Genomic DNA, 115,343 nt, shown 5'->3' on the forward strand with positions numbered 1-115,343 from the left:
CAACTGACCGAACCGCTCGCCGGCCTGCCCCTCGTCGGTAGCGCACTGAACAAACTCCCCGGCGACCAGGCCCTGGACCTCGGCGTCCTCCGGCTGAACATCGCCGGCCTCGACGAGAGCTCCCGCAACTTGGACGACCCGTTCAAGGGCTTCCAACTCGGCGCCACGGCACGCCTACTCGACCTGCAGATCCTGCCAACCGACCGGCTGGCCGACCTACTTCCCGACCTGCCGTCCGCGCTCGCCCAGGTCTCCCTCGGCGAACAGGTCGCCCGCGCCTACGCCCCGGAAGGCGGCGTGCAGTGCGGCACCAAGCCGGCCGCACCCGGCGGCGCACCGGACAAGCCGCAGCCGCAGGCGGCCCCAGCCAAGCAGCTGGCGCAGACCTCGACCGCCTACCAGGCCGTCCCGATGTTCTGGACGGGCACCGGGATGCTCTTCGCCGGCGTGGTCCTGCTCGCCGCCCTACCGCGGCGGCGCAACGAATAGCGGGCCGGGCGATGGTCAGCCGCGGTGCAGTGCGGTGACCATCGCCTCCACCGCGATCCGCGGTTTCACGTTCCACTCGATCGCGTCCCGGCAACCGAGCACGGCCTCCAGCCGGCGCAAGGTCGATTCCGCCGTCCATTCGCGCGCCGCGCTCGCGGTGTCCGATGCACGATCCGGATGGGTCAGCGTGCTACCCGAACCCGTGGCGTACACCAGCACATCCCGGTAGAACCCAGCGAGATCCACCAGCGCAAGGTCGAGCGCGTCCCGCTGGGCGCGGGTAGCCCTGGACTTCTGCCGCTGCGCGAGTTTGCGTACCGCCGCGTCGGCCGAGCGTTTCGCCGCCGCCGTGCCCTTCCCGGTACCACCCGCGCCCATCGCGGTACGCAGTTCCTCTTGCTCCGCGTCGTCGCGCGCGCCGCTGACCTCGTTCGCGTCCGACTCCGCGGTTTTGATCAGTTCATCCGCGCAGTCGAAAACGGCCGCGGGCTGGCGCAAGCCGAGCGGGATACGCAGCACCGCCTCCCTGCGCTGGCGCGCGGAAGCGTCGGTGGCCAACCGCCGCGCCCTGCCCACATGTCCACCGCAGACCGACGCCGCCCAGTGCGCCATCTCCTCGGGCACCCCGTCCCGATCCCGCAGTACTTCGGCGATCGCCGGTGGCGGCGGCGTGCGCAAGGCGATCGACCGGCACCTGGACCGGATCGTCACCGATACGTCCTCGGGATGATCGGAGGGCGCGCACAGCAGGAAAACCGTCCGTTCCGGCGGTTCCTCCACGGCCTTCAGTAGCGCGTTCGCCGCGCCCTCGGTCAACCGGTCGGCGTCGGCGATGATCACGACTCGCCAGTTCCCTGTGCTCGGCCGGCGCGCCGCGGCCTGCACCAGCTCGCGCATCTCGGCGACCGAAATGGACAGTCCTTCGGGCTCGACCATCCGCACATCCGCGTGCGTACCCGCCAAGGCCGTCCGGCAGGCGGTGCACTCCGCACAGCCGGTCCCCTGGGTGCACTGCAGGGCGGCGGCGAAGGTGCGTGCCGCAACGGATCGTCCGGAACCGGGCGGGCCGGTGAACAACCACGCATGCGTCATCGCGCCACTCGCCGGTACGCCACCGGCCACCAACTCGGCTGCCGCATTGGACGCCGTGCTCAGTACCTCAACCGCCTCAGCCTGCCCGACCAGCTGAGCCCAAACCGTCATTCCTTCTCCGCATCCACACCGGCCGCGCCTGCCCGAACCGGGTCCGCGCCGGCGGCCGGCGGCTGCGTCGAACCGTCCGAGCCGAGGCCGAGTTTCGGATCCCGTACCGCGAGCATCGCATGCACCGCGCCGCGTACCCGGGAGGCCACGTCATCGGCGGAGCCGTCCGCGTAGACCACCGCGTACCGATCAGGGTCGGCAGCGGCCATATCGCTGAGCAAGCTCTGCACCCGCAGCTGTGGCCCGGCGTACTGGCCGTCCTGGGTGTTCGTCTCGGAATCCAGCAGGACGGTCACGTCCGGACGCAGCCGCGCGGTCGCCCAGTCCGTCAATCCTTCGACTTCCGCTGGGTCCAACCCGGCGGTCGTGGCGTGGTGCGCGAGTGGACTGTCCATGAACCGATCCATCACCACGATGGCGCCGGCATCGAGCGCTGGCCGCACATCGCGCTCCACCACCTCGGCGCGTACCGCCGCGGCAACGAGCGCGCGCGCCCGTGCGCCGGAGATGGACACGGTGTCCAGCACTTCACGCAAGCGCGCGTCGTCCAGTCCGGGCTCGGCCGCGAGCAGCACTTCGCGGTTCCCGCCACGCAGCCATTCGGCAAGCCTGCCGGCCTGCGTCGCGGTATCCGTGGAGCCGCTGCCTTCGATCGAGATCAGCAAGCCGGCACTGCGGATTCGCTTGCCACGGATGGCATTGAGCAGATCGGAGATGATCGGCGTCGGACTCCGGTCGCCCATCTGCCGGTAGGCGATCACCCCGACCAGCGCGGCGATCAGACCGCCACCGAGCATCACCGGCCGGGTGCCGTCGATCACGATCACCCGACCGAACACCTCGATCATCCGCGGCCGTACCAACCCGATTAGCAGCGGAGTCACCGCGATCGTGCCGGCCAGGATCAGTTTCATCAGCGACTGGTAGATCGCGTTGATGCGGCCGCGAATCGCGTCTTCGATCTGCGTGCCGATGATCGTCACACCGGTCAGGAAGGCAACGCCGGCGCAGCCACCGACCAGCGAGACGGTGATCAGCGCGACGGCCAGATGCGGCGAGAGCGCGACCAGGATCAGCGCGATACCGGCGATCACGATCGAGATGCCGAACAACCGGCTGTGCGGCAACCGGCGAGCCAACTTCGGCGCGCCGACCATGCCGGCGCCGAGTCCGATGAACAGCGCGACGAAGAGCAACCCGAAGGTCGAGTCGCCACCGAGCAGGCTGGACGAATACGGCTTGGCGCTACCCACCACCGCACCGCCCGCGGCGAACGCGCCGATCATGCCGATCAGCAGCCCTCGGACCAGCGGCGTGCTGCGCACGAACCGGCCGGCATCGCGAATCATGCCGAACAGTCCGAGCTTCTGCTCATCCGCGCGCGCCGGGCCCGCGCTTTCCCGTTCCGAAGTGTCGACCTGGACCCCGGTGTCCCTACGGGAGAGTTCCGGAATCCTTGTCAGCACCAGTAGCGCGCTGACCAGGTAAAGCAGGCCGTTGAACACCACGATGATCTTGGCGAAAACCAGCTCGCCGAGCAGGTTCTCCGGCAGGTGCAGCATCGGGCCGACGCCGGTGACCACGGCGTACAGTCCAGCCGCGGTGATCACCGAGATGCCGTAGGTCATCACCAGACCAAGCTGGTTGGCCGTTTCCACCTGCTCCTTACGCCGCAGCAAGTTCGGCACGGCCGAGTCCTTACAAGGAATCCACATCGCCGCACAGCACCCGACCAGCGCGTTGGCGATGAAGATCCAGAAAGCCTCATCCACGATCGGGATGGACAGCAACAGCGAGCAGCGCAGCACGTCGCAGAGGGCCATCACCTTGCGCCGGTCGAACCGGTCCGCGAGCAGCCCGCCGAGTGGCGCGAAGAGCAGCCCCGGCAGCAGCTGGGTGAGCACCACACCGCTGAACGCGAAGTTCTGCATCGCGTAGCTGTCGGTGAGCTTGGTGGTCAGCCCGGTCAGCGCGAGGAAGGACAGCCAGTCGGCCGCGCTGCACAGGTAGGTAGTGCCCCACAGCCGGCGAAACGGGCGGATGGAAAGTACGGCGCGAATCCGACGTGCCGTGGACGCGTCGGACGAAGCAGACGTGCCCGCCTGCTTCGACGAGTCAACCGCACCGATCTGCCCCACCTCAATCCGCGTCCCATCTGGCTACCAGGAGCCGGACGCCTCTCCCTGGCCTGCACGTGCCCCATCCCCATGCTTTCGCAACTTCAGGGTAGCGGGCCGCGAATCCGCATACCCTAATCGGGTGACTTAGCGGTTGGGCCTGGCGGAATTCAGCTGAACAGGCTGGAAATGCTTTGGGCGAGACTGCTGATCATCAGGTAGGCCACGATGAGAAAGAGTACGGAGAACACCACGACCGCCACGGCGCCGATAGGAACGCCCGATCGCCGGCCCTGTTCTGCCGTGGGGTCCTCGGCCTGGTCCGGTCCGTCGAGCTGGCCTTGCTGCGCGGTCGGGTCGGTCTGATCGGCGCCGTAGGTGAGCTCGTCCTCGCGTTTACGCAGCCGGGCTGGTCGCAGCCGGTTCTGTACCGGCCGCCAGGCCATCCGCATCAGCTCGCCGGTTGGCTTACCGGGCCAGGCGCGCGCTCCGGACGATTCCTGGCCCGCGGACTCCGCCGCCGGTGCGGGCGGTACCTCCATCGCGGGCTTGGTCGATTCGGTGGATGGCGCGGCCTCCGCGGCGGCGGGTTGGGCACTTTCCGCGGCCGGTTCGGCCTCAGCGCCAGTGGAATCGGCGGTTTTCGTTGCCCCGTCTGCGTCATCGCCGAACATGGCGGTCATCGCCCTGCGCAGGCGTTCCCGGTCGGGTTCCTGCGGCGCCTGCTGCTCGGGGACCTGCGAGGAGCCGCCGGAGCGCCCAGGGCGCACGGTGCCGGTGACGAGTCCGCCGAGTGGATCGGACGGCGACGTGTATGGCGCGGGTGCGCCCGTACCGTCGCCACTGAAGCGATCCTGACCCGCCACCGCAATCACTCCCTTTCTGGACCGATTATCAACCATGCCGGCGCGGGGAGCGAGCCGCTTACCCCGAATTAGCGCACTCGTACCAAACACCCGCGCCTCACGGGCGCGCTTCGTAGTCACCGATCGCGTTGGTCACCCAGGTGGCTATGACCTCGTTGTTCGCCGGATGGTGCAGCAGCGTGGTGCCGCCGTGCTGGTTCGCGAGCAGCCCCAGCACGTACCTACCGTCGTCGTTGTCCAGCACCAGCAGTGACGGCCGCTCGTGGTCGAAAGCCGCCCGCCCGGACACGCTCAACCCGATCATCGCGGTGCCGATCCGCGGCCGCTCGATCGTTTCCCACACGGTCGCCAACTCGGCGGCGTACTCCCCCGCCGGCATCTCGCCCCGCCGGTCCGCGTGAATCATGGTGAAATCCGCGGTCCCCGGCGCGCGCTCGGGCAGCAGGCCGAGCATCGCGGTCATCATGTCCGCGCGACCGCCGCGGTACGCCGCGCGCTGACCGGGCACCAGCACGTCCGCGTGTTGCTGCCCCGCGACCGCCCTGGCGTACACCGGTTGCGTACCGGGCATGGCCGCGCGCAGGGACACCTGAATATGGCTTTCCGGCGCCTGCTGCTCCGGAATGTCCAATGTGGGCGGAACCCCGAGCGAGAGCACGGGTTCCGCCGCCGCCTTGGCCAGCGAGAAAACGGAAGTCACGACTTGGTTTTCGCCGTGGTCTTACTCTTCGCCGAACTGGACTTGGTGGTACTGGACTTGGTGCTGGTGGACTTCTTCGCGGTACTGCGTTTCTTCGGCGCGGGCCCCTTGGCGCGCTTTTCCGAAAGCAGCTCGGCCGCCCGCTCGTCGGTCAGTTCCTCGACGGAATCACCCTTGCGCAGCGAGGCGTTGTACTCGCCATCGGTCACGTACGGGCCGAACCTGCCGTCCTTGACCACCATCGGCTTACCGGACTGCGGGTCGTTGCCCAGCTCCTTCAACGGCGGCTTCGCCGCGGCCTGCCGGCCACGTCGCTTCGGTTCCGCGTAGATCTTCAACGCTTCCTCGAGCGTGATGTTGAAGATCTGCTCCTCGGTTTCCAGCGAACGGGAATCGGTGCCCTTCTTCAGGTAAGGGCCGTACCGACCGTTCTGCGCGGTGATCTCGTTGCCGGACTCCGGATCGGTACCGACCACCCTGGGCAGCGAGAGCAGTTTCAGCGCATCGTCCAATGTGACCTCGGAGATCACCATGGACTTCAGCAGCGAGGCGGTACGCGGCTTCGGCTTCTTCGCCTTGCTGGTCTTCTTCGCGCCTTCGGCCTCGGGCTCCTCCGGCAGGATCTCCGTCACGTATGGACCGAACCGGCCCTCCTTGGCCACGATCTCGTGCCCGCTGACCGGATCCGTGCCGAGCGTCCGACCTTCCTGCGGGGTCGCGAACAGTTCCTCGGCGATCTGCGCGGTGAGCTCATCGGGCGGCAGGTCCTCCGGCAGGTTGGCCCGCTGCGAGGAGCCGTCCACCTCCCGCTCCAGATACGGCCCGTACCGGCCAACCCGCACGTACACGGTGCGCCCGGCGTCGTCGGTGAACATCGGAATGGAGTTCACCTCACGCGCGTCGATGTGCTCGACGCCGCTGCCAACCAGCTTCTTCAACCCGCCGGAGCGCCCGACCGAGCCAGTCGGCCCGCTCTGCCCGCCGAAGTAGAACCCGGAAAGCCACGCGGTGCGCGCCTGGTCACCACTGGCGATCGAGTCGAGCTCGTCCTCCATGGCGGCCGTGAAGTCGTAGTCCACCAACCGCTCGAAGTGCTGTTCCAGCAAGCCGACCACGGCGAAGGCCACCCAGGACGGCACCAGCGCGGAACCCTTCTTCCACACATAGCCGCGGTTCTGGATGGTGTTGATGATCGACGCGTATGTGGACGGTCGCCCGATGCCGAGTTCTTCGAGCGTGCTGACCAACCTCGGCTCGGTGTACCTGGCCGGCGGGCTGGTGGAATGCCCATCCGGCGACAGCTCGGCCGCGGTGAGCCGCTGGTCTTTGACCAGCTCGGGCAGCCGACGCTCGGCGTCATCGGCTTCCCCACCGGATTCCGAGTCCACCGCTTCCACGTAGGCCTTGAGGAAACCGGCGAAGGTGATGGTGCGCCCGGAGGCGGCGAAGGTGCACTCCTCGCCGGAGGCGGCATTGCCGGTGATCCGCACGGATACCGTGGTGCCCTTGGCATCGGCCATCTGCGAGGCGATGGTGCGCTGCCAGATCAGCTCGTAGAGCCGGAACTCCTCGGTGTCCAGCTCGTTGGCCACCTGACCCGGGGTGCGGAAAACTTCCCCAGCCGGACGGATCGCCTCGTGCGCTTCCTGCGCGTTTTTCACCTTGCGGGTGTACTGGCGCGGGCTGTTCGACACGTACTGCGCGCCGTAGAGCTCGGTGGCCTGGTTGCGCGCCGCGGTCAGCGCGGTGTCCGACAGCGTGGTCGAGTCGGTACGCATATAGGTGATGTAGCCGTTCTCGTACAACCGCTGCGCGATCCGCATGGTGCGCTCGGCGGAGAACCGCAGTTTGCGCCCGGATTCCTGCTGCAGGGTCGAGGTCATGAACGGCGCGTACGGCTTGCGGGTGTACGGCTTGGCCTCGACGCTGCTGACCGTGAACTGGGTGTCCGCGAGCGCGGTGGCAAGCCGGTTCGCCTCGGCCTCGTCCAGCGTGCGCACGTCCTGCGAACCGGCCTTGAGCTGGCCGTCGTGCCCGAAGTCCTTGCCGGTGGCCAGCTTCGCACCGTCCACAGTGACCAGCCGCGCGTTGAAGTTGCGTGGCGTGGCCTCCGCGCCGGCGTCCATGGTCGCGGAGATGTCCCAGTACGCGGCGGCCACGAAGCTCATCCGCTCGCGCTCCCGCTGCACCACGATCCGGGTGGCGACGGACTGCACCCGGCCAGCCGAGAGCTTCGGCATGACCTTCTTCCACAGCACCGGGCTGACCTCGTAGCCGTACAGCCGGTCCAGGATGCGCCGGGTCTCCTGCGCGTCCACCAGATCGTTGTCCAGATCGCGCGGGTTCTCCGCCGCCGCGCGGATGGCGGATTCGGTGATCTCGTGGAACACCATCCGGCGCACTGGCACCTTCGGCTTCAGCGCTTCGAGCAGATGCCAGGCGATGGCCTCGCCCTCGCGGTCACCGTCCGTCGCGAGATAGAGCTCGTCGACGTCTTTGAGTAAACCCTTGAGTTCGGTGACGGTGGACTTCTTGTCCGGGGTGACGATGTACAGCGGTTCGAAGTCGTTGTCCACGTCCACGCCGAGCCGCGCCCAGGACTCGCCCTTGTACTTCGCCGGTACGTCGGCGGCGCCGCGCGGGAGGTCCCTGATGTGCCCCTTGGACGACTCCACCACGAAGTTTCCGCCCAGGTAGGACGCAATCTTGCGCGCCTTGGCCGGCGACTCCACGATCACTAAGCGTCGAGTCGATGAACCGTTCGCCCCGGCCGATTTCTTCTTCGTGCCTGTCGATCCTGCCACGCGTTCCGCTCTTTCATCTCGCCTGTCTCAACTCGCCAGTGTGCACCGAACACCCCACACAACGCCGGTCAGGTCACCAACCGCACACGGCTTGTGATTCGTATCACAAGCTCTGCGGTCTTGACGCACGGCGCTCGCGAAGTTCTTGTGACGGCGTTTTTCCCAGGTATACCTACTTGACACGACTAGGCGGTTGAGCGAAGGGGCCAGTGTAAGGCGGCTGGCTCCGGCGCGGGACCGATCAGCTCGGCCAGCCGGGCGAGTCGCCCTCGGCCGGTGAGCCGTAGCCCGGGCCCGCCGGCCCGGATGCCGATCTGGCTCGCCCGCAGTCCCGTGTCGGTCAGCAGTTCGGCAAGCGGTTCGTGGGTGTCCGGCGCACGCGGATCGAGGGGTAACAGGTAGCCGGCATGCGACCAGTCGCCACCGGAAAGCGCCCACAGGCGCAGCGTCTGCCCGTCCAGCCGCAGACCTGTGGGCACTGCCTTGACCGCGCCCCTAGTCCACGCGTTGGCGAGCGCGATGAGGTCCGCGCGGAAGGCGGTACGCAGCAGCGGATGCCCCTCCTCGGAGTGGGTTAGCTCGACCGCCACCCCGCGCAGCGCGCACTCCTCGGCGAGCAACCGGGCGCGCCACTCCGCGTCCACCACCACGGAAAGCCGGGCGGCGGTCCGTCCGAAGCTCACCAGCTGACCGTGCCCGCACAGCACTCCGGCCAGGTCATCGACGCTGGCCGGGTACACCTCGGCGGAGAACATGGACAGTTGCCGCACGAACACAGAGTAGAACATACGTTCGAGTTCGTACAGCGTGGCTCGCTGGATCCGCCTGCGCGGTTAAATGCGTTGTGGCTGGCGGGGCACGCGGTGATGATTGACGGCTATGGTCACTTTGAGAAGGGCCGATATGTTCACGGCGGATGGCAAGCCGTCCCCGGACGACCCACGCGAGCACGGGCCAAAACTTGGTGACGAGCGCACCACGCTGGTCGAGGCACTGCGCTGTGCCCGGCTCACCCTCGAGCTGAAATGCGCCGGTCTGGACGCGGCCGCGATGGCGGAGCGAAGCGTCGAGCCGTCCACGATGTCGCTGCTCGGACTGGTCCGGCACCTGGCGGAGATCGAGCGCGGCACGTTTCGTCGGCTACTCGCCGGGCAGGACACGCCTCGGCTGTTCACCACCGAAGAGGACCGGGACGGGGATTTCACCGGCGCGGTGCCGGACCCGGAGGTGGTCGCGCGGGCGTGGGAAGCCTGGCGCGCGGAGGTGCGCTTCGCCGAGCGGTTCGTGGCGGAGGCACCCGACCTGGGCATCACCGGCGACGATCCGTTGAACGAGCACGACAGCGGCGGCGGGCAGCTATCGCTGCGCGGTGCGCTGGTCAACATGATCTGGGAGTACGGCCGGCATATGGGGCACGTGGATCTGCTCCGCGAGCGCATCGACGGACGCATCGGGCAGTAAGGCCTGCTCTCCGGGCCCAGGTCAGCGCTTCGGCGAGGTCAGCCATCCGTGGCGACAGTCGTGGCGCCGGACTCCAACCAGTGCACAAAGCAGGCCTCGTCATCGTCCGGCAGGGGCAAGCGCGTCTCGGCCACCCAGAGAACACGGCCGTGCCCGCATACCCGGGGCCCTTCGTACATGGGTAGGACGACCCCGCCGACGACGTCCCGCCGCCATCTCGGGATGAGCGCGGGAAAGATCGGAATGATGACGGCCAGCGCCCGCTCCCCCGGATGCACCACCGGCCTTGAGAAGGCCAGCACCGGTGCGCCTGCCTGCTCGGTCCCGGTCATGCCTGGAAGTCGCCAGTTCGGCCGATAGGACCAGGCCTTGCCTGGCACCGTCACGACAGGGTCGTGTCGGCCGCCACGATCAGTCGGCACCAAGGTCAGTTCCATGCCGGCGGCAAGCGTGACGTCGGCATCCAGCACGGCGAAATCCTATCGAAGATGCGCCCGTGGCAGCCCCGCGCAGCTATCCGACCCCTATCAGCTTGAGGTCAGCGCTTCGGCGGCGATTTTTGCCGCGGCGGCAACCGTTTCGTAGCCGTTGTCGCGTTCCGCGCCGTCCGGTGCGGTGTAGACCGCGATGATCAGCGGATCGCCGTCCGGCGGCCAGGCCACCGCGACGTCGTTGACCTCACCGTTGTTCCCGCTGCCGGTCTTGTCCCCGACCTGCCAGTCGCGGGGTAGCCCGGCCTTGATCGACTTGTCGCCGGTGGTGTTGCCGCGCAGCCAGCGCACCAGCCGCGCGCGGCCCTGCTCGGCGAGCGCGTCACCGAGGGCGAGCGCGCGAAGATCGCTGCCGATCCGTTCGGGTGTGGTGGTATCCCGCTCGTCCCCGGGCGCGCTCACGTTGAGGTGTGGTTCGATCCGGTCCAGCCGGGTCACCTCGTCGCCGAGGTCGCGCACGAAGTCGGTGACCACCGAAGGTCCGCCGAGCTCGTCCAGCAGCAGGTTCATCGCCGCGTTATCGCTGTGCGTGATGCTTGCTGCGGCCAGTTCGGCGACGGTCATGCCCTTGTCGACGTGCTGTTCGGTGATCTCCGAGTAGGGCATGAGCACTTCGCGGTCGTAGTGGATCACCTTGTCCAGCAGGTCTGGTTGTTGTTCGTGCTGCTTGAGGATCGCACTGGCGGCGAGCAGTTTGGCGGTGGAGCACATCAGGAAGCGCTCGTCCGCGCGGTGTGCCACGGTTTCGCCGGTGCCGGTGTGCCGGGCGTACACCCCGATCCGGCGACCGTTCTCGGACTCCAATGTGGACAACTCGGGGGTGCGTTTGGGGCGCGGCTTGCTTGCCGACGCGCTGGGCGGTTGGCTGCTCTCGCTGGTAGCGCAGCCGAGCAGGGTGGCGCCGAGTCCGGCCAGCCCGCCGAGGAGTACCGCTCGCCGAGCCGGTTTCGCGTAGGTCACGTTCAGTTACCGCGTTCTTTAAGGTTAGCGAGTTGGGAGGAAGGCGCGCCACGCGGCGGCGTCGAAGGCCAACACGGGACCGTGCGGGTTTTTCGAGTCGCGGACGGCGACGAGCCGTTCGGTGTGTGCGACCTCCACGCAGTTATTGCCCGCATCGCTGTAGCTGCTCTTCCGCCAGGCAGTACCGGAAAGGTCCAGGGCGTCCATCGTCCGCTCCTCGTACTAGGTCAATTCGCCGGCGATCTCGGCAATAAGCCGCGCCGAGTCTTCCGCCGATAATGCTACGGCCAGCAGGCCTCGCCAGGTCAGCCGCGCTCGTTTAATCACTGGCTCTTCCTCCAGCAGCCCACTGATCGAGCGGGCGTCGAACGACACCAATGTCGGCTGATCATCAAAATCAAGGATCATCAGTGGCCCGCCCAGGCCAGGATGCTGGCGGGTCGCGAAGGGCACCACCCTCAGCTCGACCTTTGGCCTCTGAGACATGGCCAGCAGGTGCTGCAATTGACCAGCCTGTACGCCAGGCGCGCCGATCGGACGACGCAAAACCATCTCATCGATGATCACGGTGAGCGTCGGCCCACGAGTGCGGCTAAGGAGCGCCTGCCGAGCCATCCGGTTAGTCACGAGCTCGTCAACTTCTAGTTCTGGCAGGGTGGGGTCGCCTGCGCGGATTACCGTGCGGGCATAGTCGCCGGTCTGCAACAGGCCCGGCACCAGCAGCGATTCGTAGTTGTACAGCGCGGCAGCCTCGTTCTCCGCGCGGATCAGGTCCTTCAGCGGCTCGGGCAGTTTGCCATGAATCTGCACCACATTGCGCTCGGCGCTGTTGCGCACCAGCCCGAGTAGTTCCTCGCGCAGCTTTGCCGGCACATGCAATACGCCGAGAATCGTGGCCACATCGTCCACGTTCAGCCCGCGCACCCCGGTCTCCATCCGGCTGATCTTGCTCACCGAACAACCCAGCGCATGCGCCACTTCTTCGCAGCTCATCCCGCGTGCCTCGCGCAGCCTGCGTAGCTCCGCGGACACCCGCCGCTGCCGGATCGAGGATCTGTTCCCGCCAGTCATCGCCCCACCTTCGGGTATTGCCACGCTGGCAAGAAACCCACCTCACCCGATCGGCAACTTGCTTGCCCCGCTGGAATCACGCGAACGTTCCCACACGCCAAGGGAGGGCACCAACTATGCACAAGACCTGGACGATCAGCGGCGGCTATGCCGAGTGGACACTCACTCTGCACATCGAACCACCAGATGCCGAAACGGAACCACCACTGACCAGCTGGCCGGGCGAGCAGCTGGACCATCTGGAGATCTACTTCCACGACGTCGTGAACTGCTACGAGAACGCACGCGAGGTAGAACACCGGTCCTACCGCTGACCCCTGGTCATCTGCCCGGGCGCGCGAACCGCGCGACGCACAGTAACCGCGTTCTTTAAGGTTAGCGAGGTTGACGGAGACCAGCGAGCAGGAAGGCGATCGAGCGGTCGAAGTGGCCGGCCCAGTCTTCGTCCAATGCGGACAAGGTCTCCGCGAACACCGGGTACTCGGCCGAGTTTTGCCGCACATGTTCGTTCATTGTCTGGCGCGCAACGGTTTCCTGCTCGTGCCGCCAGGCGAGTTGCGCCGAGGTCGTGCCGATCACCAAGCCCGAAACGGACGCGGCAGCCGAAGCCAGCGTCGCGGACCACGGGTGCCGGAGCACGTAGGCTCCTCGCTCGCCCGCACGCTCGATTACGCGCGGGGTTTGCCGGACGGGACGGCGCTTGGCGAGCTGGCCCGCGCGGCGTTCAGCAGTGCGCAAAGCACGACCATGCTGATCGCAGCCGCCTGCTCGGCGATCGGCGCGCTGGTCGCCGCCACCGTCATTCCCCGCAACCGCGCGCACGCCGCGTAACCGCGTTCTTTAAGGTTAGCGAGTTAGCGTAGGGCGGTGAGCTGGGGCGTTTCGCGGCCCTGGCCGACCCGCATCTCCGCGAGCAACAGCTGGCCACCCGAGGATATGAGCAGTGCGCGATCATTACCGGTCTGCCAGTGACCTTCCAGTGGCACAACCGATTCGGCACCCGTATCCGCGTCGAGCAAGCGCAGGTCGCTACCCGTCCTGCTGATCGCCAATCGGCCATCGGGCAGCCCGGTGAGAATCCCGCCGGCGCGCTCATCCAGCACGTCGTACCGGATATTGAACCGGCCGGGCAGCACCAGCCCACTGCCGTGATCGAGGACCGCCGTCGAGTACCGCCACGCGGTTTTCCCGGTTTCCGGATCCACCGCGGCCAGTTCCAGCTCGCTCGACACGTGCCTTGCGATGACCGGGGTATCGCCCGCCCACAACACCGCATGCCGCTGCTCGACGTACACGTCTTCCGGCGCTGGCAACGCCACGGTCTTCGACCAGACCTCGTTTCCCGTGGCCAGATCCAGTCGCACGGCGTGTACCGCTCCGGCACCCGAGCGCGGCAGGTGCTCGACGGCGGCTACCAGCAGCTGGTCCGGCCGCTCAGCGCCACCCGGCGACACCCGTAGCGCGCCCGGCGCCTCCCACGCCCACTGAATGTGCCCATTCGCGGTGTCCACATGCACCAGTTCACGCCGGTCCGGCCCATCGTAGGGATCAACCGTACAGGTGCGCACCGCCAGCAACGCATCGTCAACCGACTGAAAGCCGCCAAGGTTGCAGCTCTCCTCTGGACGTAGCTCCCAGCGAAGTTCGCCGTCAAAATCGTGCGCACTGACTACCGCTTGACTCGTAAGCGGCTTCGTGATCAGCAGATCGTCCACGACATCGATCTGGGATGCGTGAATCTCGCTCGCGTCGATCTCGGCCAAACTGCCGCCAGTCTGCGCGTCGAAGATCCACAACGTTCGGGACGTTCCGCCGAACGGAATTTGCGAGATATGCGTTGCCACAAAAACGATGACCTGGCCGTCCGAGCTCACGGTGAGCGTCCCGTCGCCGGCAAGGTCGTGCCGGTGAAAGCTCCAGCGTGGTTGTCCGGTGTTCGGGTCCAACATCCGAAGGCCATTGGCATCCGGCACCGCCAGCCCGCCGGCGGTATCGTAAAAGTTCAACTCGCTGCCGCCCGGCTCAGCCTGCCAGGATGTCCGGCCATCCAGTTCGAGCTCGGTAGCGGTACGCACCGGAGCGCTTGCCTCGGCGAGCTCCACATTGTACGGAGCGACGAGCCAACCGGCCCCAGCGGCAAGCAACACAACGATAAGCGGAACCGCGAGCAGCGGGTACCACCTCGAGCCCGGCGCAACCTGGTGATAGCGCTCCACCGGCGCCAGCACCAAGATCAGTACGCCAGCCAGCAGTACCGCCCCCAACGCGGCAAGCGCGAGCGGCATGGCCAAGCCGACCCCAGCCGCGCTGTTGACCTGCCACAGCAGTATCCAGCCAGCGCTGACCCCACCCAGCACAACCAGCGCTGCGCCGAGCGCGACGATCCGCCAGACGCGTAACTGATCGAACACCCCGCGCACCAACGCGGCGGCGACAAGCACCGCGCACACCAACCAGGCCAGGTGCAACGTGCTGCCCTCGCCCGCGTCCATCGGGCTGATCGCGGCCACCGCGAACAACGCGGCCGCGCAGAGTAGCAACGGAACCAGCACCCGACGCGCAAGCAGGAGGAAGCCCTGCCGCGTCGCCTTCGCATCCCCCGGGATAACGGTCACCGTGCTATATACGCACAGCGCCGCAAATTGGACAAGGGATCAGCCGCGTACCCGCGCGAACTCCGGATCGAACAGGGGTTCGGTGGCGATCGTGCCAGGCACCCAGCGGCCGAAGATATCGATCTCGACCGCGGTGCCCGGCTCGGCGTGTTCCACTGGCAGGTATCCGAACGCGATCGAGCTCTGCACCGAGTACCCGTAACCGCCCGAAGTGACCCTGCCGACGACCTCGCCGGCTACCCGGAGCGGTTCGTTACCCAGCACAATGGACCGTGGGTCGCTCAGTCGCACACAAACCAGCTTGCGTTTCGGTGCACCCGCGTCCAGCAACGCCTGCTTACCCACAAACCCGCCTGGCTTGTCGAGTTTCACGCAGAAGTCCAGGCCCGCCTCGTACGGCGTGGTGTCCGCACCGATATCCGCGCCCCAGGACCGGTACCCCTTCTCCACGCGCATACTGTCGATCGCCCGATACCCACCGGTGATCATCCCGTGCGGCTCGCCGGCCGCGTACAGCGCTTGCCAGAGCGCCAAGCCATACTCGGTCGAGGTATACAGCTCCCAACCGAGCTCGCCAGTGAAGGTCACCCGCAGCGCGCGCACCGGGATGTCCGCGACGCTGATCTCTTGCGATGTCATGAACCGGAAGGCCGAATTGGACAGATCAGCGGGTGTTAGTTCGCCGAGAATGTCCCGCGCCAATGGACCCCAGAGGGCATAGCAGGCGTACAAGCCGGTCACGTCGGCGATCCGCACCGCCGCATCGCCGCGCCGCGCCTGCTTGCGCAACCACGCCATATCGTGCGAGCCGAACGCGGTACCGGTGACCACAAGGAACTCCTCGTCCCCGGTCCGTGTCACGGTGAAATCACATTCGATCCCGCCACGGGAGTTCAACGCCTGAGTGTAGGTCACCGCGCCGACCTTGCGGGCCACGCTGTTATCGCATACCCAGTTCAGGAACCGCGCCGAATCCGGACCGCTTACCGAGATCTTCGAGAAGGAGGATTCGTCGAACAGCCCGGCGGCCCGCCGGGTGCCAAGGTGCTCCGCGCCGATCGCGGGCGACCAGTTCTGGCCGGCCCAACCGCGTGGCCGCAGCGTTTCGTCGCCCGCGTCCGCGTTGCCCTGGTAGTAGTTCACCCGTTCCCAGCCGGCTTTCTCACCGAAGAACGCGCCGTGCTCGCGATGCCAGGCGTACGCTGGCGATGTCCGAAGTGGACGCCCAGCGGACCGCTCATGGTTCGGATACTTGATGTCGTAGTAGGACTCGTAGTTCTCGGTGATCCGCGCCAGTGTGTAGGACGGCGAACGGTAGTATGTGCCGAACCGACTGATGTCCATATGCCAGACGTCCAGCTCGGGTTCGCCACCGACGATCCATTCGGCCATCACCTTGCCGATCCCACCCGCGCCGGCGATGCCGTGCGCGCACAGGCCAGCGGCGACGAAGAAGCCACCGATCTCGGTTTCACCGAGACAGAACTCGTTGTCCGGGGTGAATGCCTCCGGCCCGTTGATCAGCTTGCGGATGCCCACATCGCCCATCGCGGGAACCCGAATCTGGGAGTTCTCGGTGATTTCCTCGAAGCGCTCCCAGTCCTCACCAAGCAGCTTGCCGTTGAAGTCGGCCGGTATCGCGTCAAAGGAGCGCTCGCTCGCGGTCCACGCCCTGGCGTCTCGTTCATAGCCACCCATCACCAAGCCACGAACCTCTTGCCGGTAGTACACCAGCAGGTCCGGATCGCGCAGCGTAGGCAACGGCTTCTCGGTCGGTTCCAGGAACGCCTCGGTGACCAGATACTGGTGCGACATCGGCACGAGCGGGATCCGCACGCCAAGCATCCGCCCAATCTCGGCGGCGAACATACCGCCGCAGTTCACCACGAATTCGCAGTCGATATCGCCCCGATCGGTCCGGACCTGGGTAACCCGGCCCTTGTCGGTACCGAACCCGAGCACTCTGGTTTTCGTGCGGATCCGCACGCCGAGTGCCCGAGCCTCGGCGGCCAGGGCATAGCACAGCTGCGAGGGGTCGATATAACCGTCGGTGGGCAGATAAGCCGCGCCGAGCACACCTTCCGGGTTCATTAGCGGGAACATCTCCCGCACCCGGTCGACGGAAATCTCCTCGAGCGGCAGGCCGAAGGTTTCGGCCCAGCCGATCTGCCGGCGAATCTCGGCGAGCCGTTCTTCGCTGGACGCGAGCCGGATCCCGCCGCATTCCACCCAGCTAGGTGGATTGTCCCCTGCCTGGAGTTTGCGGTACAGCTCCACCGAATACATGTTCATCTTGGTCAGCGTCGGGTCCGACCTCAGCTGCCCGACCAGTCCCGCAGAGTGGAAGGTCGACCCGCTGGTCAATTCGTCCCTGTCCACGAGCAGCACATCCCGCTCACCGAGCTCGGCAAGGTGGTAGGCGATGCTGGCACCGGCTACCCCGCCACCAACAATCACAATCCGCGCCGAGTCCGGCAGTTCCTTCGTCGGCGTGTCCTGTTGCGACACGATCAGTTCTCCTCACCGAGCAGTTGCCATGCCGTGGTATCCAGCCGATCAAGCACCGCGTGCGCCTCGGCTCGCAGCTCGCCTGCCGGCCGGGTACCTACGACTGCCACGCCGACCATGCCGGCCGCCCGCGCCGCGCGCAGTCCCGGCACCGAATCCTCAAACACGTAGGTGCGCTCAGGGCGGATCCCCAACTCCCGCGCACCCCGCAAGTACCCCTCCGGATCCGGCTTGCCGGCGTGGACATCTTCCATACACACCAGCGCATCGAATTGATCTTCAATGCCTACTGTGGACAACGCATAGGACACGTCTATCCGGCTTGCGCCAGTCACGATGCCCTGCGGGATGCCGCGTTCGCTGAGCAGCTGGACTAGCGCGAGTGCCGATTCGGTGATCGTCGGACGCTCGGCGAACAGCTCCCGGTACCGCTGCCGACGCCGGTCAAGCAGCAGCCGCACGGTATCCGGCGAATCGCCGATCCGTTCGGTCACCGCGGTCCGCACGATCTCCTCATCGGATAGCCCGGCAAGTCGGGTGTAGTACTCATCCGGCGACATTCGCCAGTTGAGGTGTTCAGCGAACAGCTCGGTGAAGATGCGTAGCAGCAACGGCTCGTCGTCGGACAACGTACCGTTGAAGTCGAACAGCACGGCTTCAGCGGGCATGGCGCCAGTCTAGCCATGCCAGATTAAACGGTCTAGACCGTTCGTCAGTCGGTTTGTTGCGCATCGGCGAGCAGCGTCTCGAACTCCGGGCCGTCAAATTCAGCCACGGCACGTTCATACTTCTCCATTCCCCACGACCAGAAGTCGAAGTCGATCTCGCTGGTGCCAGCCTGGATCGAGGCCCAGAGCATCCAGCCGTATTTGGACATCAGGCCGAGCAGCCGCGCCCGCGCGAACTTGTTCCGCAGCGGTCTGCCGTAGTAGGCGGTGACCAGTTCGCCGAGATGTTCGATCGGCAGGCTGGCCTCGCTCCAGATATTGCCCAGTTCGAAGCAGGGATCGTTGTTACCGGAGTACTCGTAGTCGATGATCCAGATCTTTGCGCCGTCATCGATGAAGTTCTCCGCGAGCAGATCGTTGTTGCACGGCACGGTGCCCTCATCGCGTACCGCGAGAGCCTGCTGGATGCGCTCCACCTGCGGCAGAAAGTCGAGATAGCGGTCGGGTAGCCGAAGATTGTGCGAGCGAACGATGTTCAGGTACCGCGGCTGGACATCGAACATGCTGAAGCCGTTGTTGAACCGGGGGCCGGCGTGCAGCTCACGGCAGGATTCGGCCACTCTGCGCAGATTGTCCAGATTGGATAGATCGGCATCGTGGTAGGTACGGCCGTCCAGGAAACCGACGACCAGCAACCCTTCGCCGGGCAGGTAGTCGACGACCGGGGCGCCTACGCCGGCCTCCGCGGCGGCGATCGAGTTGCGATGCTCGTGCTCGCGATTGATCGCGAGTAAGTCGCCTTGAGTGGACGAGACTCTGGCAACGTAGCACCCGTTCGGGTTCGTCACCTTGAAATTCCGGTTGGTGAGCCCACCTACCAGTTCCTCAACGCTCCGGGGATGCGCCGCGAGCACGGCGGATCGGTCCAGCAGTCCGAGGATGGCAGCGTCGCGCACCTGTTCGGCCTCTGCGATTCCCATCCGGCGATAGTAGGGCCATACCCGGTAAACGGTCTAGACCGAAAAGGGTCGATCGAAAACCCGCGCTAGCGGGTGCCGACGACGCCGAGTGAGGTGCCGGATTTGTCCTGCAGACCGCTGCGCACCATGATCCGGATCCGGTCCGCGCGAAACAGATCGCGGGCGAACTCGACCGGCAATCCGGCCGAAGAGTACGCCGTGCGCTGGATCAACATCAGCGGATCGTCCACCTCGATCCGCAACCGCTCGGCCTCTGCCTCGCTGGCCCGCGCCGGCTCCAGCAGCTCGACCGCGGTATGCGGTTGCAGCCCATACTGCTTGCTGAGCAGGTTGTACAACGAACCCGTCAATCGCCGCTCGAGCAGATCCGGCAGCTGCCGCGCGGAAAACCACGACCGCTCCAAGGCCAGCGGTGTCCGCTCCGCCGAGCGCACGCGAACCACCTCGTGTACCGGGTCGCCCGCGGTGATCTGCAGTTCCTCCGCCACCTGCGCGCTCGCCGGCTCGGTGCGGGCGGAAACCAGCCGCGCCCCGGCCCGCAGATGTGCCCTGCGCATCTGCTCGGTGAACCCGGCGACACCGGTCAGGTCACATTCGATCTTCGGCTCGACGACGACCGCGCCCCCGCTGCGGCCCGTGCCCCTGGTCAGCACCCCGCGCTGTTCCAACGTGTTCAGCGCCTGGCGCAGCGTCATCCGGCTCACGCCGATCCGCGCGGCGAAATCGCGCTCCCCTGGGAACTTGTCGCCAGGGGCCAGTAGCCCCTTGCTGATCGCGTCGATCAGCCACTGCTCGATGCGCACATGCGCGGGAGTACCCGCGCCGACCTGGCGCGAGAAGTCCGGGGCCGAAGTGATCAACTCATCCAGCACATCTCCGAGATTACGGCTTGCCCGGCGAATCGCGCTAACGAGTGTCCTGAGCCAGGAGTATGAGTGGCGTCTTTCGGGCCCAGGCGGCGCCTCGCGGCGTTGGGCCCCCGCTGTGGCACGCTTGACGGCCACAGCAGGGGAGCGTCGTCGGCCATAGCTCTGCTATGACCTCTCCCCCACCTCACGGCGGGGGGCACCCCCACCTCCGCCTTGCGATGCATCCACCTGGATCACCGAAATCCGCTAACGAACCCCTAACTCAGGACACTAGTCACCCGCCCTGCGCGGCGGCGGCCAGTCCCGCGTAGTAGTCCTGGTACACCCCGCGAGCCGCATGCTCGGCCTGCGCCCAGGTCCAATCCGCGGACATGAACCTGCGCGGGCTCAGCGAGGCCACATACGGTGAGGGATCGGGCCGCATACTCGCCAGCACGTGTTCGGCCAGCCCAGCCGAGCCGGATACGCCATGCGCATTGCAGCCGGCGGCGAACACGAAGCCACGCAGCCCGGGTACCGGCCCGACGACGAACCGGCCGTCCGGGGTGAACGCCGGCCAGCCACGGAACACCTCGCGCGGTCCGGCCTCGGCCGTGCCGGGCAGCAGCTCGGCCAGGTCGCCGGCGAACCCGGCGAGCACGTCCCAGTCCGGCGGGCACGGCCAGAGCCCGCCACCGGTCAGCTCGCGCGGATCACGACTGTCCGCGTTCGCCTCCCAGCCCCCGCAGAGCACACCGGAGATCTCGGCGCGCACGTACAGTCGGGCATCCGGGATGCGCAGCACGGGCAGTTCCGGATGCCAACCATCCACTGGTTCAGTGACGTAGTACTGATGGCGTACCGGGACGATCGGCAGGTCCAGCCCGACCATCGCGGCGATCCGGTGTGCCCACGGACCGGCCGCGTTGATCACCGTTTCGGTACGTATCTCACCCGCATCCGTGCGAACCCCGCATACCGCGCCATCGCGCACGGCTATCCCGCGGACCGGGGCGTGTGGCACCAGCCGTACGCCGCGATCGCGCGCGGCCCGCGCGTATGCGGTGGTCAAGCTGTGCGGCTGGAGATAGCCGTCGGTGGGACAGTGCAGCGCCGCGCGCACGCGGCTGGTATCGATGCCGGGCACCAGCTCGGCGAGCCGGGCAGGGGCGAGGAATTCCACTCCTAGCCCGACCGATTCGGCGACCGCGGCCATCCGGTGGAACTCCTGCTCCCGTGGCTCGGTGTAAGCGATCCGGATGCTGCCGGTCTGCCGCCAGTCCACCGGATACCCGGTTCGCCGGGCGAAGTCGGTGAACAGCCGCACGCTGGCCATGGCCAGCCGGGTGCGTTCCGCGCTGGTACGCACCTGGCCGACCAGGCCGGCGGCCTTACTGGTGGTCGCACCGGCCAGCTCGCCGGCTTCGAGCAGCTGGACGTCGGTGTATCCCGCCTCGGCGAGGTGGTAGGCGACGGCGCAGCCGATCGCGCCGCCGCCGATGATGGTGAACTCAGCGTCCCGCAAGGTGTCCATCTGGCCACTAAGCCATATGAACCCGCTAACGGTCTAGACCCTTTTCGGTTCACATGGCGTTCGGGATACCGATGACCGCGCGGTTGTTCGGGTACTCGGTGAGCGACCAGACGTGTCCGTCGGCCGGGTCGTAGCTGAGATCCTCGATCCCCTCCGGCACGCGCGAACTGGAGCTTTCCTGGTCCACCTGCGCCTTGTACAGGTAGCCGCGTTCGTTTTGTCCACGGCTGCTGGACATCAGGAAGGTGCCATCGGCCGAAACCCCGCCCTGCATGCTGATGTGCGGACTGGCGTACACGTTCTCCGGTTTGGTCACCCCGTTCTCGCCTTGGAGCTTGCCGGTGTTCGGGTCGAGCGGCCAGCGTGCCATCCGACCACCCGGCTCTTGCTCGTAGAAGAACTCGCCGGTGAGTAGCGATGCCGGCGAGGTGCTGCGGTCAAGACCGACCCAGGAGAAGCACAGCGGCGCGTCCTGGTTCGACGGCGGCGGGTTACAACTCCCCTTCTCGTCCTGGGTGAACGAGCCGACCTGGGGCAGCACATAGCGGTAGTCGTAGGCGTAGTACTTCCCGTCCGAACCCTTGCCGATCTGGTTCTTGTCTGGATCGGCTTCGGTCTGCCAGAGGTGGTTCAGGTCGAAAACCCTTACGCCCCAACCGGTGTCCACCACGTACAGATAGTCGCCAACCCAGGCGATCCCACCCGCGTGCACTTTGACCTGGGCGAAGTCATCCTCGGCGGTCGGTTCGACGAGCAGCAGATGCCGATACTTCGGCGCCTGGGGGTCGTTGTAGTCGACCAGTGACACTCGCGCACCCTTATCGCCCTTGTGGTACCAGCTGGTGAACATCGCGCGCTGGCCTTCGTACTCACCGCTCGGGTCGGCATCCCAGGAGCCGCTGATTCCCTGCGGGTACCACTCGCTGGTGGCGTCATCGCCGTCGTTCCAGCAGAAGCCGACCGCGCCGTCGATGCCGGTGTCTTTGCAAAGATCACTGCCGTCCCGGTTCGCGTCCGCGAGAACATCGCCAAAGGAGGCTTTGGGCAGTAGCTTGTCCAGATTCTCCACACGCGGCTGGTACTCCGCGAAACTGTCCTTTTCGGCCAGTTGGAACGGCGATTTATCGATCTCGGTAAGTGTGTCCGCGGCCGCTGGCGCGGCTGGCACGGTTTGCGCGGTTGCCAGCACTAGGCCCGTAGCGAGCAGTCCACTCGCCAAGGCCCTGAACACGATTTTTCGGCGCATGTCGGCGCCCCCTCCAGACCTGGTGAACGCAAAATTGTGACCCGCTGACTGACGCTAGCAGCGCAGCGTGCACTCGCTAGCGCAAAACTACGGAAATTGCCTGCGAGAAAACCCTTGAAGTTGACGCGACGTCAATCTCTACTGTTACTAAGTGCCGGACGGAAAGACCGCCCGGATGAACGGCGGGAGGTGTCCACAATGGCCTGGTCAACGGCGGAAGTCGCGAAGCTGGCCGGGGTCACCTCGCGAACACTGCGGCATTATGACGAGATCGGCCTACTCCGGCCGGCTTTCGTCGGCAGCAACGGCTACCGGTACTACGAACAGGAGCAGTTGCTCGAGCTGCAACAGATCATGGTGTTGCGGGAACTCGGCCTTGGCCTCGATGCGATCGCCGAGATTCGCGCCCAGCAGACGAGCCAGCTGGAGGCATTGCGCCTACACCACAAGTGGCTGATCGCCGAACGCGATCGGTTCGCGGATCTGGCCAAAACCGTCGAGAACACCATCCAGGAACTGGAAGGAGGGGACACCGTGTCCACGGAAAACCTGTTCGTCGGGCTCGACCGGCACTCCGAGCAGGCGCACCGTCTGGCTGAAGAGGCGGAACAGCGCTGGGGTGGGGCAATCGAGTCGCACTCGAAGGTCAAGGGCTGGTCGGACGAGAAGTGGCAGGCCGTGCAGCAACAGGGGCACGACGCCACGGTCCACATCGCCGAGCTGATGCGCGAGGGGGTGCGGGCGGATGACCCGCGCACCATCGAGGCGGTCGATGCGCACTACAAGTGGATCTGCCACCACTGGACGCCGACGAAGGAGGCCTACATCGGCCTCGGTCGTGTCTACGTCGATGAACCGCGGTTCGTCGAGACGTTCGACCAGATCGCCGAGGGGCTAGCCGGCTACCTCTGCGAGGCGATTGCCGCCTACGCACAGGAGCGGCTGAGCTAACCCGATGTGTCCAGTAACGGCAACTCGGGGGAACTAGTTGCCCGGGGGCGGCGGCTGATCCGCGCCGCCTCCGGGCTGCCCCGGTTGTTGCTGTTGTTGCTGTTGTTGCTGCTGGGCCGCCTCGGCAAGCGCCTGACAGTTCGGCGCATGCTGGGCGGCCGAAGCGAGCGTCTTGTTGTCCTGCAATTCAGTAAAGGGCTGCTGCAGATCCACCTTGCCCAGCTCTTGATTCGCCGACTGCACCGCTTGCATAGTCGCCTGCGGGTCATCCGTCGATGCATCGTCTACAGTAGACTTCGCTGAGGTCGCGGTGCGCTGCAATTCGCCATAGGACTCGCGAACGCCAGAAGCGAGCCGGTCGCCGCCCTCGAGCGGCGAAGGACCAAGTTCGTCCATGTCCGACACGATCTTGCCGGCGCTTTTCGTCACGGTGCCGAGCATGCCGCTCATCTGCTGTTTGACCTCAGCAGGATCCTGCGACTGAGGCTGCTCAATTCCCTGCATTGCCTGGGCGAATCCACCCATACTTCCGCAGAATCCGTCGATCCACTTCGTTCCCGCTTCGGGCTGTGCGCTGCCGGACGGCTCGCTCGCTGGCGACGAGGGCTCGCCCTGGTTGGTGTCTTGCTGCTGTCCCGCGTTGTCGTTCGCCTCGGAACACCCACCGATTGCCAGCGCCATGCTGGCCGCCGCGGCTGCCAGGAACGTGCGGCGAAGCCGCATACGAAACCTCCGTACATCGTTGCTGCGGTCTTCGGCCGACCGTACTCCTCGCCCAACGGGCCAGCACGGCCGCCCGGTGACGCACCCGTACGCGACCGGATACCTGATCCGCGCACAGCTGGGGCCCGCCGCGATTACCGCGACGGGCCCGTAGCCGTTTCGTTCCGCTAGCTGGCGCCCGCGGTCTGCTGCTCGGCTGGATTGTCCGTCATCGTCGAGCCGCGGCGCTTGGACACCACGATCGACGTGACGATGATCAGCACGGCAACCACCGCGATGGCGATCCGGATCGGGTCAGAGGCGCTGTCGCCGACCGTGAGGGTCACGACGGCGGGCGCGACCAGCACCGACACCAGGTTCATCACCTTCAACAGCGGGTTGATCGCCGGGCCAGCGGTGTCCTTGAACGGGTCACCAACGGTATCGCCGATCACCGTGGCTTCGTGGGCTTCGGAGCCCTTACCACCGTGGTGGCCGTCCTCAACCAGCTTCTTCGCGTTGTCCCAGGCACCACCGGAGTTGGCCAGGAAGATCGCCATCAATACACCGGAAGCAATCGCGCCGCCGAGATAGCCGGCGAGCGCACCGGTACCGAGCCCGAAACCGACCGCGATCGGCGCGAACACCGCGAGCAGTCCCGGAGTGGCCAACTCGCGCAGCGAGTCGCGGGTGCAGATGTCCACCACCCGTGCGTAGTCCGGCCGCTCGGTGCGGTCCATGATCCCCGGCTTTTCCTTGAACTGCCGGCGAACCTCGAAGACCACCGCACCCGCGGCGCGGGAGACCGCGTTGACCGCAAGCCCAGAGAACAGGAACACCACCGCGGCGCCGATGATGACACCAACCAGCACGTTCGGGGCGATGATCTCGTAGCCGAACGATGCGGTCAGATCACCCATGTTGCCGATACTGGCCAGGGTGTCGGTAATCGCCTGCTGATAGGAACCGAACAGTGCGGTCGCCGCCAGCACCGCGGTAGCAATCGCGATGCCCTTGGTGATCGCCTTGGTGGTGTTACCAACGGCGTCCAACTCGGTCAGGATCTGTGCGGCGTCCTCGTCCACGTCGCCGGACATCTCCGCAATCCCCTGCGCGTTGTCCGAAACCGGACCAAAGGTGTCCATCGCGACGATGACGCCGACCGTGGTCAGCAGGCCACAACCGGCCAGCGCGATCGCGAACAGCGCGACAAGGATCGACCCGGAAAGCAGGAACGCCCCGTACACCGCGGCACCGATCACGATCGCGGTGTAGACCGCGGATTCGAAACCGACCGAGATACCGGACAGGATGACCGTGGCCGCGCCGGTCCGCGAGCTCTCGCCCACATCCTTGACCGGCTTGTACTCGGTGCCGGTGAAGTACCCCGTCAGCCAGAGGATCACGCCAGCAAGCACGATGCCGATGATGACCGCGACCGCGGCGATCACCGCCGGGCTACCGGACAGCTCGTTCATCGCCGAGCCAGTGAGGTCGGCGAAGGAGCTCGGCAGGTAGACAAAGGCCGCGACGGTGCACAGCACGGCCGAGATCACCGCGGAGATGTAGAACGCGCGGTTGATCGTGGTCAACCCGCTCTCGCCGGATTTCGCCCTGGTGATGTACACGCCGAGCACGGCGGTGAGCACACCGATGGCGGGCACGATGAGTGGGAAGAGCAGGCCTTCGGTGCCGAATGCGGCACTACCTAGGATCAGTGCGGCGACCAGGGTTACCGCGTAGGACTCGAACAGGTCCGCGGCCATGCCGGCGCAGTCGCCGACGTTGTCGCCCACGTTGTCCGCGATGGTGGCCGCGTTGCGCGGGTCGTCCTCCGGGATGCCCTGCTCGACCTTGCCGACCAGGTCGGCGCCGACGTCCGCGGCCTTGGTGAAGATACCGCCGCCGACACGCATGAACATGGCGATCAGCGCGGCACCGAAGCCGAAGCCTTCCAGTACCTTGGGTGCTTCGCCGGCGTAGACCAGCACGACGATCGCCGCGCCGAGTAGGCCAAGCCCGACCGTGCTCATACCGACCACACCGCCGGTACGGAAGGCGAGTTTCATCGCCTTCTCCCGACCGTTCGGCTCCCGCGAAGCGGCGGCCACCCGAAGGTTGGATTGTGTTGCAAGCCACATACCGAGATAGCCGATAGCGAACGAGAACACCGCGCCGACAAGGAAGAAGAGCGAACGCCCGATGCGTTCGCTCACCGTCTCCGCCGGCAAGGCGAACAGCAGTAGGAACACGATCGACCCGAAGATCGACAACGAATTCCGCTGCCGTTTGAGGTATGCGGCCGCGCCCTCCTGCACCGCCTTCGCAATTTCCTGCATCTTCGAGGTGCCCTGGCCGCTTGCCAGTACCTCCCTGAGCAGGGCGAAGCCGACGACCAGGGCGGCTAGAGCAATGGCGGCGACCACGATGACTACACCGCGATCTCCGCCGGATAGCTCGAGCCCCTCCGCGAGGAACTGCCCGGACATCCGTCCTCCTGATGAATTGGCGTTCGTGGCACCATTCGGCGGTACGGAAAGTCCGTCGTGTCTGGCACCACAATTGTGCGACTTCGGCGGAGTCTATTGGTATCTGATCAGCGCCCTGACAAGCGTCCCCATCCGGCTACCGTAGGTCACGATTCGATGTCCTTTGTGTGGCGCGCGTAACCAACCCGCTGGACGGTTGCGCGGGTGCCGAATCGGTCAAGCTCGGCGGACTCGACAGTGCGGTATGCGAAGCTCGCGGGGTGGCTGACGCGAGTGATGTGCTGCTCGACCGGGTACTGGCGGGCACCCCGAAAGCCGAGAGCCCGCTTCGGCATCGGGCCGACCTAGCGGCGCACTCGGCGCAGTTCGCGGACTGGCCGGAGTGGGCACCGGCCGAGGTCGTGCATGCCCTGCGGGAAACCGGTATTTCCCGGCCGTGGACCCATCAGGCGCGGGCGGCCTCGCTGGCCTGGTCTGGCGAGCACGTGGTGCTGTCCACCGGTACCGCATCCGGGAAATCACTCGCCTACCAGTTACCGGTACTGTCTACATTGGCCACTACGCGGGGCGCGACCGCGCTGTACCTTTCGCCGACGAAGGCACTCGCCGCGGATCAGTTGCGCGCGGTGCAGGGCCTTTCGCTGCCCGAGGTGCGGGCGGCTTCGTATGACGGGGATACGCCACACGGGGAGCGCGACTGGGTGCGCGCACACGGGCGATGGGTGTTCAGCAATCCGGATATGCTGCACCGCTCGATCCTGCCGAGGCACGACCGGTGGGCGCATTTCTTTCGGCGACTCGCCTACATCGTGGTTGACGAATGCCACGCTTACCGTGGGGTGTTCGGCTCGCATGTCGCGCTGCTGTTGCGCCGGCTGTACCGGATCGCCCGCCGGTACGGGGCAAGTCCGGTATTCGTGCTCGCCTCGGCCACGGTCGCGAACCCGGCTGATTCGGCCGGCCGACTGTCCGGTGTGGAGTGTACGGCGGTTGCCGAGGACGGCTCGCCGCGTGGCGCGCGCACGCTGGCGCTGTGGGAACCACCGTTGCTCGAGCTGACCGGTGAGAACAATGCGCCGGTGCGTCGTTCGGCCGGCGCCGAGGCGGCGCGGATCATGGCGGACCTGGTCGTCGAGGGGGCCCGAACGCTGTCCTTTGTGCGATCCCGACACGGCGCGGAACTGACCGCGCTCGGCGCACGTCGCCAACTCACCGAGGTCGATCCCGCGCTTGGCAAACAGGTCGCCGCCTATCGCGCTGGTTTTCTGCCGGAGGAGCGACGAGAACTGGAGCGTGCGCTGGATTCCGGCGAGTTGCTTGGGGTGGCAAGCACGAACGCGCTCGAGCTGGGGGTGGATATCACCGGGCTGGACGCGGTGATCGTCGCGGGCTATCCGGGCACGCTGGCTTCGTTCTGGCAGCAGGCCGGCCGCGCGGGGCGCGCGGGTGCCGGCGCGCTGGTGGTGTTCGTGGCCAGGGACGACCCGCTGGATACCTATCTGGTGCACAATCCGGGCGCGGTCCTGGACCGACCGGTGGAAGCGACCGTGTTGGATCCGACGAACCCGTACGTACTTGGCCCGCATCTGGCCTGCGCGGCCGCGGAGCAACCGCTGACCACGGGTTGTCTGGAGCCGTTCGGCGGGCAGGCCGCTCGTGCGGTGTTGGACGGTCTGGTCGCGGACGGGTTACTGCGCCGGCGCAAATCGGGGTGGTACTGGACATCCCGCGAGCGGCCACAACACGAGGTGGATATCCGCGGTTCCGGTGGCGATCAGGTCATGGTGGTCGAGGGGGATTCGGGGCGCATGCTCGGCACGGTCGACCTTGGCTCGGCCCCGAACCAGGTGCATCCCGGCGCGGTGTATCTACACCAGGGCGATTCTTATGTGGTCGATTCACTCTCGCTGGACGAGGGCCTAGCCCTAGTGCATGCCGAGGATCCAGAGTGGAGCACCGCGCCGCGCGAGGTCGTGGATATCGAGGTGCTGAACACCGCGCACACCGAGGAGTTCGACGGTGTTCGCGCCTGTATCGGCGAGGTCGGGGTGACTTCCCAAGTGGTTGGCTATCTGCGCCGGTTGCCTACGGGCGAAGTGCTCGACCAGATTCCGCTGGATCTGCCGGAACGCCGGCTGAACACCAGGGCGGTTTGGTACACGGTCAGTGAGGAGTTGTTGAACGGCAGCGCGCCAGGGGGCGCCGGCTTGATACCGGCGCGCATCCCCGGCGCGCTGCACGCTGCCGAGCACGCGGCGATCGGACTGCTACCGCTGTTCGCGACCTGTGACCGTTGGGACGTCGGCGGGGTTTCCACCGCGCTTCATGCTGACACCGGGGAGGCAACGGTGTTCGTGCACGATGGTCATCCCGGGGGAGCGGGGTTTGCCGACCGCGGCTTTGCCGCGCTCGTCCCATGGTTGGCCGCGACGCGGGAGGCGATCGCTTCCTGCGAGTGCCCGGCGGGCTGCCCGTCCTGCGTTCAATCGCCCAAATGCGGGAATGGCAATGAACCGCTGGACAAGGCGGGGGCCGTAGCCGTGCTGAACAGCGTGCTGCACGCCATGCGCGCGCACGATGCTGTCGGGGCCCAGCACGACTACTTGCACGATCACGCCTCGGCCGCTACCAAGCGCTGAACGCTTGCCAGATGGGCGGCTTCGTCGGTGATCGCATCGAGGAGCGCGGCATGCACAACGTGCGCTTCGGGTAGCTGCCAACCCCAGGTATCGGGCTTGACCCGCCAGTGCACGACGCCGTGCTCGAACGGTGTGGGCGGCAAGGGCACCCAGCTGCCCACACCGTGCCAGGTGACACCGGCCTGCTCGAGCAGGACCGGCTCGGGGGAAACACCTGACGCGGTGAGGAACAGCCAGCGGCCAGTCGGGGTAGCCACGATCGGTGCCGGTTGTCCGGTGGCCCGCAGTGCTTGTGCGGCGCGCTGACCGAACTGCGCGTCGACCTCTACGGCGTCGACGGCCGTGCCGGTCGCGACAAGCAGGCTGTACGGGTGACCAGACCACCACTGAGCGACCTGCTCGGGGGTCGCTCCCTGCCGGTTGGCCCAATCATCGTGAATCGGGGCTGGCCAACGCGACATCGCTCCCGGACGGCCCGCCCACTGCGTGCCGGTCCGGGGGCTGGAATTGGTCGGGTTGGTGTCCGTCGGGTAGCTGCCCGGAATTACCGGCCAGCCGCGGGAGGCGAACCCGATGGCCTCGGCGCGCAGTTCGATCCGAAATGCGCGCCGCCAACTATCCGACCAATCCGTCTCCAACATTGCTAGTACTGCCTTCCTCTCTTGAACCCTGGGCCCGGTTGAAACCCGAACTGCTGCTCGGCTGTCGGGTCTGTCGGGCTGTGGCGGGTATCTCGTCCGTTGCTTATGACTGAACTGCATCTTGCAATCGCTGGGTAGCCCCTTGTCGACAACTGGTAGTTGCTGAACGGCGAGCGCGCGCCGGAGGTATGGATGGACCGAACTGCAACCGGTAGTTGAGGTGCCGCTCGTCACCTCGTGTGGGTGGTCACTCTGCCGCTTATCGCGCCAAGTCGACCGCTGCTCGTGACTCGCTGCCAATCACCGTTCGGCCGGTCCGGCAATCGCCTTGGCGTTCGCTTCGCCGAAACCGGCGAGCCATCCCGGCGGCGCTACGGCGACCATGACCCTGGCATCCCAGTCCTGCAAATTGCAGGACGTCAGCCGCGCTTTCATCTGGTCGGTGACCCAGCGGGCCCGCGCGCAGGCCCGCTCGTCGCCGGAAACCGCGTGCGCGGCAGCCGCGAGCGCCGCAAGGTCGGCGGCGGCTTCGGCGCGATGTCGGCTGATGGCCGCCGCGCCCAACCATGCGACGAGCGTGGCCAGCGTGACGACCAGCGCGCAAGCCACCGCCGACCACACCACGGCAAACCCAGCATCCGGGTCGCGGCTGGTCGGCTCGCGCGGTGACGCCGCTGGGCCGGGCGATAGCGGGCTCACCGGTCGGCCGGTTCGGCGATCGCGTAGGCATCGGCCCGCAGCGTGATCCCCGGAAGGAGACCGGCAGCCGCCGGAGCGCGCACCTGTACCGAGATCTCCTCACCCGCGGTGTCGACCCGCAGCTCCGCCCCGGCGGGCGCGATCCGCTGGACCACCGATTCGGCTCGCGCACCGTCGCCCCTGGCGATCAGCCTGGCCGCCTCGCGTGCCGCGTCGGTACACCTGAGCTGGTCGGACAGGGCCACGATCCCGGCGAAGGCCAGGCCGAGCACGACGACAAGGGCGGATATGCCGATAGCGGCCTCGACGGTCACCGCGCCGCGATCCCTGGCCCCGCTGGATAGCGCACAGCCGGTCGCCGGCATCAGACACTCACCGAGATCGCCTGTTCGACCAACGAGGTGAGCGCACCAACGACCGAGTCACCGGTGACCACGGTGTAGAGGACCGCCGCAAAGGCAGCCGCCGCGATTGTCCCAATTGCGTATTCTGCGGTAGACATGCCTGTGTCGTCGTCACGGGCTCGGCGGATTCGTGCGATCAACGGATACATTGATTCTCCTTCTGTTCGTTACTCCACTATGGACAGTTGTGGTGGGGTGCTAACGCGCCACGACCGGCGCGAGCCCGCTGGCAAGGCCGATGATCACCGGGACGATGCCGAGGCAGAGAAAGGCAGGCAGGAAGCACAGGCCGAGCGGGCCGGTGATCAGCACCCCGGCGCGCTGAGCCGTTGCCTCGGCGGCCGTCGTTGCCTCGCCCCGTAGTCGCTCGGCCTGGGTCGCGGCTACCTCGGCAAGGGCGGTACCGGAACGCGCGGTCCGCCTGGCATTCCTGGCGAACGCGGCCGTCGCGGGCTGCTCTCGCGCCGGCCGCCAGGCACGTTCCGGATCGGCGCCGAGGGAAAGCTGTTCGGCGCAGGCATCCAGCGCGATAGCGGCACCGGGTGGCAGGGTGCCGGCGATCGCTCTGATCGCGGTCGGCACCGGTAGACCGGCGCGCAGGCAGGCGGCAAGCAGTTCCCAGGATGCGGCGATCCGTAGCTGGTCGGCCTGCGGGTGCCTGGCGGATGCGCCCGCCCTGGTAACCCATCGGCGCGCGCCCCACCAGGTCAGGGCCGTGACAAGCGGCGCCCACAGCCAGCCCGATGGCGGGCCGAGGAGAGCCAACACGCTCGCGCCGAGCCCAAGGCCGCAGGTGAGCGGCAGCCAACCGGTCGTGGCGACGCGCGTGCCAGTCCGGTTTCGCGCGCCGTGAATCCTGGTCATCCGGCTGGTCGCCGTTCGTGCCGCTGGATAGCTGAGCAGGGCGATGGCGATCAAGACGATCGATACCGTCATGACCGCACCAGCCGTTCGGTCAGCCGAGCGCTCCACAGCACGCCCGCGCAGGCGAGTGCCACCCCAACGGCCAACAGCACCTGCCCGACCGGGTTGGTGAGCAGTACGGCCATCGGCTCCGCGCCCATGGCCTCGCCGAGCAGCACACCAAGCGCGGGCAACCCGGCAAGGATCAGTGCGCTCGTTCGTGGACCGGCCAGCTGCGCATGTACTTTCCCGCTGAACTTGGCCTGCTGATCGAGGCAAACGCGAACCGCGGACACCACCTCGGCCAGCGGCAAGCCGTGCGCACGTACCAGCCGCCAGGCGTGAGCCAGCTGCTCATGGGCGGCGGCAAGGCCCGCATCCGGTGAGCCCACCTGCCCTAAGGCGACACCAACGTCGCCGCCGAGCCCGGCGGTACCCGCGATCGTGCGCATCGTTCGCGCGGCAGGCGGATGCGCGTCCACGGCAACGGAAGCAGCGGCCTGCGCGGGATGCGCACCGGCCCGCAGTTCCAGCGCCAGTGCGCGAATCGCTTCGGCCATCCCCTCTTGGGCGGCGAGAGTTGCCCGCAGTTTGCGACGGGTACGCCAGCGGTGGTTACCGGTCGCGGCGGCAAACGCGGCTGCCAGGCCGCCGCCGGGCCCGAGCAGCAGCCAGCCAACCAGGCAGGCCGCCACCACCGAGCTGACCGGGTATCCCTTGCGAACCAGCGCGAACATTGCGCCGCCGCGGATCCGGCTGGTGCCGCCCGTCAGGTTGCGCAACCTGGCTCGCGCTGGCGGTCCCGGCCAGCCGAGCAACGCGAGTCCCGCAATGGACAGAGAGCTGGTCAACACGTCGCGCCCCGGTCCGCCGCACGCGCCGCCCGTAAAAGATCGTCTAGCAGCGATCGTTCGACGGTCCAACGCGGTTGGCCATCCCCTGGTTGATCCCGCCACACTGGCCGGACCTGCGCCCTGCCCTGTTCCGCGCTGACCACACCTATCTCGGCCAGCCTGCGGATCCCATCCGCACGCCGCCGCATATGCAGCACGATCCGCACCGCCGCGGTCAGTTGGCTGTGCAAGGCGTCGCGACGCAACCCGCCAAGGGCGGCGAGGGCTTCCAGCCGTGCGGGTACTTCCTCGGGCGAGTTGGCATGCAAGGTGCCAGCGCCACCGTCGTGTCCGGTGTTGAGCGCGTTCAGTAGTTCAATGACCTCCGGGCCACGCACCTCGCCGACCACCAACCGGTCCGGGCGCATCCGTAATGCTTGCCGGACGAGGGCGCGAAGTCCTACCTCGCCGGCGCCTTCCACATTCGCCTGGCGGGCGATCAACCGGACGAACTGTGGATGCGCGGGGCGAAGCTCGCCGGCATCCTCCACGCAGACAACGCGTTCCCGCCCGGGGACCCTGGCAAGTAGGGCGGCGAGCAAGGTGCTTTTGCCGCTCCCGGTCGCACCGGTGACCAGGAAGGCGAGCCGGGCACCGACGATGGCATCGAGTATCTGCGCCAACTCGGTATCGAAGGTGCCGAGTACGTGCAGGGCGTCCAGATCGTGCGCGGTTGGCTGAAGCACCCGCAGGGACAGGCAAGTACCGTCCGCGGCGATCGGCGGTAATACCGCGTGCAGCCTGATCGTGCCGAATTCGCCACCGGGTAACCACCCGTCGACGAAGGGCTGGGCGTCGTCCAGCCGCCGACCAGCCGCGAGCGCGAGCCGACTGGCCAGCCGCCGAACGGCGGCCTCATCGGCAAAGCACACATCCGTACGCCGTAGTCCGGCGGTGCCATCCACCCAGACCTCGCCCGGCGAGGTGACCAGCACATCCGTCGTACCCGGCGCGCGCAACAGCGGTTCGAGCGGACCGAAACCGACGAACTCCTGCCGGAGTTGACGCATCGCCGCGAGCAAATCCGCATGGCCGACCAGCCCGCCCGTCTCGGTCCGGATCGCTTCCGCTACGCGCGCCGGGGTCACCGCGTCGCCGCCGTTGACCAGCCGGTCGCGCACCCTGTCCACGAGATCGGTGCGCATCAGCAGGCCCTTGCTCGTTCGGCCGGCTGACTGCGTGCCTCGGCGAGCACCGCGTTGGCCGCGACCGCCAGAGGTCCCCTGCGCCGGAACCGGATCGCGCCTTCTTCCAAGGTTTTCGGCAGGCCTACCTCGGCGCGCATGATTGCTACCAGTGGCGCGCCCACGGCTTCGGCGACTTCCAATGCTCGCAATCCGCCTGGCGCCGGCCCCCGGATCACCAGTCCGACCTTGGCTCCACGGTCGAGTAATCGCTTGACCGTGCGCCGCGCGGAAACCGAGGCGCGCACTTCCGCGGGAACGACCACGACCACCAGATCCGCCCGGTCCACCACCGCCCATCCCGCGGCTGAGCCGACTTCCAGATCTCGCGGTAGGTCGCAGATAACGGATTCGCCGCCCCGTCGGCCGGCTTCGACGACGGCCGCCACGGATTCGGCGTTCGGCCCGGCCGCGTCTCGGTCGCAGGAGAGCACGGCAAGCCGTCCGGCACCGTCGGAACGCACCGGTAGAGCGGAGCGCAACGCCTCCGCCGCGATCCGTCCCGCGGTGACTTGGAGCTCGGGCCAGCGCAGACCAACCTCGGCTTCGGCACCAAGTACCAGATCGAGCCCGCCGCCCGCGGGGTCGCAATCGACAACGAGCGCCTGGCCGCCGTCCCGCAGGACAGCCAAACCGAGTCCAGCGGCGAGCACGGAGGCACCGGCACCACCGCGCCCGCCAAGTACCGCGATCACCGAGCCGGTCCCCGCATCGCCTGCTTCCACGGAGTCCGCGAAGGCCGCGAGTAACTCGGATTCCCCTGCTGGCAGCGAAAGCACATCCTGCGCTCCGATAGCCACCGCGCTGCGCCAGGTCGCCGCCGATGGCCCACTGGTCGCCTCCGAATCGACAAGCAGTACCCGGTCTCGACGCGGCAACTTCGCCCGCCCACAGTCGTGCGCATGCTTACTGTCCAGCACGATCAGCGGCGCTCCCAGCCAGCGCGCCCGCGCCCCCTCGGCATCGGATGCGCGCAAGACCTCGCTGCCGGCGGCAGCTGCTATCCGTAATACCTCGTCGAGCAGAACGTCATCATCGACCAAAACCAGCGGGCGGGCACCTGCCCGGTCTTCTTGGCGTGGCGCGGAATCGACGGCACCGATCGCCGTGTGCTCGGGTGGCTTATCCGACTCCTCGGCGCTCCGTTCGGCCGGATGTGTTGGCATGACAGGCAATTGCTCCCCCAAGGTTTGGCCCACGGGTTTGGGTCCGTCGGTTTCGTGCTCGGTGGCGCCGGCGAGGCCGGGCCGGTAATTGCCAGGCTGCCGCGCGAGCCAAACCGAAACCAGCAGGCATGATCAACTTGTGGACAACTGGATCCGTTGTGGACAACTTCGGGCAGCTGGACTCCGGGAAAAATGTCGGTCCCACACGGAAAGATGGATAGGTGGGGGAGCCCCCTATGCGCGCGGGCGCGAAAGAGCACGGGAGAACGCGGTAGCGCACAGGAGAGTCAGGAATTCCTGGAAACCGCGGAAATGCGCAGCCAGCAGGGGCCGATCGAGCGCGCTACTAACCCTGCATCGGTCAAGCGCTTAACCCGAATGGGCTAGTTCAAATTCGTGCAAATGCAACAGAACCCACGTATGCCCGGTAAACGCCACCAGCCAGGAACCTGAACACCACAACGGGATAAGGGCGGCCCCCGCCAGGGGGGAGGGACGGGGGCCGCCAGAGGTTCAGTCCCGGGGGGTCGGACTGAACCGGCCCGGTATCAACCGGGTATATCCCACTGTAACCCCTGAATGCTGACTCGTCGCCTAGTTCGCGAAAAAGCCGCGAGCACTACTTTGCGTGGCATGTCTGGTAATCGTTTACGCCTGATATCTGCACATCAGTGACTACTAGACGTGCCCGAAAGGCCGTTGGTCGCCCTGCATATGCTGGCCGTGTGGTCAAGTTCAGCACCGACGCGGCAAGCCGATCCGGCGCGGCACCCAAGGGAGCACATTCCGAACAAAGCCCCGCTCCGGCCCGCCCGCCGATCGAACCGGCCAGCACGAACCGAGTCGCGGCGTTCTTCGACCTCGACAAAACGATCATCGCGAAGTCCAGCACGCTCGCCTTCAGCCGACCGCTGTTCAAAGAAGGCCTGATCAACCGGCGCGCGGTACTGAAAAGCGCCTACGCCCAGTTCATGTACGTACTCGCCGGCGCAGACTCCGACCAGACCGAACGCATGCGCGACTACATCACGCAGCTGTGCGGCGGTTGGGACGTTGCCCAGGTCCGCGCGATCGTCGAGGAGACCCTGCACGACATCGTGGACCCGCTGGTCTACGCCGAGGCGACCGAACTGATCGCTGAACACCAGGCAGCCGGCCATGACGTTGTCATTATCTCCGCAACAGGCGAGGAAATCAGCGCCCCGATCGCGCATATGCTCGGCGCCAGCCAGGTCATCGGCACCCGCATGGTGGTCGCCGACGGTAAGTACACCGGCGAGATCGAGTTCTACTGCTATGGCGAGAACAAGGCGAAGGCGATCGCCGAGCTTGCCACACGGCACGGCTACGACCTCGATGCCTGCCACAGCTACACCGACTCGAGCACGGACCTGCCCATGCTGGAAGCCGTTGGCCGGCCGTGCGCGGTCAACCCGGACAAGGCGCTACGCAAGGCCGCGCTCGAACGCGACTGGCCGGTACTCACCTTCAACAACCCGGTTTCCTTGCGGAACAAGGTCTTCTCGCCGTCCGGTACCGCGCTCGCGGTCACCGCGGTCGGACTCGGCGCGGTCGCCGCAGGCGCGACATGGTACGGGCTTTACCGGCGAAAGCGTAGATGAACGACGACCGACCACCCGCGCGGCGGGCAGCGCGTTCACTCACGCGGATTTCCCCTGCCACAACGGAGATCCACAACCACCGGGCGTAGCACTCCGAGGTCCACAACGTCTTTACCGGTGCACCCAACTGAGCTCTTGAAGTGACGGCGGTCACTGAAGTAGAAAGGAAGTGCGGACCTCTTGTCGGCCAGGGATCAAGCGAAGAGAAGCTTGCTCCACCCCGGCTAGGGCTCCGTGCGCGGACTCCGGAGCACCCACGCGCAGCACGCCGCGGGAGGCTTGTCGTCAAGGGGACTGCGTACCGGGACGCCGGGCGCCGAGTCCAGCAAGGTACGACACGAGTTGCACGCTTGGTAACCCGAGACGTCCGCGCGAGCAGGCGGCGCCCGCTGGCTTCGGCCACGGGCGCCGCCAGCGTTTAACCCCTTTTCCGCATTACCCCCAGGCGTGCACCGCACGGCGAATCCACCCGTACCCCGTGTTGACCAGACCATCCGCCGTAAGTAACTTACCGATATCCGCCGATATTCGGTGAGATGATCCCATCGCGGGATACACACCTGGTCCCCACGGAGGTTTCGGTGGCCCCTAGACACCGCCCCCTGACGTCTCGCACACCAGCGCGGGCAACGGTCCCTGCCCTGAAGGTACCTGCGTTGGGCGCGCTCGCCGCGCTGGCGATTACCACCGTGGCGGGAGCCGCGCCGGCTGGCGCCGCCCCCAACCAGGCCGCGCCGGCGAAACCCGCGAACAACGCGGAGCAGCAGATGAACGAGCAGCAGCGGATCGCCGACTGGGCCGAAGAAACCCTGCGCGGGATGACCCTGGAACAGAAGGTCGGCCAGCTCTTCGTGACCTGGGTGAACGGGCAGTCCGCGGACGAAGCGCATCCAAAGAACCCGGACGACTTCGGCGCCCGCACCGCGGCCGAGGTGGTCAAGAAGTACCACCTCGGCGGCGTTATCTACTTCAACAACGAAGACCGGGACAACGTCGAGTCACCGAAACAGATCGCGGAACTGTCCAACGGCCTACAGCAGGCAGCGAAGGACTCCGAGACCGGTGTGCCGCTGACCGTCACCATCGACCAGGAGGGCGGGACGGTCACCCGAATCGGCGCTCCAGCAACCGAATACCCCGGCGCGATGGCCATCGGCGCCGGACGCAACACCGACAACGCGGCAAGCGCGGCCACGATCAACGGGCGCGAACTGCGCGCCATGGGCATCAACCAGAACTACGCCCCCGACGCCGACGTCAACTCGAACCCGGTGAACCCGGTCATCGGGCTACGCTCGTTCGGTAGCGATCCGAAGCTGGTCGGCGACATGGTTGACGCCCAGATCCGCGGCTACCAGGAAGCGGGCACCGAAGGTGTTTCCGCCGCGGCCAAACACTTCCCTGGGCACGGCGACGCAGCCGTGGACAGCCACGACGAGCTGCCCCAGATCGACCGCACCGCCGAGGAATGGCGCAAGATCGACGCGCCGCCGTTCCGCGCGGCCATCGATGCCGGCGTGGACAACGTGATGTCCGCGCACATCACGTTCCCCAACCTGGACCCCTCCGGCGATCCGGCCACCCTCTCCAAGCCGATCCTCACCGGCCTGCTGCGTGAAGAACTCGGCTACGACGGCGTGGTCTCCACCGACGCGCTGGAAATGGAAGGTGTGCGCGAGCTGTACACCGATGCGGAGATCCCGGTACGCGCCCTCCAGGCAGGCGTCGATCAACTGGTGATGCCGGTCGACCTGGACCTGGCGGTCAACAGCGTGCTGGATGCGGTACGCGGTGGCGAGCTGACCGAGCAGCGAATCGACGAAAGCGCGCTGCGCATCCTGAAGCAGAAGGCAAAGCGCGGGGTCATCGAGAACCCCTTCGTGGACGTGGACGCCGTCGACAAGCTGGTCGGCAACCAGGAGAACATGGACGAGGTACAGCGCATCACCGATGCCACCACGACCGTGCTGCGCAACGACGAGGACCTGCTGCCGATCAAGGACAAGCCGGGGTCAGTACTGGTCGCCGGCTGGGAGAGCACCGCGCGCGGGGTCGCGGTGACCGAGGACCTCGCCGAGCACATCGGCGCACGGGGACCCGAGACAACCACGCTGACCACCGGCGCCGAGCCAACCGAGGAACAGATCAACGAGGCCGTAGCAGCCGCCGAAAACGTGGATACCGTGGTCGCGGTCGTCGGTAACGCGGCGAGTAGCCCCGGCCAGGTTGACCTGGTGAACCGGCTGGTGGAAACCGGCAAGCCAGTGATCACGGTGATCGCGGACGTGCCCTACGACGCCGGCTATCTGGACTCCGCGAAGACCGTGGTGACCGGCTACGGCTACAACAAGCCGACGCTGGAGGCCCTGACCAAGGTGCTCTTCGGCGAGACCGCGCCGCAGGGCAAACTGCCGGTGGAGATCCCGGACGGGGCCAACCCCGACCAGGTTCGCTATCCACTCGGTCACGGCCTCACCTGGTAGGAGCGGTCGTGAGCGCACATAACCGCAGACGATTCCTCGCCGGTTCGGCATTGGCCGCCGCCAGTGCCGTACCGGTGCTCGCCGGCAGTGCCAGCGCCAGTAACACCGGCCCCACCGGCAGTGCTCGGCGCCAGCTTGGCGGCACCATCCGCACCGGCGCGGACGTACTTGCCGCACAACGCTGGCAGCCGTTTTCCGGTACCCGGCTTGGCGTCTTCGCCAATCCCACCGCGGTGCTGGCCGATCTCACGCATATCGTGGACGATCTGGTCGCCGCGGATATCCGGCCGGTCGCCGCCTTCGGGCCCGAGCACGGCTTCCGGGGAACCGACCAGGCCGGCGGCTCCGAAGGCGATTACGTCGACCCGCGCACCCAGATCCCGGTTTACGACGCCTACCAGGTCACCGTGGACGATCTGGTGCGGATGTACCGCAAAGCCAACCTGGACACCGTCGTCTTCGACATCGCCGGTGTCGGCGCGCGGTTCTACACCTACATGTGGACGATGTATCTGGCGATGCACGCGGCGGCGAAGACCGGCGCTCGGTTCGTGGTACTCGATCGGCCGAACCCGGTTGGCGGGCGAGCCGACGGTCCACAGCTCGACCCCGAGTTCGCCAGTTTCGTTGGCATGAAACCGATCGTGCAACAACCCGGGATGACGCACGGCGAGCTGGCCAAGCTGTTCGCCGCGAAGTTCCTGCCCGAGGAACCCGGCTCCCCCGAGCTGTCCGCATTGGACGTGATCGAGGTCGAGGGCTGGCGGCCGGACCAGCTGTTCGCCGATACCGGTCTGCCCTGGGTGCCGCCAAGTCCGAATATGCCCAGCCCGGAAACCGCGCTCAGCTACCCGGGCACCTGCCTGTTCGAAGGCACCCTGCTCGCCGAGGGGCGCGGAACCACCCGGCCGTTCGAAACCATTGGGGCGCCCGGAATCGACTGGCGGTACGCCGAAGCGCTGAACGAGCTGGACCTGCCAGGCGTGCGCTTCCGGGAGGCCTACTTCGTACCCACATTCGGGAAATTCGCCGAGGAACTCTGCGGCGGCGTGCAGCTGCACATTACCGAACCAGCCGAGTTCACCGCCATCCCAACCGCGATCGCGATGATCGTCACCGCGAAGCGACTGCACCCGGACATCTTCGGCTGGCGGGACGACAACATGATCGACAAGCTGTTCGGCTCGGCCCGGCTTCGCTCGCAAGTGGACGCCGGTGCCGATACCGCGGAGATAGTCGGCTCCTGGCAAGCGGAACTGGACACGTTCCGTACGGAGCGCGAGCCATTCCTGAGCTACTAGTGAGGTGCCCATGGCACGCGGTACGGTCACGATCTCGGTTGCGCTACTCGGCTGCCTGATGCTGGGTTCCAGTGCGCTGGGTTCCAGTGCGCTGGCAACCACCCAGGAGGAACTGCCAGGCAGGTTCGACCAGCCACACACCGGATTCGCGCCAGCGGAAACCGTGCTGCGCCCTGGCACCCCGGAAGAAGTAGGCCTGGATCGGGCACCACTGGCGCGCGCCGCCGAACAGGTAGCCAGCTGGACCGAGCCAGCTCCGGACACCGGCCATCCGCTCTACTCCGGCGCCGTCACCCTGCTCGCCCACCAGGGCGTCGTCGTTGATCGGCAAACCAGCGGGAAAGCCCTGCGCTACGCGGATGCCGAGGGCACCGAGCTACCCCCGGCCGAACAGCTACCCATGCGGCCGGACACGATCTTCGATATCGCCTCCATCTCGAAGCTGTTCACCTCGATCGCGGTGCTCCAACTCGCCGAGAACGGCGCGCTGGACATCAACGAGCCAGTAGCCAGCTATCTGCCGGAATTCGGCGTCAACGGCAAGTCGGACATCACCGTCGAGCAGCTACTCACGCATACCTCCGGGCTGGAACCCACGCTCAATCTGTGGCGCGATTACCCGGACAAGCCGTCGCGGATCAACGCCGTGCTCGAGGTCGCGCCGCAGGAAAAGCCCGGCAGTGCCTACCTCTACTCGGACCTGAACCTGATCACGCTCGGCGTGCTGGTGGAACGCCGCTCCGGCAGCACGCTGGACGAATTCGTACGCGACCGGATCACCGAACCGCTCGCCATGACCGACACCGGGTACAACCCACCGGCAGACAAGCGAGATCGGATCGCCGCGACCGAGTACACCGCGGAACCGCCACGCGGCCTGGTGCACGGCGAGGTGCATGACGAGAATGCCTGGTCGCTCGGCGGGGTCGCCGGGCATGCCGGGGTGTTCTCCACCGCGACGGATCTGGCCAAACTCGGCCAGGCGGTGCTCAACGGTGGTAGTTACGCCGGCAACCGGATCCTGCGCCAGGAAACCGTCGAGCAGATGCTCACCAACTACAACCAGGAGTTCCCGGACGACTCGCACGGGCTCGGCTTCGAACTGGACCAGCGCTGGTACATGGGCGGGCTTAGCGCGCCAGGTACCGCGGGACATACCGGGTTCACCGGCACCAGCCTGGTGCTCGACCCCGCCTCCCGGTCGATCGCGATCCTGCTCACCAACCGGGTACACCCCAGCCGCGACTGGGGCTCGATCAACGAGGCGCGGGAAACCCACGCAAGCGGGCTGGCGGCCGCACTGGCGGTACCGCCCCGCCACGGGCCGGACAGCTGGCACAGCGCGCCGGGAAATTCGACCACTACGACACTGTCCACCGCCCGGCTGCCCGTCCAGGGCACACCCGAGGTGACCTTCGACGCTTTCATCGACAGCGAAAAGACCGACAAACTCACGGTAGCGGCCAGCACCGACGGTCAGCGCTGGCAACCGCTGGAGCTGGAAGCCACCGGACCGGGCGCACCGGAAGGCGGTAGCAAAACGTTATCCGGCTCTGGTCACCGTTCGTGGTGGAGCGTAAAAGCACGATTGGATCAGTACGATCCGCCAAATGGCGGCACATTAACTCTCCGTTGGCAATTTGCTACCGACGATCAATACACCGGACGCGGCGTGAATCTGGACGGCATCCAGGTAAAAGACGACTCCGGATTGATATTCGACGCCGAGCGGGACCCTCAGAAACTTGAACCAGAAGGATGGGTCACAACCAGCCGTTGACACTCTCCGCATTTGGGTACTACGAAAGTATTAGCTCAGATGAGCTAACAGTGCGTGTAGAACTGACGATATGTCCAGCAACATATTGAGTCCCGCGGTAGACCAAAAGCTCCGCGCCTTGGTCCAGCCGAGCGACGGAAGGGTTGTCCCGGTATGCTGGCTGTTAGTAAGTTTCCCACATGAGCGGTGGCACAGTGTTAGCTGATGAGCAATCCGCCGAACCCGCGCCGGCCGGGCAGCAGAGCGGACCAGCCAATGGCAGTCCCATGGAAGCGCAGCAACCGACGAGCCCACTGGTGCGAATCCGGTCGCTGCTGCCCGGGCTTGCCCGCGCCGAGCAACGCGTCGCGAAGGTCGTACTCGACAACCCCGCGGCGGTAGCCCGCAACAGCATCACCGAGGTCGCCGAGGCCGCTGGCACCAGCGAGACGACGGTGACCCGGTTCTGCAAGGCGATCGGCGTCGGCGGCTACCCCGAGCTACGCATCGCACTCGCCGCGGACACCGCCCGCTCGGAAGCACGCTCCGACCGCGACCTCGGCGGCGACATTGGCCCGGACGATGATCTGCGGCAGATCGTCGGCAAGGTCAGTTTCGCCGATGTGCACGCCGTCGAGGAGACCGCGCAGCAGCTCGATGTCGCGGTACTGGAACGCGTGGTGAACCTCCTGGCCACCGCCGGCAGAGTCGATGTGTACGGGGTGGGCGCAAGCGCTTTCGTCGCCGCCGACCTGCAGCAGAAACTCCATCGCATCGGGCGGATCAGCTTCTCCTGGAGCGATACGCACATCATGCTGACCTCGGCAGCCGTGCTCGGCTCGAACGATGTCGCGGTGGGTATCTCGCACACCGGGGCGACCGCGGACACCGTCGAAGCGCTGCGGGTGGCCCGCGAGCACGGGGCGACCACCGTCGCGTTGACCAACTTCCCCCGCTCCCCGATCGCCGAAGTCGCCGACCTGGTGCTCACCACCGCCGCGCGGGAGACCACCTTCCGCTCCGGTGCGATGGCCAGCCGGATCGCGCAGCTCACCGTGATCGACTGCTTGTTCATCGGGGTAGCGCAGCAACATATGGCCACATCGATGCGCGCGCTGGACGCGACGCGGGAGGCGGTAGGCACGCATCGCCTCGGCGTGCGCGCGGACGGACGCCGTAAACCAAAGGAGGGCGACAGATGACGGTGCCGCGCAAGGCGGTGTACGTCGATTCCCCAACCGAGATCCGGAATTCGCGCACCTTCGATATCGACGAGCTGTCCACTGAGGACATCCTGCGCAAGCTGAGCGATGAGGACCGGCTGGTGCCAAGCGCGGTCGCCGCGGTACTCGGCGAGCTCGCGGTGGCCGTCGATCTGGCCACCGAGGCACTGCGCGGTGGCGGTCGGGTGCACTACATCGGCGCGGGCACCTCGGGCCGGCTGGCCAGCCTGGACGCCGCCGAGCTCGCGCCGACCTTCAACGTTCCGGACGACTGGTTCCACGCGCATCACGCGGGCGGCCGAAACGCGCTGGCCAGCGCGGTCGAGGGCGCCGAGGACAACGCCGAAGCCGGCGCCGCCACGATGCGCGAGCACGTTCGAGCCGGCGACTTCGTGCTCGGGCTCACCGCGTCTGGGCGCACCCCTTACGTGCTTGGCGCGCTGCGCACGGCGCGGGAACTCGGGGCGCGCACCGGGCTGGTGTTCGGTAACCCCCGGCTGCGGGATTCGCTGGACGCCGAGGTGGACGTGCTGATCGCGCCGGATACGGGACCGGAGGCGATCGCCGGTTCGACGCGGATGAAGGCCGGTACCGCACAGAAGCTGATTCTCACCTCGTTCTCCACCGCCGTGATGATCAAACTCGGGCGGACCTATTCCAACCTGATGGTCAGCGTGCGGGCCACGAACGAGAAACTGCGCGGGCGCACCCAGCGCATCCTCGCCGAGGCGACCGGCCTCCCGATCGAGGAATGCGCGGCAACGCTGGAGGACGCGGGCGGCGATCTGAAGCTGGCGCTGGTCCAGCTGCTTTCCGGGGTGGAACTGCGCCAGGCGGATATCGCGCTGCACGAAGCCGACGGACACGTCCGCGAGGCGCTGGACTGGCTCAACAGCACCCCCAGCCAAACCCGCTGACCTTCAAGAACGCTAGGTGCCCGCGGCGTCGGCGATGCTGGTCGCCTCGCGGGCACCGGCGGTCAGCGCCGAACAGCACAACAACAGCCAGTCCCGCACCCCACCGGCTTCGCCGTTGGCGAACCCGGTGAGCGCCGCGGCGTACTGCTGCGGCTGCCGGTAGAACGCCACTTCCGGCACCAGCAACCCCTTCGGATCCAGCCCGCTCGCGATCATGGTCAACCGCGCGGCCGCCCGCGCGACGACGCCATCGGCGCTCCCGAACGGGCGAAGCGCGAGCAGTTCGCCGTGCACCACGGCGGCAAGCACCGGACCGGGCGCCTTCGTCTCCCCCACGGTCAGCCTGGCAAGCAAGTCCAACCGTTCGGACCCGGAGATCGGCCGCCCAAGCTGGTCCTGGTCGGCGACCAGATCGGCGGCGGCAAGCACATGCAGCCTGGCCAGCACCTGTAGCGGCGCCCGCTGCCAGGTGGCGAGCAGCGGGCCGAGCGCATCGGCCACCCGCAGCGCACCGGCCAGCACCGGATCGGCGATATCGCCGCCCTCCGGGATATCCGGGTTGGCCCCGTCCAGCGCCGCGGAAGCACGCGCCGCGCGCACCGAGGCCTCCGCGGCCGTAGCCGGCCACCCCCTACGGTTCGCCGGATGCCGGTGTACCTCGTCCACCGCTTCGCGGGCCTGCGCGACGGCATCGGATACACCCTCGAGGTCAAGCAATGGGCTCAGCGGGTCGGTCACCGCGCGACCGTACCGCTCGTGGACCGTTCGCCGCGCACCCAGCACCATCCGTTCGCCGTAACTCGCAGGTTTGGCACGGCACGGTAGCGTGCCATGCAGGATTACCGCCGGAGCGGTGACGACTGGGCGGTTACAAGGTCGGTTATCAAGGAGGTCTCGCACCATGACCGAACAGTCCGGGCAGAACCCGGCACTGGACAACCTGCTCAGCGAGAGCAGGACGTTCCCGCCGAGCGCGGAGTTCGCCGCGCAAGCCAACGCGACAGCCGAGATGTACACCACGGCCGACGCGGACCGGGAAGCGTTCTGGGCCACCCAGGCCGAGCAACTGCACTGGGAAACCAGCTGGAGCAAGGTGCTGGACTGGTCGGAGGCGCCGTTCGCGAAGTGGTTCGTGGGCGGCAAGCTGAACGTCGCGTACAACTGCGCGGACCGGCACGTCGCCGCCGGCAATGGCGACCGGGTAGCCATCCACTGGGAAGGCGAGCCGGGTGACTCCCGCACGATCACCTACGCCGACCTGCAGCGCGAGGTCAGCCGCACGGCCAACGCGTTCGCCTCGCTCGGGCTGACCAAGGGCGACCGGGTGGCGATCTACATGCAGATGATCCCGGAAACGGTGTTCACCATGCTCGCCTGTGCCCGGCTCGGCCTTACGCACTCCGTCGTCTTCGCCGGCTTCTCCTCCGAGGCGCTGCGCTCGCGGATCGACGACGCCCAGGCCAAGGCCGTGATCACGGTGGACGGCCAGTTCCGCCGAGGCAAGGTCGCCCCGCTCAAGCCCGCGGTGGACGAGGCGGTGGCGCAGACGCCGAGCGTGGAAAAGGTCGTCGTGGTCAAGCGCGGCGAGAACGACGTCGCCTGGACCGAAGGCAGGGACATCTGGTGGCACGACCTGGTCGATCACCAGTCCGACCAGCACACCGCCGAAGCGCACGACGCCGAGCACCCGCTCTACATCCTGTACACCTCGGGTACCACGGGTAAGCCGAAGGGCATCCTGCACACCTCGGGTGGCTACCTGACCCAGGCCGCGTACACGCACCGGAACGTCTTCGACCTGAAGCCCGAATCGGACGTCTACTGGTGCACCGCGGACATCGGCTGGGTCACCGGGCACAGCTACATCGTCTACGGCCCGCTGGCCAACGGCGCGACCCAGGTGATCTACGAGGGCACCCCGAACTCGCCGCACGAGGCCAGGCACTGGGAGATCGTGCAGAAGTACGGCGTGACGATCTACTACACCGCGCCGACGCTGATCCGGACCTTCATGAAGTGGGGCGATCACCTTCCCGCGGAGTACGACCTTTCCTCGCTGCGGGTACTCGGCAGCGTGGGGGAACCCATCAACCCCGAGGCGTGGATGTGGTTCCGCGAGCACGTCGGCCGCAACCAGGCGCCGATCGTGGACACCTGGTGGCAGACCGAGACCGGGGCGATCATGATCTCGCCGCTGCCCGGCGTCACCGCGACCAAGCCCGGCTCGGCACAGCGCCCGCTGCCCGGTATCTCCGCGAAGGTGGTCGACGACACCGGCGAGCAGGTCGGCCCGGGCGGCGGCGGTTACCTGGTGCTGGACAAGCCGTGGCCAGGGATGCTGCGCGGCATCTGGGGCGACCCGGAGCGCTACCGGGACACCTACTGGTCGCGGTTCGGGGCACAGGGCTACTACTTCGCGGGCGACGGTGCGAAGTACGACGAGGACGGCGATGTCTGGCTGCTCGGCAGGGTGGACGACGTGATGAACGTGTCGGGCCATCGCATCTCGACCACCGAGGTGGAGTCCGCGCTGGTTTCCCACCCGACGGTGGCCGAGGCCGCGGTGGTCGGCGCGACCGATCCGACCACCGGGCAGGGCATCGTGGCCTTCGTGATCCTGCGCGGCGGCGTGGCCGAGGACGAGGCGAAGGGCACCGAGGCGATCACCGCGCTGCGCAACCACGTGGCCACCGAGATCGGGCCGATCGCCAAACCACGGCAGATCATGGTCGTGCCCGAGTTGCCGAAGACCCGCTCCGGCAAGATCATGCGCCGGCTGCTGCGCGATGTCGCGGAGAACCGGCAGGTCGGTGACGTCACCACGCTCGCCGACTCCAGCGTGATGGACCTGATCTCCTCCGGTCTGCAGAGCGACAAGAGCGAGGACTGAGCTGGTATCTGGGGCCCTTTCCGTCGACCGGCGGGAAGGGCCCCAGGCATGCGCGCATCGAACAGTTGTTCTAGTATGCAGCCCTGACGGGGACCGACGTGGCAGGGAGATAACGCGATCATGACCGTGGATACGGCGACGCAGGAACACACGTCCAACGGCGCGGAACAAGCGCCTTCGACCGAGCAGAACGAGCACCCGCAGGCACCGGCAACCGCTGCCGAGCAGCCGGAAAGCGCCGCGAGCACGCCAGCCGAACCGGAAGCCGAAGCAAAGCCGCAGCGGAAGCCACGCAAGCAGTCCACAGCCAAGAAGACGCGTTCGGTCGAGCTGACGCTCACGGTGACCGGGACCGCCGATGGTGAATGGCAGGCCGATGTCGTACACGGCACGAACCGCGTGGTTCGTGGCCTGAACATCCCGGCCGCCGCGGTGTCCAGGGCCGCGAAGGAACTACACGACGACATCTCCGGCGCGATCGAGCAGGTGCTGGAGACCGCGCGGGAACAGCACCGCAGCCGCGTCGAGGAGCTACAGGCGGAGCTGGCCAAAGCGCAGGCGGCGCTGGCCGAGCTGGAGGAGTAGAAGTTCCTCCGTTACCCCCGTTGCTGTTGGCGAACGGGGGTAACGGAGAAGCCGGCTAACGCACCGCAGGCATCAACCGGCGAATCGCCGGGGTGGCAATCGCCAGCAGTACCCCCATGCCCACGGCGATCCCACCGAGGACGCCGAAGTACGCCGCTTCGTTGTCCGCGCTGTAGTTCTCCGCCGCCCAGCCGGCGACCGAGGTTCCGGCGGCCACGGACAGGTAGAACAGCGCGACCGTCTGCGCCTCGAACGCCCGCGGCGCGAGCTTGGTGGACACCGAAAGCCCGACTGGCGATAGGCACAGCTCGGCGAGGGTGAACACCAGTAGCACCAACACCAGGAACAGCACCGGCACCGAGGCGCCAGTCGTCCCGCTCATGGTGACCATCAACAGGAAGGCAAGGCCAACCCCACCAACGCCGAGCGCGAACTTGGTGGCCGTGGACGGCTGCCGGGAGCCGAGCTTGGTCCACATCCAGGCGAACACCGGGGCCAGCGTCACGATGAAGATCGGGATGATCGAGTTTACCCAGGCGACCGGAATCTCCCAGCCGAAGATCTGCCGGTCCACCCGGTTGTCCGCGTAGAACACCATCACGGTGAACTGCTGCTGGTAGAGCGACCAGAATGCGAAGCTGGCCAGAAACAGTGGGATGAACGCGAACACCTGCTTGCGCTCGACCGTATTGATCCGCCTGCTGGTGAGGATCACCACGAAATAGCCGAGCGCGGCGAGCACGATCACCGTGGTGGCCACGTTCACCAGGTTGTCCGCGGTGAGCCAGCCGACCAGCACGGACAACACGATGACGAGCACCGCGGCCACCGCGATGCTCGTGGCGATCAACCGCTGCCCGCCGACGATCGGATTCGGCACCTTCCGGCCTTCCTCCGGCAGGTCCCTGCGCCAGATCACGTACTGGGCCAGGCCGAGCGCCATACCGACCGCGGCTACGCCGAAGCCATAGTGGAAGCCAAGTCTGGTCTGCAACAGGCCGGTAAGCAGTGGACCAACCAGTGCACCAAGGTTGACTCCCATGTAGAAGATGGAGAATCCCGCGTCCCTGCGCTCGTCCCTCGCGCTGTAGAGGAGTCCCACCAGCACTGTCGCGGTTGCCTTCAGCCCACCGCTGCCGATGGCGACAAGTACGAGTCCAATGCCGACACCGGTCAGCCCGGGGAAGACCGCGAGACTGACGTGGCCGAGCAGGATCAGCACGCCGCTGTAGAACAGCGTGCGCTCCGGTCCGAACAGCCGGTCGGCCACCCAGGCACCGAATACCGTGGACAGATAGACGGTGCCACCGTAGGCGCCGACGATGCCCGCGGCGGTGTCCTTCGGAAGGGCTAACCCGCCATCGGCAACCGACCAGTAGAGGTAGATCGTGAGAATCGCTTGCATCCCATAGAACGAGAAGCGCTCCCACATCTCCACCCCGAACAGGTTGGCCAACCCCTTGGGGTGACCAAAGAATTTTCGGTCAAATCCGACATCGGGGTCGTCGGTCGGACCGTCGGTAGTGGACTGATTACTCACCCTTCCTCCATTGGTCTAGACATATTCGGCCGCATGGTATTTACCATTAGGATGTTGTCCCGGTGTGCCGGGAAGTCTGGTCGGCAGTAGATTTGTGCTGCCGATTTGAGGGAGGAAGATCTTGACTTCAACCGCCCGGCCGGTATCCGAGTTCGCACGGTACCTCCGTACCGAGACGGTCGGCGGGATGTTGCTTCTTGGCGCGGCGGCGGTCGCGCTGATCCTGGCCAACTCGCCGCTGATGGACCTCTACCAGTCCGTCCGCGACACCGAGATCGGCACCGACTTCCTGCATCTCAAGCTCAGCGTCGGCGACTGGGCAAAGGATGGCCTGCTCGCACTGTTCTTCTTCGTGGTCGGGCTGGAACTCAAACGCGAGCTGGTGATCGGCGAGTTGCGCTCGATCAAGGCGGCCGCGCTACCCATCATCGCCGCCGCCGGCGGCATGCTCTTCCCCGCGGTGATCGCCCTGTCCATCGCGGGCGGCGAGCCGGGAATGGACAAGGCCTGGGCGATCCCGGTGGCCACCGATATCGCCTTCGCGCTCGGCGTGCTCGCGCTCACCGGCTCCGGGATGCCGAGCAGCGCACGGGTCTTCCTGCTCAGCCTGGCCGTGGTCGACGACCTCGGCGCGATTCTGATCATCGCGATCGTGTTCACCGCCAGCTTCGACTTCGTCGCACTGGCCATCGCCGCCGCCGCCATGGCGCTCTACGCGTTCCTGCAGTACAAGCGAGTCCGCACGGCCTGGCTGTACGTCCCGATCGGGATCATCACCTGGATCGCGGTACACGAAGCGGGTATTCACGCCACCATCGCGGGTGTCGCGCTCGGCATGCTCACCAGGGTCAAGCCGGACAAGGGCGAGCACGAAGCACCCGCACTACGCCTCGAGCACCGGCTACAGCCCTGGTCCGCCGGCTTGGCCGTGCCGGTCTTCGCGTTCTTCGCGGCGGGTGTCCCGCTGACCGGTGAGGCGCTGCGCGATGTGTTCACCCAGCCCATTCCGCACGCGATCATGTTCGGCCTGATCGGTGGCAAGCTACTCGGCATCTTCGCCACCTCGTGGGTGGTGGTGAAACTCGGTATCGCCGCGAAACCACGCAACCTCGGGCATCTGGACATGATCGCGATCTCGATGCTCGGCGCGGTCGGCTTCACGGTGAGCCTGCTCATCGCCGAACTCTCGCTGGATGGCCAGCAAGCGGAGGAAGCCAAGGCGTCCGTGCTGATCTCCTCGGTGATCGCCGCGCTGATCGCCTCCCTGCTGCTGATCAGGCGAAGCAAGGCGCACGCGCACGACGACGAGAACGTACCCGACGGCCCCAACGGAGAATCAGGCGAATCGGACACGACGACCGACTCGTCCGCCGATCCGTCCGGTTCGGCCAAGGGCGGGCACACCCCGCCTGACCGGGAGGCCTAACGCGTTCGGTGGGTCGCTGCGAGCGGGCGGTGCGCGGCGTTGCGTGGCGCATGGCACGATGACCGGGTGACCAGCGAACCCCACCGCAACTCCGGCAGCGGAACCGACGGCACACCGCCAGTGTCCTCGATCCCGCTGACCGACGATCGAAACGGGAACGGCTCTGTTGGCGGTCAGTCGATCGGCGACCTGGTCAAGGACGCGTCCTCGCATGTGTCCACATTGGTCAGGGCCGAGATCGAACTGGCGCGCGCGGAGATCACCAGCGAGGTCAAGAAGGGCCTCAAGGGCAGCGTGTTCTTCATCGCGGCGCTCACCGTGCTGATGTTCAGCCTGTTCTACCTGTTCTTCGCGCTAGCCGAGCTGCTCTATGACATCGGGCTGTACCGCTCGGCTGCCTTCGGCATCGTCTTCCTGCTGATGCTGCTTACGGCCGGGCTGCTGGCTTTCCTCGGCTGGCGCAAGGTACGCAAGATCCGCGCACCGCAGCGAACGATCAGCTCGATGAAGGAAACCGCGGCCGCGCTCAAGCCACGTGGTTCCGCCGAGCACTCCGAGCTGCCCGACCAGGCCGAGGTGAATCGGCTGACCGGCGGGCCCACCAGTCGGTAAGCCGAGGATGCGGGCCCGCCCAGATCCGTCCACGGTGCGGATCGATGGCCCGTGGACGCACCATGACGTGTACGCCAACGGCATCCGGCTGCACGTCGCCTCGCTCGGATCTGGCCCGCTGGTCGTACTGCTGCACGGCTTCGGCGAGTTTTGGTGGGTCTGGCACCGGCAGCTGGACGCGCTCGCCTCGGCTGGTTTCCGCGCGGTCGCGGTGGATCTGCGCGGTTACGGGGACTCCGACAAACCTCCGCGCGGTTACGACGGCTGGACCCTGGCTGGCGATGTCGCCGGGCTGGTCAAGGCAATGGGCGCGCGGCGTGCGCATTTCGTCGGGCATGCCTGGGGCGGGATGCTCGCCTGCACCGTGGCAGCCCTGCATCCCAGGGTGGTCTCCTCAGTCGGCCTGCTTGGCGCTACCCATCCGCTCGCGTTACGCGGGCAGATCGCGCGCACCGCGTTTCGGCGACGCGGGAACAACCAGCTGCGCGCGGCCGGCCACCTGTTCCGCTTCCAGGTCCCGATGCGCCCGGAGCGCTGGCTAACCCACGACGACGCGGCAAACACCGAGAAACTGGTGCGCGGCTGGGCGGCACCACGCTGGCGGGACAGCGCGGACTACCAGGCGAGCATCCCGTGGTTACGCAGGGCGATGCAGGTGCAGGGAGTCGCCCATAGCGCGCTCGAGTACTACCGCTGGGCCTTTCGTTCCCAGCTGCGTGGTGATGGTCGGCGGTTCGCGGCCGCGGTCGCGGCGCCGAGCCCGGTACCGATGCTGCAGATACACGGCGAGCTGGACACCTGCGTACTACCGAACACCGCGCGGTTGGCGCAACGCTGGGGCGGTACGGACTACAAGTACCAGGAGCTCAGCGAGGTCGGGCACTTCCCGCATCTGGAAGCCCCCGCCGAGACCAACGCGCTGCTTCTGAACGCGCTCCGCCAGGCCGAAAAGCACTAACCCGGCGACCTCGCTAACCTCAAAGAACGCGATCACGGAGGGTGGTTAGCCGCTGGTACACGGGCCGGTGCCGACCTCCTGCGTCATCCGCGGCGCCGCGCGCACCTCGTCGCCGATCTCGCTGGTGGTGAGCACGAACCCGGTCTCCGGATCGTCCGTGGCAGCACCGAAGACCAAACCGGTGATACTGCCGCCTGGGTCGACCATCGGTCCCCCCGAGTTACCGCTGCGCACCAGCGCCCGCACGGTGTACACGTCACGCGGCACGCTGTTGTCCCCGTAGATGTCCGGCCCCTGCAGCTGGATACGCTGCCGCACCCTGGCCGGCGACGCGGTGTACGGCCCATCCAGCGGGTAACCGAGCACGATCGCGTCATCGCCGGCAACCGCCTCCGGGGAAGCGATCGGCAGCGGCCGCGCGGGCAGCCCGGGCACCGCGAGCATCGCGATATCCGCGTTCGGATCGAAGTGCACCACGTACGCGGGCAACCGCTCACCGGCCATATCGACGGTCACGTCGGTCGTACCGGCGACCACGTGCGCGTTGGTCATCACCCGCTCCGGCGCGACCACCACGCTGGAGCCCTCCAACGACCGCGAACAGGCCGGCGCCCTGCCCTGCACCTTCAGCACGCTCGACTGCACCCGCTGTACGACCTCGCTGTTCTGCAAGCCCGCATCGGGTGGACCAACCTCGGTGATCGGCGTACGGGAGAACGGGTCGATTGCCGCCGGGAAGCCCGAGGCATCCAGCAGCGCACGCAGCTCGCCGGGAAACTCCTGCGCGCCCGGCGGAATCAGCTTGTCCACCGCGCCAAGCACGGTGGACCCCTTGACCGCCGAAACGAGACCGGGCATCCCGGTCGCCGAGGTGAGCGGCATGGCGATCAGCCAGGCAACCACGAAGACCACGAAGCCCTGCACCACCGCGCCGAACACGCTGTCCACGCCGTCGATCTTGCGCGAGGTGATCTTCTTCTTGAGCTTTCGCCCGAGATATACCCCCAGCATCTCGCCGATCGCGACCAGCAACACCACGATGGCCACGGCGAACCCGACCTTCGCGGCCGGATGGTCGAAGTTCTCCACGATCAGCGGCGCCAGCCGGATACCGCCGATCGCCCCGATCAGCACGCCGACAAAGGCCGGCAACGCGACCACGAACCCTTGCCGCGCGCCGGAAATCGCCGCGAGCAGGGCGAGCACGATGACCAGGATGTCTACCCAGTTCACTAGGTGGCCTCCGCCGGTTCGGTCGCACTGCCGCCGGAGTCGCATCCGGCCGATGGTTGCGCGGCACGTGCCGCGGCCGCCAAGGCTACGTCAAGGTCGCGCACATCTCGGTCATCCCACGGCTCGGCCCAGCCGGCGGCGTCGAGCAACCAGGTGAGCACGCCCGCGGTGAAGCCCCACACCAGCATCCCGGGTAGGCCAAAGGCAGGGCCCCGGTAGTGCTTCCGTATTCGCACCAGGAAGCGGTTGGCCGGATCAACCAGCTCGGCCACCGGCACCCTGGCGACCGCGGCCACTTCCCCGTCGTCGACCACACCAACCGGGCTCGGCCGCTCCCAATGGGCCAGCACTGGAGTTACCCGGAAACCGGATACCGGCACGTACATCTCGGGCAGCAGCGCGACCGGACGTACCCCGGCCGGATGCACCCCGGTCTCCTCCTGCGCCTCACGCAACGCGGTGTCCACCGGACCACCGTCCGCGGGCTCGGCGCCACCACCGGGAAACGCGACCTGCCCGGAATGCACGTCGCCGCCATCAGCCCTGCGCAACAGCAGTACGTCGGGCAACGCGCCGCTCGCCGATGGCGCGCCGAACAGCATGAGTACCGCCGCTGACCGCAAGCCGGGATCGTCCGGCGGCGTCAACCGGCCGATATCGCGGCCGTCCGTGACCGAGGTGGCCCGCACCAGGTCGCGCAGCCAGCTGGGCACGGTGTGCGGGTCGACAAGTGGCCCTGGTTCAGCGCCCCATCCCGCGGTCATCGGCCCTCCTGTCGTTGCGGGGCGGTCGCTGGCTCGTCCGCATAGCGCCGCACCGCTTCCCGCACCTGCTCGACCTCAGTGAACACGCGTGGTTCACGCACGAAATGCACCTCGCCGTCCGGCGTCAGCAGGTAGCTGGCTGGCAATCCAGTTGGCACCCGCAGCGCGCGTTTGACGCTGCCGTCGGTGTCATGAAAGGAGGGGAATCGCACACCAAGTTCCTCGACGAGCTCGAGCCCGCCCTGTCGATCGCTTTCCACCTGTAGCCCAACAACCTGCGCGGCCCCCGACTCCTCGGCGTAGCGCTGCAGTACCGGCAGCTCCTCCCGGCAGGGCTGACACCAGGTCGCCCAAACGTTCACCACCGTGGTTTTCCCGGCAAGCGCGCTACCCAGGTCGGTCGTCTCGCCGTTGCCGAGACACTCCGCGCGCGCTCCGCGCAGCTGCGCGATCTCCGTCCCGCTACCCGTAGGGCAGGCCTGGAGATCGGCCGCGACTCGGGCGGCGTCCAGGCCCGGTTCGGCGGCCTCGTCACCACCGCTTCCCTGATCCCGCGGCCAGAGCGCGACCACCGTGGCAAGCAGCAGCACCGCGGCGACCAGTGCCCAGCGTGCGGGCACGGTCAGTCCGCGCGGGGCTCCGTCAGCCGGCTCGCGCTCTGCCTCCTGGTTCATGCCCGCACCTTTTTCGGGCCCCGCGGCTTTCTCTGGCGTTGTGCCTTCTTCGGCTGTTGTGGCACACCGGCGCGTTCGGCGAGGTCAAGCAGATGCGGGGTTTCCGGGCCACGCAGCAGTTTCCCCGCCTCGGCCGGTTCCACCGGCCCGGTGCCGAACGAGGGGCACTGCTTGGCCAGAAAGCAAGCGCCGCAGGCGGGGCGCCGGGCGTGACAAACGCGCCGGCCGTGGAAGATCACGCGGTGCGAGAGCATCGTCCACTCCTTGCGCGGGATCAGGGCGCCAACCTCGTGTTCGACCTTGACCGGGTCTTCCTCGCTGGTCCAGCCCCAGCGCCGGACCAGCCGGCCGAAATGCGTGTCCACGGTGATGCCTGGCACGTCGAAAGCGTTGCCGAGCACCACATTCGCGGTCTTGCGGCCGATCCCCGGCAGTTGCACCAGCTCGTCCAGCTTGGCCGGCACGGCGCCATCGAACCGCTCGACCAGCAAGCTGCCGAGGCCAAGCAGCGAGTTCGCCTTGTTCCGGTAGAAACCCGTTGACCTGATCAGTTCTTCCAGCTCAGTGCGGTCCGCCCCGGCGTAATCCGCGGCCGTCGGGTACCGCGCGAACAACGCGGGCGTGACCTCGTTTACCCGTTTGTCGGTGCACTGCGCGGACAGGATGGTGGCCACGACCAGCTCGAGCGGGTTCCGGAAATCCAGCTCGCAATGCGCGTCCGGATAACCCTCGGTAAGCGCGCGCACCATCCGCCTGGCACGTCGTACCAGGCCGAGGCGAGTTTCGCCGCTGGCGTTGGGCACGCTTACACCTGACTCGGCGTCACTCTTTCGGGGGTAGCTGCGAGCTTCGGAGGCCACCCCGATAGCCTACGGGCGAGGAGTGTGACCCCGGTGTGTGCCCGGGACACGCCGGGCATGCGGTTCAGCGCCCCGATATCCGCAGTAAGCGAGGATAAGACGATGAGTGCCGACTCGACCGGGATGGGCAGGTCGCACGGATGACTGTATGGCTGGCAATCGCGGTTCCGTTCGTGATCATGTTCTTCGCTCTGTTCATGGAGCGGGTAGAGACCCGGTTGCGGCATGTCGCCGTACAGGAAGAAGAAGTCGAAGAGTTTCTCGAGCAGGCCCGACCGAATGAGGTCAGGGCGCTCTACGGACACGGGATTGGCCGCGCGCTGGAAATGTTTCGGCTGCGCCGCCGCAGCGGCAAGACAGGCAGGCTGCACGCGAGGCGTACCCGGGGGTAGGGTCAGCCGATTGGCGAGCACGTCGCAGGCCGTACGCATCCCGCTAGCTGGGAACACAGTGTGATGATTCGGCGAGCCGGCGGGCGAATTTCGACCAAAGCCCTACACTGCACGTAGTGATCGGCGACATGACGGCCCAACCCGGGTCGGCGTGCCGCGTCCCAACAGGAGGCACGAGGTGGACGAAACCCTGGCCCGCGCGGGCATCTTTCAGGGTGTGGAGCCGGCGGCGGCAGAAGCACTTGCGCAGACGCTCGAAGCAGCCGAGTTCCCGCGTGGACACGTGATCTTCAACGAGGGCGAACCTGGTGACCGCCTGTACATCTTGCAGTCCGGCAAGGTGAAGGTCGGCCGGAAATCCCCGGACGGCAGGGAGAACCTGCTACAGATCATGGGCCCGTCAGACATGTTCGGTGAGCTGTCGATCTTCGACCCAGGGCCGCGCACGTCCACCGCGACCACGGTGACCGAAGTGCGCGCGCTGACCATGGACCGGCAGGCACTGCGGCAGTGGATCAGCAACCGGCCGGAGATCGCCGAGCAACTACTGCGCGTGTTGGCCCGCCGACTGCGCCGGACCAACAGCATGGTCGCCGACCTGATCTTCACCGACGTTCCCGGTCGCGTGGCGAAGGCGCTGCTGCAGCTGGCGCAGCGATTCGGCTCGCAGGAGGCCGGCTTGCTGCGGGTCACGCATGACCTCACGCAGGAGGAGATCGCGCAGTACGTCGGCGCCTCGCGGGAGACCGTGAACAAGGCACTTGCCGATTTCGCGCACCGCGGCTGGCTGCGGCTGGAAGGCAAAAGCGTGCTGATCCTCGATCCGGAACGGCTCGCCCGCCGCGCCCGCTGACCCGGCTCGCCGCGGCCGCAAGATTCCTAAAGAACGCGATCGAGCTAGACATGCAAGAAGGGCCGGGCGCCACCCCCGACGTGGCGCACCGGCCCTTCTTGTGTGTGCGCGGTTCGTCCCCCGACGTTCCGCGCTCCCCGCCCTCCGGCTCATAGGCCCCGACCCTTGGCTCGGAGGGAACTTATGGAGTTTGCCCGCTGGCTTCGGTCAGCGAAGTCTGTTTTCGAGGTCTCGTATCGCCGTTCTTCGTGGTGACACGTGCCCTGCCTAGTACAACCATGGCACGGCCCCACCCGGGTAACTCAACCCTTGTCACTCGTTAAGACTCTTGGGGATACGCATTCGTTGCGCGACTTCTTCCGAAAATCGATCCAACGTTATTAAACCGAGATCAACTGACCCGGCGGCAACACGAACCGGTGACTCAGCGCACCGGCAAAATGACTGGTACGCACGTGCAATTTTACTGCATACTGGTACGCGTGTCTCAGTCCGCTGATTCTGGCCAGGCACATACCGGCCAGATCCGCCTCACCGATTACCGCGCCGCGCTAACCGCCCCCGGCGCGCGCTGGCCCGTGCTCGCCTCACTGCTCGGCCGGCTACCGATCGCGATGATCGCGATCTCCGCGATGCTCTACACCCAGCGCGAGATGGGCTCGTTCGCGCTGGCCGGGGTCGTCTCCGCGAGCATCCTGATCGGCGTCGCGATCGCCTCGGTAGCGCAGGGACGGATCGTGGACAAACTCGGTCCGACCAGGCCGCTGCTGGTACTGGCGAGCGTCTTCCTGGTGGCCAGTACCGCGCTGATCCTGGCGATCGACGGGCATGCGGCGGAGTGGCTGCTGGTGATCCTGGCCTTCCTGGTCGGCGCGAGCGAGCCGATGGTCGCCTCACCGTCCCGTGCCCTGTGGATGCGCCTGGTACCCGCCGGTTCGGTACGCGCGGCGGCATACGCCTACGAGGCGATCAGCATGGAGGTCTTCTTCATCCTCGGTCCGGGGATCGCGGGCTTGCTGATCGGTCTGCCCTGGCCCGGCCTCGGCTTGGCCATCGGGGCCGGCTGTATGGCCGCCGGCGCGGTCGCGTTCGCGCTCAGCCCCGCGGCACGCGCCTGGCGAGGCGAGCCGGATGCCCCAGCCAAGTCGCTACTCGGCGCGCTGGCCAGCACCGGGATGCGCACCCTCACGATCGCGGCGTTCGGTTTCGGCGTAGTGATCGGCTTCGTCGAGGTGGCAGTGCCGGCCTCGGCGACGAACGCGGGCGTGCCGACCGTCGGTGGGCTGCTGCTCGGGCTGTGGTCGTTGAGCTCGGTTGTCTGCGGGGTGCTCTACGGGCTCCGGCCGTGGCCACGGCCGATGCATCTGCGACTGCCGGTACTACTCGGCGGTTTCGGCATCCTGGTGACGACGCTGGCCATCCCGGACTCGCTGTGGGCGCTTGCCGGGTTCATGCTGCTCGCTGGCGTGCTGATCACCCCGCAAGCCACGGCGCACTCGGCCACCGTGGAGCTGGTCGCGCCGCGCGGCACGATGACCGAGGCTTTCGGCTGGGTGATCACCGCCGTCACCCTCGGCCTTGCCGCCGGCCAGTCGGTGTCCGGCACGCTGGTCGAACATGCCGGCCCGTGGTTGTCCTTCCTTGCCGCCGGGCTGAGCGGCCTGCTACTGGCCGGCGTGGTGTGGTCGTTCCGGCGAACCGTCGCCAAGCCCAAGGTGGCGGGATCGGTGCTGGCGCCGGTCGGCTGAGCCAGCCAGAACTGTCGGGGCCCGGCCGTAACCTGCGCTGCCATGGACGTCACCGCCGACACCACCGCGTTAGCGGCCGCTGCCGCCGAGGTCACCAAGGTCCTGCCGAGTAGGAGTGGTGGCTCGGCGGGTGCCCGTGTGCTGCTCGAGGCCTCGGGCACGGAGCTGACGCTGACCGGTAGCGAACCGGATCAGTTGCTGCGCACCAGCGGGTCGGCGATGGTGCATACCGACGGCAGCGTGCTCGTACCCGCCCGGGTACTGGCGGATACGCTGCGCTCCTTCGATGATCCGCAGGTCCGCCTCGCCGTGGAAGGCAGCCGCCTGGCGGTACGTGCCCAGCGTGGCCGCTTCGCGTTGCCCGTGCTGGACCCGGCCACCGAGCCGGAACGGGTCGAATGCCCGCCGGCTGCTGGTTCGGTGCCCGCAGCCGAGTTCGCCAGCCTGCTGCGCACGGTCGCGGGCGCCGCGGCCAAGGATGATGCCCTGCCAATGTTCACCGGGGTGCGGTTCAACGCCGTCGAGGACCAGCTCCGGCTGATTGCCTGTGACCGGTTCCGGATGGCCATAGGCACGTTGCCCTGGGCTGGCGAGCCACTGGACAGCGCCGTGCCAGCCGCGCTGCTCAGGGATTTCGCCGGCAGTATGGCCAACAAGGGCGCACGGGTCGCGCTGCATGCCGGGCCGAACCGGCTCGGCTTCGGCTGGGGCGGGTCGACACTGGTGACCGCCGTGCTGGACGCCGGGTTCCTGGATGATGCGCGAATCGTCACGGACACCGTGGATACCTCGGTCGAGGTGTGCGCGGACGAGCTGAGCGGGGCGATCCGGCGGGTTGGCACCTTCCTCGACCCGCGTGGCGCGCTACAGGTCAGCGTGGACGATGGTGAGCTGCGGGTTTCGGCCGCATCGGAGTACGCGGGCGAGGCAGCCGAGACGTTGAAGGCCACGGTGCACGGCGGGCGCACCAGCCCGCGGTTTCAGGCGCGCTACCTCGCCGAAGCCGTACGCCCGTTCAGCGGCGGCCGCATCCGGCTGGATATCCAACCCGGGCTGCGTGCCACGGTTCTCACACCGGCCGCGGAGAGCACCGAAGACACCCCGACGGGCCTGCGCTACCTGGTGATGCCGTTGCGCCAGTAACCGACAACCTCAGTAACCGACAACCTCAGGCTTCGGCGCGCAGGTAGTCCAGCTGTGCCCGGACGGACCATTCGGCAGGGCCCCACAGTGCCTGGTCGACGTCCGCGTAGACCAGCTCGACGACCTGCCGGGGCGTTGCCGAGGCACCAAGCTGGCGCAGCGCGTCGCGCACCTGGTCCAGCCGCTCTTCCCGGTGGCGCAGGTAGTACCGCGCGGTCTCGGCGAGATCCGCCATCTCCGGCCCGTGTCCTGGCAGTCCGCGCACCCCAGCCGGTAGATCCACCAGCACGCGCATCGAATCCAGGTACGCCCCGAGCTGGCCGTCCGGATGCGCGATCACCGTGGTTCCCCTGCCGAGCACGGTGTCCCCGGTGAGCACGGCTCGCTCGCCCGCGTGGCTGACGTCCAGACAGATGGAGTCCGCGGTATGGCCCGGGGTGTGCAGCACCCGCAGGTCGAGCCCGGCCGCGCGGACGACATCCTCGTGTTGCACGGCGGTGGCGTCCTGGCAGAGCGCCGAGTCAAATGCCCGCACCGGAGCGCCCATCTGGTCCGCGAGCCAACCGGCGCCCTCGCTGTGGTCGCCGTGGTGATGGGTCAGCAGCACCAGCTCGGCAGGGCCACAATCGGCGACCAGCTCGAGGTGCTCGAGATCGTGGTAGCCGGGGTCGACGATCACGCAGTGGGCACTGTCCGGGGCACGCAACACCCAGGTATTGGTGCCTTCCAAGGTCATCGAGCTCGGATTGCGTTCCAGTAGCACCGAGGCGAACGGGGTCACCTGACGAAGCTCGCCGTACCACGGGTGTGCCGTCATGACTGCACCTCGTCGTCCGGCCGAGCATCCAGATGCCCAGCAGCCGTCGGGTAGCTCGGATCGCCCGGCAGTACGAGTCGGAGCTTGCGGCCTTCGCGGGTCACCTTCGGGATGACCTTCTCCAGCCGGCGCTCGGCGGCAAGCACCTCGGCCACGGTGCCGAACCGGGACAGCTCGGTGAGCGTGCGCCAGGTGGGCGGCATCAGCCCGCACCGGCCGGCCTTCCAGTCCTCGATAGCGTCGTCCGGCCGGAACCAGCCGGCGGATTCCGCTTCGGTCGTAGCACCGTCGGCATGCTGGCCATCTGGCAGCGTGGCGACCAGGAATCGAGTGTCGTACCTGCGCGGCTCCGACTCCGGTGTCACCCAGTTCGCCCACGGGCGGAGCAGGTCGGCCCGAAGCACCAGGCCGGCGTCGGCGAGGAACTCGGCGAGCGAGAGCTCCCTGTTCACCAGCGCGGTACGGGCAGCCGCGTAGGGGCGCGGATCGCGCACGACCGAATCGGCGTCCGGGCCGGCAAGCAGCACCCCGGACTCCTCGAAGGTTTCCCGCACCGCGGCACAGACCAGCGCGCTGGCCAGACCGCGTGCACAGTCGAACACCTCGGCCCACCATGCGGGCGGGTTGCCGGTCCACTCGAGCGCACTGTCCGCGTCGCGGTTGTCCACCCCGCCACCGGGAAAGACGCTCATCCCACCGGCGAAGGCCATGCCGGTGACCCTGCGCAGCATGAATACCTCGGGCCCTGCGGAGGTGTCTCTGAGCAACATCACCGTCGCCGCGTCTCGCGGGGTGGCCGGTGGGTCTGGCGGTTCCGCCGGGAATGCCCCCTCGGGTACGTCAAACTGCTCGGGTAGCTCGACCACGGGCCCGACCATAACCCGTGGCGACCGGGGGATCGAGCCTCTTGATCGAGTTTTCTGGCCTCGGCCGATGCCCCGATCGTGGGGCAAGCCGCCATCCGGCGGAACTCAGCGAGTGCCCTGGCTAACTATCGGCTAAAGTCCCCTGAACGGTTACGATCACTGCGCGGTCGGTTGCGGACGGTCGGTGATCGCCGCGCGTCAGCTCGCCCGGAACGAGCAGACGCCCAAGGAGCAGGGACCCAAGAGCAGGGACATTGCCGACGACGGGCTGGGCATTGACTGGAACGCACCGGTCGAGGAACGCCCGCACGGATGGAGCGTGACATGCCGCTGTCCGGTCAGCAGATCTACGAGAACTTCCAGCAGGGCCGCGGCGGCGCCGGCCTCGGCGAGACCGCGGGAATCCTGCGCGATCTGGCAGGCAACTACACGAGCCGGGCGGACCGGCTCGGCACGCTGACCGGTGCGCTCGATACGGCATGGACGGGTAAGGCCGCGGGCGCGGCGGGTGGCTCGGCCGCGCCGATCGCCAAGGAGTTCGCGCGGACCGCACCGGATCTGGCGACCATGCAGGACCTGGTGCAACGCCAGGTCAGCTCATTCGATAGTGCGAAAAGCTCGGTCTGCCCCGTGCCACCCGCGCCACACAAGCCAGGGCTATGGGATAACCTCTCCGGCTTGGTCGGCGATACTTTCGAGGCCAAGCAGGCGGCGCATAACAACGCCGCGCAGCACAACGTCGATGTGATGAACAACTACGCGCTGGCCACCGAACACCACGCCAACGGGATGCCCAGCTCGGTCGGTGCGACGGCAACGGCCGATTCGGGCACCGGGGTGTCCAGCGCGGCGATTGCCGGTAACGCGATGACCGGCGCGCCAGCCGCGGCATTGGGAACGGCCACTGGAGCCGGCTCGTTCTCCGGAGTACTGCCGATCGGCGGGGAAGCCAGCGGAGCTGGACTCGCCGGTACGGCGCCGATCGGTTCGGTACCCGCGAGCCGGGCCGGCACCGTCGGTGGTGGTGGCGGTGGAATCGCCGCCGCGGCCAAACCAGGTTCCACCCGCTCGGATGACGATCCGAGCATTCCAGGGCCCGCTGGTGGCACCGTCGGGGGTGTGCGTTCAGCGGGCGAGGACCAGCTGTGGTCCTCGTTCCTCGTCGACAACGACGCCGATGCGGTGTTCGGCACCGACGAGTCGACCGCACCGCCAGTAATCGGTGAGTAGTCAAACCCCTCGGAGCGCCAGCTTTGCTTTCACACCCGGTCACGATCTCAGCGGCGTCGCTTGCCACGCTGCTGCACAGGGAGCGGATCGGTGTACCGCACATCACCCTGAGCCCCACCGCGATGTGGCTGGACCACGACGAGCGCCGGGACGCGGACAAGCAGGCCGGCGAGGAGATCGACGGGCTCGAGGTCGGTGATCAGCGCGGGCTGGATGTGGAGTTCGCCGCCTCGCTCGCGGTGTTGTGCCGGCCGACCGTGGAGTACTACGGCTGGATCAACGAGGGCAAGACCACGCTGGCCGTGCTCGCCGCCTCGATCGGGAACGAGGCGGTGCTCGCCGTCCGGGAAAACGAGACGGTGTTCATCAACCAGCTCGACCCGGAGCGGCTGCCGGAGGGGCTGGTCGCGCAGATCCCGGAACTGGCGCCGGCCAAGGGCAAGCCAATCAATGTGGCGCAGGAGGAAATGCTCGCCGAGGCCGAGCAGGCACGTACGCCTTCGCGGGTGATCACCCGGACCGCGAGCCACGCCGTGCGCCAGGTGCAGAGCATCAGTTCGCTGCCGACCGACGGCGGCGGCGAGCTGTACGTCGCGGTGCGGGACAGCCTGGGCCGGCGCAAGCACACCGAGCAGCCGTTGCGGTACGCGGACACCTCGGAGGGTCGGTGGCTGAACATCACGCTGCCGGGCCAGGCCAGAACGATGCTGGTGATCAGCCCTGGCACGCGAAAGGACATCGCGCGGCGGATGCGCGATATGCACGCCGCGTTGACCGACTGAATTGACCTACTCGGCAGGGCCTTGACCGATTGAGTGGGACGCGTGTCAAGGTAGCGGGGTGGACGAACAGCTACGGGTCGGTTTGGTTGGCGCGGGTCCGTGGGCGCGCTCGGTGCATGCGCCCGGCCTTGCCGATCACCCTGGCACCAGACTCACGACAGTGTGGGCGCGCCGCGCCTCGGCCGCGCAGGAGGTAGCGGGGTCGACCGGCGCCACCGTCGCGGCGGACTGGCCGGCGCTGCTCGACGAGGTTGACGCGGTCGCTTTCGCGGTGCCGCCGGATGTGCAGGCCAAGCTTGCCGCGCAGGCGGCTGCCGCCGGTAAACATCTGATCCTGGAGAAGCCGCTGGCGCTCGACCTGCCTGCCGCGGAGCGCCTTGCCGGTGCGGTCGCCGAGGCCGGCGTGGTCGGCATGCTGATGCTGAGCCGCCGGTTCGCCCCGGAAACCGTGGCGTGGCTTGCCGAGTTGCGCCGGCTCGGCGAGTGGTCCGGCGGCGACGCGAAGTGGCTTGCCGGGTCGTTGCTTGCCGGTGACTACTCGGGTTCGCCGTGGCGGCACGAGGGCGGCGCGCTTGTCGATATCGGGCCGCATGTGCTTGATCTGCTCGATGCCGCGCTTGGTGAGATCACTGGGGTACCCGCGGCGAGCCGTACCGCCGATGATCTCTGGCATCTGACGCTGGATCACGCGGGCGGCGCCCGGAGTAGCTGCACGCTGTCCATGCGCCTGCCGCTGCGGCCGAGCGTGCTGGAGTTCGCGGTGTACGGCCGGCATGGCTACCGGGCGCTGAGCGGGCGGCCGTCGTCGAATCAGGAGTGCTTCACGGCGTTCCTCGACGATTTCGTGGCGATGGTGGCCAGTGGCACCACCGCACACCCCTGCGATATCCGGCGCGGGCTGCATCTGCAGCGCGTGCTCGAGACCGCCCGTCAGCGCGCTGACGGCTAGCTACTCGACCTCGACGATGAGCTCGACCTCGACGGGTGCGCCGATGGGGAGTTCGGCGACGCCCACCGCGGATCGGGCGTGCTGGCCCGCGTCCCCGAAGATCTCCTTGAACAGGTCGGATGCCCCGTTGGCTACCGCTGGTTGGCCGGTGAATCCTTCGGCGGAGGCGACGAACACGACGGCCTTGACGATGCGGACCACCGAGTCGATACCGACCAGCGAGTGCACCGCGGCCAGCGCGTTCAGCGCGCAGGTCCGGGCGTGCCGTTGGGCTTCTTCCGGGCCGATCTCGGCGCCGACCTTGCCGGTGGCTGCCAGCGCGCCGTCCACGAGGGGCAGCTGACCCGCCGTGTACACCAGCGAGCCGGTGCGGATCGCCGGTACGTAAGCGGCTACCGGTGGCGCGACTCCGGGCAGTTCGATGCCGAGTTGGTTGAGCTTGTCGCTCCAGGTCACGGATTACTCCTTCGGCCGCTTGAGGTAGGCGACGTGCTGTTCGCCGGTCGGGTTGTTCAGGACGGTCACCAGCTCCCAGCCGTCCTCGCCCCACTGGTCGAGGATCTGCTTGGTCGCATGGATCAGCAATGGCACCGTTGCGTACTCCCACTTCGTCATGGGGCAGGAGCGTAGCCGGAAGGCGCGAGCGACCATCGGATCGGGCGTAGCCGGAAGGCGCGAGCGACCATCGGATCGGGCGTAGCCGCCGACCGCGCTAACCTTAAAGAACGCGGTTACGGAGCGTTATCGGTGGCTCGGCGCGGCTGGCGCCGCTACGGTGATCTTCCGTGGAAGGTTGGCGGATCATCGCGACGGTGCTGCTCGGCGTTGGCGGAATCGTGCTCGTGCTGGTGACCATGGCACAGGTGCGCGAGCGCAGCGGCAGCACGGCGGGTCAGGTCGCGATCTCCGGCGCCGTGGCGTTCACGCTTGTCGTGCTCGCCGGGCTGCTCACCGCGACGGTGCTGCCCGCCGGCGTCGCCTGGACGCTCGTGGTGGTCATCGGCGGGATAGCCGGGCTACTGGTGCTCACCGGCTGAGCTCGCCCGAGTGACCATATGCGACAGTGCCGGCCGCCCATCCAGTTACCCTGGTCGGGTGACTATGCCCCTCGCTGGTTCCAGTGTCGGCTGGACTGAGGAGATTGCCCGCGCCCGGCTGCACGTCGTGTCCGGCAAGGGCGGCACCGGCAAGACGACGGTCGCGGCAGCGATGGCACTCGCGCTCGCCCGTGGCGGGAAGCGGGTGCTGCTGGCCGAGGTCGAGGGCAGGCAGGGCATCGCGCAGCTGTTCGGCACCGAGCCCCTGCCCTACGCGGAACAGCGCATCGCGGCCGCGCCGGAGGGCGGCGAGGTCTACGCGCTGCACGTGGATGCCGAGGCCGCCCTGCTCGATTTCCTCGACATGTTCTACAACCTCGGTTTCGCCGGCCGCACGCTGCGCAGGATGGGCGCGATCGAGTTCGCCACCACCCTGGCACCCGGCCTGCGGGATGTGTTGTTCACCGGCAAGCTCATGGAATGCGTCCGGCGGGTCGACCAGAACGGCCGGCGCACCTACGACGCGGTCGTCTTGGACGCGCCGCCGACCGGCCGGGTGGTGCAGTTCCTCGACGTCACCAAGGCCCTTTCCGACCTGGCGAAAACCGGTCCGATCCGCGGCCACGCGGATAAGGTGGTCAAGCTCGTGCACTCGCAGGACACCGCGGTTCACCTGGTCACCCTGCTGGAAGAACTGCCGGTACGGGAAACCCTGGATGCCGTCGCCGAGCTGGATGGCGCGGATCTGCGCCCCGGTGCGGTCATCGTGAATCGGGTACGTCCGCCGCGGCTGCCGGCCGACGTGGTCGCCCACACGACGACCGGCGAGCTGGACAGCGAGCGAATCCGCGTCGAGTTGGGCGAGGCTGGCCTCGAACTTTCCGCGGAAACCGTGACCGGGTTGCTCGCGGAAACCGTGGAACACGCCAACCGGATCACCGCCGAGCACACCGCGCGGGAACAGCTCGCGGAAGCTGACCTGCCGGCGATCGAACTCGCCGAACTCGCCGAGGGCGTGGACGTTGAGGCGCTTTACGAGCTGGCCGATCTGTTGACCGCGCAGGGGGTACGGTGACCAGCCCGAAGCTACAGGTCGACAAGTTGCTGGACGACCAGGACACCAAGGTGATCGTCTGCTGCGGCTCAGGCGGGGTCGGCAAGACCACCAGCGCGGCCGCGCTGGCGCTGCGCGCGGCGGAACGGGGCAGGCAGACGGTGGTGCTGACGATCGACCCCGCCCGCAGGCTGGCGCAGGCCCTCGGGCTCAAGGAACTCGGCAACCATCCGCGACAGGTGCAGCTGCCCGACTGGGAACCAGCAGGCGAGTTGTGGGCGATGATGCTGGATATGCGGCGCACCTTCGACGATATGGTGCTCACCCACGCGGGCAAGGAACGCGCCGAACAGCTACTCGCGAATCCCTTCTACCAGACGATTTCCACGTCGTTCTCCGGCACACAGGAGTACATGGCGATGGAGAAGCTGGGCCAGCTCGCCGCGACGGGGGAATGGGACCTGATCGTGGTGGATACCCCGCCGAGTCGTTCCGCGCTGGATTTCCTGGACGCGCCCCAGCGGCTGTCCAGCGCCTTGGACAGCCGGCTGCTGCGGATGCTCGCGGCGCCGGCGCGCGCGAGTGGCCGGGGCATCCGCAAACTGGTCGGCACCGGATTCACCCTGTTCACGAAGGCCATCTCGACGATTCTGGGCGGCCAACTACTCACCGACGCCTCCGCGTTCATGCAGGCATTCGACAGTATGTTCGGCGGTTTTCGAGAACGCGCAGAAAAGACCGCGAAACTGCTCAGCTCGCCGGGTACCGCGTTTCTCGTGGTGGCCGCGCCGGAACCGGATGCGCTGCGCGAAGCGGGCTATTTCGTGGACCGGTTGGATGGCGAAGACATGCCGCTGGCCGGCCTGATCGTGAACCGCACGCATCCGGTGCTGGCGAAGAAACTCACCGCGAACAAGGCACTTGCCGCGGCGGAATCTCTGGAACGGGAGGATTCCGCCGCACCGTCGACGAGCGCGATGCTCCGAATCCATGCGGATCGCGTCGAGCAGGCGAATCGGGAGCAGCGGCTGCTTGCCCGGTTCACCAGGGCACACCCGATCGTCTCGATCGCGCGGGTACCTGCGATGGCCAGGGATGTACACGATGTGGCCGGGCTGCGCGCGATCGGTGACCGGCTCGCCGGTGACTGACCAGCTGGCCAGTCACCGGGATAGGAACCGGGCTCAGGAAACCTGCACGTGGTCCCGTCGCGCTTCGCTCAGTAGTTCCCGCCAGGAGGACACTTCGGGCCGGCGGCGCAGCACCGCGCGCCTTTCCCGCTCGGTCATGCCGCCCCACACGCCGAACTCAATTCGGTTGTCCAATGCCTCGGCGAGGCATTCGGTACGTACCGGACAGGACACGCATACGACTTTCGCTTTGCGCTGCTCAGCGCCGCGCACGAACAGCTGCTCTGGATCCTCGTCCCGGCATGCTGCTTTGACCCGCCAATCGGCCTCGGTTGCCGCACTCACCTCGACCGATTCGTCTGTACCCAGGTACATCACGCCCCCAGTTCTCTTACGCGCTCACTACCCTCCACCGGCACCTCCCCGGTACCGTGTCCGCTTTCCGCTGCCATTCCAGACCAATCGACAGCTAAGCGAACGCCTGTCGTGAGACGTTGACGGACAATAAAGGTATCTGGTTCCGAAAACAACACTGGCCGGGTGAGGTTTTCCGGGTGTTCACGGATCGCCAGACAACTAACGCCCGGATGGGCAATTGCGCGAAGATCGAATACCACCGATTGGCGCTACCTGAGTACGGCACGTAACTCATACCCTGCGGGGACCGACCCGCCCGATTCGGAACGCGTACCCTGAGTTCGTGCGCGCTCGCGAAAGCTTCTTCAAACTTGCCGGCCTTTGCCTGCTCGCCGGCGTATTGGTCGCTGGCCTGATCTTCCCTGTCGCCGGCTCGATGGGCGTGTTGACCAATCAGGCGAGCGACACGATCGACAAGCTCTCCGCGAATGTGCTCACCAGTCAGCCGCCGCTGATCACGACGCTGACGGATGTGAACGGCAAGCCGATCGCCTACCTCTACGACCAGTACCGGGTGCCAACGGCGCCGGACGAGATCTCGCAGACCATGAAGGACGCGATGATCTCCATCGAGGATCGCCGGTTCTACGACCACCAGGGCGTGGACGTCCGAGGCACCCTGCGAGCTTTGATCAGTAACCAGACCGGCGGCGATACCCAGGGTGGTTCCACCCTCACCCAGCAGTTCGTGAAGAACTACCTGATCAACGTCTCGTACCGGAACAACAAGGCCGAGCAGCAGCGCGCGCAGGAAACCTCGGTCGCTCGTAAGGTCCGCGAGGCGCGTATCGCGGTGCAGCTAGAGCAGCAGATGAGCAAGGACGAGATCCTTGCCGGCTACCTGAACGTGGTGGAGTTCTCCCAGCAGGTTTACGGGGTTGGCGCTGCCGCGCACGCCTATTTCGGCACCACCCCGGACAAGTTGAACGTCACGCAGTCCGCGCTGCTCGCGGGCATGGTGAACAACCCGACCATGCTGGACCCGTGGAACTATCCGAAGGAAGCACTCGAGCGCCGCAACGGCGTTATCGATCGGATGGTGCGGGACAACAAGATAGCCCCCGCCGACGCCGAGGAAGCAAAGCAGGAAGATCTCGGGGTGCTGCCCGAGCCGGACAAACCCGACCGCAGTTGCCTTTCCGCCGATCCGAAGTATGGCTTCTTCTGCCAGTACGTGGAGGACTATCTCTCGTCGGCTGGGATCGACAAGGACACGCTCTACTCCGGCGGCTACACGATCAAGACCACGCTGGACCCGAAGATCACCAATGAGGCCAAACGGGCCGCGGAAGCCGGCGTGCCGAAGACGCAGGAGGGCGTAGCCAACACCCTTTCGGTGGTCCGCCCTGGCAAGGACAAGCACCGGGTGGCCGCGCTGGTCGCCAACCGGGACTACGGGGTGAACGCGGAGGCCGGGCAGACCACCTATGGGCTGCCCTACCGGGTCGCGAACAACTTCGGCGCGGGGTCGATTTTCAAGACCTTCACCGCCGCGGCCGCGCTGGAACACGGCAGGGGCATCCAGCAAACCGTCCCGGTGCCAGGGACCTTCGTTTCGAGCAAGTTCGGTGGTGGCGGGCCGAACTGTCCAACCGGCCCGACCGGAATCGTCTGGTACTGCGTGAGCAACACCGGCGACTACAGCGGCTCGATGACCCTGCAGGACGCGCTGGCCCAGTCGCCGAACACCGCCTTCGTCGCCCTCGAGGAAGAGGTCGGCATGAAGCCGGTCGTGGAGATGGCGAGCAGGCTCGGTCTGCGCAACACCATGTCCAACACGATCGCCGGTGCGGCGCCCGACCCCGAAGCGGACCGCGAGGAGGACCGGCTGAGCCAGCTGGCCTACTACGGGCCGAGCGAGAACAGTCCGGGCAAGGCCTCGTTCACGCTGGGTCCCGGCGCGGTCAGTGGGTTGGAGCTGGCCAATGTGTCCGCCACGCTGATGAGCGGTGGCACCTGGTGCCCGCCCACCCCGATCGAGGAGATCACCGATCGCAATGGTGATCCGGTGAAGATCCAGGACCAGCCCTGTGAGCAGGTGGTTTCCGAGCCGCTGGCGAACTCGATGGTGCAGGGGATGAGCAAGGACGACACCCCTGGCGGTACCTCGTACAACGCGGCGAGCAATGCCGGCTGGTCCCGGCCGATGCTCGGCAAGACCGGTACCACGCAGGACAACAAGTCGGCCGCGTTCATCGGTGCCACGCCGCAGCTGGCCGCCGCCGCGATGACCTTCCCGGACGGCTCCTCCCCGCAGGGTCTGTGTGGCACGCCGCCGCAGCTGTGCGGCGCGAACGGCGGGGATATCTTCGGTGGTAAGACCCCAGCGACGACCTGGTTCGACGCGATGGGGCCGATCCATGCGGGGATGCCGGAGAAACCGCTTCCTCCTGCAGATCCGCGCTATGAGTTCGGCGGTCCCACGATCACCGTGCCGTACGTGCTCAACTGGAAGGTCGAGGACGCCAAGGGCGCGCTGGCCAAGGCCGGTTACACCGTGGAGGTGAAGGACTGGGACTCCACCAGCGCGGCGGGGACGGTGCTCGGCCAGACACCGATGGGCGTCACCGGCCCGGGCGGCAAGATCACGCTGTATGTGAGCACCGGAAACGACCCGAAGCCGGAGACCGTCGGCGGGGCCGAGCCCCAGCCGGGCACGCCACCGGATGCGACGAACCCAGCGCCGCCGCCAGCCGCGCCAGGCGATGACGAAGGCGGCGACGGCTAGGCCAGCGCTAGGTCGGCGCGGGGTCTCCACTAGCCGGCGGTGAGCTTGGCCTTGACTGCCGCGGCGACCCTGCCCCCCTCGGCCTGACCGGCAACGCGGGTATTCGCGGCCTTCATGACCTGGCCCATCTGCTTGGGACCGGGAGCTTCGCCGAGCACCTCGGTCACCTCGGCAATGGCCTGGTCGACCAGCGCGTTCAGCTCGTCGTCGGAGAGCTGCGCGGGCAGGTACTCGGCCAACACCTCGGCTTCGGCGCGTTCGGCGGCGGCTTGCTCCGCTCGCCCCGCGTCCTGGAACGCCTGCGCGGCCTCCTTGCGCTTCTTGACCTCCCTGGTCAGCACCCGCTGCACCTCGTCGTCGGTGAGCTGGCGCGCGGTCTTGCCGGCGACCTCCTCGGTGCCGATCGCGGACAGGGCCATCCGCAGGGTGGCGACCTTCGTGCTGTCCTGCTGCTTCATCGCGGCCGTGAGGTCGGACCTCAGCCGCGCTTTGAGATCTGTCACCCGCGCAACAGTAGGCGACTGCTGCGCAGCCGGCGGAACACGTAGGCTTTGTGCCGTGGTGAAGCTGAACGGCGGGGTGGTCAGGACGACGGCCGGCGTCACGGCGGCGGCCGTCGGCACGTTCGTCTACGCGGCCGGTATCGAGCGCAGGCACTGGACGTTGCGCAACGTGACGCTGCCCGTGTTGCCGAGCGGCGCGAATCCGCTGCGCATCCTGCATATCTCGGACCTGCACATGCTGCCGGGTCAGCGTTCCAAGCAGCGCTGGGTCGCGGCGTTGGACGAGCTGGAGCCCGATCTGGTGGTCAACACCGGGGACAACCTGGCGCATCCGAAGGCGGTGCCCGCGGTGCTCGCCGCGCTCGGGCCGCTGCTCAGCCGTCCAGGGGTGTTCGTGTTCGGCAGCAATGACTATTACGGGCCGAAGCCGAAGAACCCGGCGCGGTACTTGATGCCGCAGGGCAGGAAGAAGCGCATTCACGGCGTGCGGCTGCCCTGGCGGGACCTGCGCGCGGCGCTGATCGAACGCGGTTGGCTGGACCTCACGCATTCCCGGCAGACCTTGCGGATCGGCGAACAGCGGACGCTGCTCGCCGGGGTGGACGACCCGCATCTGCGGCGGGACAGGTACGAGCGGATCAAGGGTCAGGCATCGGCGGATACCACGCTGCGGATCGGGTTGACGCATTCGCCGGAACCGTGGGTGCTGGACAACTTCGCCGCGGACGGTTATGACGTCGTGTTCGCCGGGCATACGCACGGTGGTCAGCTGCGCGTTCCTGGATTCGGCGCGCTGGTCACCAACTGCAACCTGGACCGCACCAGGGCGCGCGGCGCATCGCGGTGGGGAGCGCGGATGTGGCTGCATGTCTCGGCCGGGCTCGGCACCTCGCCGTATGCGCCAGTGCGGTTCGCCTGCCCACCCGAAGCGAGCCTGGTGACCCTGGTGCCGCAGGATACGGCGCCGGCACCGCGTGGCCGGCGGCGAACCAGTGCCCCTTTCAAAGCCCGTAGCGACGTCCGCTAGACTGCTTACGGTTCGTTATTCCGGGGTGTGGCGCAGCTTGGGAGCGCGCTTCGTTCGGGTCGAAGAGGTCGTGGGTTCAAATCCCGCCACCCCGACGGATGTGAAACCCCTGGTCGGTTCCTTGTAGTGAGAGAACAGACCAGGGGTTTCGTCGTATCCGAGGTCGCCGCCACCCGTCGAGGTGGCTCGCATCAGACCGATGCTTGTTGGTCGAGCAGGCCCACGGGGTCGGCGCTGTAGGCGACCATCCAGCTGGGGTCGATGCGATACCACACGTTCTCGTCCCAGAACGGGTCGTCGCCGTCGCCGTCGTAGTGGTTGACGAGGTAGTCGCGGACGGTCGACCAGGTCGGGTCGCTGCTCGTCCCCTCGGGGTTCAACGGAACGGCGTGTCCATGCGTGAAAATGCCAAGTTGCTCACCGAGCATGAACGTCGCGCTGATGCCGGGCCGCGCCGCGAGATGGCGGGCTTTGGCGGCCTGGCGGTGGGTGCCGAAGATCCAACGGCCGTGCAGGAGGTGCCCGTCGGCGCCGCTGATGCGTGGCTCACCGCGCCGGGTGACTGTGGCGATGGCCAGGGTGCACATGCCTTGGCAGACTCGGACGATCTGCTTGGCGTCCAAGGTGCTTTCAGCTGGCCGGACGATCGAATTGAGGTGGCTGCTCGAGCCGGACAAAGACGTGTCGAGCAGGGCTTGCAGGCTGTGAAGCTCATCGGGAGTTTCGAACATTCGGCTAGGTAATCAGCTCCCACCGACAGTGCCGGCTCACTGGCCGAGCCTCGTTGCCGAGTTTGACCCTGCGCAGGACTCCAACCCGTTCCCACGGATCGCGTTCCTGAGGAATCGTGCGGTCTGGGGGCAGGGGTTCGCGAGCGGACAAGTACTCGTCGCCTGAGCGAAATCCTGGACGGTTCGGCTGTTCTAGCGTGGCCATCGTCGCCGCTGTATCCCACCGCTCGCGCAACGAGGTCGCCATGGCACAACTTCCACCGGGTGTCGACATATCGCGGCCGAGTATCGCCAGGGTGTACGACTACGTGCTCGGCGGCGAACACAACTTCGCCATTGACCGTGCCACCGTGGCCGAGCTTGCCAGAACGCTCCCGGAAACCCAGCTGCGGGAAGCGGCGCGCGTCGCCCGCGCCATGCTCGTGCGCGGTATCGAGTATCTGACCGCCGAGGCCGGTATCCGCCAGTTCCTCGACCTTGGCTCGGGCTTGCCGACCATGGAGAACACCCATCAGGCCGCCCAGCGGCATGCCAGCGACGTAACCGTCTGCTACGTGGACTGCGATCCGATGGTGCGCGCGCACGCCGAGGAACTGCTCACCGGCCAGCGCAGCCGAGTCGTCACCGCCGACCTACGCGACCCCAGTGCGGTATGCACCCATCCAGACATCGTGGACGCGATTGACTTCGGCCAACCGGTCGCGGTGGTACTCCTTGGCATCCTGCATCACCTGCACGACGACGAGGAACCGGCCCGGATCGTGCGCGAGTACCTCGCCGCGGTCCCTTCCGGCAGCTACCTGATGCTGTCCCATTTCTGCTCCTACGGCCCAGCCGAACGCGCCGCGGAAAAAGCGTTCCTGAACTTCCTCGGCACCGGCCGGTTCCGCACGCAAGCCGAGATCGGCGCCTACTTCGACGGGCTCGACCTGGTAGCACCGGGGCTCACGCCACTGTCGGCCTGGCGCAATCCCAGACAGGGCGACACCCGCCCGACCGCGGGAGGAAGAATGCAAATCGGCGCCATCGCGCGGAAACCATGAACCTCGCTGCTGGCGACGCGGGCGGCGAGGAGCTGGTCCTACAACTGCTGTACCAGTTGATGCTGATCCTGGTCGTCACCAGGATCGTGGTCTGGCTGGTCCGCAAGCTTGGGCAGACCGATGTCTCCGGCGAGATCCTAGCCGGCCTCATCCTCGGACCCAGCCTGCTCGGCGCGCTCATCCCGGGACTGACCGAAGGGCTGTTCACCGACGAAACCGCGCCAATCCTCAATGGACTCGCACAGCTCGGTCTCGTCCTGCTGATGTTCCAGATCGGACTCGAATTCGAGTTCAGGGACGTCATCCGGAACGGGAAGAAAACCATGTTCACGGTAAGCGCCGTCGGTATAGCGGCGCCGTTCACCGCCGATTTCTTCACCGCACCGTTCTTTCACCGCATGCTGCCCGAGGACAACGTCCCCGACCTGCTCGGATTCCGGCTGTTCTTCGCGGTCGCGCTATCCATCACGGCCATCCCGATCCTTGGCCGCATCTTCGTCGAACTCGGCCTCACGCACAGCAGGACGGCGGCGGTGGTCATCGGCGCGGCCTCCATTGAGGACATCATTGGCTGGCTGCTCCTCGGCGCGGTATCCATGATCGTGGTCGGCGGGCTGGACGCGTGGTGGATCATCACGCATCTCGCCGGCCTTGCCGGCTACATCGCACTGCTCTACTTCGTGGTACGCCCACTGCTCAATCGCTACCTCAGCAACGTCCTTCGACGGGATGCACGGCTTGGTTCAACCGCGATCCCCGTCGTGCTGGTGGTGCTGTTCGGTTCCGCCGCGATCTCCAGCAACCTGAACGTCTTCGCGATCATCGGCGGGTTCCTGCTCGGCGTAGCACTACACGACAACCGGGAGTTCGCCGACCAGTGGCGGCTTCGGGTATCGCCGCTGGTCTACAGCTTGTTGCTGCCGATCTTCTTTGCCTACACCGGGGTACGCACCGATATCGGCTCGCTGGGCGATGCCCAGGAATTCCTGATCCTGCTGCTGGTCCTCGTGATCGCCTTCGGCACCAAGCTCGGCGGCTGCTACGGAGCGGCCCGCCTGGTGGGCGAACCACATCGGGTCGCGTCCACGATCGCCGTCGCCATGAACACCCGCGCGCTGATGGGGCTCGTCGCGCTGAACATCGGTATGGAACTCGGCGTGGTGCCGCCGTCCATGTACACCAAGCTGGTCCTGATGGCGGTGGTGAGCACCTTCGTCGCCACGCCGGTTATCCGCCACCTGACCCGCTCGGAGCAGCGCGTCACCGCGACGATCTAGCCAGGCGCATACGAGCAAGTTTGCTTCGCCTGGCCAAAAGCGCTCGCTCGACACACCTTCTAGTGTCCGGATCAACGAATCGTCCATGTGCACCAGCCATCCGGTGCGGGAGGGCACAATGCCAACGACCGCCAGCACCATCATCCTCGGCGCCGGGCCAGCCGGCCTCCAGCTCGGCCATATCCTGGAACGAGCGCAACAGGATTACCTCATCCTGGAACAGGGCACCCCTGGCAGCTTCTTCAGCAGGCATCCGAGACACCGCAAGCTGATCTCGATCAACAAGGTGTACACCGGACACAGTGATCCAGAACTGAACCTACGCTGGGACTGGAACTCCCTGCTCACCGACGACCCTCGGCTGCGCTTCGCGCAGTACACCGAGGAGTACTTCCCGCAAGCGGAGCACATGCTTCGCTATCTCAGTGACTTCGCCGACCTCAGCGGTCTCCGCATCCGTTGCGGCGTGCGAATCAGCCACGTCACCCGCGACAGCGGGCAGTTCGTCCTCACCGACTCCGCCGGCCGTACCTATCATGCGAACCGGCTGGTCGTCGCCACCGGCGTACCGGAACCTTATGTACCGGATATCCCGGGGATCGAGCACGCGGAGAACTATGTGGACATGCCGGTGGATCCGCGCGAGTTCACCAACCAGCGGGTGTTGATCCTCGGCAAGGGCAACTCCGGGTTCGAGACGGCGGACAACCTGATCGCCACCGCGAGCGTCATTCACCTGGCAAGTAAGAACCCGATGACCATGGCATGGAAGAGCAAGTACGTCGGGCATGTCCGGGCCGTCAACAACAATCTCGTCGATACTTACCAGCTGAAGTCGCAGAACGTCATCATCGACGCGGAATGCACCAGGATCGAACGCGCCAACGGTCAGTACCGCGCACACTTCCGGTACAGCCACGCGCACGACGAAGAGGAGGAGATCAGCTACGACCGGGTACTCTGCTGCACTGGTTTCCGGTTCGACGACAGCATCTTCGCCGGCGACACCCGGCCAGCACTCGCCATCTCGGCCCGCTTCCCGGATATGACCAGCGCCTTCGAATCGACCAATATCCCGAACATGTACTTCGCCGGGACGATCACCCAGCGGCTGGACCACAAGAAGAAGCAATCCGGCTTCATACACGGCTTCCGGTACAACGTCCGCTGCCTGGCGAACATCATGGCACTGCGCACCGGCGAGAAACAGTGGCCACAACAGACACTTGACCCGACACCCAGCCAGCTCGCCAAGACCGTCCTGGCGAGGGTTAACCAGGACTCGGCGCTCTGGCATCAAACCGGCTTCATCGCCGACATCCTCGTCGTCCAGCAAGGCGGAGCCAGCGCGCGCTACTACGAGGAAGTGCCAACCGACTTCGCCGCAACGGAGGAGTTCCAGCGGCACATCGGCGGCGGTAACGACTACTTCACGATCACGCTCGAGTTCGGCAACGAGATCATCGACCGCAGCCCTGACCCACTCGCGATCACCCGCATTCACAAGAACGACGTCGCGAACGCCGATCAATCCACCGGTATTCATCCCATCGTTCGGCACTACGTCGACGGCGAACCGCAGAGCGTGCACCACGTCATCGAGGACGTGGAAAGCGAATGGGTCGAGGACGTGCACATCCGCCCGCTAGTTGACTATTTCGCGAACGAGCTGCGGGTGCCGCAAAGTAGCCAAGCCAACTGAAGGGCAACACCGTGCGGGTCGACCACGAGATCTCAACCGATATCCTGTTCACCTTCAACAACCCCGAGCTCATTCCCGATCCGTACCCGATATACCAGGCCATGCGGCTCGACGCGCCGGCGCATCTCCTGCCACTCTACGACGGTTCCTGGATCTTCCTGGACTACCACGACGTTCGACAACTGCTCAGAGACAGCAGGCTGTCCAACGACCGCAGCGAACTTCCGCTTCGCGCGCTGCCCCCTGAGCAGCGCCGCGAGTATCCCGAGATGACCGCGATCATGCGCCGCTGGGTCGGGATGCAGGACCAACCGGCACATCTACCGATGCGGCGGCACCTCAACCACGTCACCGAACACCTCGATGCCGCACGTCTGAGGTCAGTGGCTCAGTCCTATATCGACCAGCTTGTCGCCCAGCTGGACACCGGAACCGAGGTCGACGTCATTGGCGAACTCGCCTACCGGTTGCCGGCTCTGGTGATCAGCGACCTGCTCGGCCTACCGGTTACCGACTACCTGCGGTTGGCCCAGTTGGCAGACGAGCTGGCGTACGTGTTCGGCTCCAGCCAACTCACGGCCGCCGACGTGGACGCGGCGAGTTCGAGTGCCACAAACCTGGTGGACTACCTGGCCGCCCAGGCGAACCGCCCCGGTTTACCCGACGACAGCCTGCTCTACCGGATGCTGCATACCCGCACTGATCAGTACCAGTTCACGCCCGCGCAGGCCTACGCGCAGTGTGTACTACTGCTGTTCGCCGGGCTGGAACCAACGCGGTATGCGATCGGCAACGCGATCCACGCCCTGGCAACGCATCCAGAACAGACGGCCGCGCTGCGCGCGGACCCACGACTACTTCCGTCCGGCGTCGAGGAACTGTTGCGCTACGACTCCCCAGTCCAGTGGGTGGGCAGGAAAGCAACCGAATCATTTGACTTTCACGGACATCGGATCGAGCGGGGCCAACTCGTCTTTCCGTTTGTCGGTGCGGCGAATCGCGATCCGAAGCGGTTCGCGAACCCGGACACGCTCGATGTAGGCAGGACCGGCAACCAGCATCTGAGCTTCGGGCATGGCGGGCACCACTGTCTTGGTGCCGCACTTGTCCGGGTTCAGCTACAGGTCACGCTTTCCGAGTTACTGCACAGGTTCTCCGGATTCCGGCTCTCCGAATCCACCGATATCCGGTGGAACTCCAATGTGAGCTTTCACGGCCACCAGTTCCTACCCGTAACCTTTCTCGCCTGACGAGGTACCGATATGTACTCACGACGCAGGATCGGCCTGGCATGCGCGGCACTTGCCGGGTTGCTTGCCTTCAGCCTCGGCGCCCCCGCCTCCACCGCGAGCAAGCACACCGCAGCCTTCGACCTGGACCACGGCAACGCCGCGACCGAGTATGCGATCCCCATCGTGCAACCGGTCATCGAGGAGCTATCCCCCGGCGGCAACGATCTCACCATCATCCTGCACTGGACGTCGCAGATCACCGCGGCATGGTTTGACGCGGTCGCGCCGTATCACCCGACGGCGGTGGGGATCGCATCCCGGCTGCCACGCCAGGAGCGCACCGAGGCGACGAACCGTAACGTCAACATCGCGCTGTTGTACGCCTCGTACCAGATCTTCAGCAGCCTCGATCCGCAGGAGTCCGAACGCTGGCGGAAGATGCTCACCGATGTCGGGCTCGATCCGGATGACCAGACGACGAATCCGAACACACCGGTCGGGATCGGCAACTCGGCGGGCCGCGCGCTCGCCGAGTCCCGCAGGCATGACGGGATGAACCAGCACGGCGACGAGGGCGGCCGCAAGTATCACCGTACGCCCTTTGCCGACTACACCAACTATCAACCGGTGAACACCGCCGACGAGCTGACCGATCCGACCAGATGGCAACCGGCCGTGGTGACCGATGACAACGGGATATACCGGCAGCAGCGGTTCGTCACGCCACAGATGAGGCTGGCCGACCCCTACACCTACAGCTCACCGGAGAAGTTCCGGGCGCCAGCCCCGATCGCCCGCAAGGACGGCGCGGACAGCGCGGAGTACCGGGCGCAGGCCGACAACGTGCTGCACCATTCGGCCAAACTGACGGAACGGCAGAAGCTTGTCGCCGAGACCTTCGACCACAAATTCGTCAGTATCGGCAACGCCAGCCTGTTCCTCTCGGAGAAACTCGACCTGAGCATCATCGAGAGTGTGCAGCAGGAAGCGCTCTTTACCCTGTCCAACTACGACACCACCATCGCGGTATGGCAGGAAAAACACCGATATGACGCGGTACGGCCGTTCAGCGCCATCGCGCACCTGTACGGCGACAAACCAGTTCAGGCGTGGGGCGGGCCAGGCAAGGGCACGGTAGCCGATATGCCGGCCAACCAGTGGCGTAGCTACATCAATTCCGCCGACCACCCCGAGTACCCCTCCGGTTCGGCCGCGGTCTGCGCCTCGCAGGCACAGATGGCGCGCAACATGTATCAGGACGACCAGCTCGGATTCCCTGTCGAGTACGCCAAGGGATCCTCAAGGATCGAGCCGGGAAGCACCCCAAGCTCGGATACCACGCTCCGCTTCGACACCTGGTCCGAATTGGAAGAGCAATGCGGCCAGTCCCGAGTATGGGGTGGGGTGCACTTCCAACAGGCAGTGGACGCCGGGGCAGACCTGGGACACCAGATCGCCGATGTCGCTTACCGGACGATGCGGGGCTACGTGGCAGGCACCGCGCCACCGTTGACGGCCGGCAAGTAGCCGACGATGGATCAACCCAACAACCTCGGACTGACCGGCATCGACCATCTGATGATCAGGGTGGCCGAACTGGATCGAGCGGCGCGTATGTTCGCCCGGCTCGGGTTCACCGTCGCCCCACCCCGAAGGCAGATCGACCCGGCCGCGCTGGCCACAGCGGCCGGTGCCAACCCGGCCACGACACCGGCACCATTGATCGACAACCGGCTGATCCTCTTCACCCCGCCGGCTGATTCACCCGGCGCGAACTACCTCGAGCTGATGTCGATCGTCGATCCACTTCGGATGCCCCCAGCCGTTACCCAGATGCTGAGCTTCCTCCTGGACAGTGAGGGACCGAAATCAATCGTCTGCCATACCAACGACCTCGACCACTGCCGGGAGGCGATGCTGGCGGCGGGGGTCGAGATCGGTGGACCTGTCGAGATCAACACCGGTTGGCTGGATCCGGACAGCTCGGAACTCATACCGGTCCGTGCGCGTCCGGCAGCGCCGGTGTTCGGCCAGATCCCGTTCCAGATCAATCCCTACGAAACGGATACCCTGTCGAGTTACCAGCATCCACGCTGGACAGCACATCCGAACGGTGCGCGGCATCTCCTCGGACTTACCGGAGTGACGCATGACCTCGCGGCGCACGCCAGTTACATGGCAACCGACGTCTTCGGAGTCGACGTTGACTGGCGAGGTCAACACGAGGCGCTTATGTGGTTCGGCGGCGTGTTCCTCCGCGTGGTCACACCGGATGGCTTCGCACAGCGGTATCCGACACTGGACTACAGTCGCGAACGAGTGCCTCCGTTCGTCACCGCCGCGACGATCGCGGTGGGTGACCTCGATGTGACACGCCGGTTCCTGCGGACCAACCAGATCCGCCATGCGGTGACCGCAACCGGTATCGGGGTGCCACGCGAATACGCCGCGAACACGCTACTCGAGTTTGTGCCGGATTCGCCCTAGCGCCCGTACTCCACCCGTACCAATCTGGTCAGCCAAGTGTTTGAGGCTGCATACCTACCATGATTGCCGTGCGCATCGTGCCAGGATCGCGATCGCCGCCGGACAAATACTGAACTCACCGGTCACCGGCGAGTTCACCAGGCTCGCCCCCGGGTGCGGTCTGGAGGTCAGGTTCCAGTGCAACTAGCCCTCGAACAGCACGGGTCACAGGTAACCCGGAAGCGAACCAGGAACTACCAACTCGCGCACTACGAGTTCACCGCAAGGGTGCATGGCCGGCGTCACCCAGCGCATGCGCCGGGAGCAGGCTACGAGTTCATCCTGCCGCTGGCCGGCACCGCCCAGGTACGCGAGTCCGAACGATGGCTGTACTACGGCGCGCATTTCGGCTACCTGTGCATGCCGGATACGGCGTTCGACTACGTTGTCGAGCCAGGCAGCCGGGTCATCGTGCTGGGAATGCATCCCATCGAACTGCATCACCGGTTCCCGCGTGCCGCTGGCGGGACGAAGCTGCCGCTCGGCTCGGGGCTCGGGCGGATTGGCGCGGCCGTGCTCGACGGGGTGGTCCAGCAGGTAGGGCTATCCGAGGAGGACGTGGATGTCGCCTGCAGCGCTTTCCTCGATCTGATGCGCCAGTTGGCTCACTCGGTACGGCAAGACGAGCTGATCCGGTACGACATCGAATCGGCTGTACGCAGCTATATTCGCGCGCATGCCGATCAGCCCGCACTTACCGGAAGTGATATCGCCGCCGCGCTCGGCTGGTCGCTGCGGCAGATCCAGCGCTCGCTACACGAGTCCGGTACCACGCCGCGCAAGCTGATCAAATCGGAGCGGCTGAGACTGGCCCACCAGCGGCTGGGTGATCCGAACTATCGACATTGGACGATCGCGGAGCTGGCGCATGCCACCGGGTTCGCCTCAGCCAGTTCGCTCAGCACCGCCTTCCGAAGGCAGTTCGGCGTCACCCCACGACAGTTGCGCACCAGCAAGCTGGCCAGGACCGGGCGACTCGGCGCGGCATAGTCAGCAGACCGCGTCGAGCGTGCGGATCAGTACCTCCCTGGTATCCGCGGGGTCGATCACATCGTCAATCTCGAACGTGGTCGCCACGCTCAGCGCCTTGCCGCGCTCGTAGTAGCCAGCAACCAGTTCGGCGTACCGGGCTTCGCGTCGCGCCGGATCCTCGATCGCGGCCAGCTCCTTGCGGTAGCCAAGCCGAACCGCGCCTTCCAAACCCATACCCCCGAACTCGCCGGTCGGCCAGGCCACCGAAAGGGCGGGAGCATGTAGGTCACCGCCGGCCATGGCCATCGCGCCGAGCCCGTAACTCTTACGCAGCACGACCATGCACAGCGGTGTCGGCAACCGGGCGCCCGCGACAAACATGGCGCCGAAGCGGCGCACCGTGGCCGTCTTCTCCGCGTCCGGGCCAACCATGAAGCCCGGTGTATCGCACAACGAGATGACCGGCAGCTGCTGTGCGGCACAGAGTTCCAGGAACCGCGCGGATTTGTCCGCAGCTTCCGCATCAATCGCGCCGCCAAGATGCTTCGGATTGTTCGCGAGTACCCCGACCGGGCGACCTGCCAGCCTGGCCAGCGCGGTCAGCACTCCGGCGCCGAACCCCGCTCGCAGCTCCAGCACACTGTCCATATCGAACAGAATGTCGAGTACCGGGCGCACATCGTAGCCGCGAACCCGGCTCTCCGGCACCTGGTGGCGCAGCACCCGCTGGTCGGCATGCTCGCCCGGTTCCGCAACGCCTGCGAAGTAACCGAGATAGGCACGGGCGGCCGCCGTCGCGGCGGCGTCGTCCGGCACAAGTAGATCAACCACGCCGTTGGCGAACTGGACCGGCATTGGCCCGACATCCTCAGGGGCGACAACGCCGAGCCCACCACCTTCGATCATGGCCGGCCCACCCATCCCGAGGCTGCTTCCCTCGGTCGCGATGATCACGTCGCAAGCTCCGGCGAGCGCCGCGTTACCGGCGAAGCAGTACCCGGAAACCACCGCCACCGTGGGCACCTTGCCGGCGAGCTCGGCGATGAGCCGGAAGGTCGCGACATTCAGTCCCGCGATCGCCGAGGTGTCGGTATCGCCCGGCCGGCCGCCTCCTCCTTCGGCGAAGAGCACCAGTGGCAGCCGATGCCGGTGCGCGAGAGTGAGCAGCCGATCCGTCTTCATGTGGTTGTGCATGCCCTGCGTACCGGCGAGCACCGTGTAGTCGTAGGCCAGCACCGCCACCGGCTGACCGCCGACGGTCGCGGTTCCGGTCAACATGCCATCCGCGGGCGTGCGCGCAACGAGATCATCCACCGACCTGCGGGCGCGTTGCGCGGCGATGGTGAGCGCGCCGTACTCCACGAAGCTGCCGGAGTCCACCAGGTCGGCGACGTTCTCCCGCGCGGTCCGCCGCCCAGCCGCGCGCCGACGTTGCACCGCATCCGGACGATTCGCGTCCAACCCGAGCTCGTGCCGCGCGATGACCTCGGCCAAGTCCGGGCGGATGTACGCGGGATCCGACTGGACCGAACTCGTTGCCGCTTCCGCCGCGTCGGCCAGTGGGCTGAGTGCCACGAGCACCGCCTGCTCCGGCACTGTCTGGCCAACCGTGACCAGCACACTCGTCACCCTGGCCGGCTGTACCGCGGCCACCACATGCTCCATTTTCATCGCCTCGAGCACGGCAAGCTCAGTACCTGCCGCGACCACATCTCCTTCGGTGACCGCGATGTCCACCACGAGGCCCAATAGCGGAGCGCGAACCACGATCTCGTCGGCGACCGGCCCGGCAGCACCCTCGGCCGGCTCGGTGGCGCCTCCGGCCAGCTTCGTGTCCACATAGGAGATGTCGAGCGCACCATCGGCGAGCCCAGGTTCGTCGAGCAGGTCACGCAGCAGCCCGATATTGGTGCCGACTCCGTCGATCGCGAACTCGGCAAGCGCCAGCCGGGCACGCGCGGCCGCGAGTTCGAGCTGTCCTTTTGGCTCGACCACGACAACCTTGGCGAGCAGCGAGTCGTACCGCGGGCTGACCGGATAGCCCGGGTAGCCATGCGTGTCCACCCGGATGCCGCGCCCCGTTGGTGGGCGAAACCGATCCAGCGTGCCGGCGCTCGGGTTCACCGTCCCATCCGGACTGATCGTCTCGCTGTTCACCCTGGCCTGCAAAGCGGTGCCCCGCGGCCTCGGTGGCTCGGTCAGGCCAAGTTCGGCGAGTTTCGCGCCGGCAGCCACCCGCAGGGCCAGCTCAACCAGGTCAAATCCGGTGACCTCCTCGGTAACCGGATGCTCGACCTGTACTCGCGGGTTGACCTCGAGGAAGGCGATCTCCCTCGCGCTGACCAGGAATTCCACCGTGGCCAGGCCGGTATAGGGCACCGAACCGACCAGCGATACGGCGGCCCGGTGCAAGCGCGCGCGCAGCTCCGGTTCGAGCTGCGGAGCCGGAGCGATCTCGATCAGTTTCTGCCTGCGCCGCTGCAGGCTGCAGTCCCGATCGCCGAGTACCTGAACCGCACCGGACGAATCACCGATCAGCTGTACCTCGATATGCCTTGCCGCCGGAAGTAGCCGCTCGAGGTACACGCCCGCATCGCCGAAGGCCGCCTGCGCCTCGGAGGCGCAGCGTCGCATTGCCTCCGCGAGTTCGGTGTCGTCGGTGGCTACTCGCATGCCACGACCGCCGCCGCCGGCTACCGCCTTCACAAGCACGGCCTCACCCGCGCCAAGATCCGCGAGGAACCGTTGCCCCGCGGCGAGATCGGTGGGCCCCTCGGTGCCCGCGAGTACCGGAACGCCGAGCTCGCCAGCCAACCGTCGCGCACGGGTTTTGTCGCCGAACAGGGCAAGAGCCGCGGCGGACGGCCCGATGAACTGGATCCCCTCGGCCGCGCACCTGCGCGCCAGCTCCGGATTTTCCGCGAGGAAACCGTAACCCGGATGTAGCGCGGTGCACCCGGTTCGGCTGGCCGCCGCGAGCACCGCGTCGATGTCCAGGTATCCCGCCGGGCCCGCGCCGGGTAGCTCGACCGCTTCACCCGCCCGCGCCGTATGCGCGCAGTCGGCATCGTCGGCGGGGTAGATCGCGACGGTACGCATGCCGAGCAGTTCCGCGGTATTGATGATGCGCACGGCGATCTCGCCCCGGTTTGCGATCAACAGCTTCGTCTCAGCCACGAACGTCCTCCCGACTGTCACTGTGGCAACGAACCGCGGCGTAGCACGATTCCGGCGCCTTCCCGATCCCATACTCCGGAGTGGACACCGCTGTCCCGAAGCACGTGCTTGTGCACCTTGTGTGTCGGCGTCTTGGGTAGCTCGGTGAGCTGTTCGAAGTAACGCGGAACCATGAAGTATGGCAACCGATCGAGGAGAAACTCGGTCAGTTCCACAAACTCGATCTCGGCTCCTTGCCGCGGCACGACCACCGCCTTGATCTCATCCTCGGACAGCTCCGCCGGCACCGCGACCACCGCGCTCTCGTACACGCTGGGGAACTCGTTGATCACCCGCTCGACTTCGAAGCTGGAGATGTTCTCCCCGCGCCGCCGCAAGGCGTCTTTCATCCGGTCAGCGAAGAAGAACCGGCCGTGCTCATCCATCCGAAACGCGTCTCCGGTGTGCACCCACCCGGCCCGCAGGGCCTCCGCTGTTTTCGCTGGCTGGTTGTGATAGCCGGCCATGACCGTCTCCGGATGTTCCGGGCGGACCCAGAGCTCACCGACCTGACCAACCGGAACATCCTGGCCTTCCGGATCGACAAGGCGAAGTTCGTACCCATCCCGGGGAAAGCCGCACTCGCCGCCGACGATCGTGTCCGGCGGTCCATAGAGGACGCCACCGATCTCACTCATCCCGTAGACCGCGGCCACGTCGATCCCGAAACGCTCGCGGAACCCGAAGATATCGCTGGCCAGCGGGGCCATCATGGCGAACTCGAGCGGGTTGTCCGCATCATCCGGCCGCGGCTCGCGTTGCTGGAGCAGTTCGGCCATGGCGCCGAGTAGCACGGTCACGGTGATCCGGTGTTCCCTGAGTACATCCCAGAAGCGGCTGACTGAGAACCCGGGTTCGTATACGCAGCGAACCTGGTGGATCAGCGCCTGGTAGCCGCCGTACCACTGCCCGGCGAGGTGAAACAGCGGCAGCGTGACGAGCACCCGGTCCCCTGGGTCGGGGCGTCCCTGATCCTCCCTTGAGGCGTAGGTGTAGGCATGCGCATGCGAGATGAGCACCCCTTTGGACGCCCCGGTCGTTCCCGAGGTGTACATATACGCGAGCAGGTCGGCCGGCCCGCCGCGCACCGGGGCACCGGCGGCGGCCGTGTCAAGCTCATCGAACGGCACCACCCGGAACCGCTTGCGCGCATCGGCGGCACGGTCGAGATCCCCGCGCACCACCAGGGTGTGCAGTGCGGTCAGCTCAGCGGCGACCGCAAGTACCCGAGGCACGTAGTGGTCTTCCAGGATCAGCACGCCAGCGCCGGAATCGTTGAGCACATGGCTGAGGAAGCCGCCGACATAGGCGGTGTTGATCGGCACCTCGACCAGGCCGCAAAGCCCGATACCAGTCCAGCTGTGCACCATGTCCAGCGAGTTGTCCAGCAACAGCGCGACCGGATCTCCCCTACCGACCCGGTGCGCGGTCAGCCCGGTGCCCAACCGGAGCGAACGCTGAAAGCTTTCCGCGAACGTGTACCGCGCTGCTGGATCCAGCTGCGCCAGCTCATCCGGCTTCGTCCGGAGCACCCGTTCGTAGCAGGCAAGCAGCGTTCGCTCGGTGATATCGGGCAGGCCGGTCATGCGCTCCTCCTTGAGAGCCGGTGGCGGCACCACCATCTGTACTTTACATTGATGTCAAGTAGCGGTAACTGGCTCAGGAGGTCGAGTGGGTGGCATTGGCAGCCGGACGCTGGATGTCGGGGACAAGCGGGAACTGCTCCTCGACGCGGCCGAACGAACCTTCTGCCGGCTGGGCTACGCGCGCACGACGATTGGCGAACTGGCCGCCGATGCCGGTGTCACTCGCCCAACGATCTACGCCTACTTCCAGTCCAAGGATGCCGTGTTCGCCGCGCTCGCCGACCGGATTCGCCAGGAGTTCCTTACCCTGCAAGAGGAAGCCGACACGTCATCACCAGCTGGTATCGCCCGCAGTACCTTGACGGCCTTTTTGGACACACACGTCCGGCACTTCGGGATGCTCACCATCCTTGCCCACCAAGCGATCGTCGATCCCGCGATGCGCGAGCTCCGCGCGGAGATACACGGGAGGGCAACCCGGCGACATACCCGATTCATCGAACGGCTTGTCGCGCAAGGACACGCGAACCCGGCAATCCAGCCAGCACTTGTCTCCGAAGTGGTCACCGGCGTGGTTGCCCGTTTTGCCGAACAGGCCGCGGACGATCCACGTAAGCAGCCGGCGCTGGCCGAAGCCCTTGTTACCCTCTACATCAGACTCGTCGGACTAACCTAGGATTCCGTTACTCGGCAAGGAAATCGAGCACCGCCTTGCTCGCGATTTCCCGGAACTCCTCGAAGTAGGCGTGCCGCCCGCCGGGAATCAACCGTAGCTGAGCGGTGGGAATACGTTCGGCGAGCAGCTGGCCGTTGGCCGCGGGGTTCAGCTCATCGGCTGCACCGTGCAGTACCAGGGTGGGCGCGGTGATCTGTGGCAGGGCGTCCCAGGCGTCGTGTTTCGCACTTGCCCGTAGGTGCCCCTGGCGCGCGTGTGGCGGCATCTCCGGATCGCCCAGCGTCCAGTGTGGACCTGGGTGCGCGGCGAGCCATGCCGGGTTGTACATCAGTTCCCGCAGCGCCCGTTCTGCTTCGGTCGGGTCAGAACTGGCCAGCGCTCTGCGTACGGCTGGGCCGCGCTCCACGGAGTGCTTACCGCCCGGTGCGGTGCACCCGAGCACCAGCCGGCGCACCCGGTCCGGATACTGGATGGCAATCCACTGGGCGACGCGCCCGCCCATGGACGTGCCGTAGACATCGGCGCGTTCGATGCCGAGCTGATCGAGCACGGCGATGGCGTCCTCGGCGAATCCGGGGGTGCTGTAAGGGCTGTCGGGCTTGTCGCTGTCCCCGGTGCCGCGATAGTCCATTGTCACGGTCTGCCGTTCGGCTTCGAAGTCCGCGCGAACCGAGCTCCACCATCGGTGTGAGTTGGCCTGCCCGGCCAGTAGCAGCAACGGCGGGCCGGAGCCGCCGAGCTGGTACGCGATCCGGGTCCCATCAGCCGCGTACGCGGCAGCGCCAGCACTCACCAGCGCAGTATCCCCGACCCGCAAGATCCCTAAAGAACGCGGTCACCGAGGGTGTCAGTTGACCAGGAACGGCCGCATTCGCTCGGCGGTCTTGCGCGCCACGCCGCCAAGCAGTCGACTACGCGCCGGGTCGCCGTACTCCCGGGTGAACCGCTGCAGATCGCCGGCGCCTGGCTGCCACTCCGGCAGGTAGACCAGCCCCGGCGAGAACATCTCCCAGCCGGTGAAGAACCGGTCGATCTGATCCCGCGGGCGCGCCATCACCGGTGCGATGAGCTTGGCGTAGGCCGCGGTGGCCGAGAAGGTGTACTCATCGGCCACTTCCGTTTCCCCAGCCAGCTGTTCCCGGGTAGTGGGATTCTCCCGCCGACCGTGGCTGAGCAGCAGCATCGAGCCGGCGGCTACCTGGTTTTTCAGCGCGTCCAGCCGCGCCCACGGATCGTCCGCGTCCGGGATGAAGTGCAGCAGCGAGTTGAGGGTGAGAAAGACCGGCTGCTCCGGGTCGATCAACCCGGTATCCAGCACCCGGCACCACAGGTAGGGGTCGGCGAAATCGCCGTGGATGTAGCGATGCCGGTCCGTGGTGCCGTTCGCCGCGAGTATGTCCTGGCCGGCCGCGACCACCACTGGATCGTTGTCGACGTAGACCACCTTGGCCGGACGCTGCTGCCGCAACGGATCGGCGCTTTCCACGATCTCGTGCACGCAGCCGCCCTCGGGCAGCCCGGTACCCAGGTCGACGAACTGCCGCATGTTCGGATGCACGCCGAGTACCCGTAGGGCGCGCCGCAGGAACGCGCGCACCTCGAGCGTCATCATGCGCACCTCGGGCAGCCGCTGCTCGAACTCCTCGGCTGCCTGCCGGTCCACCGCGAAGTGATGGCTGCCGCTCGCGAAGTAGTTCTGCACACGGGCTATATGCGCGACTTCGGGCTCCGCGGTACGCCGTTCGGGCACAAGCGCTCCTCTCGTGAGCGAGAAGGGGTTATGCCCAGTGTCTCCGATCCGCCGCCGCGAAAGAACCAACCGATGGCCGGTTTTCCCTTGCGACAACGGAACCCTGTGCATCCCTGGAAACGTCAACATCGCCATGCTACGCTAAGTGTTGCTCCGATCACGAATAGGTAGCCATATTCGGGTGACGCGGCTGGAGGCTGAGTGAACCTCAACGAGATTCGAATGGCCGCACGAATTGTCCCATTTCTCGAGCACAACCAGCATGCCAGACCGCGACTGCTGGAAGTCCGCACCGAAGCACCGCGCAAGGTCCTACTCTGGGATGCACCAACGATCGAGTGGATATGGCGCTCGGACACCACCTTCGGGCATCCGGGCAGCCGGAGTATGCGCCCAGTACTCGGTACCGACTCGATGCTCTGGCTGGACGGCGAGCGGCACACCATGTACCGCAAGACATTGAGCCCCTTCCTGAACGGCCGCGCCCTGCGCGGTTACCGGGACACGATCAGCTCAATCACCGAATCGGCGATTGACAGGCATTGGTCGGTTGGCTCCGAGGTGCCGATCGCCGAGTGGACAAGGGGTATCACGTTATCCATCATCTCGCGGGTACTGCTCGGCTCCACTGACTCGGACGTACTAGCCAGGTTCAGCGAGTGGATGGAAGACGTACTCGGCTCCACCCGGCGGATCATGATGTACCGGTACCTCAAGGGCGGCCTCCCGCCCGCGTCGGCCAGCCTGGACGAGGCACTGCTCGACGCAGCCCGGGCCGCCGATTACCCGAGCATCGCACGGGTACTGCTGGACGAGTCGGGGCCACTGGGCAATCTGGACGACCGCGAGGTGCGCGATCAGATCGTCACGCTGCTCTTCGCCGGGCACGAGACCACGGCATCGTCGATCGCCACGGCGCTGGTGCTGCTCGATCGGCATCCGAAGGTGCGCGCCGAGCTGCTTGACGAACTCGACGCAACCTCCGCCGACGGGATGGAGGGCAACGAAGTTCCGCTACTGCAGGCGACCGCGCGGGAAGTGCTGCGCCTGCGACCACCGGTGCCGGTTGCCGCGAACCGGGAGATGACCGAGCCAGGCGAGATCTGTGGGCGCCAGCTGCCGGCCGGCACGATGCTCTCGCCGTGCCCGTTTCTCGCGCACCGCGAGCACTTCGACCGGGCGGATCGGTTCGACCCGCACCGGTTTCTCGGCAAGCGGCCCGCCACCTCGGAGTTTTTCCCTTTCGGTGGCGGCAAACGGCATTGCCTCGGCAGCCAGCTCGCCGAGGCGGAGATCCGGATGATCGTGGCCGCGGTGCTGCGCCGGCGGTCCTGGCAATGTGTGGCTGGCCGTGGTTCGACTGAACAGCGGCAGCAGCGGGTGCACACCTTGGCGCCGGCGCCGCGGGTAAAGGCTCGGGTCACTGGGCACCGTGCGAGGTAGCACCAGTCACGCGGGCGGTACCGCCTGGCGAGACTTCGTGGTGTTGCACCGTTTGCAGTACCCGTTGCCGATCATGTACGGCTGCGCGGCGGTCTGGGGCGCTGGCTTCGCGGCATACCACGTCGAGCAGGTGGTCACCTTCGCGGTGCTACTCGCCTGCCTTGGCAATATCGCCGGGATGCTGTCCGGGTTGGCATTGAACGTCGTGCTCGATGTTGACACGGATCGGCGGCACCAGGAGAAGTCCTACCTCGCCGATGCCGTCGAGCGCGTGGGTAACCGGCGCGCCGCGGCCTGGATTGTGGGCATGGCGGCGGGCAGCGTCGTGGCCGCGTTCGGCGCGGCGGCGGATACCGGAAGTTGGTGGCTGTGCCTCGCCGCGGTTGGCACGCTGCTGTTGCATATCGCCTACAACGTCGATCCGGTACGGCTGAAACGGCGCGGGCTTTACGGGCCGTTGGTGTTCGCCGTGGCGATGGTCGGCGGCCCGTTTCTGCTGTCCTATGGCGCGGTCGGTACCGAGCTGACCCCGGCCGCCATCCCGTTCGTGCTCGCATTGATCGCGTTGAACATGGGTCGCACGGTGTGGTGGTCAGTGCCGGACCACGAGGCGGATATCCGGGACGCGATGGCTACCCCAGTGGCCAGACATGGGCCAGGGCGGGCGCTCGGGATCGCCTGCACGATCCTGTTCGCTGGCGTGGTGCTGCTGTTCTGGGCGCTGTGGTGGCGGTTCGGCGTGGTGCTGGCGGTCCTTGGCAGCACGGCCGAGGCACTGTTGCTGATCGGCATGATCCGCAGTACGCGACGCGTCATGGCCGGGCAGTCGCTTCGCGCCGAGCACCAGCGGCTACGCACGATGCCGTTGGTAGCCGCGGGATCGGTGTTCCTCGCCGCGCTACCCCTGCTTGCCATGACCGGCGCCTAGCGCGGCGAGCCGCTCACTGGTTCTTGACGCCCAGTGCTACGTGCACGGGTACGTGTTCCGCGTTCTGCCCCATGTCCTGGTCGTCACTCGGATGCCACAGCGGCATCCGCACGATGCCCGGCTCGACGACGGACAGGTCGCCGAGAATCGCGCGTAGCTCATCGGTATCACGCATCCGGACCGGTGGCGGCTGCTGGAACATCCGACCGAACATGTCGAGGCCGCTGGCCAGCTGCTGGTCTCCCTTGCCGAAATGGGAAAGGGCCAGATAGCTGCCCTGGCTCAGCCGCGCAAAGTAGTCGGCGACCAGCTGCCTCGGATCGTCTTCGTCGGCGATCTCCTGCAGTGTCCCGAGCAGGAAGACCGCGACCGGCTCGGAAAGGTCGAGAATCTCCCGCAGTTGCGGATCGGCGAGTACCTCGGCAGGCTGGCGAATATCGGTGGAGATGAACCGAGCGAACGGCACATCGCGCAGTGTGGCCTGACTACGGCTGGCCACATCGGGGTCGCTGTCCACGTAGACAACCCGGCAGTCCGCGCTCAGTTCGGCGACAACCTGGTGAATATGCTGCACGTTGGGGATTCCGGAACCGAGGTCGAGGAACTGCCGGATGCCAAGTCCGTGCAGTTCGCGCACCATCCGGCCGAGCAGATGCCGTAGTTCCCGCACCAGGTAGGGAATATGCGGTGCGCACATCGTGATCCGGGTGGCAATCTCGACATCAGCCTCGGTGTGGTCCGAGCCATCCAGCCAGTAGTCGTTGATCCTGGCGAAGCTCGGCTCCGGTGCGTTATGCGGATGGTCGGGTCCGTCCTGGTTGGGAGCCCAGGTTGATGCCACGCTTGGTACTCCTTCGCTAACCCCACACCAGTCGTTCGGGGTCTGGTGCTCAGTTGTCCGGGGGACAAAAGTCTACCTGCGATCTCACAGGATCGGGTGAGGTGTCACGCTCCATCCAGCGCAACCACAAGATCGGGTGGTGTACGGAGCGCTTCCACTGCTGGCCAGGACACCGACGGCGACGACCACCCGTTCGGGTGAGCTCGCTCGGTTGCCGGAACCGAGCTGTGAAAGTGGCGCGTCCGACCTGGATGTAACACCCAGGTGCCTAGTCGGCGTGCAGCATCCCGTGCAGCAGTTCGCGAATCCCGGCCAGCAGCTCCGCGAGCTCCGGTGGGTTCTCCCGGTTCACCCCAGCGATGGAGTCGAAAAGGATGCCCTCGCAAAAGGCGACCAACGTACGCGCCTGCCGTTGCGGATCGGGTGCGCCTGCGGCACGGAGCATCCGCACCGTTGGCTCCCGCAGCCGGGTACCCGCACGGTCATACACCGCGCGTAGTTCCGGGCGACGAGTACCTTCCAGCGCGAACTCGTAGCGCGCGAGCATCCGCACCCGCCCGGTCGTCAACATGCTGTGCAGCAGGCCAGCCACCAACTCGCCGAAGGCGTGGATATCCGGCACGGCCAGCTCGGACGGTTCGGCTCCGGCGCTAGCGAAATCCAGCTCAACCATCCGGTCCATGGTCAGTTCGAGAAGCGCGGCCCGGGTGCGCGCGTAGTACGAGGTCGACCCGATCGGCAACCCGGCGGTCCGATCCACCGCACGGTGCGTCAGCCCGCGCATACCGTGTTCGGCCAGCACGGCGATGGCCGCATCGGCTAGCTGGGTGGTTCGCGTCGGCTCGGCAGGCACCACCGCAGGATAGCCGAAGCTCTACTAGTGTAGAGTCAGCACTACAGACGTAGAGGAGCGCGGATGAAACACGCTGTGGTAATCGGCGGCGGGATTGGCGGGCTCGCGGCTGCCGCCGGGTTGCACCGGATCGGCTGGCGCGTCACGGTGCTCGAACAGGCCGCCGAGTTCGCCGAGATCGGCGCAGGACTGACGCTCTGGCCGAACGGGCTCGCCGCGCTGCGGGCGCTGGGCTTTCAGGACGAGCTCACTGAGCTGAGCATGCCGCAGCGCGCCGGCGGCGTTCGCTCCCGCAGCGGTCGCTGGCTGACCCGAATGGACAGTGACGAACTCGAGCGGACGCTCGGCCAACCGATGGTCGGCGTGCACCGCGCGCAACTACACGAGCTGCTGCTCGCCGCGCTACCCGCCGAGAGCTTGCGTACCGGCGCCCAAGTGACCGATGTGGACCCCGATACCGGCATCCCAGAGCTGGACGTCCCGCCGGCCGATCTGGTGGTAGGCGCGGACGGGATCCGCAGCTCGCTGCGCGCGCGACACTGGCCGGCACATCCTGCGCCGGTCTACACCGGATTCACCGCGTGGCGCGCCATCTGCCAGGAGGGCGCGCCGAACGATCTCGGCGTGACCATGGGTAGAGCAGCCGAGATCGGTGTTGTGCCACTCGCGGACGGGCGAACCTACTGGTACTTCTCGATACGCGCGCCCGAGGGGCAGCACAATCCCGATGAGTACGAGTTCCTTCGGGAATACCTTGCCCGCTGGCACGAACCGATCCCCGAGCTCGTCGCACGCACTTCGGCCGAAGACGTGATCCGCAACGATATGTACTACCTTGCCACCCCGTTGAAGTCCTATGTGCACGGTCGAGTAGCACTGCTTGGCGATGCGGCACACGCGATGACGCCGCATCTTGGCCAGGGTGGCTGCCAAGCTCTCGAGGACGCCGCCGTGCTGACGGCAAGCTGCGCGGACCACGACTCCGTGCCCGACGCGCTACGTGCCTACGACGAACAGCGCCGACCACGCAGCCAGCAGATCGCGCGGGCCTCCACGATGGCTGGCAAGTTCGGTTCACAGCTGGCCAACCCGGTTGCCGTGGCGCTACGCGACTTCGGGATGTGGCTGATGCCGCACCGCACGACGATCCAGTCCTTCCTACGGGTCTCCAGCTGGACACCGCCGGAGATCAGCGCTATTCGCTGAATCGTTTGGCGAGCGCGTTGATCCCGGTGCGATACACCCCACGGGCGAAGGTCTTGGTGAGTTCGGCTTCATCCGCTTCCTCGGAGGTAAAATCGCACCACCACTCGACGAAGGTTTCCTCCGTGCTGGTCACCGGCGCCAGCCGGATCGTGGACCGGTAGGTACGCACCGGGAACGGGCTTTCCAGGATGTCGTAGGTGTAGCTGCGATCGGTGTCGTCCAGCGTCACCAGCCGCTCGCGAATCAGCCCACCGTCGGGGGTGGTGAGCTTGCGGACCGCGCCAACCTCGTTGGCGCCGTGCCCGGACTCGATCTCGCTGCTGGTCAGCCCCGGATGCCAGGTCGGCAGCCCGTTGAAGTCTCGAACCACCTGCCAGACGGTATCCACGTCGGCTGGCACGATCCCGCTTGCGTACGGCCTTGGCATCTGCGCTCCCTCGGGCAACTGCGAATGATGGCAACCGCTCCATCCTGCTCGGCCAAATGCCATCAGAGCAAGGGTTAGGGTGCGATGATGCGGACCGCGCGGAGCGGCCCTCCGCCACGGCGCGGCGGGCGGGCACTCGACCTGGCCACCCAGACCTGGGTGCGCCTTACCGGTCGGTTACTGAACCTCCGGGAACAGTCCTGGTTGGACGGACCATGGCACGAACCGGACGTGCTCGACTCGACGTGGGTGTACCGCGCGGCGACCCGCTTGGCTGCCTCGGTGAAAGCCGAGCCGGACAGTGGCTTGCTGCCCGATCTGCGGGTACTCGCCGGCGATCGGTTCAGCCCCGAGCGGGTGGATCCCCGGATCGCCGATTTCTACCAGCACACCGCCAGCTGGCGACTGGAGATGTGGTCACAGTGGACTGTGCTCGGCTGGCCGCTCGGGTGGGCGCTCACCGCCCTGTTCAGCCGCCGGCTGCGACAGCTCAGCCTGCCGTTGCGGGGCCTGGACACCTCGCGCGGGCTGGACAGCCAGGTACTGGTGGTTGCCGGCGACGGTGGCCACCGGTATGGCGCGGCCTGGCTCCGCCAGCTACGCGCGACCGGCCAGTCCAGCTTCAGTGGCTGGTACGGCGCGGTGACCCTGCCGGGCCAGCGACAACCCAGTGTCCGCGTGGTGTTCCCACTGCCCAACGGCAACCTCACGATCCTGCTGCGGCCAAGCGTCCTACCGGACGGCGGGTTGCGGCTGTGGTCACCGCCCGGCGAGTTCGGTGCCGACGGCGCCTACCTCGTCGTTCGGGCCGACGATGAGCAACACGCCTGGGTTCGTCGGGTACCCCTGCATGAATGCTTCGAGCTGTACGTCGACGCCGAAGGCGTGCTGCGAACCAACCACGACCTGCGGCTGTGGAATATGCCGCTGCTCGCACTGCATTACCGGCTGAACCGGCTTGGCCCCAGCCAGCTACCGGATGGCCCACGATGAACGACCTGATCCACTCCTTCCACCTGGCTGAGCTGGCGCCGGCGGTCACGATTCGCACGCTGGCCAGACCGCCCTCGGCTACCACGACGCCCGGACTACGGCATGCGGAATGCCTGGCGATGATGCGGCTGGGCGCGCCGATCATCACCCCCGCCAGGCTGCAGCTCGGCCGGATCGCGATGTTTGCCGAATGGTCGGACGAACGCGCGCTGGAACGCTTCCTCACCAGTGACCGGCTTGGCCGCCAACTGGCCACCGGCTGGCATGTCCGGCTGCGATTCCTGCGGCGCTACGGGCAGGTGGCCGCATTGTCCGAGCTGCCACCGCAACTCGAACGGGCCGAGCCCACAGAACCGGTGGTCGCGGTGACGCTAGCGCGGCTGAAGCTGCCCGAACTCCCCCGATTCCTGCGCTGGGGCAGACCGGTGGAGCGCTTTGTCGCCAACCATCCGGGCACCACTTTCGCGACGGCGGCGATCCGCCCGCCACGCACCTTCGTGACCTTCTCCATCTGGCGAACGGTCCGCGAGATGACCGATATGACGCACGGCCGCGACGAGACGCCAGATGCCGCGACCCACGCGAAAGCCATGGCGGAGCAACACCGAAAAGACTTTCACCACGAGTCCACCTTTATGCGCCTACGCCCGCTGTCCGAGCACGGCAGCTGGCAGGGCGATCGACTGCTGCCTGGCTAGCTGGACTGATCTCGGTGCCGGCGGTTGGCCAGGTACGCGGCCCCGCGTGGCGCGAGCCGGTAGCCGACGTCGAGGCTGTGGGTCAGACCGAGGTTCTTCAACTTGCGGACGTCCAGCTTCAACGCATCACGCTCCCGGCCAAGCAACTCGGCGAGCTCAGCGGCCCGGGTCCCCGGATGTGCCGCGATAACCTCGAGCACATCGTGCGTCCATGGACCACGCTCGGACCTGCTGTCCAACCGATCCAGTCGCCGCTGGATCTCGGCGAGCTCGTCCTCGGCGAGCTCACTCGTCTGGCTCAGCGCGACTCGTGGATCAGGGCCCGCCCAGCGTACGGCGATGCAATACAGCGGGGCGCCTGCCGGACCACGCAGGGCGGCGCGCACTTCGGCGGCCGAGGCGGCACCTGCCTGGCGCGCCTGCTCCTCGGTGATCGCCGATTCGGCGATGGACTCGATCGAATCAACCGCGATCACCCCGGCAACCGTGCGCAAGGTATCGCCCGCGCGCACATTCGGCTTCGTCCAACGCCGAAACACCAAGCACACCGTGCCTTCGGCGACACCGCGCGCGATCTGATTCGGGAGGATCATCCGCGCATAATGCCACCTCACCCAGACAGTGCCGGGCGAGCAACGCACACGGCAACCGCGACCAGTGACGGAACCTGTCGGGGTTCCATGATCAAATTTGCCGGCGCCGCACGACCGCGCGGCCGCGGACCGGACGATTCGGGAGGCCGCCGGATGATGGGGCGTACGCACGCGCTGACTGGGTGGTGCGCGGGGCTCGCGCTCGCGCCCACGGTTGGCGCGGATTCCGTGCACCAGGCGCTGGCGTTCGCCACGACCACCGCGGGCTTCGCGCTGCTACCCGACCTGGATCACCCCGGTGCCAGGGCTTCCCGGCTGCTCGGCCCGTTGACGAGAGCGCTCTCCTGGCTGCTGCGCAAGGCATCCAGCGCGCTCTACCAGATCACCAAGGGCCCGAAAGACGAGAATCACTCCGGCACCCATCGGCATCTTTCCCATACCGTGCTCTTCGCCATCGCGCTCGGCGCACTGACCGCCGCCGGCACCGCGGCGGGCGGTCCGTACGCGGTCGCCGGTGTCGCACTGTTCGGCCTGCTGCTCGCCGAGGACGCGCTCGGGGACTGGCTGCTGCCGGTCGCCGTGGGCGCGGTGATCTGGTGGTGGCATACCGCGGGCCAGCAGGGATTCGGTGAACTGGACGAGCTCGCCGGCTTGCTCGGGATCGCGGTCGCCGCTGGCTGTATCACGCATTGCCTCGGCGACGCGCTGACCGAATCCGGCTGCCCGTTCCTGTTCCCGATCCCCATCGCGGGGGAGACCTGGTACGAGCTGCGCCCACCGTCCTGGCTGCGCTTTCGCACCGGCAAGCGAACGGAAAACCGGATCATCGTGCCGATCTGCGGGATACTCGCGGTGTTGCTGGTGCCGGGCGTATGGCCGCTGGTGACTGACGTCGCCACAACGGCCTTCGCCGCGGACTGAATCTCGGTTACCGTTCCCCTGTGGCCAAACTGCGATCCGTAAATATCGGTGTCCCCAAACCAACCGGGCAGTCGAACGACGACTTCACCGCGATCGACAAGCGTCCGGTGTTCGAGCCGGTCAAGATCACCGTGCCCGCTAGCGGAGGCACCGGGGTTGGCGGCGATACGGTCTGTGATGCGCGGGTACACGGCGGCGAGGACAAGGCGGTGTACGCCTACGCACGGGAAGATCTGGACCAGTGGGCCGCCGAGCTCGGCTACCCCGTGCCATCCTGACGACCGATGGCCTCGCGATCACCGATGCGTTACTCGGCGAACGCTGGCGGATCGGCGAGGTCGAGCTCGAGGTTTGCCAACCACGCACCCCCTGCCGCACCTTCGCCGGCTGGATGGGTGAGCGCGGTTGGGGCCGCCGGTTCACCGAACGCGCCGCGCCCGGTGCCTATCTACGCGTCCGTACCCCCGGTGAGCTCGCCGCGGACGAGCCGATCACGGTGCTCGAGCGCCCGAACCACCAGGTCACGGTCGGCCTGGCCTTCCGCGCGCTGACGCTGGAGCCGGAGCTGCTGCCGATGCTGCTCAAGGTGCCCAACCTACCGGCCGAGATCGAGGGCAAGCTGCACCGCAGGCTTAGCAGCCAGCACACCCAGTAACCGCGCCTACCTCAAAGAACGCGATCACGGCGGGTATCGGTGATCGCGGCGCCGTCAATATCGGTGACCACCAGCCGGATTCGCGCATCCCGGTACGGGCTTTCGGCCAGCAGTTCGGCGACCTCCGCGCCCGCGGCGCGCAGTCGTGGCGGCAACGGCAACTCGGTCGCCACCAGTCGGATCTCCACCAGCTCGGTGTCCACATCAACCGCGAGGCTGTCCAGATCCCACCGCAACGCCCCGGATTTGCGCTGGATTGCCGGTACCGCTGGGCGCAACCCGGATACCGTGGCCAGCCGTTCGAGGATCAGATCCGTTGCCTCGCCGCGATTCATCGCACCCCCTGCTGGTCCAACTCGTCGTCCTCGGTATCGATGTCGATGATCGTGATGGCCACCGAGCGCACCACCACACCGGTGTCCTCGTGAACCGCTCCCGCCACCGCGCGCTGGACGGCCGCCGCCAGCTGCTGCGCCGGCGCGAACCCGGCAAGCGTGAGGTACAGGTGGATATCGGCCGCACCATCGGTCAGCTCGACGGTCACCCCCTCGCGCGGCGCGGAACTCAACCCGCGTACCCGTTGCCTGGCCATCCGGCCGACCGAGCCGACCAAACCGGCCAGGCCCGGCTGCAGCCGCAACACGCCAGGCGTACGCGAAGCGGCATCCGCGGCGATACTCGCGATCACCGGTTCGGCAACCACCCAGTCAACCCGTGCGGCATTCATCGCGGTTGCCCCTCACACGTCGTAGATGTCGTCGACGATCAGCTCGAGCTGGTTCAGCCGCAGCCCCAGCCGGCTGGTGCAAGCGACCTGGACGCGTTCGCGTAGCCGGTCAAGCACGGCCGGCTCGTAGGCGGCGTAGCGCACCGCGACCGCCAGCTCCACATCGATCAGCGTGGCACCATCCGGGGCGCGGCCAGCGGTCCGTACCCGGCAACGCCGAGCCCGCACGCCGTCGAAAGCGTCCGCGGCGTAGCGGAGCACCGCGGCCACCGCTTGCTCGCTGACCTCCACCCTGCCCGGTTCGTCCGTGCGCAGTTCCACCATCGCCCCGGAGCGTCGAACGTTCGCACGCACCGCGGACATGATCCGGTCGACCAGATCGAGGGAAGGCTCCGTGCGATCGGCACGCAACTCGGCGGTCGCCTCCCGGAGCGCGAGCAGGCTCCCTCGGGCCGTCGAGCAATGCGCGCAACCGAGTTCGTGCTCGTCCGCGTGACCAGCCTGCACCTCGTCCAGCCGTGCCCATACCTCCTCGAGCGAGCGGCCACAGTCGAGCTGATAACCGGACCTCGACTGGTCTACTGCCATGGCTGCATCACCTCCGCCAGCTGTGCGCGCGCTCGTGCGATGCGCCCGCGTACCGACGCGGTTGAAGATTCGACGATTCCGGCGATCTCGTCGTAGGACCGGCCGTGGACCTCGCGTAGCAACCAGCAGGTCCGCTGCTCAGCGGTGAGCTTCAGCAGCGCGGCGGCAAGTGCGGTCAACTGTGCACCCACTTCGGCCGCGCGGACCGGATCAGTGTATCCGGCCGCCGACTCGGTGCTTTCCAGGTCCACGTCGGCGCTGGGTTTCCGGGCCCGAATGAGGTTCAGGCAGCGGTTCGTCGTGCTCCGGTAAAGCCAGCCGACAAATGCGGCATCGTCGTTGAGTTGGTCGAGTTTGCGCCAAACGCTGAGAAAGACGTCCTGCACGGCGTCTTCCGCATCGCTCGCGCTGCCAAGCATGCGTACGGCCAGCCGGTACATCTGGCCCTGGTATCTGCGCACCAACTGCTCGTACGCCCGGGTGTCGCCGTCCCTAGCGCGGCTGACCAGCGTCAGGTCATCAAGTGACCCTTCGGTCACCTGATCACTCTGTTCGACCGATCGCGCCGTCATACCCGATATCGGTCGAGGGCCCGGTACCGGTCAAGGGTGAAGACCACGCGCCCTACCTCCCTGGAGCCATACGCACTGTCTGTCCTGTATAGCTGATAGACACCGCGGCACGCATAACGTCACGGCCCAATTTCGTGGGCGGTCGCACCGATCGGGTGAGACTAGTCGCGTGCCGATTGGGGTACTCCCGGTGTCCAAGGGTATGGCGTGCATTCGTGCGCCGGGTTCGATCCAACTTCGATCCAATGGGAGGCTCCGATATGTCCGCTGGGGACAAAGCGCAACACAAGGCCGAAGAACTGGGCGGCAAGGCGAAGGAATGGGCCGGCAAGGCGACCGGGAACGAGGAACTGACCGAGGAAGGCAAGACCGAGCAGGCGAAGGCCGGCGTCAAGGGTGCCGTCGAGGACGTCAAGGACGCGGTCGGTGACGCTGCGCAGAAGGTGCAGGACAAGTTCAAGAAGTAGGCTCGGCGGGGGAACAGGCCGGACCGCCGCGACAGTCGGGGTCGAGCAGTCGCCGCGGTCCGGCTCCCCGCTGCCCGAGTTCATCGTTCGGATTGCTCATCGCGCACGGCCCGAGGGAAAGGCAGCCGCAGCCGATACAGTCGGTGAACTCGTCGCGTAACTGCTCCAACCACTGGATCCGCGCGTTCAATCGCTCCTGCCAGTGCTTGGCCAGATTACGCCAGTCGCGCCTGCTTGCCGATCGGTCGGCAGGGAGCTGATCAAGTACCTCGCGGATTTCCGCGAGCGGAATACCCGCGCAATGCGCGAGCCGGATCAGCGCAACCCTGCGCAACGCCTCTCTCGAGTAGCGGCGTTGATTGCCGGGGGTGCGCGTACTGCGTAGGAGCGCACGGTCCTCGTAGAACCGCAGCGTCGTCACCGGGGTACCGCTGCGTTCGGCGAGTTCGCCGATCGTGAGCTCGCCGTGCCGCACGCCGAGTTGTCCCATACCGGCAGGTTAAAACTTAAACCTAGCTAGAAGTCAACACACCGTGTGTCCTGACCCACCATGGTTTGACCTATAGCTAACTAGAGGTTCGAGGATTGGCAGGTACGCACGAAGACGCGGAAGGGTCAAAACCATGGCGAAGTACGAACTGCCAGAACTGGACTACGACTACGCGGCGCTGCAGCCGGCGATCTCCGGGGAGATCAACGAGCTGCACCACAGCAAGCATCACGCCGCCTATGTCGCGGGGGCGAACAGCACCCTGGACAAGATCGCCGAGGCGCGCGAGCAAGGCGACTATGCCAATATCGTCGGCCTGGAGACCACCCTCGCTTTCAATCTCGCCGGCCACGCGATGCACCTGGTGTGGTGGAAGATTCTCAGCCCGGACGGCGGGGACAAGCCGACCGGCGAGCTCGCCTCGGCGATCGATGAGCACTTCGGCTCCTTCGATGCCTTCCGTGCCCAGATGGAAGCGGTGTCCACGACCATCCAGGGCAACGGCTGGGGAGTACTCGCCTGGGACCCGGTAGGTGAACGGCTGTTGACGCAACAGTTGCGGGACCATCACAACAACCTGTCCATCGCGACGACCCCGCTGCTCGTCTTCGATATCTGGGAGCACGCGTACTACCTGCAGTACCGCAACGTCAAGGCAGACTACGTGAAGCAGCTGTGGAACGTGGTGAACTGGACCGAGGTGGCCGCCAGGTTCGCCGATGCGCGCGCCGGCCGCAACGGCCTGCGCCTACCCAAGTAGTCGCAGTATCCCGAGAAAGCGCGGACTGACAGCCCAGATAGTTGAGTACACAACTTGACCTGCGGTGGTAGCACCCCGACAACGCCATAAAGCTGATCAGTTGGCCCGAAAGAGGATGGCCGTTCACCGCACGAACTCGACCGTTCAGCGTCGCTGAGCGGTTATCTCTGGCGGGCTGCCCGGTCAGCACGCGAAACTAGAAGCACGTCGGGTTCCGGTGTCAGGGGTGTCGCCGGATCCCGACGTAAACCCCTTCCAGGCGTTCGCCTTTCTTTCCTGTTTCAGTGCTACTGGGTTACTTCACCGCACCCATGGACAGGCCACGCACCAGATGGTTCTGCGCGAACCAACCGATGATCATCACAGGCAGCGAGGCGAGCAATGCGGCCGCGGACAGCTGTGCCCAGTACAGCCCCTCGCTGGTGATGAACCCGACCAGGAACACCGGCACCGTCCCTGCCTGCGCGGCCGTCAGGTTCACCGCGTAGAAGAACTCGGTCCAGGAAAAGATCACGCAGATCAACGCGGTCGCGGCGATCCCTGGCGCCACCACCGGCAGGATGATGCGCAGCAATACGGTCGGCAGCGTTGCCCCGTCCACCCGTGCCGCCTCGATCATCTCTCTGGGTACCTCGAGGAAAAACGACCGCATCATCCAGATAGCCAGCGGCAGATTCATCGCGGTGTACAACACGATCAGCGCCCATACGTTGTCGAGCAGCCGCAGGTTCTGCGAGATCACGTACAGCGGGATGATCGCCGCCACGACGGGCAGCATCTTGGTGGAAAGGAAGAACCCGAGCGCATTGCTGGTGCCACGCACCGGGGCGATGGAAAGCGCATAGGCCGCGGGCACGCCGAGCAGCAGCACCAGCACCGTGCACACCACCGTGACGAACGCGGAGTTTCCCAGATACGGCAGGAAACCGCGATCCAGAATATTGCCGAACTGCTCGAGGGTAGGTTCGAAGAACAGCCTGGGCGGCGAGGTGAAGGCATCCCCCTCGCTCTTGAACGAGGTCAGCACCATCCACACGATCGGGAATACGAACAGGATGGCGATAATCCAGGTCAGCACCGTGAGCGAAGCACGGCCGAGGCGGTTGCCGGAACGAGCTGGCATGGTCACTTCACCCCAGAACTGACGTCGAAGGTGCGGAACATCAGGCGCAGCGTGAAGGTCGCCACGATCAGGGTCAGCACCACCACGATCACCCCCATCGCGGAGGACTGGCCGATATCGAAGCCTTCGAATGCCCGCTGATAGATGTAGTACGGCAGGTTCGTGCTCGCCGTTCCCGGACCGCCCTGGGTCATCAGGTAGATCGCGTCGAAGCTGTTCACGATGTAGATCGCGCCGAGCAGCGCGGCGAGCTGCAGGTAGCGGCTCAGCTGCGGCAGGGTGATCGAGGCGAAGGTGCGCCATCTGCCCGCGCCGTCCACCTGTGCGGCTTCCAGCACCTCTTTCGACTGTCCCTGCAGACCGGCAAGGATCAGCAACATCATGAATGGCGTCCACTGCCAGACAACCTGGGTCATCACCGAGGCGAGCGGGAAGGCGGACAACCAGTCGGTGTTACCGCCGAACACGAAGTTGACCAGACCGTAGTTCGGGTGGAACATGCTCGTCTTCCAGAGCAGCGCACCCGCCGCGGGCAGGATGAGAAACGGTGTGATCAGCAGCGTCCGCACCACACCGCGGCCGAGGAACTGCCGGTCGAGCAGCAACGCGAGACCAAGACCGAGTAACAGCGAGACAAACACGCAGACCACGGTGAGCACCACGGTGTTCAGCATCGCGCCCCGGAACTGACTGTCCGCGAACACATCGACGTAGTTCTGCAGGCCGACGAAATGCTGGGAGCCGGGCCGGACCAGGTTCCACGACTGGAACGAGTAGAAAACCGTGACCAGGAACGGGATCTGGGTCACCAGGATCACGAAGAACAGCGCGGGCAACAACGGCAGCCGGCGCCGCCAACCGGTTGACCGTGGCTTCGGCGGCGCGGCGGGGCGCTGTTTGGGTTCGGTCAACGTCGCGGTCATCGGGTCTCCTGGTAGGAATCGCCAACCGCACGCGCGTACTGCTGGGACTGGGCGAGCGCTTCATCCAATGGCACCTGACCAGCGATCGCGGCGGAGAGCTGCTGGCTCACCCTGGTGCCGAGGTCCTGGAACTCAGGTATGCCAACAAACTGAATGCCCTGGTATGGCACTGGCTTGGTCAGTACGTTCTCCTGCCTTGCCGACCTGATCGCGTCCAATGTGGGCTGCGCGTAGGCTTTGGCCGCCTCCTGGTACTCCGGGATCTCATAGGTGGACTGCCGGCTGCCCGGCGGCACCCGCGTCCAGCCAAGTTGTTCGCCCACGGTATGCACGTACTGCTTGTCGGTCATCCAGCGCATGAACCGCCATGCCGCGTCCTTGTGTTCGGTGACCTTCGGCATCGCCAGCGCCCAGGAGTACAGCCAACCGCTCGCCTCGGTCTTGGCCACCGGTGCGGCGACGTAACCGGATTTGCCGGCGACCTTGCTTTCGGCTGGGTCCTCGTTCACCCCAGCCATCACGGTCGCGTCGTACCACATGGCCGCCTCGCCCTGTGCGTAGTTGGTGCCGCATTCCGAGAAACCGGCACTTGACGCGCCCACTGAGCCGTAGTTACGCACCAGGTTGACGTAGAACTCCGCCGCGGCCCGTACTTCCGGGGAGGACAGCCGCGCGTTCCAGTCCTCGTCGAACCATCGGCCGCCGAAAGTGTTCATGACGGTGCCGAACGGCGCGAGGCTTTCCCCCCAGCCCGGTTTGCCCCTTAGGCATATTCCGGCGATGCCGTTCTGCTTATCATCGAGCTCGCGGGCGAACTCGGCGACCTGCCGCCAGGTCGGCCGTTCCGGCATGGTCAGCCCCGCCTTGGCGAACAGATCCTTACGGTAGGCGAGAAACGACGACTCGCCATAGAACGGGACGGCGTACATCGAGTCGCGATAGGACAGCGAGTCTCTGATGCTCGGTAGGAAGTCATCGGCGTCGTAGCCCTGACTGGCGTCGATACGCGGTTGCAGGTTCTCCAACCAGCCATACTCAGCCCACTGCGCGGCCTCGTAGTTACTGATCATCACGACATCGAATTCGCCGCCCTCGGTAGCCACCGAAGCGGTGATCTTCGCGCGCGCCTGGTTCTCCGGCAGCTGCACGAACTTCAGGTCAACTCCGGGGTTGTCCCGTTCGAACTGCTCGGAGAGTGCGACCGCGTCGGTCATTTGCGGGTTCGCGACGATCGCAACCACGATCGTCTGGTCTCCCGCGCCGAGCGAACCGGCGCCCGCGCAACCGCTCAGCACCAGCACGGCAGCAAGGACGAGACCAGCGAGGCGTCGCGGTCTTGCGCGAGAAACCTTCAGCCCGGTCGCGGATCGCATCGCAGCACACCCTTCGTCGACGTCTTCGTCGAGAAACTTGCTCAGATGAGCATCGACCTGGTAGCCGCCGATCGTTGCCCGGCCCAATTCAAAGATGCCAGGCGGAGGGTAGTCAATAACTAAGCTACCTTTCAGGTGGATTTCCATGCATAGAATGCTCATATGAGCGACAGGCAACGAGGCGACCAGCCGCGTGGGACCGGGAGTCGACCGGCTGAGGCCATCGGGCTGGCTACCATCGCTCGACAGTTCTACGTACGCGGTAAGTCGAAACTGGAGATCGCCGAGGAGTTCGGGATCAGCCGGTTCAAGGTCGCACGGATGCTGACCAGTGCGCGGGACCGCGGCCTGGTGCGGGTGGAGTTCGAGCTGCCCGCGCCGATCGACGTCGACCTGTCCGACGAAATACGCGAAACCTTCCGGCTGCCGAGGGTGCTGGTGCTCGAACGAGCACAGCAAGGCGGCGGCAGGGCCGAGGTCCGCAGGCGGATCGGCCAACTTGCCGCCGAACTGCTCACCGAGATCGTCACCACAGAGGATGTTCTTGGCCTTGCTTGGGCGCGGACGGTCAATGCGATGACCGAGTTCCTGCGGGAACTGGCGCCGTGCCCGGTCGTGCAGTTGTGTGGCGTGCGCGCGGGAAGGGACATGCGGGATCGTTCGGTCGAGACGGTGCGTAGGGTCGCGGAGATCTCCGGCGGCGCCGCCTATCCCATCTTCGGCCCTTTGGTGTTGCCCGACCGACGAACCGCGGAAACCCTGCGCGGGCAACCGGGAATCGCGGAAACCTTCGATCAGTTCGGCAAGCTGACCAAGGCCGTGGTCAGTATTGGCGCATGGCAACAAGGCGAATCGACGGTATACGACGCACTTGACTCCGCGGAGTGTGCGGAGATCAGTGCGCGCGGGGCAACCGGCGAAGTCGCCGCGCGACTGTTCGAAGCATCCGGTAGACCGCTTTCGGCCGGGCTCGCGCATCACGTACTCGGCATCACCGCGGCCGAGCTCGGCCGCGTGCCGGAAGTAATCGCACTGGCGCACGGCGCCGCGAAAGCCGAGGCGATTCGTGCCGTCCTTGCTTCGGGCATCGTGCATACCCTGGTTACCGATGCCGCGGCGGCAAAAGCGTTGCTCATGCTGGCAAAGTAGGCCTCCAGCAGCGCAACCACGTACCGTCACGCGTTGGTTGGTTCAGCGCAGCGAGTTCGACCATCTGGCTGCCCAGCGGCGTTTCCGGGCAGTTGAGACTTGATCAACTTCTACTCTGGGATGTGAATACTCCCCCAGTTGTCTCATTTTTACCGCAAGCCTTTAACAACACCGGTAACGCTGCGCTCTTCGGCGTACACTTTAAGTATTCGGGTTGCCGGATTACCCGCAGGGGAGGTGACTCTCGTGACCGCGGGACTGAGGGGCAGTCGTAAAAGTCTGGTTCGTGAACTCTTCTGGACCAGAACTGGACTCCTGCTGTCGGTGTTGTTACTGGTCTCGATCGCCTGCCTGATTGGTGCCGTGATGCTGGCGCCGGGCATGCCGCGCAACCTGCTCAACGCGATCGGCACTGGCACAATGGTTTCCGCGATTGTCGGGTTCGGCCAGACGGCCATCACCTCGACCGCCGAGCACCGGGCGATGTTGCTTCCGGTCGTCGAGGAAAGCCGGCGCGCGTTGCGGGATCTGAGTAGTGAGTACCGCGAGCTGAACCGGGAGTTCTACCCAACACAGGTGTTCGAAGCCACGACCCGCCCGGATCCGGCGTTCAACCAGTTGCTGATGCGGGACTTGCAGCAGACCAGGCAGTTCTTCTTCTCCGGGTTCTCCGCACGGCATGCCGCCGCGCGACTGCTGATCTCGCACGCGGAATGGGAACTGCGCGTGATTATCGCGGATCCACGCGACGGTACGACGGTCAGTGGTAGGGCGAAATACTTGCTGCGCAACGAAGATGCGACAGCCGACTATGCGGAGGTGCAACAGCGACTACACGAAGAGATCCGGATGGGCCTTGTCGGCCTTTACCTCGCCCGGAGCAGATGCACCACGCTACAGATCGCCGTAGTCGTGGACCCGCGCCTGGACCGGGTTGAACTGTTCGACCAAAGTGTCTGGATCACGCTGTTCAGCGATGCCGTGCGGGTCGGCGCGCTGTACCCCCGAACGCTGCGATTCTCGGAAGGGTCGTTCATCTACAACATGGAACGCGCCGAATTCATGCGGATTGGCAACTCCCCCGCGGTTCGGCATTTCCAGATCACACCTGAGATGTCACATGGTGATTTTCGCGAGCTTTATCAGCAGATCACCGGCGCCGTCTTGTCCGAGGAAGATTTCCAGGAGCTAGCGGGAGACTTCCATGCCTTCCGCGAAGATTTTTCTGCCGCTGCAGAGCTAGGGGGCTAGTGATGCTAACGAGACTGTCGATAATCAGCGAACTCGCGGATGAACTCCGCGGTTTTGGCGACTCACTCATCGACCGGTGGCAACTGGTGGACGAGTGGTTTCAATGGCGAGTGTGCCAACCGAGTTTTCGCGCCAGGTTGCGCAGGCACCTCGGTGAGCTGTCGGCCGACCACGCGAAACAGGTAACCGCCCGATCCAGGGAGACGACCACGCATTTCGCCTGGTGCCTGCTCGACGATCCGACCGACCCGTTCTCGTTCTGGCTCAACGAGTACAAGCCGCAACGAGACTGGCTGCGCGGATATGCGGATTCGGTACACAACCACCGGTATCACTTCTGCACGCTGATGCTTGCCGGTAGCTACCTGCACGAACGCTTCGCCGTGACACTCGATCCGGCGGAGTCGGCGATTACCTCCGCGCGGCTGCTGCGGCGCGGGGTGAACGAGACCGGTAGCACCGACACGCTGATCAGCACCGACTTCCACCGTGTGCCACGGGCGGTGGACGGGACGCTGACGTTCCTGGTCAAATCCAAACCGGTACGGGGTTGGAGCCTGTCGTACGACCCGATCAGCCACACCAGCCGGAAGCATGTACCGGTCGAATCCCGCCTGGGAGAACTAACCACAAAAGTCTGACCCGTGACACCCCGTAACCGCGTTTCTTTAGGGATCTTGCGTGGGAGCACGCTCGATTTCGCGGTCAGCATCGAGCGCAGCGCGGACCAGCAGCTGCATATGGTGGAGATCGCCGAGTTGGTGGTTTGCGTCGCATGGGCTTGTCCACCAACGTGCCTGTCCACCGGGCAGCGGCGTTGGTGGCAGCGGCAGCAGTGCTCCAGGCGCGGCCCAGACAATTCCGGCGAGCCAACCAGGATCGGCGGGTGGCTCTGTGAGATTAGTGTATTTGCCAGTGACGGTGGCAATACCAGGTTGGAGCAAGAAGCGAGTTCCACCCGGAGACCACAGCACTGGGCAAGGACGCCGCCGGAACGCTGGCATCTGCAGTACCCGACATGCTACCTCGCTTGGGGCACACAACACCTCAAACGCCGCACCAACCGGAGCGGTTATCGAGTAGGGCGCGATCCGCCACAAGCCGGCCACCCGACGGGCGTCGCGGGTCGTGCTTGCGGTAGGAAATACGGGACAAAGGTCGTCGACCGGCGTATCCACATGGCCTCGCGTGAACCGGCGCCCGTCCCACATCGCGGCCGGCAGGATCGACCAACCGTGCGCGACGTAACTGACAGCCGCTTCCCACAGCGAGGTATGCACCGACACTGAGCCACTCACCGCCGAGACCACACGGCACGCCATCGTGAGCGGGTCGCTGTCCGGTCAGATACCGGCGATTGTGGTTGGAGCACGGCTAGGCAAGCGGTGCAAACGGGCTTTGGCGGTTCAACCAACGGTGCTGGATCAAACGCCGCGCCGCACACGGCCACGAACCCACCGCCGGCCGTGCCGATGGCCGCGCCCTCATCCGATACAACGTGATCAAGTTTTACCGTTCCGGCAGCCGTCACCCAAGTCAGCCGGGTACGTGTTGCACCAGAAGGGTGCACACTATTTGTCATTCGTAGACTCGCAAGCTCGTAAGATTGAACCGGACTTCGACCACAGCGAACCAATGGACAGCGTGTTTCGGAGTAACCGGAACCGGTGGCCATTTTGAGGGAGTGGCCAGCAAGGGTGGCCAGAATCGAACCGAGGAGCGGCTGATATGGACGGACTGACGATCGGGCCATTACTACGTCAGCTGCGTACTGCGTCGAACCGTTCCCAGCGGGAGCAAACAGATCTGTTGTCAAGGCTGGCCGGTCGACCAGTCACCCGGAACGAAGTGTCCCGCTGGGAAAACGAGACGCGCCTGCTAACCCCATACTGGCAAGAACACCATGCGGCTAGCTATGACGTACCACTTGAGCAACTGCGAGATGCTGTCACTCGAACGAAGGTAAGACGAAGAGCTGCGCGACAGCATGATCCAACGCAAAAGCGTGGCTTTCTCGGTCCCACCAACGGAATCGTGATTCCGGCCCCGCCCGAGCCATTATCGGATCGACGCGTCGGCCATGCTGACCTGATTCGGCTACGCGAACGCACAGCACGTCTGCGAAGGTTGGACAACTTCATGGGCGGCGCCGATACCTATGACATGTACCTAGCCGAAATGGAGCGCACAAAACAGCTCCTTACCTTAGGAAATTACGTCGCAGAGCTAGGTCCAAGTGTCAAAGCGCTCCTGGCTGAACAAGCGCAGCTCGCCGGGTGGTCGGCATTCGATGCCGGGCAACACGCCATTGCCTACAGGCATTACATGACAAGCTTCTCGGCAGCCGAAGAGGCAAACGACTCAGTTCTCGCTGGCAACGCATTGGCTCTTGTCGCGTATCAGAAGACTGCGACAGCAACCGATGGTGTTGAAACGGCTAGTGCGTCCTATGACAGGGCACGAAAAGGCGCCACGCCGCGCGTGCGCGCCCTGTTGTTGCAGCGCCTTGCATAGTCATACGCAACCGCTGGTCGAGCTAGTGAAACCGATAGCGCCCTCGCTCAAGCGCGAGAGGCAATGCAGGACCGTAGCGGCGAGGCAGAACCCGACTGGGTCTTTTGGGTCGATGAGATCGAGATGGACGTCATGGCCGGCCGTTGTTGGACCGAGCTACACCGCCCGCTACGCGCCGTACCTGCCCTGGAGACGGTTCTATGCCGTTTTGACCCAACTCATGCCCGAGACAAGGCGCTTTACCTGACCTGGCTCGCGCACGCCTATATCGATGCAGGAGAGGTCGAACAAGGCGCGAAGACCGCCGAGCGAGCGTTGGACCTGGCATGCGGGATCGCATCCGTACGACCGATCACGCGAGTCGAAGAGGTGTCGCGGCGGCTGAGCCATCACCGCAACACCCCAGGTGTGACCGCACTACTCGATCGGCTCAGCGAGCGGAAAGAACCGTAGCGAGCTACTTGTCCGTTGTACTGGCGTCGAGCCAGTCGAGATATGGCTGTGCGCCGGCTACCAATGGGATCGCTGTGACCTCTGGCTTGTTCCAGCTGTGCTCGGCGATGAGATGGGCTTCTAGTTCGGCGTATCGAGCAGCCGTGGTTTTGAGCAGCACCTGCCATTCTTCGCCCTCGCCGGCTTCGCCGAGGTGCCAGAAGTAGGAAGCTACCGGTCCCACGACCTGCCCAGATGCCGCAAGGCGTGCCTTGACCGCGGACGAAGCCAACCGTGCTGCGGTCGCCCGATCCTCGGTCGTCGTACTCACCAACAGATACTCACCCATGATCGTCAGGTTACCGCTGGCGACAACACCCCGTAACCGCGTTCTTTAGGGCTAGCGAGGTGGCTGGGCGCTAGGCCTTTTGTGCGAGTAATGCTGGTAATCGACCGGCCGGATTGCCCTGTTCGCGTGACGAGGCTGGGCTTACCCGTCATAACACCGGTTACGATCGCTCCCGCTCGTGTGGAATCCGCAAAACACGGCGGGAGGCACTGATGCACGGTAGGGACAACGTGCTCGCGGTGCCGACCGCGATGGTCGCCCAACCAGCCCTGCTAGACATCGAACGGCGCGTGCAGGAACTCTGCCTGCGCTACGCCGAGCAGCTACCTTTCCACGGCTGGCACCACGTCCGGTTCGTCCGGGACAAAGCCGTCGACTTCGCCGAGCAGAACGGCGCCAACGTTTCCGTGGTCACCGCCGCCGCACTGTTGCACGACGTCAACTACCTGGTCAGGAAGAACTCGCCGGCCGCGGCCGGTACCGACCTCAGACTGGGTGTGCTCGCCGAAGTCGGGGTACCGGCCGAGACCGCCGACTGGATCGACCGGATCATCGGCGAAGCCGAGATGCGCAATCGGCACCGCGACATCTCGCTGGAGGCCCAAGCGCTCAGCGACGCGGACACGCTGTACAAAGCCCTGCCCATCACACCGGTACTGCTGGCACACCGCTATCTCGAGGAAAACGGGGTGAGCCTGCCGGAACTCGCGCAGAAGATTCTCAGCGAGCAGCAGGGCGTGCAGGAAGCCGGCTACTACTTCTACAACGCCGAAGCCGCGGCCCGCTATACCCAGTGGGCACGCGCGAATCTACGGCTCTGGCAATGCATCGCCGAATCACTCGACGACCCGAGCGTGCTCGAACTGGTCGCCGCGCTCGAACCGGTCGCCGAAGGCGCGGCCGCGGGTTAGTCAAGCGCGAGTGCCAGGAAGAAGTCCACCCTGTCCTCGATCTTGCTCAGGTCGCGCCCGGTGAGCTGCTCCACCCGCTGAATCCGGTAGCGCAACGTGTTCACATGCATATGCAACTCGGCGGCGCACTTCGTCCAACCGCCCGAACTGGCCAGAAACGCCCGCAAGGTCGACACCAGGTCCGCACCGTGCACCCGGTCGTAGTCGAGTACCTTGCCAAGCACCCGGTCGTGAAACGACCGCCGCACATCATCCGGCACGGCGGCGAGCAGCAGCATATGCGAGGACAGCTCCTCGTGACTGGTCAACGCGATCGGCTCACCGGTCAACTCGGCCAGCCGGCAGGCATGCCGGGCCTCATCCAGCGCCCCGCGTAGTCCGCCAGCACCACTCACCCCGGCGCTGGCACCCAGCCGAAGCGCACCGCCCGCGAGCCCGGGCGCGAGCGCGGCGCTTTCCGCGCGTACCCGCCGTACCAGCGCGCTCGCCCCATCCTCGGGAACCGCAACAAAAACGATTGCCGCATCGTCCAGTGTGGCCACACAGTCGCCGACGAGTTCGCCGAGCAGCCGCGCGGCAAGCTCGAGCTCCGCGCCGGGCAACCGAGCCGCGAAAATCATGATCTCGCTCTCTGCGGGGAATCCGGCAAGCTCCAACCGTGGCTGCAGTTCAGCCGGCTCCGCCCCGGCCGAAACCAGTCGCAGCAGCTCCGCGGCCAGCGTGGCACGGTTGCGCCGTTCCCGGATCATCCGGCGATACCCGGTGCCGACCAGCGCGGCGAGCTCGGCGGCCAACCGATGCTGATCGGCCGTCCAGTCCGCGTAGTTGCCCTCGAACACCAGGAACCATCCGACCAGTCTGGTGTCGAAAGCGTCCGCGACTCCGTACAGCGTGTATCCGGCCACGGTATCCGGCAGATGGCGGCCACCAAGGTACTCGCGCAGTAGTTCCGCCGTGGTCTGCTCGGTCAGCGCTACCCCGGCACTGGCCAGCACCTTTCCCGTCGCGGTCAGTACCGCCCCACCGAGCCCGAGCTGTCCGCGCACCAGGCCAAGGACTTCACCAAGCCAGGCGCTGTCGGTGGATTCGGCATCCACCAGGTGCCGGTGCTGGCTGAGCACGGTGGCCAGATGCTCGGTGCGACGCGGCGTGAGCAGCCGGTTGACGTGCTCGGTCACCGTGGCGAACGGGACATCGGCCGGTACCCGCAACAGCGGCAACCCAGCCAGCTCGCAGGCGCGCACCAGGTCATCCGGAATCGGGTGGTACTGATCGCCCGCTGCCAGCGCCGCGACCCCTGCGGCGACCAGTGCCTCGACAAACCGCACCGAATCAGCCGGCGTGCGCCGCCAGACCATTCCGGTGACCACCAGCTCGCCACCGGCCAGGTACCTGCCCGGCTCCGGCAGATCGGTGGTCATCGCGGTGCGCACCGAACGGTCGAGCAGCGCCGGATCGCCAACCAGCACATCCATCGACAGGTCGACGTCGGCAAGCAAATCAGTTAGCTTCACGGCCCTCCCTCGATCGGGTGGGACATTAGCGGCGCCACCAAGGTCCCGAAACCCTCGGCACGCCGAACACGCGCTCCGGCCGCGTCCGTTGAGACCGCGATCTTCAGGGATCCAGCGGTCACTGGACGCGGCGGCTTTAGAGGATCGTCCAAGATTGACCCCGGCGATCCGAATTCGCTTCGTGTCCGGTGCCGCTGGTCAGCGCCGCTGTACCGGGTGTTCACTGGATTGCACACCGCAGGCCGAGCACAACGATGTACCGCGCCAGGGAGTGACGATTGGGAACACCGACACAAGCCGGCACCGAACTCGCCCGGTTCAACCAACTGACCGAACCGGCTGCCAGTGCCGAGTTACGCGCATACTGCGACTGTGCGGTATGGGCCACCCGGGTAGCCGCCGAACGCCCGTACCGCGACGTGGCCGCGCTGGCCAGCCACGCTTCGGCCATCGTCAACCAACTGGGCTGGACCGAAGTACAGGAAGCGCTCGCCGGACATCCGCGGATCGGTGAGCGGCCGAGCGGAACCGGCAGATCCGCCGAACTGTCCAGTGCGGAACAGTCCGATATCGACAGCGCGGAAACCGCCCTCGTCGACGGCAACCACCAGTATGAGCAGAAATTCGGGCACGTCTTCCTGATCAGGGCGCGCGGCCGAGACGCGGCGGCGGTACTGGCGGAACTGGAGCGCCGGCTGCACAACGATCCCGAGACGGAGCGCATCGAGGTGCGCCACCAGCTTGCCGAGATCACCGAAGGGCGACTGCGGGAGGCCTACCGGTGAGCGTTTCCACCCACGTACTGGACAGCACCGTCGGCACACCGGCCGCAGCGGTCGCGGTCAGCCTGCAACGCCGGGAATCGGGCCAATGGCAGCAACTCGCCACCGGGGTAACCGATCTGGACGGTCGCGTTCCGGCCCTGGCGGAAAGCACCGAACCGGGCGACTACCGGCTCACCTTCGACGTCGGGGCCTACTTCGCGAGCCGCGAGATCGACACGTTCTACCCCGAGGTAACCGTGACCTTCCGGATCACCTCGGGCGATGCGCACTACCACGTTCCGCTGCTGCTCAGCGCGTATTCGTATGCCACCTACCGAGGGAGCTGACCCGATGGTCTCGGACGTCATCACGCTTGGCCCGAATCAGTACGGCAAGGCGGAAACCCGTGTTG

At 66.4% G+C, this 115,343-nt stretch carries 113 protein-coding genes, 1 tRNA gene and 1 pseudogene (2 of these 115 only partly in view); 56 read left to right on the forward strand and 59 right to left on the reverse strand.

Annotated elements, in window-relative coordinates:
* Positions 1-489: the final stretch of a hypothetical protein gene (locus EV191_RS03805; protein WP_132875376.1), read on the forward strand. Its footprint begins 1,131 nt before the window's first position; the window shows 489 of its 1,620 coding nt (coding positions 1,132-1,620); its start codon lies beyond the left edge, outside the window; the stop codon is at positions 487-489.
* Positions 490-504: 15 nt separating this feature from the next.
* On the opposite strand, the gene EV191_RS03810 is transcribed toward EV191_RS03805, so the two are convergent.
* From EV191_RS03810 to EV191_RS03835, 6 genes are all read right to left on the reverse strand, one after another.
* Positions 505-1,692, reverse strand: coding sequence for a DNA polymerase III subunit delta' (locus tag EV191_RS03810; protein WP_132875377.1), 1,188 nt, complete (start codon positions 1,690-1,692; stop codon positions 505-507).
* Positions 1,689-3,821: a bifunctional MFS transporter/dTMP kinase gene (locus tag EV191_RS03815; protein ID WP_132876128.1), complete on the reverse strand. Its 2,133-nt coding sequence runs from the start codon at positions 3,819-3,821 to the stop codon at positions 1,689-1,691. The genes EV191_RS03810 and EV191_RS03815 overlap by 4 nt, the downstream gene beginning before the upstream one ends.
* Before the next feature lie 158 nt (positions 3,822-3,979).
* A complete protein-coding gene (locus tag EV191_RS03820; RefSeq protein ID WP_132875378.1) occupies positions 3,980-4,675 on the reverse strand; it encodes a hypothetical protein in 696 nt (231 codons plus the stop codon).
* A gap of 97 nt (positions 4,676-4,772) precedes the next feature.
* Positions 4,773-5,375 carry an ESX secretion-associated protein EspG gene (locus EV191_RS03825; protein WP_132875379.1) on the reverse strand — a complete coding sequence of 201 codons (603 nt, stop codon included), beginning with the start codon at positions 5,373-5,375 and terminating at the stop codon, positions 4,773-4,775.
* Positions 5,372-8,179 carry a type I DNA topoisomerase gene (gene topA / locus EV191_RS03830; RefSeq protein WP_132875380.1) on the reverse strand — a complete coding sequence of 936 codons (2,808 nt, stop codon included), beginning with the start codon at positions 8,177-8,179 and terminating at the stop codon, positions 5,372-5,374. Before topA ends, EV191_RS03825 begins: the two co-directional genes overlap by 4 nt.
* Before the next feature lie 185 nt (positions 8,180-8,364).
* Positions 8,365-8,949 carry a hypothetical protein gene (locus EV191_RS03835; RefSeq protein ID WP_132875381.1) on the reverse strand — a complete coding sequence of 195 codons (585 nt, stop codon included), beginning with the start codon at positions 8,947-8,949 and terminating at the stop codon, positions 8,365-8,367.
* A 109-nt stretch (positions 8,950-9,058) separates the two neighbouring features.
* Between EV191_RS03835 and EV191_RS03840 the strand changes: the two genes are divergently transcribed.
* A complete protein-coding gene (locus EV191_RS03840; RefSeq protein ID WP_132875382.1) occupies positions 9,059-9,640 on the forward strand; it encodes a DinB family protein in 582 nt (193 codons plus the stop codon).
* A 38-nt stretch (positions 9,641-9,678) separates the two neighbouring features.
* Here the strand turns inward: EV191_RS03840 and EV191_RS03845 are convergent, their stop codons facing one another.
* The 4 genes from EV191_RS03845 to EV191_RS03860 are packed head-to-tail and all read right to left on the reverse strand — an operon-like array spanning position 9,679 to position 12,162.
* Complete coding sequence (locus EV191_RS03845) at positions 9,679-10,110, reverse strand: hypothetical protein (protein ID WP_132875383.1); 432 nt, start codon at positions 10,108-10,110, stop codon at positions 9,679-9,681.
* A gap of 57 nt (positions 10,111-10,167) precedes the next feature.
* Entirely contained in the window at positions 10,168-11,091 is a 924-nt protein-coding gene (bla, locus tag EV191_RS03850; protein ID WP_165912809.1) for a class A beta-lactamase, read from the reverse strand.
* Positions 11,092-11,115: 24 nt separating this feature from the next.
* The gene (locus tag EV191_RS03855; RefSeq protein ID WP_132875385.1) at positions 11,116-11,298 is read right to left on the reverse strand and encodes a DUF397 domain-containing protein; all 183 of its coding nucleotides are present in this window, start codon (positions 11,296-11,298) and stop codon (positions 11,116-11,118) included.
* Between the two features lie 15 nt (positions 11,299-11,313).
* On the reverse strand, positions 11,314-12,162 hold the full coding sequence (locus tag EV191_RS03860; RefSeq protein WP_132875386.1) for a helix-turn-helix domain-containing protein: 849 nt from the start codon (positions 12,160-12,162) through the stop codon (positions 11,314-11,316).
* A gap of 116 nt (positions 12,163-12,278) precedes the next feature.
* Between EV191_RS03860 and EV191_RS03865 the strand changes: the two genes are divergently transcribed.
* Positions 12,279-12,476 (forward strand): hypothetical protein, encoded by a 198-nt coding sequence (locus EV191_RS03865; RefSeq protein WP_132875387.1) that lies wholly within the window; start codon positions 12,279-12,281, stop codon positions 12,474-12,476.
* Between the two features lie 61 nt (positions 12,477-12,537).
* Here EV191_RS03865 and EV191_RS03870 read toward each other — a convergent pair whose 3' ends face one another.
* Positions 12,538-12,801 (reverse strand): TetR/AcrR family transcriptional regulator C-terminal domain-containing protein, encoded by a 264-nt coding sequence (locus EV191_RS03870; RefSeq protein WP_132875388.1) that lies wholly within the window; start codon positions 12,799-12,801, stop codon positions 12,538-12,540.
* On the opposite strand from EV191_RS03870, the gene EV191_RS03875 reads away from it, so the two are divergent.
* Entirely contained in the window at positions 12,790-12,993 is a 204-nt protein-coding gene (locus tag EV191_RS03875; RefSeq protein ID WP_132875389.1) for a hypothetical protein, read from the forward strand. The two genes, EV191_RS03870 and EV191_RS03875, sit on opposite strands and share 12 nt — an antisense overlap.
* A 23-nt stretch (positions 12,994-13,016) precedes the next feature.
* Here EV191_RS03875 and EV191_RS03880 read toward each other — a convergent pair whose 3' ends face one another.
* The 7 genes from EV191_RS03880 to EV191_RS03910 form a co-directional block, all read right to left on the reverse strand.
* Entirely contained in the window at positions 13,017-14,777 is a 1,761-nt protein-coding gene (locus EV191_RS03880; protein WP_132875390.1) for an outer membrane protein assembly factor BamB family protein, read from the reverse strand.
* Between the two features lie 39 nt (positions 14,778-14,816).
* A complete protein-coding gene (locus EV191_RS03885; protein WP_207894379.1) occupies positions 14,817-17,285 on the reverse strand; it encodes a GcvT family protein in 2,469 nt (822 codons plus the stop codon).
* 2 nt (positions 17,286-17,287) lie between these two features.
* The gene (locus EV191_RS03890; protein ID WP_132875391.1) at positions 17,288-17,953 is read right to left on the reverse strand and encodes an HAD family hydrolase; all 666 of its coding nucleotides are present in this window, start codon (positions 17,951-17,953) and stop codon (positions 17,288-17,290) included.
* Between the two features lie 44 nt (positions 17,954-17,997).
* Positions 17,998-18,933 (reverse strand): choline kinase family protein, encoded by a 936-nt coding sequence (locus tag EV191_RS03895; protein WP_132875392.1) that lies wholly within the window; start codon positions 18,931-18,933, stop codon positions 17,998-18,000.
* A gap of 65 nt (positions 18,934-18,998) precedes the next feature.
* Entirely contained in the window at positions 18,999-19,805 is an 807-nt protein-coding gene (locus EV191_RS03900; protein WP_165912810.1) for a GntR family transcriptional regulator, read from the reverse strand.
* A 271-nt stretch (positions 19,806-20,076) separates the two neighbouring features.
* Entirely contained in the window at positions 20,077-21,315 is a 1,239-nt protein-coding gene (locus EV191_RS03905; protein WP_132875394.1) for an NAD(P)/FAD-dependent oxidoreductase, read from the reverse strand.
* A 49-nt stretch (positions 21,316-21,364) separates the two neighbouring features.
* Positions 21,365-22,561, reverse strand: a complete 1,197-nt coding sequence (locus EV191_RS03910) for a hypothetical protein (RefSeq protein ID WP_243658735.1) — start codon at positions 22,559-22,561, stop codon at positions 21,365-21,367.
* Between the two features lie 198 nt (positions 22,562-22,759).
* Between EV191_RS03910 and EV191_RS03915 the strand changes: the two genes are divergently transcribed.
* Positions 22,760-23,512 carry a MerR family transcriptional regulator gene (locus tag EV191_RS03915; protein ID WP_132875395.1) on the forward strand — a complete coding sequence of 251 codons (753 nt, stop codon included), beginning with the start codon at positions 22,760-22,762 and terminating at the stop codon, positions 23,510-23,512.
* Positions 23,513-23,545: 33 nt separating this feature from the next.
* On the opposite strand, the gene EV191_RS03920 is transcribed toward EV191_RS03915, so the two are convergent.
* Positions 23,546-24,235: a hypothetical protein gene (locus EV191_RS03920; protein WP_132875396.1), complete on the reverse strand. Its 690-nt coding sequence runs from the start codon at positions 24,233-24,235 to the stop codon at positions 23,546-23,548.
* A 167-nt stretch (positions 24,236-24,402) separates the two neighbouring features.
* Positions 24,403-26,703, reverse strand: a complete 2,301-nt coding sequence (locus EV191_RS03925) for a sodium-translocating pyrophosphatase (RefSeq protein WP_132875397.1) — start codon at positions 26,701-26,703, stop codon at positions 24,403-24,405.
* A 260-nt stretch (positions 26,704-26,963) separates the two neighbouring features.
* Between EV191_RS03925 and EV191_RS03930 the strand changes: the two genes are divergently transcribed.
* Positions 26,964-29,342 (forward strand): DEAD/DEAH box helicase, encoded by a 2,379-nt coding sequence (locus tag EV191_RS03930; RefSeq protein ID WP_132876131.1) that lies wholly within the window; start codon positions 26,964-26,966, stop codon positions 29,340-29,342.
* Here EV191_RS03930 and EV191_RS03935 read toward each other — a convergent pair.
* The 8 genes from EV191_RS03935 to ssd form a co-directional block, all read right to left on the reverse strand.
* Entirely contained in the window at positions 29,315-29,983 is a 669-nt protein-coding gene (locus EV191_RS03935) for a bifunctional DNA primase/polymerase (protein WP_132875398.1), read from the reverse strand. The genes EV191_RS03930 and EV191_RS03935 overlap by 28 nt on opposite strands.
* 300 nt (positions 29,984-30,283) lie before the next feature.
* Positions 30,284-30,682, reverse strand: coding sequence for an Rv3654c family TadE-like protein (locus tag EV191_RS03940; protein WP_165912811.1), 399 nt, complete (start codon positions 30,680-30,682; stop codon positions 30,284-30,286).
* Positions 30,679-31,047 carry a TadE family type IV pilus minor pilin gene (locus tag EV191_RS03945; RefSeq protein WP_132875399.1) on the reverse strand — a complete coding sequence of 123 codons (369 nt, stop codon included), beginning with the start codon at positions 31,045-31,047 and terminating at the stop codon, positions 30,679-30,681. Before EV191_RS03945 ends, EV191_RS03940 begins: the two co-directional genes overlap by 4 nt.
* The gene (locus EV191_RS03950; RefSeq protein WP_132875400.1) at positions 31,047-31,235 is read right to left on the reverse strand and encodes a DUF4244 domain-containing protein; all 189 of its coding nucleotides are present in this window, start codon (positions 31,233-31,235) and stop codon (positions 31,047-31,049) included. The genes EV191_RS03945 and EV191_RS03950 overlap by 1 nt, the downstream gene beginning before the upstream one ends.
* A gap of 49 nt (positions 31,236-31,284) precedes the next feature.
* On the reverse strand, positions 31,285-32,022 hold the full coding sequence (locus EV191_RS03955) for a type II secretion system F family protein (RefSeq protein WP_243658736.1): 738 nt from the start codon (positions 32,020-32,022) through the stop codon (positions 31,285-31,287).
* On the reverse strand, positions 32,019-32,843 hold the full coding sequence (locus EV191_RS03960) for a type II secretion system F family protein (protein ID WP_132875401.1): 825 nt from the start codon (positions 32,841-32,843) through the stop codon (positions 32,019-32,021). The genes EV191_RS03955 and EV191_RS03960 overlap by 4 nt, the downstream gene beginning before the upstream one ends.
* A complete protein-coding gene (locus tag EV191_RS03965; protein WP_132875402.1) occupies positions 32,837-34,027 on the reverse strand; it encodes a TadA family conjugal transfer-associated ATPase in 1,191 nt (396 codons plus the stop codon). The genes EV191_RS03960 and EV191_RS03965 overlap by 7 nt, the downstream gene beginning before the upstream one ends.
* On the reverse strand, positions 34,027-35,232 hold the full coding sequence (gene ssd / locus EV191_RS03970; RefSeq protein ID WP_132875403.1) for a septum site-determining protein Ssd: 1,206 nt from the start codon (positions 35,230-35,232) through the stop codon (positions 34,027-34,029). Before ssd ends, EV191_RS03965 begins: the two co-directional genes overlap by 1 nt.
* Positions 35,233-36,050: 818 nt before the next feature.
* Between ssd and EV191_RS03975 the strand changes: the two genes are divergently transcribed.
* The 6 genes from EV191_RS03975 (at position 36,051) to EV191_RS04000 (ending at position 44,537) form a co-directional block, all read left to right on the forward strand.
* Complete coding sequence (locus tag EV191_RS03975) at positions 36,051-36,854, forward strand: HAD family hydrolase (protein WP_132876134.1); 804 nt, start codon at positions 36,051-36,053, stop codon at positions 36,852-36,854.
* A gap of 767 nt (positions 36,855-37,621) precedes the next feature.
* On the forward strand, positions 37,622-39,337 hold the full coding sequence (locus tag EV191_RS03980; protein WP_243658805.1) for a glycoside hydrolase family 3 protein: 1,716 nt from the start codon (positions 37,622-37,624) through the stop codon (positions 39,335-39,337).
* Positions 39,338-39,345: 8 nt separating this feature from the next.
* On the forward strand, positions 39,346-40,638 hold the full coding sequence (locus tag EV191_RS03985) for an exo-beta-N-acetylmuramidase NamZ family protein (protein ID WP_243658737.1): 1,293 nt from the start codon (positions 39,346-39,348) through the stop codon (positions 40,636-40,638).
* Positions 40,639-40,648: 10 nt separating this feature from the next.
* Positions 40,649-42,418, forward strand: a complete 1,770-nt coding sequence (locus tag EV191_RS03990; protein ID WP_424565423.1) for a serine hydrolase domain-containing protein — start codon at positions 40,649-40,651, stop codon at positions 42,416-42,418.
* A gap of 266 nt (positions 42,419-42,684) precedes the next feature.
* Positions 42,685-43,599: a MurR/RpiR family transcriptional regulator gene (locus EV191_RS03995; RefSeq protein WP_132876137.1), complete on the forward strand. Its 915-nt coding sequence runs from the start codon at positions 42,685-42,687 to the stop codon at positions 43,597-43,599.
* Positions 43,596-44,537, forward strand: coding sequence for an N-acetylmuramic acid 6-phosphate etherase (locus EV191_RS04000; protein ID WP_132875405.1), 942 nt, complete (start codon positions 43,596-43,598; stop codon positions 44,535-44,537). Before EV191_RS03995 ends, EV191_RS04000 begins: the two co-directional genes overlap by 4 nt.
* A gap of 12 nt (positions 44,538-44,549) precedes the next feature.
* Here EV191_RS04000 and EV191_RS04005 read toward each other — a convergent pair whose 3' ends face one another.
* Complete coding sequence (locus EV191_RS04005) at positions 44,550-45,275, reverse strand: Fic family protein (protein ID WP_132875406.1); 726 nt, start codon at positions 45,273-45,275, stop codon at positions 44,550-44,552.
* 163 nt (positions 45,276-45,438) lie between these two features.
* Between EV191_RS04005 and acs the strand changes: the two genes are divergently transcribed.
* Both acs and EV191_RS04015 read left to right on the forward strand, forming a co-directional pair.
* Complete coding sequence (gene acs, locus EV191_RS04010; RefSeq protein WP_132875407.1) at positions 45,439-47,427, forward strand: acetate--CoA ligase; 1,989 nt, start codon at positions 45,439-45,441, stop codon at positions 47,425-47,427.
* Positions 47,428-47,547: 120 nt separating this feature from the next.
* The gene (locus EV191_RS04015) at positions 47,548-48,012 is read left to right on the forward strand and encodes a DUF6319 family protein (RefSeq protein WP_132875408.1); all 465 of its coding nucleotides are present in this window, start codon (positions 47,548-47,550) and stop codon (positions 48,010-48,012) included.
* 55 nt (positions 48,013-48,067) lie between these two features.
* On the opposite strand, the gene EV191_RS04020 is transcribed toward EV191_RS04015, so the two are convergent.
* Positions 48,068-49,552: a peptide MFS transporter gene (locus EV191_RS04020; RefSeq protein ID WP_132875409.1), complete on the reverse strand. Its 1,485-nt coding sequence runs from the start codon at positions 49,550-49,552 to the stop codon at positions 48,068-48,070.
* Positions 49,553-49,673: 121 nt separating this feature from the next.
* On the opposite strand from EV191_RS04020, the gene nhaA reads away from it, so the two are divergent.
* The 3 genes from nhaA (at position 49,674) to EV191_RS04035 (ending at position 52,548) form a co-directional block, all read left to right on the forward strand.
* Positions 49,674-50,978 carry a Na+/H+ antiporter NhaA gene (gene nhaA, locus EV191_RS04025; protein ID WP_132875410.1) on the forward strand — a complete coding sequence of 435 codons (1,305 nt, stop codon included), beginning with the start codon at positions 49,674-49,676 and terminating at the stop codon, positions 50,976-50,978.
* Between the two features lie 66 nt (positions 50,979-51,044).
* Positions 51,045-51,590 (forward strand): phage holin family protein, encoded by a 546-nt coding sequence (locus EV191_RS04030; protein WP_132875411.1) that lies wholly within the window; start codon positions 51,045-51,047, stop codon positions 51,588-51,590.
* Between the two features lie 7 nt (positions 51,591-51,597).
* Positions 51,598-52,548 (forward strand): alpha/beta fold hydrolase, encoded by a 951-nt coding sequence (locus EV191_RS04035; RefSeq protein ID WP_132875412.1) that lies wholly within the window; start codon positions 51,598-51,600, stop codon positions 52,546-52,548.
* 45 nt (positions 52,549-52,593) lie between these two features.
* Here the strand turns inward: EV191_RS04035 and EV191_RS04040 are convergent, their stop codons facing one another.
* From EV191_RS04040 to nth, 4 genes are read right to left on the reverse strand one after another with little or no spacing between them, the layout of a single operon-like run.
* Complete coding sequence (locus tag EV191_RS04040) at positions 52,594-53,781, reverse strand: MarP family serine protease (RefSeq protein ID WP_132875413.1); 1,188 nt, start codon at positions 53,779-53,781, stop codon at positions 52,594-52,596.
* Positions 53,781-54,545 (reverse strand): NUDIX hydrolase, encoded by a 765-nt coding sequence (locus tag EV191_RS04045; RefSeq protein WP_132875414.1) that lies wholly within the window; start codon positions 54,543-54,545, stop codon positions 53,781-53,783. The genes EV191_RS04040 and EV191_RS04045 overlap by 1 nt, the downstream gene beginning before the upstream one ends.
* The gene (locus EV191_RS04050; protein WP_132876138.1) at positions 54,542-55,171 is read right to left on the reverse strand and encodes a TlpA family protein disulfide reductase; all 630 of its coding nucleotides are present in this window, start codon (positions 55,169-55,171) and stop codon (positions 54,542-54,544) included. The genes EV191_RS04045 and EV191_RS04050 overlap by 4 nt, the downstream gene beginning before the upstream one ends.
* A 44-nt stretch (positions 55,172-55,215) precedes the next feature.
* Positions 55,216-55,968, reverse strand: coding sequence for an endonuclease III (gene nth / locus EV191_RS04055; protein ID WP_132876139.1), 753 nt, complete (start codon positions 55,966-55,968; stop codon positions 55,216-55,218).
* Between the two features lie 251 nt (positions 55,969-56,219).
* On the opposite strand from nth, the gene EV191_RS04060 reads away from it, so the two are divergent.
* The 4 genes from EV191_RS04060 (at position 56,220) to dnaN (ending at position 60,215) form a co-directional block, all read left to right on the forward strand.
* Positions 56,220-56,471 (forward strand): hypothetical protein, encoded by a 252-nt coding sequence (locus EV191_RS04060; protein WP_132875415.1) that lies wholly within the window; start codon positions 56,220-56,222, stop codon positions 56,469-56,471.
* Positions 56,472-56,649: 178 nt separating this feature from the next.
* Positions 56,650-57,324: a Crp/Fnr family transcriptional regulator gene (locus EV191_RS04065; protein WP_132875416.1), complete on the forward strand. Its 675-nt coding sequence runs from the start codon at positions 56,650-56,652 to the stop codon at positions 57,322-57,324.
* Positions 57,325-57,764: 440 nt separating this feature from the next.
* Positions 57,765-59,072 (forward strand): MFS transporter, encoded by a 1,308-nt coding sequence (locus tag EV191_RS04070; protein WP_132876140.1) that lies wholly within the window; start codon positions 57,765-57,767, stop codon positions 59,070-59,072.
* A 42-nt stretch (positions 59,073-59,114) separates the two neighbouring features.
* Positions 59,115-60,215, forward strand: coding sequence for a DNA polymerase III subunit beta (gene dnaN, locus EV191_RS04075; protein ID WP_132875417.1), 1,101 nt, complete (start codon positions 59,115-59,117; stop codon positions 60,213-60,215).
* A gap of 25 nt (positions 60,216-60,240) precedes the next feature.
* Here the strand turns inward: dnaN and EV191_RS04080 are convergent, their stop codons facing one another.
* Both EV191_RS04080 and EV191_RS04085 read right to left on the reverse strand, forming a co-directional pair.
* Positions 60,241-61,032 carry an MBL fold metallo-hydrolase gene (locus EV191_RS04080; protein WP_132875418.1) on the reverse strand — a complete coding sequence of 264 codons (792 nt, stop codon included), beginning with the start codon at positions 61,030-61,032 and terminating at the stop codon, positions 60,241-60,243.
* Positions 61,029-61,910: an NUDIX hydrolase gene (locus EV191_RS04085; protein ID WP_132875419.1), complete on the reverse strand. Its 882-nt coding sequence runs from the start codon at positions 61,908-61,910 to the stop codon at positions 61,029-61,031. The genes EV191_RS04080 and EV191_RS04085 overlap by 4 nt, the downstream gene beginning before the upstream one ends.
* Before the next feature lie 312 nt (positions 61,911-62,222).
* Between EV191_RS04085 and EV191_RS04090 the strand changes: the two genes are divergently transcribed.
* From EV191_RS04090 to EV191_RS04100, 3 genes are read left to right on the forward strand one after another with little or no spacing between them, the layout of a single operon-like run.
* Positions 62,223-63,128 carry a PPE domain-containing protein gene (locus tag EV191_RS04090; protein ID WP_165912812.1) on the forward strand — a complete coding sequence of 302 codons (906 nt, stop codon included), beginning with the start codon at positions 62,223-62,225 and terminating at the stop codon, positions 63,126-63,128.
* Between the two features lie 23 nt (positions 63,129-63,151).
* Positions 63,152-63,910 (forward strand): ESX secretion-associated protein EspG, encoded by a 759-nt coding sequence (locus tag EV191_RS04095; protein WP_132875421.1) that lies wholly within the window; start codon positions 63,152-63,154, stop codon positions 63,908-63,910.
* Positions 63,911-63,968: 58 nt separating this feature from the next.
* Entirely contained in the window at positions 63,969-64,859 is an 891-nt protein-coding gene (locus EV191_RS04100) for a Gfo/Idh/MocA family protein (RefSeq protein WP_132875422.1), read from the forward strand.
* Here the strand turns inward: EV191_RS04100 and EV191_RS04105 are convergent, their stop codons facing one another.
* Together EV191_RS04105 and sp36 are read right to left on the reverse strand one after the other, a co-directional pair.
* Positions 64,860-65,315, reverse strand: coding sequence for a RidA family protein (locus tag EV191_RS04105; RefSeq protein ID WP_132875423.1), 456 nt, complete (start codon positions 65,313-65,315; stop codon positions 64,860-64,862). It abuts the gene before it with no gap.
* A gap of 3 nt (positions 65,316-65,318) precedes the next feature.
* The gene (gene sp36, locus EV191_RS04110) at positions 65,319-65,474 is read right to left on the reverse strand and encodes a Sp36 family protein (RefSeq protein ID WP_132875424.1); all 156 of its coding nucleotides are present in this window, start codon (positions 65,472-65,474) and stop codon (positions 65,319-65,321) included.
* A 170-nt stretch (positions 65,475-65,644) separates the two neighbouring features.
* On the opposite strand from sp36, the gene EV191_RS04115 reads away from it, so the two are divergent.
* From EV191_RS04115 to bagB, 3 genes are all read left to right on the forward strand, one after another.
* On the forward strand, positions 65,645-65,896 hold the full coding sequence (locus EV191_RS04115; RefSeq protein WP_132875425.1) for a hypothetical protein: 252 nt from the start codon (positions 65,645-65,647) through the stop codon (positions 65,894-65,896).
* A 64-nt stretch (positions 65,897-65,960) separates the two neighbouring features.
* A complete protein-coding gene (gene bagA / locus EV191_RS04120) occupies positions 65,961-66,971 on the forward strand; it encodes an ATPase BagA (RefSeq protein WP_132876141.1) in 1,011 nt (336 codons plus the stop codon).
* Complete coding sequence (gene bagB, locus EV191_RS04125; protein ID WP_132875426.1) at positions 66,968-68,101, forward strand: ATPase BagB; 1,134 nt, start codon at positions 66,968-66,970, stop codon at positions 68,099-68,101. Before bagA ends, bagB begins: the two co-directional genes overlap by 4 nt.
* Positions 68,102-68,134: 33 nt before the next feature.
* Here the strand turns inward: bagB and EV191_RS04130 are convergent, their stop codons facing one another.
* Positions 68,135-68,455, reverse strand: coding sequence for a WhiB family transcriptional regulator (locus tag EV191_RS04130; RefSeq protein WP_132875427.1), 321 nt, complete (start codon positions 68,453-68,455; stop codon positions 68,135-68,137).
* A 325-nt stretch (positions 68,456-68,780) separates the two neighbouring features.
* Between EV191_RS04130 and EV191_RS04135 the strand changes: the two genes are divergently transcribed.
* Positions 68,781-71,225 carry a transglycosylase domain-containing protein gene (locus EV191_RS04135; RefSeq protein WP_243658739.1) on the forward strand — a complete coding sequence of 815 codons (2,445 nt, stop codon included), beginning with the start codon at positions 68,781-68,783 and terminating at the stop codon, positions 71,223-71,225.
* Between the two features lie 29 nt (positions 71,226-71,254).
* Here EV191_RS04135 and EV191_RS04140 read toward each other — a convergent pair whose 3' ends face one another.
* Positions 71,255-71,728: a GatB/YqeY domain-containing protein gene (locus EV191_RS04140; protein ID WP_132875428.1), complete on the reverse strand. Its 474-nt coding sequence runs from the start codon at positions 71,726-71,728 to the stop codon at positions 71,255-71,257.
* 76 nt (positions 71,729-71,804) lie between these two features.
* Between EV191_RS04140 and EV191_RS04145 the strand changes: the two genes are divergently transcribed.
* Positions 71,805-72,755 carry a metallophosphoesterase gene (locus EV191_RS04145; RefSeq protein WP_132876143.1) on the forward strand — a complete coding sequence of 317 codons (951 nt, stop codon included), beginning with the start codon at positions 71,805-71,807 and terminating at the stop codon, positions 72,753-72,755.
* A gap of 21 nt (positions 72,756-72,776) precedes the next feature.
* Positions 72,777-72,850 (forward strand) — tRNA-Pro (locus EV191_RS04150).
* 96 nt (positions 72,851-72,946) lie between these two features.
* On the opposite strand, the gene EV191_RS04155 is transcribed toward EV191_RS04150, so the two are convergent.
* A complete protein-coding gene (locus EV191_RS04155; RefSeq protein WP_132875429.1) occupies positions 72,947-73,486 on the reverse strand; it encodes a pyridoxamine 5'-phosphate oxidase family protein in 540 nt (179 codons plus the stop codon).
* 245 nt (positions 73,487-73,731) lie between these two features.
* Here EV191_RS04155 and EV191_RS04160 point away from each other — a divergent pair, with 245 nt between their 5' ends.
* The 7 genes from EV191_RS04160 (at position 73,732) to EV191_RS04190 (ending at position 82,256) form a co-directional block, all read left to right on the forward strand.
* Positions 73,732-74,529, forward strand: coding sequence for an SAM-dependent methyltransferase (locus tag EV191_RS04160; RefSeq protein ID WP_132875430.1), 798 nt, complete (start codon positions 73,732-73,734; stop codon positions 74,527-74,529).
* Positions 74,526-75,806 carry a cation:proton antiporter gene (locus EV191_RS04165; RefSeq protein WP_132875431.1) on the forward strand — a complete coding sequence of 427 codons (1,281 nt, stop codon included), beginning with the start codon at positions 74,526-74,528 and terminating at the stop codon, positions 75,804-75,806. The genes EV191_RS04160 and EV191_RS04165 overlap by 4 nt, the downstream gene beginning before the upstream one ends.
* 118 nt (positions 75,807-75,924) lie before the next feature.
* Positions 75,925-77,508, forward strand: a complete 1,584-nt coding sequence (locus EV191_RS04170) for an NAD(P)-binding domain-containing protein (protein ID WP_132875432.1) — start codon at positions 75,925-75,927, stop codon at positions 77,506-77,508.
* Positions 77,509-77,519: 11 nt separating this feature from the next.
* The gene (locus EV191_RS04175; protein ID WP_132875433.1) at positions 77,520-78,758 is read left to right on the forward strand and encodes a cytochrome P450; all 1,239 of its coding nucleotides are present in this window, start codon (positions 77,520-77,522) and stop codon (positions 78,756-78,758) included.
* Between the two features lie 12 nt (positions 78,759-78,770).
* Positions 78,771-80,267: a vanadium-dependent haloperoxidase gene (locus EV191_RS04180; RefSeq protein ID WP_132875434.1), complete on the forward strand. Its 1,497-nt coding sequence runs from the start codon at positions 78,771-78,773 to the stop codon at positions 80,265-80,267.
* A 6-nt stretch (positions 80,268-80,273) separates the two neighbouring features.
* On the forward strand, positions 80,274-81,227 hold the full coding sequence (locus EV191_RS04185) for a VOC family protein (RefSeq protein ID WP_132875435.1): 954 nt from the start codon (positions 80,274-80,276) through the stop codon (positions 81,225-81,227).
* 177 nt (positions 81,228-81,404) lie between these two features.
* Positions 81,405-82,256 (forward strand): helix-turn-helix transcriptional regulator, encoded by an 852-nt coding sequence (locus EV191_RS04190; RefSeq protein ID WP_132875436.1) that lies wholly within the window; start codon positions 81,405-81,407, stop codon positions 82,254-82,256.
* Here EV191_RS04190 and EV191_RS04195 read toward each other — a convergent pair whose 3' ends face one another.
* Entirely contained in the window at positions 82,257-85,415 is a 3,159-nt protein-coding gene (locus EV191_RS04195; protein ID WP_243658740.1) for a carboxyl transferase domain-containing protein, read from the reverse strand.
* Between the two features lie 17 nt (positions 85,416-85,432).
* Positions 85,433-87,040: an AMP-binding protein gene (locus EV191_RS04200; RefSeq protein WP_132875438.1), complete on the reverse strand. Its 1,608-nt coding sequence runs from the start codon at positions 87,038-87,040 to the stop codon at positions 85,433-85,435.
* 85 nt (positions 87,041-87,125) lie between these two features.
* Here EV191_RS04200 and EV191_RS04205 point away from each other — a divergent pair, with 85 nt between their 5' ends.
* On the forward strand, positions 87,126-87,716 hold the full coding sequence (locus tag EV191_RS04205; RefSeq protein WP_132875439.1) for a TetR/AcrR family transcriptional regulator: 591 nt from the start codon (positions 87,126-87,128) through the stop codon (positions 87,714-87,716).
* A gap of 7 nt (positions 87,717-87,723) precedes the next feature.
* Here the strand turns inward: EV191_RS04205 and EV191_RS04210 are convergent, their stop codons facing one another.
* Together EV191_RS04210 and EV191_RS04215 are read right to left on the reverse strand one after the other, a co-directional pair.
* Positions 87,724-88,509, reverse strand: a complete 786-nt coding sequence (locus tag EV191_RS04210; RefSeq protein ID WP_243658741.1) for an alpha/beta fold hydrolase — start codon at positions 88,507-88,509, stop codon at positions 87,724-87,726.
* A gap of 54 nt (positions 88,510-88,563) precedes the next feature.
* The gene (locus EV191_RS04215) at positions 88,564-89,466 is read right to left on the reverse strand and encodes an SAM-dependent methyltransferase (RefSeq protein WP_165912813.1); all 903 of its coding nucleotides are present in this window, start codon (positions 89,464-89,466) and stop codon (positions 88,564-88,566) included.
* 222 nt (positions 89,467-89,688) lie between these two features.
* Between EV191_RS04215 and EV191_RS04220 the strand changes: the two genes are divergently transcribed.
* Together EV191_RS04220 and EV191_RS04225 are read left to right on the forward strand one after the other, a co-directional pair.
* Complete coding sequence (locus tag EV191_RS04220; RefSeq protein ID WP_243658742.1) at positions 89,689-90,909, forward strand: cytochrome P450; 1,221 nt, start codon at positions 89,689-89,691, stop codon at positions 90,907-90,909.
* Positions 90,899-91,837 (forward strand): UbiA prenyltransferase family protein, encoded by a 939-nt coding sequence (locus tag EV191_RS04225; RefSeq protein WP_132875442.1) that lies wholly within the window; start codon positions 90,899-90,901, stop codon positions 91,835-91,837. The genes EV191_RS04220 and EV191_RS04225 overlap by 11 nt, the downstream gene beginning before the upstream one ends.
* 13 nt (positions 91,838-91,850) lie before the next feature.
* On the opposite strand, the gene EV191_RS04230 is transcribed toward EV191_RS04225, so the two are convergent.
* Positions 91,851-92,678: an SAM-dependent methyltransferase gene (locus tag EV191_RS04230; protein ID WP_132875443.1), complete on the reverse strand. Its 828-nt coding sequence runs from the start codon at positions 92,676-92,678 to the stop codon at positions 91,851-91,853.
* 268 nt (positions 92,679-92,946) lie between these two features.
* Complete coding sequence (locus EV191_RS04235) at positions 92,947-93,531, reverse strand: TetR/AcrR family transcriptional regulator (RefSeq protein ID WP_243658743.1); 585 nt, start codon at positions 93,529-93,531, stop codon at positions 92,947-92,949.
* A gap of 63 nt (positions 93,532-93,594) precedes the next feature.
* Between EV191_RS04235 and EV191_RS04240 the strand changes: the two genes are divergently transcribed.
* Complete coding sequence (locus EV191_RS04240; RefSeq protein WP_132875444.1) at positions 93,595-94,737, forward strand: FAD-dependent monooxygenase; 1,143 nt, start codon at positions 93,595-93,597, stop codon at positions 94,735-94,737.
* On the opposite strand, the gene EV191_RS04245 is transcribed toward EV191_RS04240, so the two are convergent.
* Positions 94,727-95,164, reverse strand: coding sequence for an SRPBCC family protein (locus tag EV191_RS04245; protein ID WP_132875445.1), 438 nt, complete (start codon positions 95,162-95,164; stop codon positions 94,727-94,729). The two genes, EV191_RS04240 and EV191_RS04245, sit on opposite strands and share 11 nt — an antisense overlap.
* Before the next feature lie 87 nt (positions 95,165-95,251).
* On the opposite strand from EV191_RS04245, the gene EV191_RS04250 reads away from it, so the two are divergent.
* Positions 95,252-96,157, forward strand: coding sequence for a hypothetical protein (locus EV191_RS04250; RefSeq protein WP_132875446.1), 906 nt, complete (start codon positions 95,252-95,254; stop codon positions 96,155-96,157).
* The gene (locus tag EV191_RS04255; RefSeq protein WP_132875447.1) at positions 96,154-96,855 is read left to right on the forward strand and encodes a hypothetical protein; all 702 of its coding nucleotides are present in this window, start codon (positions 96,154-96,156) and stop codon (positions 96,853-96,855) included. The genes EV191_RS04250 and EV191_RS04255 overlap by 4 nt, the downstream gene beginning before the upstream one ends.
* Here EV191_RS04255 and EV191_RS04260 read toward each other — a convergent pair.
* Positions 96,852-97,448 (reverse strand): hypothetical protein, encoded by a 597-nt coding sequence (locus EV191_RS04260; RefSeq protein ID WP_132875448.1) that lies wholly within the window; start codon positions 97,446-97,448, stop codon positions 96,852-96,854. The genes EV191_RS04255 and EV191_RS04260 overlap by 4 nt on opposite strands.
* A gap of 153 nt (positions 97,449-97,601) precedes the next feature.
* On the opposite strand from EV191_RS04260, the gene EV191_RS04265 reads away from it, so the two are divergent.
* The 3 genes from EV191_RS04265 to EV191_RS04270 are packed head-to-tail and all read left to right on the forward strand — an operon-like array spanning position 97,602 to position 99,024.
* Positions 97,602-98,369, forward strand: coding sequence for a metal-dependent hydrolase (locus EV191_RS04265; protein WP_132875449.1), 768 nt, complete (start codon positions 97,602-97,604; stop codon positions 98,367-98,369).
* Positions 98,370-98,389: 20 nt separating this feature from the next.
* Entirely contained in the window at positions 98,390-98,647 is a 258-nt protein-coding gene (locus EV191_RS30305) for an MOSC domain-containing protein (RefSeq protein ID WP_207894380.1), read from the forward strand.
* Positions 98,611-99,024: an MOSC domain-containing protein gene (locus tag EV191_RS04270; protein WP_207894381.1), complete on the forward strand. Its 414-nt coding sequence runs from the start codon at positions 98,611-98,613 to the stop codon at positions 99,022-99,024. Before EV191_RS30305 ends, EV191_RS04270 begins: the two co-directional genes overlap by 37 nt.
* A gap of 11 nt (positions 99,025-99,035) precedes the next feature.
* On the opposite strand, the gene EV191_RS04275 is transcribed toward EV191_RS04270, so the two are convergent.
* Genes EV191_RS04275 through EV191_RS04290 form a run of 4 tightly spaced genes read right to left on the reverse strand, consistent with a single transcriptional unit; the run spans position 99,036 to position 100,911 of the window.
* Positions 99,036-99,359, reverse strand: coding sequence for a hypothetical protein (locus EV191_RS04275; protein WP_132875450.1), 324 nt, complete (start codon positions 99,357-99,359; stop codon positions 99,036-99,038).
* Complete coding sequence (locus tag EV191_RS04280; RefSeq protein WP_132875451.1) at positions 99,356-99,751, reverse strand: Asp23/Gls24 family envelope stress response protein; 396 nt, start codon at positions 99,749-99,751, stop codon at positions 99,356-99,358. The genes EV191_RS04275 and EV191_RS04280 overlap by 4 nt, the downstream gene beginning before the upstream one ends.
* 12 nt (positions 99,752-99,763) lie before the next feature.
* Positions 99,764-100,339 carry an Asp23/Gls24 family envelope stress response protein gene (locus EV191_RS04285; protein ID WP_132875452.1) on the reverse strand — a complete coding sequence of 192 codons (576 nt, stop codon included), beginning with the start codon at positions 100,337-100,339 and terminating at the stop codon, positions 99,764-99,766.
* A complete protein-coding gene (locus EV191_RS04290) occupies positions 100,330-100,911 on the reverse strand; it encodes an RNA polymerase sigma factor (RefSeq protein WP_132875453.1) in 582 nt (193 codons plus the stop codon). Before EV191_RS04290 ends, EV191_RS04285 begins: the two co-directional genes overlap by 10 nt.
* A gap of 260 nt (positions 100,912-101,171) precedes the next feature.
* On the opposite strand from EV191_RS04290, the gene EV191_RS04295 reads away from it, so the two are divergent.
* Positions 101,172-101,378, forward strand: a complete 207-nt coding sequence (locus tag EV191_RS04295) for a CsbD family protein (RefSeq protein ID WP_132875454.1) — start codon at positions 101,172-101,174, stop codon at positions 101,376-101,378.
* Here the strand turns inward: EV191_RS04295 and soxR are convergent.
* Positions 101,368-101,868, reverse strand: coding sequence for a redox-sensitive transcriptional activator SoxR (soxR, locus tag EV191_RS04300; RefSeq protein WP_132875455.1), 501 nt, complete (start codon positions 101,866-101,868; stop codon positions 101,368-101,370). The genes EV191_RS04295 and soxR overlap by 11 nt on opposite strands.
* Positions 101,869-102,001: 133 nt before the next feature.
* Here soxR and EV191_RS04305 point away from each other — a divergent pair, with 133 nt between their 5' ends.
* Complete coding sequence (locus tag EV191_RS04305; protein WP_132875456.1) at positions 102,002-102,628, forward strand: superoxide dismutase; 627 nt, start codon at positions 102,002-102,004, stop codon at positions 102,626-102,628.
* A 295-nt stretch (positions 102,629-102,923) separates the two neighbouring features.
* On the opposite strand, the gene EV191_RS04310 is transcribed toward EV191_RS04305, so the two are convergent.
* Genes EV191_RS04310 through EV191_RS04320 form a run of 3 tightly spaced genes read right to left on the reverse strand, consistent with a single transcriptional unit; the run spans position 102,924 to position 106,047 of the window.
* Positions 102,924-103,751: a carbohydrate ABC transporter permease gene (locus EV191_RS04310; RefSeq protein ID WP_132875457.1), complete on the reverse strand. Its 828-nt coding sequence runs from the start codon at positions 103,749-103,751 to the stop codon at positions 102,924-102,926.
* A 2-nt stretch (positions 103,752-103,753) separates the two neighbouring features.
* Entirely contained in the window at positions 103,754-104,674 is a 921-nt protein-coding gene (locus EV191_RS04315) for a carbohydrate ABC transporter permease (protein ID WP_132875458.1), read from the reverse strand.
* Entirely contained in the window at positions 104,671-106,047 is a 1,377-nt protein-coding gene (locus EV191_RS04320; RefSeq protein ID WP_132875459.1) for an ABC transporter substrate-binding protein, read from the reverse strand. Before EV191_RS04320 ends, EV191_RS04315 begins: the two co-directional genes overlap by 4 nt.
* Positions 106,048-106,209: 162 nt before the next feature.
* Between EV191_RS04320 and EV191_RS04325 the strand changes: the two genes are divergently transcribed.
* The 4 genes and pseudogenes from EV191_RS04325 to EV191_RS31040 all read left to right on the forward strand — a co-directional run bounded on the left by EV191_RS04325 (position 106,210) and on the right by EV191_RS31040 (position 111,414).
* Positions 106,210-107,196: a sugar-binding transcriptional regulator gene (locus tag EV191_RS04325; RefSeq protein WP_132875460.1), complete on the forward strand. Its 987-nt coding sequence runs from the start codon at positions 106,210-106,212 to the stop codon at positions 107,194-107,196.
* Between the two features lie 246 nt (positions 107,197-107,442).
* Positions 107,443-108,447, forward strand: a complete 1,005-nt coding sequence (locus EV191_RS04330; protein ID WP_132875461.1) for a hypothetical protein — start codon at positions 107,443-107,445, stop codon at positions 108,445-108,447.
* A 2-nt stretch (positions 108,448-108,449) separates the two neighbouring features.
* A complete protein-coding gene (locus EV191_RS04335) occupies positions 108,450-109,088 on the forward strand; it encodes a hypothetical protein (RefSeq protein WP_132875462.1) in 639 nt (212 codons plus the stop codon).
* 1,087 nt (positions 109,089-110,175) lie between these two features.
* Positions 110,176-111,414 (forward strand): annotated as a pseudogene (locus EV191_RS31040) (NsdA family TPR-like regulatory protein).
* Between the two features lie 4 nt (positions 111,415-111,418).
* Here the strand turns inward: EV191_RS31040 and cutA are convergent.
* The gene (gene cutA / locus EV191_RS04350; protein WP_132875465.1) at positions 111,419-111,742 is read right to left on the reverse strand and encodes a divalent-cation tolerance protein CutA; all 324 of its coding nucleotides are present in this window, start codon (positions 111,740-111,742) and stop codon (positions 111,419-111,421) included.
* Between the two features lie 251 nt (positions 111,743-111,993).
* Between cutA and EV191_RS04355 the strand changes: the two genes are divergently transcribed.
* Complete coding sequence (locus EV191_RS04355; protein WP_132876146.1) at positions 111,994-112,653, forward strand: HD domain-containing protein; 660 nt, start codon at positions 111,994-111,996, stop codon at positions 112,651-112,653.
* Here the strand turns inward: EV191_RS04355 and EV191_RS04360 are convergent.
* Positions 112,650-114,167: a PucR family transcriptional regulator gene (locus EV191_RS04360; RefSeq protein ID WP_132875466.1), complete on the reverse strand. Its 1,518-nt coding sequence runs from the start codon at positions 114,165-114,167 to the stop codon at positions 112,650-112,652. The genes EV191_RS04355 and EV191_RS04360 overlap by 4 nt on opposite strands.
* 278 nt (positions 114,168-114,445) lie before the next feature.
* On the opposite strand from EV191_RS04360, the gene uraD reads away from it, so the two are divergent.
* The 3 genes in view from uraD to pucL are tightly spaced (at most 4 nt apart) and all read left to right on the forward strand, a layout consistent with a single transcriptional unit that may run on beyond the window.
* Positions 114,446-114,952, forward strand: a complete 507-nt coding sequence (gene uraD / locus EV191_RS04365) for a 2-oxo-4-hydroxy-4-carboxy-5-ureidoimidazoline decarboxylase (RefSeq protein WP_132875467.1) — start codon at positions 114,446-114,448, stop codon at positions 114,950-114,952.
* Complete coding sequence (gene uraH, locus EV191_RS04370; protein ID WP_132875468.1) at positions 114,949-115,278, forward strand: hydroxyisourate hydrolase; 330 nt, start codon at positions 114,949-114,951, stop codon at positions 115,276-115,278. The genes uraD and uraH overlap by 4 nt, the downstream gene beginning before the upstream one ends.
* 4 nt (positions 115,279-115,282) lie before the next feature.
* Positions 115,283-115,343, forward strand: partial view of a factor-independent urate hydroxylase gene (gene pucL, locus EV191_RS04375; RefSeq protein WP_132875469.1) — the 5' portion only. It continues 833 nt past the right edge of the window; the window shows 61 of its 894 coding nt (coding positions 1-61); it begins with the start codon at positions 115,283-115,285; the stop codon falls past the right edge of the window.

The sequence above is a fragment of the Tamaricihabitans halophyticus genome (genome assembly GCF_004340875.1).
Classification (GTDB): Bacteria; Actinomycetota; Actinomycetes; order Mycobacteriales; family Pseudonocardiaceae; genus Tamaricihabitans; species Tamaricihabitans halophyticus.

Coding starts and splice junctions, on each gene's coding strand:
- EV191_RS04295 (WP_132875454.1), top strand. CDS start 101,172: ATGTCCGCTGGGGACAAAGCGCAACACAAGGCCGAAGAACTGGGCGGC.
- EV191_RS04275 (WP_132875450.1), bottom strand. CDS start 99,359: ATGAATCGCGGCGAGGCAACGGATCTGATCCTCGAACGGCTGGCCACG.
- EV191_RS04315 (WP_132875458.1), bottom strand. CDS start 104,674: ATGACCGCGACGTTGACCGAACCCAAACAGCGCCCCGCCGCGCCGCCG.
- EV191_RS04000 (WP_132875405.1), top strand. CDS start 43,596: ATGACGGTGCCGCGCAAGGCGGTGTACGTCGATTCCCCAACCGAGATC.
- EV191_RS04310 (WP_132875457.1), bottom strand. CDS start 103,751: ATGCCAGCTCGTTCCGGCAACCGCCTCGGCCGTGCTTCGCTCACGGTG.
- EV191_RS04085 (WP_132875419.1), bottom strand. CDS start 61,910: ATGGTCGGGCCCGTGGTCGAGCTACCCGAGCAGTTTGACGTACCCGAG.
- EV191_RS04255 (WP_132875447.1), top strand. CDS start 96,154: ATGAACGACCTGATCCACTCCTTCCACCTGGCTGAGCTGGCGCCGGCG.
- EV191_RS03860 (WP_132875386.1), bottom strand. CDS start 12,162: ATGACTGGCGGGAACAGATCCTCGATCCGGCAGCGGCGGGTGTCCGCG.
- EV191_RS03865 (WP_132875387.1), top strand. CDS start 12,279: ATGCACAAGACCTGGACGATCAGCGGCGGCTATGCCGAGTGGACACTC.
- EV191_RS03810 (WP_132875377.1), bottom strand. CDS start 1,692: ATGACGGTTTGGGCTCAGCTGGTCGGGCAGGCTGAGGCGGTTGAGGTA.
- sp36 (WP_132875424.1), bottom strand. CDS start 65,474: ATGACGAAGTGGGAGTACGCAACGGTGCCATTGCTGATCCATGCGACC.
- EV191_RS03950 (WP_132875400.1), bottom strand. CDS start 31,235: ATGTATCCGTTGATCGCACGAATCCGCCGAGCCCGTGACGACGACACA.
- EV191_RS03890 (WP_132875391.1), bottom strand. CDS start 17,953: ATGCCCGCTGAAGCCGTGCTGTTCGACTTCAACGGTACGTTGTCCGAC.
- EV191_RS04280 (WP_132875451.1), bottom strand. CDS start 99,751: ATGAATGCCGCACGGGTTGACTGGGTGGTTGCCGAACCGGTGATCGCG.
- EV191_RS04305 (WP_132875456.1), top strand. CDS start 102,002: ATGGCGAAGTACGAACTGCCAGAACTGGACTACGACTACGCGGCGCTG.
- EV191_RS04015 (WP_132875408.1), top strand. CDS start 47,548: ATGACCGTGGATACGGCGACGCAGGAACACACGTCCAACGGCGCGGAA.
- EV191_RS04320 (WP_132875459.1), bottom strand. CDS start 106,047: ATGCGATCCGCGACCGGGCTGAAGGTTTCTCGCGCAAGACCGCGACGC.
- EV191_RS03995 (WP_132876137.1), top strand. CDS start 42,685: ATGGAAGCGCAGCAACCGACGAGCCCACTGGTGCGAATCCGGTCGCTG.
- EV191_RS04265 (WP_132875449.1), top strand. CDS start 97,602: ATGATGGGGCGTACGCACGCGCTGACTGGGTGGTGCGCGGGGCTCGCG.
- EV191_RS04325 (WP_132875460.1), top strand. CDS start 106,210: ATGAGCGACAGGCAACGAGGCGACCAGCCGCGTGGGACCGGGAGTCGA.
- EV191_RS04250 (WP_132875446.1), top strand. CDS start 95,252: ATGCGGACCGCGCGGAGCGGCCCTCCGCCACGGCGCGGCGGGCGGGCA.
- soxR (WP_132875455.1), bottom strand. CDS start 101,868: ATGGGACAACTCGGCGTGCGGCACGGCGAGCTCACGATCGGCGAACTC.
- EV191_RS04070 (WP_132876140.1), top strand. CDS start 57,765: ATGACTGGTACGCACGTGCAATTTTACTGCATACTGGTACGCGTGTCT.
- EV191_RS04170 (WP_132875432.1), top strand. CDS start 75,925: ATGCCAACGACCGCCAGCACCATCATCCTCGGCGCCGGGCCAGCCGGC.
- EV191_RS04035 (WP_132875412.1), top strand. CDS start 51,598: ATGCGGGCCCGCCCAGATCCGTCCACGGTGCGGATCGATGGCCCGTGG.
- EV191_RS04090 (WP_165912812.1), top strand. CDS start 62,223: ATGCCGCTGTCCGGTCAGCAGATCTACGAGAACTTCCAGCAGGGCCGC.
- EV191_RS04290 (WP_132875453.1), bottom strand. CDS start 100,911: ATGACGGCGCGATCGGTCGAACAGAGTGATCAGGTGACCGAAGGGTCA.
- EV191_RS04045 (WP_132875414.1), bottom strand. CDS start 54,545: ATGACCGCGGGATGGGGCGCTGAACCAGGGCCACTTGTCGACCCGCAC.
- EV191_RS04220 (WP_243658742.1), top strand. CDS start 89,689: ATGGCCGCACGAATTGTCCCATTTCTCGAGCACAACCAGCATGCCAGA.
- EV191_RS03945 (WP_132875399.1), bottom strand. CDS start 31,047: ATGCCGGCGACCGGCTGTGCGCTATCCAGCGGGGCCAGGGATCGCGGC.
- EV191_RS04245 (WP_132875445.1), bottom strand. CDS start 95,164: ATGCCAAGGCCGTACGCAAGCGGGATCGTGCCAGCCGACGTGGATACC.
- EV191_RS04160 (WP_132875430.1), top strand. CDS start 73,732: ATGGCACAACTTCCACCGGGTGTCGACATATCGCGGCCGAGTATCGCC.
- EV191_RS03855 (WP_132875385.1), bottom strand. CDS start 11,298: ATGGACGCCCTGGACCTTTCCGGTACTGCCTGGCGGAAGAGCAGCTAC.
- ssd (WP_132875403.1), bottom strand. CDS start 35,232: ATGCCAACACATCCGGCCGAACGGAGCGCCGAGGAGTCGGATAAGCCA.
- EV191_RS03895 (WP_132875392.1), bottom strand. CDS start 18,933: ATGGGAATCGCAGAGGCCGAACAGGTGCGCGACGCTGCCATCCTCGGA.
- EV191_RS04080 (WP_132875418.1), bottom strand. CDS start 61,032: ATGACGGCACACCCGTGGTACGGCGAGCTTCGTCAGGTGACCCCGTTC.
- EV191_RS03840 (WP_132875382.1), top strand. CDS start 9,059: ATGGTCACTTTGAGAAGGGCCGATATGTTCACGGCGGATGGCAAGCCG.
- acs (WP_132875407.1), top strand. CDS start 45,439: ATGACCGAACAGTCCGGGCAGAACCCGGCACTGGACAACCTGCTCAGC.
- dnaN (WP_132875417.1), top strand. CDS start 59,115: ATGGACGTCACCGCCGACACCACCGCGTTAGCGGCCGCTGCCGCCGAG.
- EV191_RS04260 (WP_132875448.1), bottom strand. CDS start 97,448: ATGATCCTCCCGAATCAGATCGCGCGCGGTGTCGCCGAAGGCACGGTG.
- EV191_RS03925 (WP_132875397.1), bottom strand. CDS start 26,703: ATGTCCGGGCAGTTCCTCGCGGAGGGGCTCGAGCTATCCGGCGGAGAT.
- EV191_RS03955 (WP_243658736.1), bottom strand. CDS start 32,022: ATGACGGTATCGATCGTCTTGATCGCCATCGCCCTGCTCAGCTATCCA.
- EV191_RS04185 (WP_132875435.1), top strand. CDS start 80,274: ATGGATCAACCCAACAACCTCGGACTGACCGGCATCGACCATCTGATG.
- EV191_RS04155 (WP_132875429.1), bottom strand. CDS start 73,486: ATGTTCGAAACTCCCGATGAGCTTCACAGCCTGCAAGCCCTGCTCGAC.
- nth (WP_132876139.1), bottom strand. CDS start 55,968: ATGGTGCGCGCGCTTACCGAGGGTTATCCGGACGCGCATTGCGAGCTG.
- EV191_RS03990 (WP_424565423.1), top strand. CDS start 40,649: ATGGCACGCGGTACGGTCACGATCTCGGTTGCGCTACTCGGCTGCCTG.
- EV191_RS04240 (WP_132875444.1), top strand. CDS start 93,595: ATGAAACACGCTGTGGTAATCGGCGGCGGGATTGGCGGGCTCGCGGCT.
- EV191_RS04285 (WP_132875452.1), bottom strand. CDS start 100,339: ATGGCAGTAGACCAGTCGAGGTCCGGTTATCAGCTCGACTGTGGCCGC.
- EV191_RS03910 (WP_243658735.1), bottom strand. CDS start 22,561: ATGCGCCGAAAAATCGTGTTCAGGGCCTTGGCGAGTGGACTGCTCGCT.
- EV191_RS03915 (WP_132875395.1), top strand. CDS start 22,760: ATGGCCTGGTCAACGGCGGAAGTCGCGAAGCTGGCCGGGGTCACCTCG.
- EV191_RS04165 (WP_132875431.1), top strand. CDS start 74,526: ATGAACCTCGCTGCTGGCGACGCGGGCGGCGAGGAGCTGGTCCTACAA.
- EV191_RS03935 (WP_132875398.1), bottom strand. CDS start 29,983: ATGTTGGAGACGGATTGGTCGGATAGTTGGCGGCGCGCATTTCGGATC.
- EV191_RS04355 (WP_132876146.1), top strand. CDS start 111,994: ATGGTCGCCCAACCAGCCCTGCTAGACATCGAACGGCGCGTGCAGGAA.
- EV191_RS03980 (WP_243658805.1), top strand. CDS start 37,622: ATGAACGAGCAGCAGCGGATCGCCGACTGGGCCGAAGAAACCCTGCGC.
- bagA (WP_132876141.1), top strand. CDS start 65,961: ATGCCCCTCGCTGGTTCCAGTGTCGGCTGGACTGAGGAGATTGCCCGC.
- EV191_RS04130 (WP_132875427.1), bottom strand. CDS start 68,455: ATGTACCTGGGTACAGACGAATCGGTCGAGGTGAGTGCGGCAACCGAG.
- EV191_RS04200 (WP_132875438.1), bottom strand. CDS start 87,040: ATGACCGGCCTGCCCGATATCACCGAGCGAACGCTGCTTGCCTGCTAC.
- EV191_RS04060 (WP_132875415.1), top strand. CDS start 56,220: ATGACTGTATGGCTGGCAATCGCGGTTCCGTTCGTGATCATGTTCTTC.
- cutA (WP_132875465.1), bottom strand. CDS start 111,742: ATGGGTGAGTATCTGTTGGTGAGTACGACGACCGAGGATCGGGCGACC.
- EV191_RS04180 (WP_132875434.1), top strand. CDS start 78,771: ATGTACTCACGACGCAGGATCGGCCTGGCATGCGCGGCACTTGCCGGG.
- EV191_RS03905 (WP_132875394.1), bottom strand. CDS start 21,315: ATGGACACCTTGCGGGACGCTGAGTTCACCATCATCGGCGGCGGCGCG.
- EV191_RS03920 (WP_132875396.1), bottom strand. CDS start 24,235: ATGCGGCTTCGCCGCACGTTCCTGGCAGCCGCGGCGGCCAGCATGGCG.
- EV191_RS04335 (WP_132875462.1), top strand. CDS start 108,450: ATGCTAACGAGACTGTCGATAATCAGCGAACTCGCGGATGAACTCCGC.
- EV191_RS03965 (WP_132875402.1), bottom strand. CDS start 34,027: ATGCGCACCGATCTCGTGGACAGGGTGCGCGACCGGCTGGTCAACGGC.